Source organism: Pseudomonas sp. RC10, from assembly GCF_038397775.1.
Classification (GTDB): Bacteria; Pseudomonadota; Gammaproteobacteria; order Pseudomonadales; family Pseudomonadaceae; genus Aquipseudomonas; species Aquipseudomonas bambusae.
Genome location: NZ_CP151650.1, coordinates 4,612,551 through 4,727,893 on the forward strand (window position 1 = coordinate 4,612,551; position 115,343 = coordinate 4,727,893).

The following is a 115,343-nucleotide window of genomic DNA, read 5'->3' on the forward strand; positions in this document are numbered from 1 at the left end:
GCAAGTTCAGTCCTGTTTTTAAGGAGTTCGAGCGAAATGTAGGGTTGACAGAAAGTCGGGATCGCTATTAGTTGAAATTCAGATCGCGATATATATGTACCACCTCCGGAGTGAATTCGCTGATCTAGCCCAATTAATAAAAGAGCACCCACTGGCGAAAAACGTGATGAGGGTGCTCGATGGAGAATGTTATGAATGACATGAATGTCAAAGCGCCGATTCCACTTCCACCTGCAGTCGTGCCTGTTGCGTATGAAGATGGGTTGTTGAAAGTGGCGGACTTGAGTGCCCCTATTGCCGTTAAAGTTGAGGTGTGGCCTGCGGCCGAAACCGGATATACGGTGCGGTTACATCTGAATGGCAAACCCGTGACGGACGAACGCGTCATTACCGACGACGACAAGCCTGGCGATATCCTCACACTGCATGTAGCCGAGAACCTTCTACAGGATGACGGGGCCTACAACCTTCTGTATCGAATCTACAGCCCCTTTTCAGATCTGGAAGACTTCTCACCCCCCGTTACGCTGAAGGTCGACCGCACCCCACCAGGCGGCCCACTCCTCGGCCCCGTGTTCTTCGCAGAAGGTGAATTCAACGGCAACACCCTCGCCTTCGTCCCGGGCTACGCTGGCATCGAAGCAGGCGACCTGATTCGCACCCTGTGCAACGGCGTGGCCGGTCCCACTCATACCGTGCAGGCAGACGAACTCACCCTGCGCCCCATCGAAATCGTCTTCGAAAAAGCCTTCCTGCAAAGCCTCGCCGCGCAGTACGTGGACATCGACTACACAGTGACCGACCGGGCGGGCAATGAGTCGATCCGATCCTTGCCCCAGACGCTCACGCTGGTCTCGTAACGCCGTCCGGCGAACCCACCTGCCGGACAAAACAACACAATCACCTGATCAATCAGGCACCCGTTCCGCCAGAGAACGCGGACGACTGTGCCTTATGGAGAATGATATGAACGACATGAATGTCAGAGAACCGATCCCCCTTACGCCTGCGGTTGTGCCCGCAGCCTATGAGGATGGGTTGTTGAAAACCGCGGATTTGAATGCGCCCATTGCAGTGCAGGTTATGGTCTGGATTGGGGCCATGACCGGCTATACCGTGCGACTGGATCTGGATGGCGTGGCTGTAACCGAAGAGCGCGTCATCACCGATGCTGATAAGCAGGGCGATATTCTTACACTCGACCTGCCCGAAACGTACTTGGTAGATGAAGGCCTCCATACCCTTGAGTACCGAATCTGTAACCCCCTTACCGGGGATGAAGTGTTTTCACCCTCGATCCCCCTGATCGTCGACCGAACCCCTCCAGGCGCCGCGCTTCTAGCTGCAATGATGTTTCCTCGTGCCAGCTTTGGCGCGCGTGCGACCGCGCGGGTCCCTGCCTATTTCGGCATGGCAGTAGGGGACATGATCCAAACCTTCTGCAACGGCGTGCCCGGTCCAGTCCACACCGTGGTCGCGGAGGAACTCACGCTGGCTCCCATCCAGATCGCCTTCGAAGAGCACTTCCTGCTGAGTCTCGCGGCACCCGAGGTCGTCGTCGATTACTCAGTCACGGACCGCGCAGGCAATGAGTCGATCCGGGCAGTGCCGGTAACGCTGTCACTGGTGCCGTAACCGCCACCGACACACATCACAGCCCGGCAGGCCAAGCCGCCGGGCAAACCTACGCGCTCATCCGAGCAATCAAGCACCCGTTCCGCAAGCGAATGCGGACGACCGTGCCTTGTGGAGAAATGCCATGAACGACATGAATGTCAAAAAACCCATCCCTCTTCCACCCGCTTTCGTGCCTGCCGCCTATGAAGATGGGTTGCTGAAAACCGCTGACTTGAATGCCCCTGTCGCCGTGCAGGTTGAAGTCTGGCCTGCGGCTGAAACAGGCTACACCGTGCGGCTCAACCTGGACGGCCTGCCCGCCACCGAAGAACGCGTCATCACCGAAACTGACAAACCCGGCGATATCCTCACGCTGTACCTCTCGGAAAACCACCTGTTGAAGGACAAGCGCTACTCCCTTCAATACCGGATCTACAGCCCGATTGGTGAGTCCGAAGACTTGTCTCCGGCAATCCCCCTGATCGTCGACCGAACCCCACCCGGCGCCGCAGCCCTCGCCCCGCTGTTCTTCGCCGAGGGCTCGATCAACGGCGACGCCAACGCCATTCTTCCCGGCTACGCGGGCATGGCCATAGGCGACGTTGTCCGCACCCTGTGCAACGGCATCCCCGGACCGACCCACACCGTGCAAGCGGACGAACTCACCGTGCGCCCCATTGAAATCGTCTTCGAGGCAGACTACCTCTTGGGCCTCGCCGCCCACGAGGTGACCATCGAGTACGTTGTCGTCGACCGCGCAGGCAACCCATCCTTCAATTCCTTACCTGTAACAATTTCCCTCACTATGTAATGTCATGACCGCTGAAATTAATTAGATCATTTGACGTGCCACTCCTCCTTCATTTGAAGGAGGAGTGGCCCAATTACGTCGAAATCCGAACGCCGGGGGATTATTTTTTTCTCGCTTATTTCCCTTTTGCCTACAACGATTGAGGACTATGTGAAGCCGTAAGCACGCTCCAGGACCTTGGATGCGGTACATATGTACTTACACCCCCCTCAAATTCGACTAAATATGCCGTAATGCATAAATCAGGTTCCGCTTCAAGCGTTGTAAATGACGCTGCGGACACATTCAACCTCTGCACGGGGCTTGATTGACAGTGAGAGGTCATGACTTGAACATATGTAGCCGGGGCACGCAGCCCCACAACGATGTTTGTCGTCGTTTTAACCTCTGTTATCACAACCCCATCCAGAACAGGGAACTTTAATGGAAGATGAAAAGGATATTCCGCCATCTGTAACTCCGACTGACATCGCTCGGAATAAGGATGAAACATCTGCGGAAGATCAACTGGCGAATGCTGACGAACGTGTGGACGGGTCGACCTTTAACTTTGATTCGATACCGCATTACGAAGATTTGCGCGCCATTCTCCCGCCTGGCGCCACATCCAAGGACATCGCCACGTTCTACAGCGAACACCTCGAGCACGTTCTGGGTTTCCCTTGGGAAATCGATGAAGAGGCTCGAAAGGCGGCCCCTTCGTTGCCTCCGCCGTCCCTGGACGGCGGAAGAAACGGTGAGGTCTCCACCGCACAGCTCGCCAAGGGGGTGCTGATCACCGTACCGCGTTCTTCAAAGATCTGGGTCACTGATCAGCTCAAGATGCGCTGGGGGAAAAGCACGTTCTACACCACGGTGCCGGCCTCCAAATCACGAAAAGGGCCACGTCTGATTCAATTTCTCAACGCTGAAGGAGTACCAAACGACCGTACCGGGTTGATCGATATTCGCTACGAAGTGGTCCGTCGCAAACGTCTGGTCGGTGTGTCAGAAACCCTGACGATCTACGTGCGCGACGATGGAACAGGGGAGCCAAAAGGCTCCCATGGCCGACCTATCCGTCGACGTAAACTGGACCTGTAAAACCGATCCGGCATGACGGCGTTCGATACCCGTCGCGCGCCCCCATGCCCGTTCAAACAATGGAGAAAAAAAGCCCCGGCGGCATGACTGCCGTCGGGGCTTGCTTACGACTTGAATCGTTTACAGGGTCAACCGGTCAGAACGCCAGACGCAGACCCAGATTGGCCCCCCATGGCTGCTCGACATGCTCGCCTTTCATGTAATCAAAATCGGCATGCACTTGCAGGCGTTGGGACAGCGACACCGACACCCCCGCGCCCAGCTCGGCCCGCGAGCCGAACAGGTCATTGTCGAAACGCTGGTCGTTGACGCTGACGTCATTGCTACGGGAAAACTCATGCGCCCCTGCCACTCGCACGTACGGCTGCACCACCCCGCCATCCTTGAGGGTGAACGAACGGCCCAGCGTGGCACCCACTTTACCCACGATCGACTGCGTCTCACTGGTCTTGGCTTTCAGGCCATTATTCAGCGTGTAGCTGTCGCCTCCGATCCACACGCTCGACAGCTGGGCAAACGGCTCCACGAAATAATCGTCAGGCAACTTGATGTGCTTGCCGAACTCCACCGAGCCACCCACCGCCATATTGGTGTAATCGCCCTTGGCCTTTTCGCCATCGCTCATCGCCACCTTCGACGCATTGTGGAATTTGTTCACCTTCACCACGCCGTCGAGGTAATAACCCTCGTCCGACAGCCAGGTGCCGTAAGCGCCCACGTAGTAGCTGTCGACTTCGCCGGACGTGCCACGGCCCATGTCCAGATCGGACTGGCTGTAGCCACCCATCACGCCCACCAGCAATTGGCCACTGCTGACGGGCACCGGCCCGTCAGCACCCAAAGACAGCCCGTGTTGCCGCTGCTGATAACTCAGTCCCGAATCCAGCGATGCCTTGAAGCGACTGCCGTAGCTGCGAACCCAGCCACCGCCCTGCTCCTGACCGCGCACCTCACCCATTCGGCTACGCAACGTGCTCAACTCACTGTTCCAGATCGTCGGCCCGACGTTGAACAGCGCCAGCACGCTTTCCGTCGAAGGGCTGATGGTCTTGCCGGAGCCAATGATGAACCAGTCATCACCTTGCTGCTCCAGCGCGTACGAGTAGGCACCGATGTCCGCACGTGCTCCCCGCAAACGGAACTGCGCATCGCCCCCTTCGGTGTGCACCACCCGCAACGCGTCGAAGTCCGACGGCACCGCCTCTTCCCCTGTATTACGAACGTTGAGCACATGATTGCCACTGGCCTGGCCTTCGACATTCAACAAGTCACTCTCCCCGTTAGCCGGATCGATGCGCATGTCAAACCGACCTCGGCCCGACAACTGACCGAGGGTGAGCGTGTGAAAGCCTTCCCCCGCAAAGCCGACACTGCCACCGTCGATGGCCAGAGACTTGACCGAGTTGTCCTCGCCGAACTGCCAGTGACCACTGGAATCGATGATCACGGCATTGCCGTTGACGATATTGCCGTCGAGGCGAGCGTGGTTGTGCAGCGCAACGTTCAGGGTGCTGGTGTCGTCGGCGACGAAATTTCCGGTGAGGGCACTGTCGTTGACCTCCACGTTAGCGGTGCTTTCTTGTTTCACATTGATGAGGCGGCCGTTGCCTGCTTCCAGGGTGGAACGATTGGCGATAAGAATGGTGGCCGTTGTTTTGCCTCCAGCGAGCTCAGGACTTTCCATCACTTCGATCGCTGATCCGGCACGGGCCGTGACAGTTGAATGGTTAACGGTGAGGACGTTTTTTTCTGTGAAGAAGCCCTTTGTGCCGTTGAATATCCGGACACCATTCTCATGGCCAACCACATGGCTGGCGTCAGCCAGATGGACGGTGCCGCCAGCCTGCGATATCCCCCCGTGCTGTCCATGTGCATCAGGAATCACACCTTCAATGGTCGATTGCACGACATTGAGCTCTCCATTCGGCGAAACAAGCACGCCGAACCCCGCGCCTTGGACATGACTGTCCCAGACGTTGGCAATTGACGAAGCTGATGGGTTGGATTCATTCGCATGTAGCACCATACCTGCCGTCTTTGGATTCGAGATACGAGCATTCCGGATGTGGCCTGACCCCACGTTCAGGCTAATGCCTTCAGTAACCGTGCCGCCATCAATGTTCAGTTCGGCGTTTATCACGTTGACATAGTCCACCACTGCTCCGTTCTGAAGATCTAAAACGCCGGAGTTCTTCACCGAGTAGCTTGCAGGCGATGCGGTATGGTCTAACGTCAGTCGCACCCCATCCACCACTGTCACCTCACGCTTTTGACCGTTCACCTCAATCGTCTCAGTGCCCCTGTCCGCTGAGGCATCTTCACGTGAGCCGGCCTCCTTTTCGCCTGCCCACATCGACGAGGAAAAAACACTGATTGCCAGCGCAAGCACGCTTTGCTGGAATCGGTTTGACGGCATATTTCCGATAGACACCCTGAGTCCTCCTATAAGTGAGTCCTCAAGTTTGGGAATACATAGCGTCTTCTCGAGAAAATAAAAAAAAATTTTGCGTAGGACGTTTCCGAAATGGGAGGTAATTTTTCGCACCCGAAAATCGGGCTAGCGCCCGTATATTCGGGACCTCATCAAAAATCCCGACACAGGTTCTTCCGTAAGATTTTTCAAACGTCCTACATACCTTCAAAAGTTCCTACATCCGGGAATTTTTACGACATTGACCGACGAATAATCATGCGATTAAGTTATTCGCAGATCAGGGACATCCAGCTTTCCTGGTTTCGTTTACAACAGGCAACGTTGTATCCAATAGAAAATATATCCATGTACAAAGGATTGAATCATGAGCGACACCAAACAAACGCCTACTATTCAGCACACTGGGATTGCCAGAGAACCTATACCCATCGAAGCACCGGACATCGCGATCGCTTTTCATGACGAGGATAATTTTGGGTTGATCCCGGTAACCGCCCTCGACGCGCCTATTCCTGTCGATCTCAAAGTTTGGGAAGGTGCCGACCCTGGATACTTTTATCAACTCCTATGGAACGGCGAGGAAATCGGTCCTGCGAAGGCGGTACAGCCTGATGAAAAACCGGGAGATCCGCTGACGCTCGAAGTGCCTGTGGAGGTGCAGACTGAAGGTAGACATGAGCTTTCTTTCATAGTGCGAAGCCATATCACGGGAGCCGTTGCATATTCCGGCATCATGAACATCGTTATTGACAGAACAGCGCCTGGTAAACCACGGCTTGCGGCTATTCAATTTCCCGTCGAGGTGATTAATGGGTTGACACTTGCTGAACTAGAAGGGCTGAACAACAAGCTCACCGTGGAGGTCGCCGGTTATACGGGAATGGCCAAGCACGATGTCATTCACACCTACTGGGGTGATATCGTCGGCCCAACCGCTGTGGTCGATGAAAACGACATGGGGCTGAACAAAGTTATCTTTGATTTCTCTCGTGAGTTTCTCGAGTCCATTGCCGATGGACCGAAGCCGGTCAAATACAACGTCAGTGACCGTGCGGGCAACGTTTCGGAATACTCCCTTTCTACAGAGGTCATTCTTCTGTTGGAGGAAATTCCTGATAACTATCCAGCACCGATCATCGACCCAGCCGTGGGCGACCAGATTGAATACAGCGAAGCCCGGGCAGGCGTTCAAGTGGATATCCCACACTATCCGGGCGCAGCGGCTTTCGATCAGATCACGCTGTACTGGGGAGCCGACCGTCCCATGTTTCCGGTTGAATTGCCCGCAGGCAATGAAAACGAGGCTGTCGTGGTTTCCCTGAGCGTGCCGTACGAGACCATCGCAGTCCAACCGGTAGGCGATGTGGTGGTCAGCTACAAAGTGTCGCGCCAAAACCAACTCAACGGCTCCTCTCTACCCGTCACCGTGGATGTCTATGTCACGTTGCCGATCCCGGTACCTGCTGTCGCGCCGATAATTCAAGGAACGAGTGCCGACAATCCAAACACGACCGATAACTTTATCGATGAGGATGACTATGAATTGAACAGTAATGCGATTGTTGAATGGAGCGATCAGTTCAGGCTCAACGATTCGTTAACGCTATTTTGGGGTGAGCAAGAGCGTCAGCGCTGGTATCAAATCAGCGAACTGGATTTAGCCGCAAAAAAAGACCTGATCATTCCCATTGCCAACTCCATCATGAAAGCACAAGGAACCGGAGCAGAAATTCCTGTTCGATACACAGTCAGCCGTCAAGGCAATCCTAACTCGACTCCTTCTCCAGCCCAGAAGGTTACCGTTAGATCTAAAGAGGAACTACCGGGCGGGCAGGATGGCATTGAAGGTCCAGAGTTCGTACTTACGCCTACTGGTTATCTTGCGGTGACAGTGGCACCGAACGGCACAAAAGGCCTAATCAAACCCTATACAAATATGGCTGCCCGCCAAAAACTGTTTTTCACATTTAAAGGCTTCGATGCGAGCGGCAATCCAATCGAAGCTGCCACTGTGACGGCGACAAGGGAACTTTATGATGAGGACGTAGTGAACGGGTACAGTTTTGCGGTCCCATACAATAATCTTCGTTCGATTTGCACCGGTTACTGTGAGGCGTACTTTCGTGTAGAGCCCGCACCGGATAGCAACCAAAGTGCTGTTACTTCTAAAATTAAGCGAATTCCAGTAGACATGCGGGAGCCAAACGAGAACTTCTGCAGCCTGCGACCATAACAATGATTTAAATCTTGGGCGGGCGCGATAAGAGCCGCCTGCCCTTTTATAAAAACGATAGGATAAAAAGATGGACTCTGAAAATACTGTTTTGCCGCGCGAGCCTATTCCCCTGGACTTACCTACCATTCCAGCGGCGCTGGAGGGTGGATTGATTCCAGTAGAAAATTTGCAAACGCCTATTGTGGTCAACTTCCCCGTATGGCCAGCCGCCGAGCCCAAATACACTTACCAGCTTGTTTTCGATGGTGAGCGAGTTTCCGACGAAAAAGAGATTCTCGATACAGACACACCGGGCGATGTACTTTTCGTGGAAGTACCTATTGACCTGCTGACAGAAGGTGAGCATGCCGTTTCGTACCGCATCTCCAGCCCAATCACCGGCGCAGAGGTCTTCTCCGACAGCATCCCCATGCGCATCGACAAAACCGCCCCCGGCGCCCCCGACCTTGCCCCCATCCTCTTCCCATCCACCATCCAGGACACGCTCACCTCAGACGAGCTTGAAGCGCTGGACAACATCCTCCCCGGCCGCATCGCCAGTTACAACGGCATGGCGCTCGGTGATGTGGTGCGCACGTATTGGGGTGAGTTGGAAGGTCCGTTGGTCACGGTCGATGGCAATGACATGGGCTTGAACAGTGTGACGGTGAATTTCACCCGTGATCTGCTGGAGCAGGCGGATGGGGTAAGTTCCGAGGTGTATTACACCGTGACGGACCTGGCCGGCAATGTGTCGATGAAGTCGGAAGCGTTGTCGATCAGCCTGCAACTGTCGGTCACCACCCCGCTCCCGGTCCCGACCATCAAGGAGGCCGCCAACAACATTCTTGATCCGGCCAACGCCAGCGACGGCGCAACGGTGGTCATCGACACCTCGGCGAATCTGCGCGAGGGCGAGAAGATTGCGGTGCGCTGGGAGGGCCCGAAAGGCAGTGATTTCAAGGAGCACGTGGTCACGGCCGAAGAAGCCGGGCAAGCCGTTTCGGTGATCATCTCCAGCGCGCTGGTGACGGTGAACGACGGGCAAACGGTGGTGGTGTCGTACAGCGTCATGCGGCGCAGCGGTGGGGTGCAGGAATCAGAGAAGGTGTCGCTGAAGATTCTCAGCACGGCGCTGGATCTGTCGGCGCCCACGCTGGACACGGTCGGGCCGGATGGCGTGCTGCGTCCTTCGCTGATCACGGGCGACGAAGCCATTGCCCGGGCGACGTATCGCGGCATGCTTGCCTCTGACGCCGTGAAGGTGCGCTGGGTTGGCAAGACCCCGTTTGAAGGCGAATCACAGACCGTGGGCGACAGCACGCACTTGAAATTCACGATTCCCAAGTCGTTCATCGAAGCGAGTATCGGGGAATCGGCAACAGTGTCTTATCTGGTGAACCGCGATGGCACGGAAACGGAGTCGCACAAGCTCGAGGTGAGCGTGCGCGAGGGGCTGATTCTGGATGAGTCGCCGGTGGCGTTGCCGGGCAAGATTTACCTGATTCCTGGCCATCCCGATCTGCTGCCGTCCTTCCCGACCGGGACCACGGTACTGCGCCCGGCCAGCGGTGGTCGCCCTCCTTATACCTACACCTCCAGCGATCCGTTGGTGGCGCAGGTCACGGAAGAGGGACAGACCTCTGTGCGTGGCAATGGCAGCGCAACGATCACGGTCTCGGATGCCGCTGGCGAAAGCCGCAGCTACACGGTGTCGGTCACGGGCGTGATTCAGTGTGAAGGCGTGGGTTCGGGCAATCTGACCCAGATGGAAGCGGCCGCCGCTGCCAAGGGTGGGCGCATTCCGAACATCAATGAGCTGATCGAAATCTACAACGCCTATGGCAGCCGCTGGCCGATGGGCACCCAGAATTTCTGGTCCTCGACCTGGGCCGTGAATTTCCTCGGCGCGAAATGGTACTACGTGAAAAACATGCAGACCGGGCAAGACTTCAAGCTGCTGCACACCAACTCCAGCCTCGGCGTCGCGATTCGCTGATGCTCTGAACCACCCCTGTCCGTGGGCATCGCTGCGGTCCGGTGATGCCCTCGATTTTCGCGTTTTAACGCAACACTACAATTCCAAGAGAGATCATGAACGGTTCAATACATCTCCCACCTTCGAACGTCCTCCCTTTTGACAAGGATTCGCGCTTCAGCGCGGTGGTCAACGGCAAGCCGTTTATCACGACACGTCTGCAAGGCATTGCCTGCCTGCGCTCTGAACTGGAAGGCGTCCAGACCCGGCAAATCTGGAAGATTCATGCGACGGGAAAGGTCGCGCACCGGCGAACGGTGTTCGGTTTTTTCATCGATCAATCGTTGCAACCCGGCACCTACGACCTGGTGCGCAACGAGCGGGTGTCGGCGGTCTACCACCTGACGCCCAAACAACAGGCAATGGTGTTTCATTCGCGGGATTTTCAGGATGGCACGCTGACCCTTCTGGAATGCAACGTTGAAACCGGTCGGCTGCGCGGGACGTTTGAGTTCTCGATCCCGGCCATCGATTTCAACGTGACCCGGGGCGAGTTCAACCTGGTGTGCCGTGCGGGTAAAGCCATCTGCTGATCAAGGCGCCAAGTGCCTGGCGATCTGTTCCGCCGCGTCTTGCAGACAGGCTTCATAACTGACGCCCGCCGCCTTCAATGGCTTGAGGTCATGGTTGGCGGTGGGCAACCAATGGACGTGGATTGCGGAGGACAGTGTGTATCCCTCGACGGTTTCGCGATTGCCCAAGGCGTCGCGTTCACCCTGAACGATGAGGGTCGGGGTCTGGAGTACAGCCAGGTGCTCGACTCGCGGCTTTTCCGGTTTGCCTGCGGCGTAGAACGGGTAGCCAAGGCAGATCAACCCGTCGGGTTGCAGCTCATCGGCCAGCAGACTGGCCATGCGACCGCCCATGGATTTGCCGCCAATGGCCAAGGTGCCACTGACGCACGCGCGGACCGCCGCATACACCTCGCGCCAGCACTCCAACAGCTTGGGTTTCGGGTTGGGCGGGCGTTTGCCACCGTAGATCCGGCGCTGGGCCATGTAGGGAAATTCAAATCGAAGCACCCCGACGCCCAACGCGGCGAGCCGCGTGGCGATGTCGTCCATGAACGCACTGTCCATCGGTGCACCGGCGCCGTGTGCCAGGATCAACGTTGCGGACGGCCCCCCTTCAACCGACGCTTGGGCATTCCATAGCCAGCCGCGTTCGTGGGCCATTTGGGCGCAGGGGTCTGCAGTGAGTGGGGCTTTGCTCATGGGGGTCTCGATCTGCATACGATTCGGGTGAAAGGGGTGGGATGTTAGGGGAAGATTTGGACCGATGAAACCTCACATCTACCAAAGCTTCCTGCGGGAGACGCCGGAGGTACGACGGCAGAGAAAGCGGTGGATCAATCAAAAACCGGCCGTCTGTTAAGCCCCCTTCGCTGCCGTCGTGCCTCCGGCGTCTCCCACGAGGTTCGTAGGTGTCGCCCTATCATTGGCAAGACACTCCGTTGTGGCGCGCCCACCTCTTGAAGATACCCACCCGCGACAGCCCCGGTTCAGCTTGCGGTACTTACCCTTTCAGAACACTTCGGCATAAAGCACCGCTGCCTTGAGCGCCCCAAACCATACGCAACCGGGCGGATTCATCGGCGTGTGAGCTTTTTGTTCGGTGCCGGTCGATCAACCGTGACGATCTCCGGCCTTGCCTGCCAGCTCGGGCCAAACATTTTTTGGGCAGCAACAAGTGCAAATGTCAGCGGCTTTTGTATACAACTTCGAAGTAGAAACGCACCTTCCACGCGCAAGGAACGCAGGGAGTGAAGCGTTTCAGCGACCTTCGAATCCGGTGATCGCTGCGCCTCGCAACGGGGCGCAGCATCCTGCCATTTCGACGCGTCGAAGTGTCGCATCCCCCTGTCTTGAGGCTTCCATCGCCGATCAAACCCGTCTAAGCTAGGCGCCACAGTGGTCCGGCGACAGCTGGCCACAGGTTTGGCGTAAGGATTGTGCACGACCGCTCAGCCCTCTTGCAGACAGACAGCGCAGCCCTGTCCGTCACCCGCAGGGTTGTATCCAATTTTCCTCCCATTCACGCGCGCTGCCTCACCCACCTGTTCCCCGCCTTCTTCGGCCCACTTGGGCAGATCGCTTCTGCGCACGTTCGCAGAGACCTCTGTTGGAGCAACCCGACAATCGTCCCGCAGGCCCCGGATTCCGCTTCGTTGCGGCAAAGGGTCTACGCTTAAATCGACGTTGCGGTCGTTACCACACATAACAAAACCCAAACCGTGGAACCTTAGAATGAGCACTGCAATTACTCCGACTGCTTATAACTATAAGGTAGTCCGCCAGTTCGCCATCATGACGGTGGTCTGGGGCATCCTTGGCATGGGGCTCGGTGTCTTCATCGCCTCACAACTCGTGTGGCCTGACCTGAACTTCGGTCTCGAATGGACCACGTTCGGACGCCTGCGCCCGTTGCACACCAACCTCGTGATCTTCGCCTTCGGTGGCTGCGCGCTGTTCGGCACGTCCTACTATGTCGTCCAGCGAACCTGTCAGACGCGGCTGATTTCCGACGGCATGGCGGCCTTTCACTTCTGGGGCTGGCAGGCCGTGATCGTCGGCGCCATCGTCACGCTGCCGATGGGTTACACCACCACCAAGGAATACGCCGAGCTGGAATGGCCTATCGCGATCCTGTTGGCCATTGTCTGGATCACGTATGCGCTGGTGTTCTTCGGCACTATCGTCAAGCGCAAGACCAAGCACATTTACGTCGGCAACTGGTTCTATGGCGCCTTCATCGTGGTGACGGCGATGCTGCACATCGTCAATCACATGTCGCTGCCGGTGAGCCTGTTCAAGTCGTATTCGGCCTACTCGGGCGCCACCGACGCGATGATTCAGTGGTGGTACGGGCACAACGCCGTAGGCTTTTTCCTGACAACGGGCTTCCTCGGGATGATGTATTACTTCGTGCCGAAACAGGCCGAACGCCCGATCTATTCCTATCGCCTGTCTATCGTCCACTTCTGGGCGCTGATCACCCTCTATATATGGGCGGGCCCGCACCATTTGCACTACACCGCCCTACCCGACTGGGCACAATCGCTGGGCATGGTGATGTCGATCATTCTGCTGGCCCCGAGCTGGGGCGGCATGATCAACGGCATGATGACCCTCTCCGGCGCCTGGCATAAATTGCGCACTGACCCGATTTTGCGCTTCCTCGTGGTGTCGCTGGCGTTCTACGGCATGTCGACCTTCGAAGGGCCGATGATGGCGATCAAGACCGTCAACTCCCTCTCGCACTACACAGACTGGACCATCGGCCACGTGCACGCCGGGGCGCTGGGCTGGGTGGCGATGATTTCCATCGGTGCGGTTTATCACATGATCCCGCGCCTTTACGGCCGTCCGCAGATGCACAGCATCGGCTTGATCAACACCCACTTCTGGCTCGCGACGATCGGCACGGTGCTGTACATCGCCTCGATGTGGGTCAACGGCATCACTCAAGGGTTGATGTGGCGGGCGATCAACGATGACGGCACGCTCACCTACTCCTTCGTCGAAGCGCTGCAAGCCAGCCATCCGGGCTACATCGTGCGCGCGCTGGGCGGGGCGTTCTTCGCCAGTGGCATGCTGTTCATGGCCTATAACGTGTTCCGCACCGTGCGAGCCTCGAACGCCGAAGAAGCCGACGCCGCCACCCAGATCGCTGTCGTGGGAGCGCACTGATGATCAAGCACGAAGCACTCGAAAAGAACATCGGTCTGCTGGCGATTTTCATGGTCATCGCAGTGGCGGTGGGCGGTCTGACGCAGATCGTGCCGCTGTTTTTTCAGGATGTCACCAACCAGCCGGTCGAAGGCATGAAGCCGCGCCCGGCGCTGGAAGTCGAAGGCCGGGACGTGTTCATCGCCAACGGCTGTGTCGGCTGTCACTCGCAGATGATCCGGCCGTTCCGCGCTGAAACCGAACGCTACGGCCATTATTCGGTGGCGGGCGAAAGCGTCTGGGATCACCCGTTCCTGTGGGGCTCAAAACGCACCGGGCCGGACCTGGCCCGCGTCGGCGGCCGCTACTCCGATGACTGGCACCGCGCGCATTTGTACAACCCGCGCAACGTGGTGCCGGAGTCGATCATGCCGGCCTACCCCTTCCTCGTGGAAAACAGGCTGGACGGCAAGTTGACCGGTCGCAAGCTGGAGGTCCTGCGCAGCCTTGGCGTGCCGTACACCGACGCGGACATCGCCGGTGCCGCCGACGCAGTGAAAGGCAAAACCGAAATGGACGCGCTGGTGGCCTACCTGCAAGGCCTCGGTACTGTCATCAAGAGCAAACGGTGATCGCCATGGATATCGGAATGATTCGAGGTCTGGGCACCGTCGTGGTGATGGTGGCCTTCATCGGTCTCGCGCTGTGGGTGTTCAGCCCCCGCCGCAAGGCCGAATTCGACGACGCGACCCTGCTGCCCTTTGCCGATGACCCCGAGGCCATCGCGCAACTGAAAAAAGCGAAAGCCTCCAGGAGCCACACAGAATGACTACGTTTTGGAGCCTCTACGTCACGGTCCTGACGCTGGGCACGATTTTTTGCCTGACCTGGCTGCTGCTGGCGACCCGCAGGGGCCAGCGCGCCGACACCACCGACGAGACCGTCGGCCACTCGTTCGACGGCATCGAGGAGTACGACAACCCGCTGCCCAAGTGGTGGTTCATGCTCTTTGTCGGCACCATCATCTTTGCGCTGGGCTATCTGGCGTTGTACCCCGGCCTTGGCAACTGGACCGGCCTGCTGCCGGGCTACAACTACGCCGACAACGACAAGCAGATCGCTTTCTCGGACGGCAAGACCGGCTGGACCGGTGTACACGAATGGGAGAAGGAAATGGCCCGTTCGGACGCGCGTTTCGGGCCGATCTTTGCCAAGTTCGCCGCGATGCCCATCGAAGACGTCGCCAAAGACCCGCAAGCGCTGAAAATGGGCGGTCGCCTGTTTGCTTCCAACTGCTCGGTCTGCCACGGTTCCGACGCGAAAGGCGCCTACGGCTTCCCTAACCTGACCGACGCCGACTGGCGCTGGGGCGGCGATGCGCAGACCATCAAGACCACCATCATGGGCGGTCGCCACGCGGTGATGCCGGCGTGGGGTGAAGTCGTCGGCGACCAGGGCGTGCGGGATGTCTCGGCGTTCGTGCTGACCCGACTGGACGGCCGCAAGCTGCCCGACGACGCCAAGGCCGACCCGGTCGCCGGGCAAAAAATCTTCGCCGCCAACTGCGTCGCCTGCCACGGCCCCGAAGGCAAAGGCACCGCCGCCATGGGCGCCCCCGACCTGACCCACCCTGGCGCGTTCATCTACGGATCGAGCTTCGCGCAGTTGCAACAGACGATTCGGTACGGGCGTCAAGGGCAGATGCCTGCGCAGGAATTGCTGCAAGGGAACGACAAGGTGCATTTGCTGGCGGCGTATGTGTATAGCCTTTCTCATGGGGAGAAGGCAGCGGATTCGCGGGAGTGAGGAATGGGAAAGATAGGCCCGCACTGTGGGCTGGCGGGGTCCTTCCTGGTTACATATTGACGATTGAGTGAGGCACACAAGTGGCTTAGGATGCGAAATCACTTAGCGTAGCAACGTAACTACATCAGATATAAAGCAGGTGCCCCCATGATCACTACGATTTCCAGCCGCGAATTCAATCAAGACACCAGTGGCGCAAAAAAGGCGACTAAAGAAGGGCCGGTTTTCATCACCGATCGCGGTCGGCCAGCGCACGTACTGCTGACGATTGAGGATTATCAAAAGCTTACTGGCGGATCGGTCAGCATCGTCGATTTGCTCGCAATGCCCGGCATCGAAGACATCGATTTCCATCCGAAACGTGCCGTTATCACGCCCCGAGACGTGGACCTTTCCTGATGTATCTGCTCGACACCAACGTGGTGTCCGAACTCAGGAAAAATCACAAGGCGGCGCCGAGCGTGCGCAGGTGGGCGGACCGAACGCCCGCCGCAAGCCTCTATCTCTCTTCAATTACCGTGCTTGAACTGGAGACAGGCATTCTAAGACTGGAACGACATGATTCAACGCAATCGGCACTGCTGAGGACCTGGCTTGATCATCACGTACTGCCTGCATTTTCGGGACGAATCTTGCCCGTTGACGCCGCGGTGGCCCTGAAATGCGCCCGGTTGCACGTTCCAGATCCGCGCAGTGAGTACGATGCCATGATCGCTGCCACGGCATTGGTTCACGGTATGACAGTGGTGACCCGAAACACCGCTGATTTTTCAGGCAGCGGCGTGAGGGTGATCAATCCGTGGGTCAGTCAGCTGAATGAAACACCTGCCCCCTACGGTATAGAGGGCTGACCAGTAACCATCAACCCATGCGCCCACCACCTTCGGGCAAAACAGACCGTGCAGGTGGCCCCGTCGACTAAAATCACCGGGAAAGAGGCACCGCTTGAACACCACCAACGACCCCGACCGGCACGCACTGGCCGGGGCAATTTCCCCGCCGTGGGACGCTTTGATGAGCACATGCCAATGAGCAATCAGATTCCGGTCCACAACGTCACGCCGCCCTCAAAGAGCGAGGACGTTGACCTTTACGCCTCCCGGGAGAAGATCTACACCCGGGCGTTCACCGGCGTGTTTCGCAACCTGCGGATTGGCGGGGGCGTTGTGCTGTTTCTGTTGTATTTCGGCACGGTCTGGCTCAACTGGGGCGGTCATCAGGCGGTGTGGTGGAACCTGCCGGAGCGCAAGTTCTACATCTTCGGCGCGACCTTCTGGCCACAGGATTTCATCCTGCTCTCCGGCATTCTGATCGTCAGCGCCTTTGGGCTCTTCTTTATTACAGTGTTCGCCGGACGCGTCTGGTGCGGCTACACCTGCCCGCAAAGCGTCTGGACGTGGATTTTCATGTGGTGCGAAAAGGTCACCGAGGGCGACCGCAATCAGCGTATGAAGCTGGACAAGGCCCCAATGAGCGCCAGCAAGTTCAGTCGCAAGTTCGCCAAGCACGGTCTGTGGTTATTGATAGGCCTGGTCACCGGCCTGACCTTCGTCGGCTACTTCACCCCTATTCGCGAACTGGCCGTTGAGTTTTTCACCGGGCAGGCCGACGGCTGGTCGTATTTCTGGGTCTGCTTTTTCACCCTCGCCACCTACGGCAACGCGGGTTGGCTGCGGGAACAGGTGTGCATTTACATGTGCCCCTACGCGCGTTTTCAAAGCGTGATGTTCGACAAAGACACCCTGATCGTCTCCTACGACCCACGTCGCGGCGAGAAACGTGGCCCGCGTAAAAAGGACGTGGACTACAAGGCGCAGGGACTGGGCGACTGCATCGACTGCACGATGTGCGTTCAGGTCTGCCCCACCGGCATCGACATCCGCGACGGTTTGCAGATCGAGTGCATCGGCTGCGCGGCGTGCATCGACGCCTGCGACACGATCATGGACAAGATGAGCTACCCTCGCGGCCTCATCAGCTACACCACCGAACACAACCTCTCCGGGCAGGTCACGCATAAACTGCGACCGCGTCTGATCGGCTACGCAGTCGTGCTGCTGGTGATGATCGGCGTGCTGACCGGCGCGTTTTTCATGCGCTCGCTGGTGGGCTTCGACGTCAGCAAGGATCGCGTGCTGTACCGCGAGAACGCCGAAGGCCGGATCGAGAACGTCTACAGCCTCAAAGTGATGAACAAGGATCAGGTCGATCACACCTACGTGCTGGACGCCACGGGTCTGCCGGACCTCAAGCTGCAAGGCCGTCGCGAGATCAAGGTGCCAGCGGGAGACATCTACACCCAGCCGGTGGAGCTGTCGGTGGCGCCCGAACGCCTGCCGTCGAGCACCAACGACATCACGTTCATTCTGAAAGACATTGAAAACAGCGGCACCGAAGTTCAGGCCAAGAGCCGGTTCATCGGCCCACACGTTCGTTGAGAGACGTCAGACATGACCGCAGCAACCGCTTCAAGCCCGTGGTACAAGCACCTTTGGCCATGGATTCTCATCGGCATTCTGGCGTGCTCGGTCACCCTCACACTCTCGATGGTGACGATTGCCGTGACCCATCCGGACAACCTCGTCAGCGACAATTATTACGAAGCGGGCAAAGGCATCAACCGCTCGCTGGACCGCGAGCTGTTCGCGCAAAACCTGAAGCTGCGCGCCACCGTGAGTCTCGATGACGTGACTGGCGAGACGAGCCTGCGCCTGACCGGCAACAGCCAGCCGGAAACGCTGGTGCTCAATCTGATCTCCCCGACCCAACCGGAAAAAGACCGCAAGATCGTGCTGGCACGGGTCGCGGCCGAGCCAGGTCGTTACGTCGGACAGCTCAGCGACCGGGTGGAAGGGCGGCGTTTCGTTGAGCTGCTAGGGGTGGAAAACAGCCAGACCTGGCGCCTGTTCGAAGAAGAAGCCATCACCCGCGACAAGGACCTGATTCTGGGCGACGAGCCGATTCAGGGTGCCGAAGCGCCGAAGAAGTGATGACGTGAACGCGCCCATTCCCTGCTACCACTGCGCCCTTCCCGTCCCCCGTGGCGGCCGTTTCAATGCGGTCGTGCTCGGTGAAACCCGGGCATTCTGTTGCCCTGGTTGCCAGGCCGTGGCGCAGGCCATCGTCGAGGGCGGGCTGGAAAGTTACTACAGCCATCGCAGCGAAGCCTCGACCAACCCTCAGACGTTGCCCACGCAATGGGCGGACGAGCAGGCGCTCTACGACCGTCCCGACGTGCAGGCGCCGTTCGTGCATCACGCCGAAGATGTGGCCGAGACCACGCTGCTGATCGAAGGCATCAGTTGTGCCGCGTGCGGCTGGTTGATCGAGCGTCATTTGCGCGCCCTCCCCGCCATGGTCGAGGCGCGGCTGAACCTGTCCAACCATCGTCTGCACCTGCGCTGGAACGACAGCGACTTGCCATTGAGTCAGGTCATGAACGAAGTGCGCAGCATCGGTTACGCCGCTCACCCCTATCAGGCGGATCAAGCCACCGAGCGGCTTGCACAAGAGAACCGTCGCAGCCTGCGCCAGCTGGGCGTCGCGGGCCTGCTGTGGTTTCAGGCGATGATGGCGACCATGGCCACCTGGCCGGAATTCAACATCGACCTCAGCCCCGAGATGCACACCATCCTGCGTTGGGTGGCGATGTTTCTGACGACGCCCATCGTTTTTTACAGCTGCGTGCCGTTCTTCAAAGGGGCCCTGCGCGACCTGCGTACGCGTCATCTGACCATGGACGTCTCTGTGTCGCTGGCGATTGGCATGGCCTACGTCGCCGGGATCTGGACGGCGATCACCGGGGTCGGCGAGCTGTACTTCGACGCGGTGGGGATGTTCGCGTTGTTCTTGCTCGCAGGGCGCTACCTGGAGCGCCGGGCCCGGGAACGCACGGCCGCCGCGACCGCGCAACTGGTCAATCTGCTGCCCACCTCCTGTCTGCGTCTCGATAAAGATGGCCAGAGCGAGCGTGTTTTGCTCAGCGAATTGCGGCTTAACGACCGTGTTTTGGTGCACCCTGGCGCCGTGCTGCCAGCGGACGGGCGCATCGTGGACGGGCAATCGAGCATCGATGAATCCGTGCTCACCGGGGAATACCTGCCTCAGTCGCGACAGACAGGCGATGCTGTCACCGCAGGGACGCTGAACGTCGAGAGCCCGCTGACCGTTGAAGTCCTCGCGCTGGGCCATGACACGCGGCTGTCGGCCATCGTTCGCCTTCTGGATCGAGCGCAATCGGAAAAGCCCCGAACGGCGCAGATCGCCGACCGCGCCGCGCAATGGTTTCTGTTGATTTCGCTGGTGCTCGCCGCAGGCATCGGCCTGCTCTGGTGGCAGCTGGACCCACAACGGGCGTTCTGGATCGTGCTGGCGATGTTGGTCGCGACCTGCCCTTGCGCGTTGTCGCTGGCAACGCCCACTGCGCTGACCACCGCCACCGGCACACTGCACAGCCTGGGCCTGCTGCTGACCCGAGGCCATGTGCTCGAAGGGCTGAATCGTATCGACACCGTGATCTTCGACAAAACCGGCACCCTCACCGAAGGACGCCTGACCTTGCGGGCGATTCACCCACTGGGGACGCTGAGCAGCGACGATTGCTTGTGCCTGGCGGCAGCGTTGGAAGGCCACTCCGAACACCCTATCGCCCGTGCGTTTGGCATGGCGCCGATGGCCGCCGAACAGGTGATCAATACGCCTGGTCTGGGTTTGGAAGGCAGGGTGGAAGGCCGCCGCTTGCGAATCGGCGAACCGGGCTTCGTCTGCGAGCTGAACGGTAACGCAGTGCCCAGGATGCCCGATGAACCCGGCCAGTGGCTGCTCTTGGGCGATGAGCAGCAGGCGTTGGCGTGGCTGGTGCTCGACGACCGTCTGCGCGATGACGCGGCGTCATTGATCAACGCGTGCAAACAGCGCGGATGGAAAACGCTGCTGCTCTCGGGTGACAGCTCACCAATGGTCGCGAGTGTCGCGGCTCAACTGAACATCGACGAGGCCCATGGCAGCCTGCGCCCGGATGACAAGCTGCGCATGCTTCATCAACTCAGGACCGAGGGCCGAACCGTATTGATGCTGGGTGACGGGGTCAACGACGTGCCAGTGCTGGCGGCCGCGAACATCAGCGTGGCGATGGGTTCGGCCACCGACCTGGCGAAAACCAGCGCCGACGCAGTGTTGCTGTCCAACCGTTTGCAGGCGTTGGTGCAAGCGTTCGATCTCGCACGGCGCACCCGGCGCATCATCCTTGAAAATCTGATCTGGGCCGCTGTGTACAATGGCGTCATGCTGCCCTTCGCGGCGCTCGGCTGGATCACCCCGTTGTGGGCGGCGGCGGGCATGTCAGTCAGTTCGTTGATTGTCGTGCTGAACGCGCTGCGTCTGACGCGGATGAAGGCCAGCGATGCCGCGCCCTCCCTGACGGGCCGTCAACGCCCGTTGCCTGTGTAGCGAATTCCGGAGGTCCGATGCCCGCGCTCTACATCATGATTCCGGTGGCCCTGCTGATCGTCGCGGTGGCGATCTACGTGTTTTTCTGGGCGGTGGACAGCGGCCAGTACGACGACCTGGACGGCCCGGCGCACAGCATTTTGTTTGACGATCAGGACCCGAGCCACAAGGCCGGGGTGGATGAGGCGTCGGGTAAAGCGGTCCCGAGTGAGAAGAAGATCGGGTGAACAGTTCAGAGCCCGAGGTGCATTCAACGTCGCTATCGCGAGCAAGCTCACTCCTACAGGATGTCGCACAACTCTGTAGGAGTGAGCTTGCTCGCGATAGCGTCTGTGCACTCACCCTAAAAACATCAGATGCCGCCCATGCCTGACCTCCTTCCCCAACTCCTCTCGGCCCTGATCCTCGGACTGCTCGGCGGCGGTCACTGCCTGGGCATGTGCGGCGGGCTGATGGGGGCGTTGACGTTGGCCATCCCCAAAGAGCAGCGCAGCCGACGTTTCCGCCTGCTGCTGGCCTACAACCTGGGGCGCATTTTCAGCTACGCCTGCGCCGGTCTGCTGATTGGATTGGCGGGCTGGGCGGTGGCCAACAGTCCGGGGGCCATGGTGCTGCGGGTAATCGCGGCGCTGTTGCTGATCTGCATGGGGTTGTACCTGGCGGGGTGGTGGAGCGGCCTGACGCGCATTGAAGGGCTGGGGCGCTGGCTGTGGCGTTACATTCAGCCACTGGCCAGTCGGATGTTGCCGGTGTCGAGTCTGCCAAGAGCGTTGCTGCTCGGCGCACTGTGGGGCTGGTTGCCCTGCGGGTTGGTCTACAGCACGCTGCTGTGGTCGGCCAGTCAGGGCAATGCCGTTTACAGCGCGTTGTTGATGCTGGCCTTCGGGCTCGGCACCTGGCCGGTGTTGCTGGCAACGGGACTGGCGGCCGAACGCACGACGACACTGCTGCGTAAACGCGGCATCCGGATCGCGGGCGGATTGCTGGTGATGCTGTTCGGACTGTGGACCCTGCCGGGGCCGCATCAGCATTGGTTGATGGGGCACTAGGTATCGCCCTCACATACCGAAGAGGCCCGAATCGGTGGGAGACGCCGGAGGAACGACGGCAGCGATGGCGGCGGCTCAATCACCCCTGTGCCGCCTGATACACCGCTTCGCTGCCGTCGTTCCTCCGGCGGCTCCCACAGAAACAACGCCATCCTTCGCTTTCGCATACGAGCGCCATTGACCCAGATCAATAAACCCCCGTCCTACAGTCCTTAAACTGCCTTTAACGCCAGCCTCCTCGGGACTACCCGCATGCTCGACGACCTTCGTTGGGACTCAGACCTCATCCACCGCCACGATCTGACAGGACCGCGTTACACGTCCTACCCCACGGCCGTGCAGTTTCATAATCAGGTTGGCGCGTTCGATCTGCTGCATGCGTTGCGCGACAGCCGCAAGGCGATGCGCCCGTTGTCGCTGTACGTGCACATCCCGTTCTGCGCCAACATTTGCTACTACTGCGCCTGCAACAAGGTCATCACCAAGGACCGAGGCAGGGCGCACGCGTATTTGCAGCGTCTGGAGCAGGAAATCCAGATGATCGCCTGCCATGTCGACGAGCGTCAGGTGGTGGAGCAACTGCACTTCGGCGGTGGCACCCCGACCTTCCTCAGCCACGTCGAGCTGCGTCAGCTGATGGCGCACCTGCGCAAACACTTCACCCTGCTGGATGAACATTCCGGCGATTACGGCATCGAGATCGACCCCCGCGAAGCCGATTGGTCGACCATGGGCCTGCTCCGTGAGCTGGGTTTCAACCGTGTCAGCCTCGGCGTTCAGGACCTCGACCCGCTCGTGCAACGCGCCATCAACCGCCTGCAAAGCCTCGATGAAACCCGCGCCATCGTCGAAGCGGCCCGCACCCTGCAATTCCGCTCGGTGAACATCGACCTGATCTACGGCCTGCCGTTGCAGACCCCGGACGGCTTCGCCCGCACCGTGGACGAGGTCATTGCCCTGCAACCTGACCGCCTGTCGGTGTTCAATTACGCCCACCTGCCGGAGCGTTTCATGCCGCAGCGGCGCATCGACACGGCCCAATTGCCCAGTGCCGAACACAAATTGCAGATGCTTCAACGCACCATCGAACAGTTGACTCGCGCCGGTTATCGCTACATCGGCATGGATCATTTCGCCCTCCCCGACGACGACCTGGCGATCGCGCAGGAAGAAGGCACGCTGCAACGCAATTTTCAGGGCTACACCACCCACGGACATTGCGACCTGATCGGCCTCGGCGTGTCGGCCATCAGTCAGATTGGCGATCTTTATGCGCAAAACAGCAGTGATCTGGCCGAATACCAAATGGCCCTCGCCAGCGATCAACTCGCGACCAAACGCGGGCTGCTGTGCAACGAGGACGATCACATTCGCCGCGCCGTCATCGCGCAATTGATCTGCCATTTCACGCTGGACTTTGCCGCAATCGAAAAACGCTTCGACATCGATTTTCGCGGCTACTTCAACGAAGTTTGGCCAAAACTGCTGGCCATGGCCAAAGACGGCCTGATTCATCTGGACGCCAACGGCATCCGGATCACACCCGCCGGACGTCTCTTGGTGCGTTCGGTGTGCATGGTGTTCGACGCCTACCTCGACTTACAAAACCGTCAGCGTTTTTCCAGAGTGATCTAGGAAATTTCCGCAAAGCCGGCAGGAATCATTTTCACGCCACGGAGGGCGCGTGCTGGTCGCAAGGTTGAGCCCTGGGCTACCCTTATGACTGATAAGTGTCTTCTCACAAGGAATTTCCCAATGTCTGAGCCAGTCAAAATGCGCGCTCATACCCAGGCTCACTGCAAGGATTGCAGCCTGGCCCCGCTGTGCCTCCCGCTTTCATTGAACATGGAAGACATGGACGCACTCGACGACATCGTCAAACGTGGCCGTCCACTGAAGAAAGGCGAGTTTCTGTTCCGTCAGGGCGACGGGTTCGACTCGGTGTACGCCGTGCGTTCCGGCGCACTGAAAACCTTCAGCCTCAGTGACAGCGGCGAAGAACAGCTCACCGGTTTCCACCTGCCCAGCGAGCTGGTCGGGCTGTCGGGCATGGACGCTGAGGCCTACCCGGTCTCGGCCCAAGCGATGGAAACCACGTCGGTCTGCGAGATCCCGTTCGAGCGTCTGGACGAGCTGTCTGTGCAGTTGCCGCAACTGCGACGTCAGTTGATGCGGGTCATGAGCCGCGAGATTCGTGATGATCAGCAAATGATGCTGTTGCTGTCGAAAAAGACCGCCGATGAGCGCATTGCCACGTTTCTGGTAAACCTCTCCGCCCGTTTCCGCGCCAGAGGATTCTCGGCCAATCAGTTCCGCCTCAGCATGTCGCGTAACGAGATCGGCAATTACCTGGGGCTCGCCGTGGAAACCGTTTCGCGGGTGTTTACGCGCTTTCAGCAGAACCAACTGATCTCCGCCGAGGGCAAGGAAATTCACATTCTGGACCCGATCCAGCTGTGCGCCCTGGCCGGAGGTTCGCTGGAAAGCTGATGGCCGTCAGGTTCGGGCAGGCTTAGACTACGCTCTTTGTGCGCGTCTTCCTGCCCAGGACCTTTCGATGATTTTCGACGAATTCAGCTTCAAATCCCTCATCCGCCCGGTCGTGGACTTCCCCAAGCCCGGCGTCATCTTCCGTGACATCACCCCGTTGTTTCAGTCGCCCAAGGCCTTGCGCCTGGTGATCGACAGCTTCGTCCAGCGTTACATTGAATCGGAATTCACCCACGTCGGCGCGATGGATGCGCGGGGTTTTCTCATCGGCTCGATCATCGCGTACGAACTGAACAAGCCGCTGGTGCTGTTTCGCAAACAAGGCAAGCTGCCTGCGGACGTGCTGGCCGAGGGGTATCAGACCGAGTACGGCGAGGCGTTTCTGGAAGTCCACGCAGACAGCCTGTGCGACGGCGATTCGGTGGTGATGTTCGATGACCTGATCGCCACCGGCGGCACGCTGGTCGCCGCCGCGAACTTGATCCGCCGCATGGGCGCCAAGGTCCACGAAGCCGCCGCCATCATCGACCTCCCGGAACTGGGTGGGTCGCAGCGGTTGGAAGACATGGAAATCCCGACGTTCTGCCTCACGCAATTCTGAGCGGCAAGTTTCGAGCTGCAAGTCTTAAGCTGCAAGTTTCGAGCTGCAAGCTGCAAGCTGACCGAGAAGGACCGGACAACCGGATCAGCTCGCCACTTGCCGCTTGAAGCTCAAAGCTTTATGGGTTTACGCCCTGCAAACGAGTGCGCCAGGGTCCCGCCGTCTACTAACTCAAGCTCGCCGCCCAACGGCACGCCGTGGGCGATGCGGGAGGTGATGAGGCCTTTGTCGGTCAGCAGTTGCGCGATGTAATGGGCCGTCGCCTCGCCTTCCACGGTGGGGTTGGTGGCGAGGATCACTTCCGCGAAGGTGCCCTGCTCTTCGATCCGCGTCATCAGTTGCGGGATGCCAATGGCTTCAGGCCCGAGCCCGTCCAGCGGCGACAGGTGCCCCTTCAGCACGAAGTAGCGACCGCGATAACCGGTCTGCTCCACCGCATACACGTCCATCGGTCCTTCCACTACGCACAGCAGCGTGTCGTCGCGGCGGTTGTCCGAGCATTGCGGGCAAAGTTCGTCTTCAGTAAGCGTCCGGCATTGCTTGCAGTGACCGACACCTTCCATGGCCTGACTCAATGCCTGAGCCAGACGCGAGCCACCGCTGCGATCACGCTCCAGCAGCTGCAACGCCATGCGCTGGGCGGTTTTCTGACCGACGCCGGGCAGGATGCGCAGGGAGTCGATCAACTGGCGAATCAGGGGGCTGAAGCTCATTGAAGAAAAGTCTCACAAAAACACGAGACGCGGTTTATACCCGCGCCTCTGACAAGCGTCAAATGGCGCTTAGGACACCTTCACCACCAGCTTGCCGAAGTTCTTGCCCTCCAGCATGCCGATGAAGGCATCCGGCGCATGTTCCAGGCCTTCGACCACGTCCTCGCGGAACTTGACCTTGCCGTCCTTCACCAACGGCACCATGTCGCGCATGAATTCGTCCAGGCGGTGGTAATACTCTTCGTAGACGATGAAGCCCTGAATCCGCGCGCGTTTGGTCAGCAGGGTTCGCATCAGCAACGGCAAGTAATTCGGGCCCTCCGGCAGACGTTGGGCGTTGTATTGCGCAATGACGCCGCACAGCGGAATGCGGGCATGTTGGTTCAGTAACGGGATCACCGCTTCGAAAATCTTGCCGCCGACCAGCTCGAAATAAATGTCGATGCCGCTGGGGCAAGCCTCGCTGAGCTGTTCGGCGAAGTGTGGGCTCTTGTGATCGATACAGGCGTCGAAGCCCAGCTCATCCATGACATAACGGCACTTGTCGATGCCCCCGGCAATGCCCACGACGCGCAGGCCGTGGAGCTTGGCGACCTGGCCCACCACCGAACCCACCGCGCCGGACGCCGCCGCCACCACCAGGGTTTCACCGGCTTTGGGTTGGCCGATGTGCATCAACCCCATGTAGCCGGTGATCCCCGGCATGCCGAGCACCCCGACCGCCATCGACGGGCTGGGCAGGTCTTTGGGCATGGCCATGAGGTTTTTGCCGTCAGAGATGCTGTGGGTCTGCCAGCCGGTCTGCCCCACGACCAGATCACCCTCGTTGAATGCAGGGTTGCGCGATTGCTCGACCACGCTGACTGCGCCGCCTTCCATCACCCCGTCGATTTCCACCGGTGGCGCGTAGGACGGCGCATCGCTCATGCGACCGCGCATGTAAGGGTCGAGGGACAGGTACAGCGTGCGCAGTTGAACCTGACCGTCTTGCAGGTCGGGCAACGCCTCGCGTTCAAGTCGGAAGTTTTCCGGGGTCGGCGAGCCTTCGGGGCGTGAGGCGAGGACGATACGCTGGTTGAGGATCAGTTCTTGCGACATCGGGAGCGGCTCCTTGAATGGCTATAAAAAGCAGACCGTGGCTGTCGGGCGGCGTTCGGTTGAGGTGATGGGCAATATGGCATTCGTCATAACTTGTGGATACCGATCCTGTAGGAGCGCGCTTGCCCGCGATTGCAGTGTGTCAGGCAATGCATCCGTTACAGAGACACCGTCATCGCGGGCAAGCGCGCTCCTACAGGTCATGTGCCCTACCCCGGACACAAAAATGCCAGGCACGAGGCCTGGCATTTGGGGTGACGCAACGACCGTTCGATCAGAACGGCAGTTTCATGCCCGGCGGCAGTTGCATACCGGCGGTCATGCTGGCGGTTTTTTCCTGGCTCGCGGCTTCGATCTTGCGCACGGCGTCGTTGACGGCGGCGGCGATCAGGTCTTCGAGGACGTCTTTGTCCTCCTGCATCAAGCTGTCGTCCAGGCTCACGCGCTTGACGTCGTGACGACCGGTCATGACCACACTCACCAGGCCTGCGCCCGATTGGCCGGTCACTTCGGCATTGGCCAGTTCTTCCTGCATCTTGGCCATTTTTTCCTGCATTTGCTGGGCCTGCTTCATCAGGCCTGCCATGCCACCTTTCATCATGGTTGTTCTCCTCGAAAGTCGATGGGTCGTTGCGCGGCGCTGTTAAAGCTTAGCGCCTCGCGGTCATTAAGGGGTCGTCGGTGCATCCACGGGGGCAATCGTATCTTCCCGGATGATCGCGCCAAACTGCTGCATCATCTGCTGGATGAACGGATCGCTTTGAATCGACGCCTCCGCCTGGCGCTGACGATCGGCACGCCGACGCGCCGCTGCCTGGGCCGGGGTTTCCTGTTCGGGCTTGATCAGCTCGATGGTCAGATTGAGGGCGCGTTCGTGGTATTGGTTCAGCGCGTCGTTCAAACGACGCTGTTGCGTCGGGTTGAACAGCGCACTGTGTGCCGGGTCCAGGTGCAACAGCCAGTTGTCGCCGTCCACTGAAATGAGCGTGCAGTTGGCGGCGATGCTGCCGGTCATGCCGGAAATCGGCAGTTTCGGGAACAGGTCGAGCCAGTCCGCGGCCAGGCCTGTGGCAGGCTTGGCGGCTGGCAGCAGTTCGGGCTCTTTCTCCACGGCCTCCACTGTTTCGTGAGCCAAGTCATCGAGATAGGCGAACGACGCAGGATCGATGTCCACGTCCGGTTCGTAATAATCGTCGTCCGGTGGCGGCTCGTCGTCGCGCTCCATGGGCGCAGGAACATACGGCACAGCATCGGGCACGTGTTCGAGCATCGCCGGGGTGACGGTCTCGGCAGCGGCTTGCAGCTGCGCTTCGGATTCCACTTCCGGTGCATCCGGGACCGGGCTCGCCGGGGCGGGCGTCGGCATCGGCGTGAGGTCGGGCTGTTCGGCCACGGTATCCAGGACCGGCTCGGGAATGGCTTCGACAACGGGGGCTACCACCGGCTCGGGCTCCGGCGCGGGGGTGTTGATCGACTGCGCAGCCTTGGGCTCGTTCCAGGGCAGATCAACTTCTTCAACCGGTGCGGGCGGCTGGACAGCGTCTGCGAACGGGGCCGGGGTTTCCACGGGAGGCGGGGTCGCGACAGGGGCTTGCGCAAGGGGCGCCGGGATGTAAGCCGGAACCGACGCAACAGGGGCTGCACCGGCCACCGCTGTCTGGGAATCAACCGTGGCCGGGTTGATCCCCACTGACTTTAGCGGCTGTCTCGGCGCGTTGTCGCTGTCGGCCGGGCGGAACGCCAGCATGCGCAGCAGCACCATTTCGAAGCCGCCACGGGGGTCCGGTGCCAAAGGCAGGTCGCGACGACCGATCAGGCCCATCTGGTAGTAAAACTGCACATCTTCGGCAGGCAGCGCCTGAGCCAGTGCCAACACGCGTTCGCGGTCGCCATGGCCGTTGTCCACGCCTTCAGGCAGTGCCTGGGCGATGGCCACGCGGTGCAGCACATTGAGAATTTCCGAGAGCACGCCGTTCCAGTCAGGCCCCTGTTCGGCGAGATGGCGCACGGCTTCGAGCAACGAGCGCGCATCGCCGTCGATCAACGCCGTGAGGACGTCATAGACCTGGCCATGATCCAGCGTGCCGAGCATCGCCCGAACGTCGGTGGCAAGCACCTTGCCTTCACCGAACGCGATGGCCTGATCCGTGAGGCTCATGGCGTCGCGCATCGAGCCGTCGGCGGCGCGGCCCAGCAGCCACAGCGCGTCGTCTTCGAACGGAATGTTTTCAGCGCCGAGCACGTGGGTCAGGTGCTCGACCACGCGCTCGGGCGTCATGTTTTTCAGCGAGAACTGCAGGCAACGCGACAGGATGGTCGCGGGCAGTTTCTGCGGGTCAGTGGTCGCGAGGATGAATTTGACGTAGGGCGGCGGCTCTTCCAGCGTCTTGAGCAAGGCGTTGAACGAGTGGCTGGAGAGCATGTGCACTTCGTCGATCAGGTAGACCTTGAAGCGTCCGCGGCTCGGGGCGTACTGCACGTTGTCGAGCAGTTCGCGGGTGTCTTCGACCTTGGTGCGGCTCGCGGCGTCGATCTCGATCAGGTCGACGAAACGGCCCTCGTCGATCTCCCGGCAGACCGAACATTCGCCACAGGGCGAAGACGTGATGCCGGTTTCGCAGTTCAGGCACTTGGCGATGATCCGCGCGATGGTGGTCTTGCCGACGCCCCGCGTGCCGGTGAACAGATAGGCGTGGTGCAGGCGTTGGCTGTCCAGGGCGTTGATCAAGGCCTTGAGCACATGGGTCTGGCCGACCATTTCGCGGAACGAGCGCGGACGCCATTTACGTGCAAGAACCTGATAACTCATTGAAAACCGTCGCGACTGGGATGCGGAAGACCGCTAATGCTAGCGGAGCGGGGCCAAAATTGCATCCGGCCAATATGAGTACACGCATATAAGGAATCTGCCGCTAGACTGCCATCACTGTCCGATAGCACCGTTTTGCTCTTAAAGGAGACCCTATGCGTCTGCTGGCGTTGAGCGCTGTGTTGCTGACAAGTGGGCCAGTCGTGGCCGAACAGGCGCCGGTGCGGTTCTCCATTGCCGATGCGTGGGCGATGCCGCTGGTGCAGATCGAGGATCATCAACCCACCAGCGGGTTGATCTTCGACATCATGCAGAGCATGGCCGCCCACGCCAACCTGAGCGCGGAATACCGTGTCGTGCCTATCCAACGTGTGCAACGCACGCTGGAGCGCGGCGCCATTGACGTGCGCTGTTATGCGGCGCAGTCGTGGATGCCCAGTCTGTCCGGGGATTACACCTGGAGCTTGCCGCTGTTGATTCAGCGCGACCTGCTGATCAGCACCCCGGACAACGCCACCCCGCGAATGCCCGACACCCTGAAGGATGAAACCATCGGCACGGTGCTGGGCTACGCCTACCCCACCTTGCAGACCGCGTTCGACAACCACACCCTGCGCCGCGACGATGCCCGCAGTGAAGTCCAGGTCCTACAGAAGCTTCAGATTCATCGCTATCGCTACGCGGTCGGCAATCAATGGTCGCTGGACTGGTTCAACCGTAACCTGCCGGACGACCAGAAGCTGCGCGGCGTGGCGGTGATCGACGAGCAACCGGTGGGCTGCATCGTGCGCAACGACACCGACATTCCGGCGCAGCGGTTGATGCGAATTTTGTTGAGGATGCGCATGTCCGGCGAGATCGACCGGATCATGAGCCGATACAGCACCTCCTCCGGGTTACCCGTGGATGGGCCTGCGGCGCCGTAAGCCTTTGCTGATCCCGAAGTCACACGGCGGGGTCGCAGGATGAACGCGATCTCTGTGGGAGCGAATTCATTCGCGATAAATCGTCCCGCCGATGGAGATGTGCCAGCCGCACTGCCCTTTCGCGAATGAATTCGCTCCCACAGGTCATCGCAACCCCACCGGCTTGCGTGCGCCATGACGAGCGGATGCCGAACCAGACGACGTAGTCGCAGGAGGAATGCGATCTCTGTAGGAGCGAATTCATTCGCGAAAAATCGCCCAGCCGATAGCGAGGTGTCAGCCGCACTGCCTTTTCGCGAATGAATTCGCTCCCACAGGTCATCGCAACCCCACAGGTCCGCGCAGGCCTTTCTGTTTGTGTGCGTCATGACAAAAGGGTGAAAGGGCTCAACCCTGCACCTCTTAGCCTGTAGCAATACCGTCACATTCCAGGATTAGGCTCGCTCGACATAATTCGCAACACTTCAGTTCTGTGAGCAGGAGCCGTGATGAGCGACACACCTCAAGACCCAAGCAAACCGTCCACCCCTGAAACTTCGATCGATAGCCCCACCGACACCAGCCGTCGCCGCTTTCTGGGCGGTGTCGCGGTGCTGGGCGCGGGTGCGACGCTGAGCGGTGTCGTCTCGGCCAGCGAATCGAAAAAAGGCGGCGATGCCGCCGCGCTGGAAAACACGCTGAGCGGGCCTCACCTCGACAAGGCGCTGCACGACAACGTCAAAACCATCGTGGTGATCTACGCGGAAAACCGCAGCTTCAACAACCTGTTCGCCGATTTCCCGGGCGTGGAAAAACCCCTGTCCGCCGTCAAAAAGGACGACTTCCGCCAGCGCGACCGCGACGGTAAGGTCCTCGACAACTTGCCACCCGCCTGGGGGGGCGTGTGCCAGATTGGCCCGCAAAGCCTCGACGGCGTGACCTACGCCACCGGCGTGCAATACCAGGAAAACCTGCCCAACGCGCCGTACGCCCTCAAGGGGCCGTCCGGCGAAGACCTGCCGCTGGGGCTGATCACTCGCGACCTGTGGCACGTGTTCTACCAAAACCAGATGCAGATCAACGGCGGTAAGAACGATGCCTTCGTGGCGTGGGCCGATTCCGGTGGCCTGACCATGGGCTATTACAGCCAGACCCAATATTCCTTGCGCCTGTGGGACGTCGCCCGCGAGTTCGTGCTTTGTGACAACTTCTTCCAGGGCGTCTTCGGCGGCTCGTTCCTGAATCACCAGTACCTGATTTCCGCCCGCGCGCCGTTCTACCCGGACGCCGCAAATTCTGCCGCCAAGTCGCAAATCGCCACCCTCGAAAGCAGCGATCCGCTGGACTACCGCCTCAAGCCGCTGGAAAAATCCCCGGCCAGCGCGATGTCTGGCCCGCCGCAATTCGGCCCCAGCGCCCTGACGCCGGACGGCTATGCGGTCAACACCATGGCCCCGCCCTACTGGCCGACGTGGCTGCGCGACAAGGAAAAACCGGACTACTCGCAGCCGAACCTGGCCAACGTGCTGGTGCCCCAGGGCCACGATCACATCGGCGACAAGCTGTCGAAAAAGGACATTGACTGGGCCTGGTACGCCGGGGCCTGGCAGGTGACCCTGGACGAGTACAAGGATTCCACAGGCATCCCGAAGATCCCGAACTTCCAGTACCACCACCAGCCGTTCAACTACTTCAAGCAGCAAGGCCCGGAGAACCCGTCCGAGCGTAAGAAACGTCTGCGCGACGGCGGTCTTGGGGATGAAGCCAGCACCAACAAGTTCCTCGCCGACGCCGAGGCGGGCAAGCTGCCTGCCGTGACGTTCTACAAGCCCCAGGGCAACCTGAACATGCACGCCGGTTACGCCGACGTGGCCGCCGGTGACCGTCACATCGACCGCGCCCTGAAAGTCCTGCGCAACAGCCCGCAATGGAAAAACATGGTGGTTGTCGTGACCGTGGACGAGAACGGCGGCTGGTGGGACCACGTGGCACCGCCGAAAGGTGATCGCTGGGGTCCGGGCACGCGGGTTCCGGCCCTCGTCGTTTCACCGTTCGCCCGCAAGGGGACCGTGGACCACACGGTCTATGACACGGCGTCGATCCTGCGCCTGATCACCCGTGTGCACGGCCTGGAAAAACTCGACGGCCTCACCGAACGCGACAACGCGATGATCGCCCGTGGCCAAACGCCCATGGGCGACCTGACCAACGCGCTGCACTTCCCGGCCTGATCGAAGCTCTGCCCTCTTCGCAACGTTGCAGCCGTCATGGAGACGTTCTGCAACGTTTGCGTAGTTGACCTTCCCCCTGCTTGCGTATTCCTTCAGGGTTCCTATTGACCTTGCAAGGAAGCAAAACTATGAACGCATCACCTCCACTTTATAAACCGACCTTTCGCACGGCCACCGATCTACTGGTGGTCCACTGCTCGGCGACTCGTCCCACGCACGACATCGGCGTGAGGGAGATCACTCAATGGCACGTCCAGCGTGGCTTCGATACGGTGGGCTACCACTATGTCATCCGCCGCAACGGCGCCGTGGAAACCGGTCGCCCGGAGACAGCCGTCGGCGCTCACGTCAAAGGCCATAACTCACGCTCGATCGGCATATGCCTGGCCGGAGGCCTGGACGCAGCCGGGAAACCCGCCAACACCTTCACCACCGCGCAATTCGCCGCCTTGGAACATCTGCTGGACGACCTGCGCAAACGCTATCCCGACGCCCGCATCCTGGGCCATCGAGACCTGTCACCGGACCGCAATGGCGACGGCGTCATCAGCGCCGATGAGTTCATTAAGGCCTGTCCCTCGTTCGATGTGACCGCCTGGTTATCGGGCCGCGAACTGGCCGGATGACGTCTCTGCAGACCACACACATTGGCCGGGAATGAGTGTGGATCTGTGCCTGTACAGCGCGGTCGCTCCTGCCTAGAGTGACCGCGCCCACCGCATAAACAGGAGAGTACCGTGCCCCAACCACTGAGTTTTCAGCAGGTCGATGTCTTTTCCAGCGCCGCCACCGAGGGCAACCCGCTGGCCGTGGTGATCGCCGCCGATGACGTGACTGACGCGCAGATGGCCGCGTTCGCCCGCTGGACTAACCTCAGCGAGACCACGTTCCTGCTGCGCCCCACTCACCCCGACGCCGACTACCGTGTGCGCATTTTCACCACCACCCGCGAGCTGCCATTCGCGGGGCACCCGACGTTGGGCAGCTGTTTCGTCTGGCTCGACAACGGCGGCATTCCCAAGAGCGATGAAGTGGTTCAGGAATGCGGCGTGGGGCTGGTTCGCCTGCGTCGCAACGACGGTCGACTGGCGTTCGCCGCGCCCCCGTTGAAACGCAGCGGTCCGGTAGAAGCAGAGGTGTTGCAGGCCATCGCCACTGGTTTGCAGATCCAGCCCGAGCGCATCGTTGCCAGCCAATGGGCCGACAATGGCCCCGGCTGGGTCGCGATCCTGCTCGAAAGCCGGGACGAATTGCTGGCGATCCAACCGGATTACCCCGCCCTGAAAGGCATGAATATCGGTGCCGTCGCACCCTGGACAGGCGCCGACGCCGAGGCCGATTTCGAAGTGCGCGCCCTGATCGGTGACATCGCTGCGGAAGACCCGGTGACCGGAAGCCTCAACGCCAGTCTGGCGCAATGGCTGATTGGGGCAGGGTTGGCGCCAAGCGCCTACACCGCCCGCCAAGGCACGGTGATTGGGCACAAGGGGCGAATCCACATCGAACAGATCGGCGAGCGGATTTGGGTCGGTGGCGATGTGCAGCCCTGTGTGGTGGGTCGAGTGACGTTGTAGCCCCTCTCAAACGACCGGTCCGCGATCAATTGCGGCCGGTCCTGACATCGCCCGCTCAGACGCCCGCAGCAACCGGTGCGTCTTCCGACGGCAGCTCCTTTCCTTCCCTCGGCAACCGCAACGCCAGCCCAGCCATCACCAGCGCGACCAGTCCGATCGCCACATACAGCCCTGAAAACGATCCGCTGAAACTCGCCAGCACACCGCCGCTGAAGTTGCCGAGCATGCCGCCCACCCCTTGCATGATGTTCGCGACACCAAAAAGGGTGACGGCCAATGTAGCCGTGCCGGCCATTTTCGAGACGTAGGCCGGGATCAGGCCGAAAATGGGGTAGAACGCGAGGGAGAACAGCACGCCCGCCACCAACGGCCAATACCCGGCGGGGTGCACGACGAGGATCAACGACGCCAGCGCGACGCTGACGTACACCAGCATCATGGTGATGCGCAGTCCGATGCGATCCGACAGCCAGCCCACTGCGAGGCCTGCGAACATGCCGACGAAACCGATGCTGGCCCAGATCTGCGCGGTGTAGGTCACGTCGAAATTCAGTTCGGTGCGCAGGTAGGACGACAGGTAGTTCTGGAACGGAAAGGTCGAGAAGCCGAGCAGGAAATTCATCGCCCAGACCATCAGCACCCACGGTTGCAGCATCGCGGCTTTACCGACCTTCGCTGTGGGATTGATCGCAGCAGTGGCGCGGGAGGTGTTGACGAACAGCCGCGCACGTTTGAACACGATCAGCACGCCGACGGCCAACACGGCGGTGATCAGCCCGACGATCCACCACACGGTGCGCCATTCCCCCTGCGGCGCATACAGCGGCACCAACAGGCTGTTGATGAACACGCCGTAACTGGTGCCGCTGGACACCAGTCCCATGGCCATGCCGCGGTATTTGTAAGCGACCGTGCGCGAGATGACATCGACCATGGGCACGAACACCGTGGCCGCCGTGCCCGCCAATACGGTCAGTAGCACGCCGATCAGCAGCACACTCTGGGCCATCGACAGTCCGATCAGCGCCAAGGCGCACACCACGCCAGAGCCAAAAATCACCCAGCCGCCGCCGAGCCGCGCCGTCAACCAGGCAGCCACCAACGCGCACGTCAGATAGCCGAATTGCCCGGCAGCCGTCAGGGTGCCCACGTAGGAAATGTCGAAGCCCAGATTGGCGCGCATGTCCGGCACCAACTGGGCAAACAGGTAAATTCCGAAACCGAAGGTGGCTGCGACCAGGCCGGTCAGCAGCACCACGATCAACGCATGGATGCGCATGGTCAGCGTCCTTTCTTTTCTAGGCAAGTACCAGAAATGCACCTTCAAACCGGCTGAAGATGGGCTTATAGATGTAGGAGAATTCGCCAACAAATCAGACTGGCCCATCAACTCTAGACGTTGATGGCGTTCACGCTCGGGGCGTGACGTTTATTGGCAAGGGAAGGCGTTTTTCAGAGCAGCGGTGACCAGCACGGACTCGTTCAAATGCAGGCTTTGCGGGTGTTCTTCCAGTGACTGGACCACGATGCGCATCGACTGAACCATCGGAATGCCGCCTTCGGGCACGCACACCAGTTTCGGCGTGCCGCCCGCTTCGTGCACAAGATCAAGAGTGTCGATGGTGGCTTGGAGCACGCCGACGCAGTGGCCGATCCCCACGGGATTTTTCGCCGCGCCACCGCTCATGCTGGCGATGCCGTCCTGGCATTCGAGCAACAGCGTATTGCCGTCCGCTAGGGCAGATGCACTGCAACACAGGGCGAACAGCGCCGAAGCGAACAGGACGGGTTTGAGCATCAGCGCAGCCACAATTCCTTGACCGAATGATCCGCCGCCTTGCGCACCACCAGACTCGCGCGCTCGCGGGTTGGCAGGATGTTTTCCAGCAGGTTCGGCCGGTTGATGTCGCGCCAGATCTTGCGCGCCGCGTCGGGGGATTTCTCGGGAGGCAAGTCAGCGAGTTCGCGGAAGTAAGCACCACGCGCACGAAACGCCGTTTGTTGCAGCATCAGGAACCGCTCGACGTACCAGCGCTCGATGTCGCCCTCGGCAGCGTCCAGATAGATCGAGAAGTCGAAAAAGTCCGACACGATGCTGCCCGGTTTCTGACCGTCGTTGCCTTCGGTTTGCAGAACGTTCAGCCCCTCGAAAATCAGGATGTCCGGCTGGCTGATCTCGATGAATTTGTCCGGCACGATGTCGTAGCTGATGTGCGAATACACCGGCGCGCTGATCACCGGAATGCCAGCCTTGAGGTCGGAAAGAAACTTGACCATGCGCTTGCGATCGTAGCTTTCCGGAAAGCCCTTGCGGTGCATGATGTCCCCTGCTGCCAGCTTGGCATTGGGGTGGAGAAAGCCGTCGGTGGTGACCAGATCGACCCGCGGATGATCGGGCCAGCGGGCCATCAGCGCCTGTAACACACGGGCGAAAGTGCTCTTGCCCACGGCGACGCTGCCTGCAACGGCCACCACATACGTCTGCTTTTTCGCCGGACGGCCAAGGAACGTGTCCTTGATGCTGGCCAGACTGCGTGCCGCGTTGACGTGCAAATTGATCAGGCGCGACAGCGGAAGATAGATATTGACGACATCTTCCAGGGAAATATCTTCGTTTACGCCCCGCAATGCCGCCAGATCTTCTTCGGATAAAGTCAGTGGCGTGCTGGCGCGCAGCCCCGCCCATTCCGCGCTGGTCATTACGAGATAGTCATCAGGCGCCATCTATAGCCTTCCAATCCAGGTGTCCGTATCGACAATGGTGCGAAGACTATCGTATTGACCCAAAAACAGGGCAGATTTCTTTGATTTCCCACGCATTATTGGCGCGAAAAACACTGTTTCAATCCCGCGCATTGCGCCAAATCAAGCCACTCTCAATTAATCCGTTTCACGACATCCTGTATTCGGTGGTCAGGTGAGAAACCTCGTGCACCACGCCCCGCCGCTCCCGAATCGTTTCAGCAGAATCTCAGACGTTTACCCGTGCGCGCACACCAAGCGAACAGATTCCCACATCTGAACAGGACAGTTAACGGACCCGGACTACAACTCACGCCATCCATGACTGACAGCGCCCCCAACCTTCGTCCAAGGATGATGAAGGCGGTCGTTACTTGTTGTTTCGGCCGCTCTGCAGGCGGGGCCGCTGCATAACGCCGACAACGCCTGTCATTCAACTCATCATGAACAACGGATTGACCCCAGCTATGCCAATCAAGCTCGAAATGCTCACGAGTGACCCCGAAGAAAAGGCCTTGGCCGTTCGCTATTGGGCCATGACCGAAGACGGAGAATTCAAGGAAAAGGTGATCGATCTGGTGCCCTTTCGGGAAATCGCCCACAGCGGCTCGCTGGCAGCGCACGTCAGGGAATGGTGCCGTGCGTTCGATGAAAACCTGACCTGCCGGTATTGTGGCGCGATCATGGAGGTCAAAAGCCGCTCACTGGCCAAGAAGTTTCCCCAAAGGTCCATCCGCCCGTGCCCTGCTTGCCAAGTCCTGCAGGATCAAAAGAACCGCGAAGCACAGGCCGCCGCCACCGCAGCGCTTGACGTCCAGCTAAACGCTTACATCGCCGAGCTTCCGAACCACGAGATCGATTACGCGCAGTTGAAAGACGATCAGGCTTTACTCTTGGTGGCGCTCGACGCGGCCTTGTCACCCCGACTGACCGACGGGGCGTTCACCGTCGACGACTGCACATCGCTGGTGCCTGCCGACGCCGACCGATTTATCGAACGGCTCGTGACCGCGGACGTACTGCGCGAGATGCCGCACCTGGCGGCACCCGGCACGTATTTCTTGCTCGATGGCCATTTGGTGATTCGAACCCGACAGGTCGTCTACACCCTGGCGCCCGACCGGCAACCGGAGGCGAGCACGGCAATCCTGCGCAGCCAACTGGACCGGGAATACAGCGACGGGTTGGCGTTGTTCAACCTCTGGCTGGATTTCGCCAGTGCCGACGCCATGAGTTACCTGGCGGACAAGTGCAGCGCATTCGATCACGATCTGGACGCATCCCAGTTCGACGACATCAGGAGCACGTTGCGCGAAGGCTTGAAAACCCACAGCGTTTCGCAGATCTGGTACGTCATCTGGAAAAACGTCAAGGACGCCGCCAGTCTCGCCCGAATGGTCTACTACTCCGAAGCCCGCGCGACGGCCACGATTCCTGGCAAGATCCGCCGGAACCTCGAAAAGATCGAAAAGCAAAGCACGGACGTCCCAAAGTGGGACCGGCCCAATTACCAACCTGCCGGCACGTTAGGCATGCTCTTCAGCGACCTGTTCGGCATCGACGAAGACACCCCGGGCGCAGATGTTTACGCGCGTCTGACCGCGCTCATGCCCGACCCACCCTTTGCTGACGAAACACCTCCAGAGAACGGGCCGGTCAAACGGCTGCTGTGCGATGCGCTGCTCCATGACACCGGCCCACAGATGCTGCACCGGTTCGCGACGCTGATTCGGGAGGGGCATGGTGTCAGCGCAACCATTGCGAAATTGCTGCATGAGGACGCAATTTCCGGCGCCTGATACGGGAAACGGCTTCTAAGCGCGGGTTCAGAAGCCTTTCATGCGAGGCCGAAAATAAATGGAACTCTGGTTTGAGCCGTGGTGACAAATAGCCACTAACTCACTCGCAACCAGAGGCAACCCCCGATGCGGCTTGAATCCCTGGCTATCGCACTGCTCGCCACCCTGACCGATGAAGTCGCCTCCCGCGTCAATCCACTGGACTTCACCGCGCTACTGTATTTGCGGGATCAGGGTTATGCCGCGGTGTCGGTCAAGGATGGCTGCGTGGTGGCCGAGCGCACGGCCGCCGGTAAGCAGTTCGCCAGTGACCGTGCCGGTGGCCCCTCGCGACCGAGGTATCGACGCTGAGCGGGGAGCGCCAACCTCAGTAACCATGAGACTCGCGGTATTTCTGGTACTGGTGGTACTCGATCCACTCCACCACGTCGTAAGGCACATAAAGCTGCCGTTTGGCCCGTGAGATGGCGATGTACACCGCGCAGATCCGCTGATCGAACGCGTAGGCGTCCTTGAATTTCACGTTGGTCAGTAATTCCGGCGTCAGCAGCACCTCATCGAACTCCATCCCACCGGCCTCATCGGCCTGCATCAACAGGCAGCGCTTGTCCGGGTCGCCGACCAGTCGGCTCAGGCGGGTCACGTCGGCCATGCGGAAATCCTTGTTCTTGAGCAAGGCTTCGACCTGCAGAAACGACTCGTCGAACCGGTTGGCCTCCTGCACCTGCGCCCAGTCGGACAGGTCGCTGAAATAGGGATGCAGCCCCTCGGCACTGCGTTCCGGCGCGTAAAAGTCCGGGTCTGACAAACCGACGGCCGTGGTCATGAAGTGTTCAAAACTGCGCCGCGTCGTGTCGTCCGGATACCCGAACGGACTGTTTGAGCCGTGTAATTCGATGGCCCAGCGCATCGTGTCCCAAGGCGAAGCGGTCAGGACCACGCAACGCTCCGGCGGCACGAACCCTTGCGGGTATTCGACAATCGTGACATCCGCATCACGGGTGCCTTCGAAGGGCACCTTGCCCTTCTCGGAGTGCTGGTAGATCAGCGGATTGACCAGGCGTTCGACGTTACGGCCCGAGCGCACCGAGTAGCTGATGTCCGTCTGTCGAACCCTGCGCTCGCGCTTGACCATCACCCTGCCCGGCTGCTGGTACTCGTCGCCAAGGGTGATCAGCACCTGCCGACCGCGCTCGATGATTTGCAACAACGACGGCGGAATGTCCTGGCTCTCGTCGATCAGCACGTGGGTGTAACGGTCGGGCATCACGCAGCCTTCCAGATTCGCCCGTTTGATCATCCACAGGGCTTCGAACCCGGTCTGACTCACCCAGGCCGGGTGCGCTTCCAGCCAGACCCACAGCCGACTGGCGTATTCCAGCACTACTTGAAGTTCCAGGCCGCCAAGCGGCTGATTGAAATGCGGCAGATGTTTGCTCGACAAGCTGCGATCCCACGACTGGCAGTACAGCTCCAGCACCTTCAGGCAGATGTCGAGGGTGGCCTGCGCGCCATGGTCGCGAAAGCCCAGGATGTTCAAATCCTGGGCCAGGGCCTGCCGGGTGGGGCCTTTGGCCTGCACACGCTCGGGCTGGAATCGCGGACCGCGCAGCAGGGCTTGGGCGAAGGCTTTGAAGGTCGAGCCGGGTGCCTTGCCCTTGCCGTGGTTCATCCGCTCGCGAAGGGTGTTCAGCTTGGCGGGGGTGCGCGCCAACAACAGCGTTTTCTCGGGTCGCAGACACTCGATCAACACGCCGAGCAAATGGCTTTTGCCGATCCCGGCATAGCCTTGCACGTGCAGGTCTTCATCGAGATTGGCGCGGAAGGTCCGGACCAGCTTGTCCTGCGCCGCACTCAACCAGCGCTCGCGAAAGCGCGGCGTGACTATCTGCTGGCTGAACGGGTCGTGGTTGCGGTGATGGCGAACCTTGTACTCGACGTCCCATTGCCCATCGGTCAACAGGTACTCCCGCGCTGCCACTTCCTCGGCCAGCAACAAACGCAGGTTCAGGCCCTTGATCGCCTCCAGCCCGAAATACAGCTGGCCCGGATCGAACAAGCGACGCGCTTCCGACAGCAAGCCAGTGCCTGTTGAATGTTGACCCGTGACAGACCACGCGATCAGCCGCGCCAGAATTTTCTCCGCCGCCGCGCCACTCAGGTCCTTTTCGCTCATCTGCGCCAGATTCTGGATGACCAGCACGGCGGCCAGTTCCGGATCGGTCAGCGTGTCGAGGGCAGTGGCACCGTCGGTTTTCAGCGCTTCACAGGTCACCGATGTGACAGGCAGAAAGACCGGCGTGGATAAATCGGAATGTTCCGGTTGCATGGCGTCTCAGGGCTTGGAAAGGCGGTGGATGTCGAGCGTGTATTCATAGTCGCCCAACGTGCCGGACATGCCGCCGGGGCAGGACCGGGCTTCGTCACCGGCAACGTTATCGACCTGCTCGCGCAGTTCGTACACCGCCATCTCCAGCAGCTTTCGCAAGCCCTCGCGGGAGTGAGCGGTGACGCGCAGGTTCAGGTCGAACGCGGGGGCGGCAAATGGAGGTGTGCTGTCGGTTGGTTCGGGTTGAACAGCGGTGGATGCCTGCGCCAACTCAGACTCGGGTTCAGGCTGCGACGGCACGCGCGTGGCACCTGCCAGAATCGCTGCGTGTTCCTCGTCCATCAGGTCCAGCACCTTCGACAACTCAAGCGTCTGCTCGGGGTGCGACTGCATCCGGTCCTTGAGTTCAAGGCGACGCATCTGCCATTCCCGGAGTTGTCGCCGAGTCAGGTCGTCAATCTTGTCCACTGCGCCACCTCTCGCTGTCGGGTGGCGGATTATGCCATTGATTGAGGTGCCGGACTGAACCGCAGGCGCAAGCTTGGCAATAATCCCTATCGCGAAACGGTCTGGGGGAGGCACACGTGGCTGCTAGTTTTCAGCGTAAAGCCCAAGGAGTTTCTGCCATGACACGGACCGCCAATCAAGACCTTACCTCAGCCGACCACGAATTCGCGGCACCAAGCATTGTGGAAACGGATGAACACACAATCTCGCTCGCGTTGTTACGTAGCGGATTTACGGTGAAGATTCCACCGATACCCAACGCCGTTCGCGGCAACTCGGGCACGGTCGCCGTCGTCAGCAAGTACGGAATGTCAGGCAAACCGTTCACCCTCGACGACCCTACAACGCCGATCAGCATTCGCTTCGAGCCGGATCAGTTGCAGTCCATTGCCGGGAACGGGCACGTTCAATACGTCATCTTGCAAGGCCCGGTCGGGACGTCAGAAGAACGAGTCGCCTATTTCCAGGAGCCCATCCCGACGCCACAGGTAAAAGGTTTCGTAGAGAACAACAGGGACGATTTCATCATCCCCGGTGATGCCGTCGAAAACGGCCTGACCATCCTCATTCCGCCTTATGAAAACATGGCACCTGGCGACAGCGTCACACTCTTCGCGACGGCGTCCCGTCACGGGTCGGGGGTATGGCAGGAGCATTCGGTCACGCAAGACGATGTGGCCAAAACCCTCGAGTTTCCCTATGAGGCAGACAAGCTGACAAAGCTGGTGCCCGGAACGATCAACCTCGGCTATACCGTTTCGCAACGCTCTCACCGGTTGGTGTCGCATCTCATCGACATCGCTGTAACCGCCCTGCTCGCGGCACCCGAGCCGGTCCATCAAGAGACCGATCCATTCGGCAACAAACTCTTTCTAGCAGTGGTTGAGTTCGAAAACGGCGAATTTTACGCGCCTGTCACCCTGGCGTTTGGCACTGCACCCCCACAGGCCGGCGAGCGCTTGATGCTGGTGATCGACCGAGAAGGCCCGGGGTTTTCATACGTGCTGGAGGTCAAGGACACGACGTCAGAAGTGACGTTCAGGATTCCGGAATCTGATCTTCAAGGAATGGGCGGACAAGACATCGTCATGAGTGCGCTGTGGCAGCAATCGAGTGGCAAGCTGTTGAGTTCACTCAGTCAAAAATGGCGCGTGTTGGGGGGAAAAAAAGGAAGGGTAGTGCGAAACGGCTGAACCGTTAGGAGGCAACCCCACCAGCCACACCCCGGCACACAATGTTCCCGCTGTGGCTGCTCCCTTCCGGGCCTGACCAGGTTAACGGGTAATCGTTGCGGGGGGACCGATGGGGTCACCATAACGACACTCGCCAGTCGGCGAGCCGCGCCATTGTACCGGTCTGACGCGAAGTTACAACCTCTCGTGTCAGATAAAAAAATATGAGAGGGCTCAAGCACTTGTGTGCAAGGCGTGAGTGCCCGTCCAGCCGGTCTCAGTGGGACAGCGCCCGCAGTTGTCGGACTTTGTTGTTGCGCTCGCCGTTCATCCAGTGTTCCAGCGCGCTGACGGTCATGGGCCGTGCGACGAGGTAGCCCTGCACTTCGTGGCAGCCGAGCTGGCAGAGGATTTCATAGACGTCTTCGGTCTCGGCGCCTTCCGCGACGACGCGATACCCCAGGCGCCGGGCGAGGTCGACGATGGCTTCGACCAGGCGCCGATCCTTTTCATTGGCGTCGAGGTTTTCCACCAGCGATTTGTCGAGTTTGACGGTGGTGGCTGGCAGTTGGCGCAGGTAGGTCCAGTTGCTGTAGCCCGTGCCGAAGTCGTCGATGGCAATGTCGATGTCCAGCGCGCGCAGGCGTTCGAGTTGCTGGCGGGTGATGTCAGGGTTGTCGCAGAGTGCGCTTTCGGTGAATTCAAGTTCGAAACGGCCGGGGTCCAGCTCGCTGAGGGCCAGCTGCTCGAACAGCGCATCGCTGAATTGCGAATTCGCCAGGTCGATGGCCGAGACGTTCATCGCGACCTTGAACGCGTAACCCTGCCGCTGCCAGGTCCGCGCCTGCTCCACAGCATGGCGAAGCACCCAGAGGCTGAGCGAGCGAATCAGCGCGGTCTTCTCTGCCAGCGGAATGAACTCCGCAGGGCTGATCGGCCCCAACACCGGATGCTGCCAGCGCAGCAGTGCCTCGACGGTGACAATGCGCCCCGTGCTGACTTCCATTCTTGGCTGATACACCAGCGACAGCTGGTCGGGGCTGCGCACAGCGTCGGCCAGTGAAGCCAGCAACAAGAAGGCACGCTGCTGCGCGAAATCCAGGTGCGGTTCGTACCAGCGCCACCCGGTGGACTTGCCTCGCGCTTCATCGGCGGCGCTGACCACCAGACGAATCCAGTCCTTCTCGTCACAACGCCCCAGGCCCAGCGGCAAAACGCCGATGCCAAGGTCCATCTGAATCGGGATGTTGCGGCAGATCAACGGGCGCTGAAAATGCTTGATCAGTCTGCGGAACAGCAGTTCGGCCTGCTCCGAGCCGCCGTGGCGCATGAGCAACGCGATGCGCGTAGGGCTGACTTTGTACAGCGCGGTCTCGGGCGGCAATTGCTCACGGCAGCTGTCGATCATGCAGCGCACCAACTCCTGGGCGAAGCTGTAGCCCAGTGCCTTGATAATGCTGTCGAGAAACACCGGGTTGACCATGTCCAGCGCCACCAGCGCGTGGTCGTCCCGGTCAGCCAGGGCGATGATGTCTTCCTCCAGACGCAGGCGGTTGAACAGCCCTGTGGGTTGATCAACATAACTGGCCTTACGCAGGTTATTCAGGCGCTTCATCACCAACTGGCCGTACATCTCGAACATGGTGATGTCGCGGGCATCGAGGGGCGGGCGGGTCTTGTGGTCGATGATGCAGAGGGTGCCGAGGGCGAGGCCATCGGCGGTGACCAGCGGCACACCGGCATAGAAGCGGATGTGCGGATCGCCGGTGACCATCGGGTTGTCGCAGAAGCGCTCGTCAAGCAGGGCGTCCGGCACCTGGAACACGTCGTGGGAAAGGATCGAATACGCGCAGAACGAGATTTCCCGAGGCGTCTCCCGCTCATCCAGGCCAGCGCCTGCGCGGAACCATTGCCGGTGTTCACTGACGATGGAGACCAGCGCGATGGGCACGTCGAAATAATGAGTGACCATCGCGACGATGTGATCGAGCACTTCGTCCGAGCCTGAATCGAGAAGCCCCATGTGTTGAATTCGGGACAGACGCGAGGCCTCGTTTGACGGAGTTGGAGCGCTATTGGCCATATGCGAATCCCTTTGCAACTGCTCTGTGCCACTAGTATCAAAACGATATTGTTGAGGGAAAGTAGCATTAGATTCAGCGACGTGCAGGCATTCGCAGACCGGCGGTGGTGACACAACCGCCGTCGCAAAGTTGCAGTTAAACGGCCATCCCCTCATTTGGAGGGGTTACTGCACCTGAAGCACCTCATCTGCCTTGCCGCCCGCGCCCTGGATCACCAAATGAATGAAATGGAGCTTGGTGATCACCGCAGGCGGCAACACGAACGGGTAGAAATCCTGTTGCCCCATGGCGCGAGAAAGTTCGTTGAGCATGCCCGCCAGTTCGATCCAGGCATTGACGAAGGCAAGGAAGGTCGGCCCGCCCGGATGTTGCGGGTCGTAAAGGGTGTTCAGCTCAAAAGGCTGGTAGTCGAGGTCCATGTCCCGGGCACTCATGCCCAGGCTGAGTGCGGTATCAACGGCGTCCATCATGTGCAGGTAGTGCGCCCAGGTTTCGGCCCAGTCTTCCCACGGATGCATGGTGGCGTAGGCGCTGACGTAGTGCTGCTGCCAGTCGGACGGGGCGCCGTTCTGGTAGTGATGATCGAGGGCTTCGGCGTAGCTGGCGCGGTCGTCGCCGAACAGATTGCGGAAACCGTCCTGCCAGTAGGTGTTGGCGATCAGACGGTCCCAGTAGTAATGCCCCACTTCGTGACGGAAATGCCCGAGCAGCGTGCGGTAGGGTTCGTGCATCTGCACGCGAACCTTTTCACGAATGGCGTCGTCGGCTTCTTCGACGTTGAGGGTGATCAGGCCATTGGCGTGGCCAGTGGTTGGCAGGTTGCCGTCCAGATCGACACCGAGGAATTCGAACGCCAATCCGCGTTCTTCATCGACCGTTTTCGGGATGACGGGCAGCCCGAGGGTGATCAGTTGCGCGACGAGACGCCGCTTGGCGGTTTCGATCTTCAGCCAGCGCTCAGGGTTTTCCGGGACGGACAGGTCGGGAATGGTGCGATTCAGGCTACAGGCCACGCAGAACTCGCCAGCATTGTGCGCAGGAAATATCCAGTTGCAGGCCGCCGGGGTGTCGAGGTTGGCGCATCGGCGGTACAGCCCGGCGTCTGGCTCGTCGCTCAGGCGCCAGGTGTTGAGATCGACGCCGGGTTCTAGGGCCGCGATTTTACTTTGTTCCGGCAGATAACCCAGGGCAGCCGAACAGGCCAGGCACTGGCTGTTGCGGAAAAACACCGACTGTCCGCAGCGGCACTGCCAGACCTTGCTGTTGCGCTTGCTTTCACCGGCGAAAGGCGCCGCGATCCGTGTGCTGAGTTGTTCGAAGAACTGGAACATAGCGATCTCCTGAGTGGGCTGCAAGCACTAGATCACGGGCGGTTGCGGGGGTTCCGGATATTTTCTGAAGGGTGGAATCTGTGATGAAAATCCGGTTTTAACTGCACCACCGCTGTCGGATCAATCCACCGAAATGCCGTGCTTCTTGAGAAATGCCACAAACGCCTCTTCGTCCAAGACCTTCAACCCCAGTTCGTTGGCCTTGGTCAGTTTCGAACCCGCTCCCGGCCCGGCCACGACGGTATGGGTTTTGGCGGAAACCGACCCGGACACTTTGGCGCCCAGGCTTTCGAGTTTTTCCTTGGCGACGTCGCGGCTCATCAGTTCCAGTGAGCCGGTCAGCACCCAGGTCTGGCCGGTCAGCGGCAGGCCTTCGACGACCTTCTTCTCGCTTTGCCAGTGCATGCCGAAGTCTTTGAGCTGTTGCTCGATCTGGAGGGCGCGGTCCGCGTTCTCGGCCACATCGAAGAAGGCTCTGACAGATTGCGCCTGCTTTTCCGGCAAGGTCTGGCGCATGTCCAGCCAGTCGGCCTTGACCACGCCTTCCAGCGTGCCGAACTTGTCGGCCAGCTTCTGCGCACCGCCCGGTCCAATCGACGGGATGTTCAGCTTGTCGAGCATGCCGCCCAACGTCGCGCTGGCCGCAAACTCCGCGCCCAGCTCGCCGACGTCCTGCAATTGCATCTTGCACTCGCCCAGCAACGCGCCAATGACGTTCTGGTTGTGGTCGTCTTCGAAGAAACTGTGAATTTCGTGGGCCACTTCCAGGCCGATGTCCGGCAGGTACGTCAGCACTTCCGGCAGCGCGACCTTGACCTTCTCCAGGGACCCCAGCGAGCGCGCCAGCACCTTGGCCGTTTCCTCGCCCACGTCGGGAATGCCCAGCGCATAGATGAAGCGCGCCAGCGTCGGCTTTTTGCTGTCGTCGATGGCTTTGAGCAACTTCTTGCCGGAGATGTCAGCGAAGCCCTCCAGGTCGATGATCTGATCGTATTCGAGCTTGTAGAGGTCAGCGGGCGAGCCGATGAGTTTCTCGTCCACCAGTTGCTCGATGGTCTTGTCGCCCAGGCCTTCGATGTCCATCGCCCGGCGGGACACGTAATGGATGATCGCCTGCTTGAGCTGCGCGCCACAGGCCAGACGGCCGACGCAGCGGTACACCGCGCCTTCGCTGACGGTTTCCTTGCCCTTGCTGCGCTTGATCAGTTGCGTGCGCTCGACCTGCGAACCGCACACCGGGCAGGTCTGCGGAATCTCGACCTGACGCGCATCGTCAGGGCGGCGTTCCAGCACCACCTGCACCACTTGCGGGATCACATCACCGGCACGGCGGATGATCACGGTGTCGCCGATCATCAGGCCCAAACGCGCCACTTCGTCCATGTTGTGCAGGGTGGCGTTGGCGACGGTCACGCCTGCAACCTTCACGGGCTTCAAACGCGCAACGGGCGTCACAGCGCCGGTGCGGCCCACCTGAAATTCCACGTCGAGCAATTCGGTGAGCTCTTCCATGGCCGGGAATTTGTGCGCGATGGCCCAGCGCGGTTCGCGGGCGCGGAAGCCCAGTTCACGCTGGGAGGCGATGCTGTTGACCTTGAACACCACGCCGTCGATTTCATACGGCAGCGACAGGCGACGCTCGCCGATATCGTGGTAATAGGTCAGGCAGTCTTCAATGCCGTCCGCCACTTTCAGCTCGCGGCTGATGGGCATGCCCCACTCTTTCAGCTGTTTCAAGTTGCCAATGTGGCTGTCGGCGATGTCGTGGGACACCTGGCCGATGCCGTAGCAGCAGAACTCCAGCGGGCGGTTGGCGGTGATCTTCGAGTCCAGTTGACGCAGGCTGCCCGCCGCCGCGTTGCGCGGGTTGGCGAAGGTCTTGCCGCCGACTTCCAGCTGGCTGGCGTTGAGGCGTTCGAAGCCTGCCTTGGACATGAACACTTCGCCGCGCACTTCCAGCGTTTCCGGCCAGCCTTTGCCGTGCAGCTTGAGCGGGATGTTGCGCACGGTGCGCACGTTGACGCTGATGTCTTCGCCAGTGGTGCCATCGCCACGGGTGGCGCCGCGCACCAGCGCGCCGTTCTGGTAGAGCAGGCTCACGGCGAGGCCGTCGAGCTTCGGCTCGCAGCTGTATTCAACCTTGGCCCCTGCGCCGAACAGGTCGCCCACCGGCAGGTCGAGGCCTTCGTTCACACGACGGTCGAACTCGCGCAGGTCGGTTTCTTCGAAGGCGTTGCCGAGGCTGAGCATCGGGATTTCGTGACGCACCTGGGTGAACGCCGACAACGCCGCACTGCCGACGCGCTGAGTCGGCGAATCCGGGGTCACCAGGTGCGGGTTTTCCGCCTCCAGCGCCTTGAGTTCGTGGAACAGGCGATCGTATTCGACGTCCGGAATGCTCGGCTCGTCGAGGACGTGGTAGCGGTAGTTGTGAAGATCCAGCTCTGCGCGCAGTTCAAGGATGCGTTGTTCGGCGGCGTTCATAAGTGTGTTCTCGAAAAAGCAAAAGAGCAGCCAGGGCTGCTCAATCTATATTGCGATATAAACCTGTAGGAGTGAGCTTGCTCGCGATTGGATCAGGCTACGCGGCGTGTCAGACATGCCTCATCGCGAGCAAGCTCACTCCTACAGGTATTGCGTTTATCAACGACGCTGAGTCAGCGCGCGGCGCTCGAATTCGACGATGCGCTGGCGGTAGTGTTCGATGGTCTGCGCGGTCATGACGCTGCGCTGATCGTCTTTCAACTCGCCGTTCAGCTCGTGGGCCAGCTTGCGGGCTGCCGCCACCATCACGTCGAACGCCTGCTTCGGGTGACGCGGGCCTGGCAAACCGAGGAAGAAGCTCACGGCGCGGGTGCTGAAATGGTCGATATCGTCCAGGTCGAACACGCCCGGCTTGACCGCATTGGCCATGGAGAAGAGGACTTCGCCATTGCCCGCCATGCTTTCGTGACGGTGGAAAATGTCCATCTCGCCGAAGCGCAGGCCGCTTTCCAGAATGTTCTGCAGCAACGCCGGGCCTTTGAAGCCGCTTTCGTCGCGGGAAATCACGCTGATCACCAGCACTTCTTCGACCGGGGCCAGGTCCTTGTCTTCGGTGATGCGCTGTGGCGCCTTGTCGTCCGGGAAATCGTCATCACGGGCGCTGAACAGGCTCGGGCCGTCGGTGTCGAGGTTAAGGTCACCCTGCTGCGGCTCGTCTTTGCGCTTGCCGCGTTTGCTTTCGCGCTCCGGGCGCTCGCGGGCCGCGCTCATGGTGGGCAGGTCGTGCTCGTCGAGCTGGGGTTCTTTCTGGGATTCGAGGACACGCGCAGGGCCCAGCACCTCGGCGGACGAGCCTTCTTCGTCGTCCGGCAGGTTGGAAAAGCTGCGGTCCAGCCTGAATTTCAACTTGCCTTTGCCGCCGCGCATCCGGCGCCAGCCGTCAAAAAGAATACCGGCAATGACAATAATGCCGATGACGATCAGCCACTCTCGCAGACCGATTTCCATGTAATCCCGTGCCTCTAATGAAAATTCTGAAAATTAAGGGCGTAAACCCCTTTAAAACGTGGAGCCAACTCTCTGTTCTGAATGGCCTTTTACCCACGTAACAAGAAAAAGTGGACATTAAGCTAGCACGACCAAAGGTAACTTTACACCGTCTGTTACATCTGGCATGTCGCGAGCATCTGTACTGCTGCGACGGTAAAACCTGTGCTGAAGCCTCTGCGCCTGACTTTTCCCTTCAAATCTGTTTAATCCTGTGTCACCCGCTACGCATCCACCAGCGCCATCGCCTCCTCAACGTCCACTGCCACGAGGCGCGAACACCCCGGCTCATGCATGGTGACGCCCATCAGTTGATCGGCCATTTCCATGGCGATCTTGTTGTGGGTGATGTAGATGAACTGCACGGTTTGCGACATCTCCTTGACCAGTCGGGCATAGCGGCCCACGTTGGCGTCGTCCAGTGGTGCGTCGACTTCGTCGAGCATGCAGAACGGCGCCGGGTTGAGTTTGAAAATGGCGAAAACCAGCGCCAGTGCGGTCAGGGCTTTTTCGCCGCCGGACAGCAAATGGATCGTGCTGTTTTTCTTGCCCGGAGGACGCGCCATGATCGTCACCCCTGTATCGAGTAAATCTTCGCCCGTCAGTTCCAAGTAAGCGCTGCCGCCACCGAAAACTTTTGGAAAAAGTGCCTGAATTCCGCTGTTTATCTGATCAAAGGTCTCTTTGAAGCGATTGCGCGTTTCTTTGTCGATCTTGCGGATCACGTTTTCCAGGGTGTCCAGCGCTTCGACGAGGTCGGCGTCCTGCGCGTCCAGATAACGCTTGCGCTCGGACTGCTGCTGGTATTCGTCGATGGCCGCGAGGTTGATCGCGCCGAGACGCTGAATCCGGGCCGCAATGCGCTCCAGCTCATCTTCGGCTTCCTTCTCGTTGGCCTCGGGCGTCAGGGTCGCCAGTACACCATTTAAATCGTAGCCGTCTTCCTGCAATTGCTCCTGCAAGGTTTTGCGGCGCACGGTCAGGGACTGCCATTCAAGCCGCTGCTGCTCCAGTTGCCCGCGCAGGAGTTGGGATTGTTGTTCAGCCTGGGTCCGGCGTTTCTCCGCTTCGCGCAGTTCGCGGTCGGTGTCTTCCAGGGCGTTTTTGGCGATGCGCATTTCGTCGTCGACGACCATGCGTTTTTCCAGCAATTCGTCGAGTTTGAGGCGCAATTCTTCCAGCGGTGCTTCGCCCTCCTCCAGCCCGAGGTTCAGCTGTTCGCGCTTTTCGGTCAGGCGTTCAGACTGCATCTCCAGCCGCTCCAGCGCCTGACGGGTCGAGTCGTGCTGTGCCCGCAACGAACTCAAGCGCACGGCCAACTGGTTGCCGTGGTCCTTGTGCTGACGGGCTTCCTGACGCACCCGGTCCAACCGCTCGCGCAGGCTGTCGCGCTGGGCCAGCAGCAGCTCACGCTGTTCGGTGTCCAGCGCCATGCTGTCGAGGGCGTCCTGCAATTGCAGCCGGGATTCACCGAGGCTTTCCTGCTCGATGGCGCGCTGCTCGCCCAGTTCGGTCAGTTCTTCGTCGAGACGGGTGCGGCGCAGGGTCAACTGCTCGACCTTGGCCTTGGCCGCCGACAGTTGAGCCTTGAGTTCGCTTTGCTGACGGGTTTCGTCTTGCAGGCGACGGCGCAGTTGCTCGCGGCTGTCTTCCTGCACCCGTTGTTGCTCGCGCTGAGTCAGCAGTTGGTCTTCCAGCGCGGCGAGGGTCGCTTCCCGCTCGTCGCGCTCGGCTTCAAGGCGCTGCAGTTCTTGCCCACGCGCCAGCACGCCGCTCTCGGCTTCGCTGGCGCGACGGACCCGCAGAAAATCGCGCCCGACCCAATAGCCATCGCGACTGATCAGGCTCTGACCTGCGCTCAGTTGCCCGCGCATCGACAGCGCGTCATCGAGGGTCTCCACCGGTTTCACCTGACCCAGCCACGGGGTCAGATCGACGCGGGATTCGACCTTGTCCAGCAGGCTGCCGGGAATGCGCGTGATGTCTTTCGAAGGGCTGACCAGGCGCAGGTCGCCCTGGCTGAAACCGGCCAAATCGAGGCCCGCGAAGTCATCGACCAACACCGCGTGCAGGTCAGCGCCGAGCACGGTTTCCACCGCCAGCTCCCAACCCGCGTCCACGCGCAGGCCTTCAGCCAGGCGCGGACGCTCGCTCAACTGATGATCGCGCAGCCATTCGGCGGTGCCCGTTCCGGGATCAAGCGCCGCCTGTTGCAACGCTTCCAGCGACGCGATTCGGCCGTTGAGGCGTTGCAGTTCACCCTGCGCCTGTTGCTGGGACTGGGTGGCCCGTTGCAGTTCGACGCGCAGGTGCTCAAGGCGCTCGATGAGCTGCTCTTCTTCGGCCAGCAGTTCTTCGGAGGCCATCTCGCGGGCGGCGAGGTCTTCGCTCAGGTCGAGGATCGCCGCGTCTTCCGGATCGGCCGCCAGCAATTGGCGTTCTTCACCGAGGCGACGCTGACGCTCGGCCAGCCGCTCCATGCTGGTTTCCAGCTGCTGGATGCGCGATTGCTGAACCTCGGCCTGACGGCGCGGTTCGGCGGAGCTCAGGTTGAAGGCGTCCCACTTCTCCTGCCAGCTGTGCATCGCGGCTTCGGCTTCTTCCAGCGCGGCGGCGGATTCTTCGGCGGCGGCGAGGGTCATCTCCTGCTCGGGTTCGAGCATTTCCAGCTCTTCGCCAAGGGTCGCGAGCAAGGTGCGGTCGTGGCCCAGGTGGGATTCGGTTTCCTGCCGCGCGCGCTCGGCTTCGCGCAGGTCGTCCTGCAACTGCCGCAAACGCTGCTGGCCGTGCTGGATGCTCTGTTCGTTGCGAGCAATGTCGCCGCCCACCGAATAGAAGCGGCCCTGCACCAGATTGAAGCGCTCGGACAGGTCGTGATGCCCGTCCCGCAGGCGCTCGATGGCGGCATCGGCGCTGCGTTGATCGGCCACCAATGCCTCGAAACCGACTTCCTGGCTGCCGATGACGGACTCGCGCTGCGCCACTTGTTCGTTCAGGGCCTGCCAGCGCAAGGCTGACAGTTGCGCCTTCAACTGGCGTTCTTCGGCCTTGTATTCCTGATACTTCTCGGCGGCCTGAGCCTGGCGGTGCAGACGCTCAAGCTGGCGTTCAAGCTCGTCGCGCAAGTCGGTCAGGCGCGCGAGGTTTTCGTGGGTGCGGCGGATGCGGTTCTCGGTCTCGCGACGGCGCTCCTTGTACTTGGAGATGCCCGCCGCTTCCTCGATGAAATTGCGCAGGTCCTCAGGCTTGGCTTCGATCAGCTTGGAGATCATGCCCTGCTCGATGATCGAGTAGCTGCGCGGCCCCAGGCCGGTGCCGAGGAAGATGTCGGTGATGTCGCGACGACGGCATTTGGTGCCGTTCAGGTAATAGGTGTTTTGGCTGTCGCGGGTGACCTTGCGGCGAATGGAGATTTCCGCGTAGGCGGCGTATTCGCCCACCAGGGTGCTGTCGGAGTTGTCGAAGACCAGCTCGATGCTCGCCTGGCTCACCGGTTTGCGGCTGGTGGAGCCGTTGAAGATGACGTCGGTCATCGACTCGCCGCGCAGGTTCTTGGCCGAGCTTTCGCCCATGACCCAGCGCACCGCGTCGATGATGTTGGATTTGCCGCATCCATTGGGGCCGACCACGGCCGCCATGTTGCTGGGGAAGTTCACCGTCGTCGGGTCGACGAACGATTTGAACCCGGCCAGCCTGATGCATTTGAGGCGCATGGATTAGCTGGCCGCCAAGGCAGAAAGAATGGATTGGCAACTGCGCTCGGCGTAGGCAGTCAGCACCTCGCGGATGCACGTCAGATCACGGGCGACCACTGCTTCGAGCAACTGGCCAAATAGCGTCAGGTATTCGCTCATCTCGGCCTGACGCTGATCAAGCGCCAGGTAATAAAAGCGGCTCATGGACGGCTGAAAGTTCTCGACGGTCTCTTGCAGGTACGGGTTGTTGGCGAACGGGTACGCGGCGCGCATCACATTGAAGCTGTCCTCGACGAAGTTCTTCACGTCGCCCCGCTCGCAGCTGGCGATCAGCCGTTGCTGGATTTGCAGGAAAGGCGCCAGATCGAGTTGTTCGGTCCAGCTTTTGGCCACCGCGAGGCCGAGCAAGATGTACAGCTCGCTCATCAACGCGCAGAGGCTCTGAATGTTGTGCGCAGTGAGCACCGTCACCTGCGCACCCCGGCGCGGCAGGATGGCGATCAGGTGGCGGCGTTCGAGGATCAACAGTGCTTCGCGGACCGAACCGCGGCTGACGTTGAGGGCCTGCGTGACCTTCTGCTCCTGAATCCGCTCCCCAGGCTTGAGCTCGCCACGAATGATCCGCTCGGCAAGGTGATGAGCAATCTGCTCAGCGAGGCTGTCCGGTGCCTTGAACGTCATGTCTTTCCTTTAAACCGATAGCTGCATACAAGCGCGGAAGTGTATCGCACTGGATACCTGTGGCGCAGGGCCATGTCACGCAATGTGGCACGAAATAAGCAAAACTTTGAGCGTGTGCGCAGCGATTCATTGCAACCGCAGGCTGCCGTTAATCGGCAAGTCCCGGCAAAACCCGATTTCTTGACTTAAAGGTCAGATTTTCGTTGACCCCATAGTCAGAACTGATAGATTCATCGACAGGTTCGATGACCACTTCTATTAAAAGAAAAACGAGGCACAACCGGTGATCCAGTTTCTACTGAACCAGACGTTGAAAACCGAACATGCGTTGGACCCCAACATGACGGTGCTCAACTACCTGCGCGAGCATTTGCACAAGTCCGGCACCAAGGAAGGCTGCGCCAGCGGCGACTGTGGCGCCTGCACCGTGGTGGTGGGCGAATTGACCACCGACGATGATGGCCAGGAGCACCTGAGCTATCGCAGCCTGAATTCCTGCCTGACCTTCGTGGCGTCGCTGCACGGCAAACAGCTGATCAGCGTCGAAGACCTCAAACACCAGGGCGAGCTGCACAGCGTGCAAAAGGCCATGGTCGAGTGCCATGGCTCGCAATGCGGGTTCTGCACGCCGGGCTTCGTGATGTCGCTGTTCGCCTTGCAGAAAAACAGCACTACTGCCAGCTCACCCCCTCAACGGCATGCTCAGGCCCACGAAGCCCTCGCTGGCAACCTCTGCCGCTGCACCGGTTACCGCCCGATTCTCGCCGCCGCCGAACAGGCCTGCGGCCAACAACGCCAACCCGATCAGTTCGATGCCTTGAAGGCGCAGACCATCGCGCGCCTGAAAGCCATCAAGCCGGCGGAAACCGCCGAGCTGAACAGCGGCGACAAACGCTGCCTCGTTCCGCTGACCGTCGCCGATCTGGCCGATCTCTACGATTCTTATCCCCAGGCGCGCCTGCTGGCGGGGGGCACCGATCTGGCACTGGAAGTCACCCAGTTCCATCGCGCCCTGCCGGTAATGATTTACGTCGGCAACGTCGCCGACATGAAGAAGATCGAACACTTCGACGACCGCCTCGAAATCGGCGCTGCCACGGCGCTCACCGATTGTTACGAAGCGTTGAGCAGCGAATACCCAGACTTCGGCGAATTGCTGCACCGTTTTGCGTCGCTGCAGATCCGCAATCAGGGCACGCTGGGCGGCAACATCGGCAATGCCTCACCGATTGGCGACTCACCGCCCCTGCTGATCGCGCTCGGCGCCAGCATCGTCCTGCGCAAAGGCGAGAAGACTCGCACGCTGGCGCTGGAGGATTACTTCATCGACTACCGTGTCACTGCACGTCAGGAAAGCGAGTTCATCGAAAAGATCATCGTGCCGAAAGCCAACGCCAAACAGGCCTTCCGCGCCTACAAGGTTTCGAAGCGTCTGGACGACGACATTTCGGCGGTCTGCGCAGCGTTCCGCGTGCAGGTGGAAAACGGCGCGATCGTCGATGCCCGTGCGGCGTTTGGCGGCATGGCGGCGATCCCGAAACGTGCTGCGAACTGTGAAAAGGCCCTGATCGGCCAGCCCTGGACCTCGGCCACGGTCGAGCGCGCCTGTGCCGCGCTGGCGCAGGATTTCACCCCGCTGTCGGACTTCCGCGCCACCAAGGAATACCGCCTGCTGAGCGCGCAGAACCTGCTGCGTAAATACTTCATCGAGCTGCAAACGCCGCACATCGAGACACGGGTGACCGACTATGTCTAATCACGCACCGCAAAAGACTCAAGAAGAACTGGTTGCCCTGTTTCAGCAGGACCTCACCTCGGGCGTCGGCCGCAGCGTCAAGCACGACAGCGCCGATAAACACGTCTCAGGCGAAGCGATTTACATCGATGACCGGCTCGAATTCCCTAATCAGTTGCACGTCTATGCGCGGATGTCCGACCGGGCCCACGCGCGCATCGTCAGCGTCGATGTGTCGCCCTGCTACGACTTCGAAGGCGTGCGCATCGCCATCACTCACGAAGACATTCCCGGCCTGAAAGACATCGGCCCTTTGCTGCCGGGCGATCCGCTGCTGGCCATCGACAAAGTCGAGTTCGTCGGTCAGCCGGTGATCGCCGTGGCCGCACGTGATCTGGAAACGGCACGCAAGGCAGCAATGGCCGCCATCATCGAATACGAAGACCTGGAGCCGGTGCTCGACGTGGTCGCGGCCTACCGCAACAAACATTTCGTGCTGGACAGCCACACCCACAAGCGCGGCGACTCGGTCGCGGCGCTGGATACGGCCCCGAACCGCATTCAGGGCACGCTGCACATCGGCGGGCAGGAGCACTTTTATCTGGAGACGCAAATCTCCTCGGTGATGCCCACCGAAGACGGCGGCATGATCGTCTACTGCTCCACGCAAAACCCCACCGAAGTGCAGAAGCTGGTCGCCGAAGTGCTCGACGTGTCGATGAACAAGGTGGTGGTCGACATGCGCCGCATGGGTGGCGGATTCGGTGGCAAGGAAACGCAAGCCGCCAGCCCGGCGTGCCTGTGCGCGGTGATCGCGCGCCTGACCGGTCAACCGACCAAGATGCGCCTGCCGCGCATGGAAGACATGATCATGACCGGCAAGCGCCACCCCTTCTACGTCGAGTACGACGTGGGCTTCGACAACGACGGGCGCCTGCACGGCATTCAGCTGGAGCTGGCCGGGAACTGCGGCTGCTCGCCGGACTTGTCGGCCTCTATCGTCGACCGCGCGATGTTCCACTCGGACAACTCGTATTACCTGGGTGACGCTACCATCAACGGCCACCGCTGCAAGACCAACACCGCGTCGAACACGGCCTACCGTGGCTTCGGCGGTCCGCAAGGGATGGTTGCCATCGAAGAAGTGATGGACGCCATCGCCCGCCATCTGGGCAAGGACCCGCTGGCCGTGCGCAAGGCCAATTACTACGGCAAGACCGAGCGCAACGTCACCCACTATTACCAGGAAGTCGAGCACAACATGCTCGAAGAAATGACCGCCGAACTGGAAGAAAGCAGTCAATACGCGGAGCGCCGTAAAGCAATCACGGCTTACAACGCCAACAGCCCGATTCTGAAGAAGGGCCTGGCGTTGACCCCGGTTAAATTCGGCATTTCCTTCACCGCCAGTTTCCTCAATCAGGCGGGTGCGCTGATCCACATTTATACCGACGGCAGCATCCACCTGAACCACGGCGGCACCGAGATGGGCCAGGGCTTGAACACCAAGGTTGCGCAGGTGGTGGCCGAGGTGTTTCAGGTGGACATCAGCCGCGTGCAGATCACCGCGACCAACACCGACAAAGTGCCGAACACCTCGCCGACCGCAGCGTCCAGCGGTGCGGATTTGAACGGTAAGGCCGCGCAAAACGCAGCGGAAACCATCAAGCAACGGCTCATCGAATTCGCCGCGAAACATTACAAATGCGAAGCCGCTCAGGTCGAATTCCGCAACGGTCACGTGCGGGTCGGCGAGCAGGTCATCAGCTTCGACACATTGGCGCAACAGGCGTGGATGGGGCAGGTTTCGCTGTCGAGCACCGGCTATTACAAGACGCCGAAGATTTACTACGACCGCAGTCAGGCTAGAGGTCGGCCGTTCTATTACTTCGCCTTTGGCGCGGCCTGCACTGAAGTGGTCGTCGACACCCTGACCGGTGAATACAAGATGCTGCGCACCGACATCCTCCACGACGTCGGCGCCTCGCTGAACCCGGCCATCGACATCGGCCAGGTCGAGGGCGGCTACATTCAAGGCATGGGCTGGCTGACCACCGAAGAACTGGTGTGGAACGCCAAGGGCAAGCTGATGACCAACGGCCCGGCCGGTTACAAGATCCCGGCGGTGGCGGACATGCCCGCCGACTTGCGGGTCAAGCTGGTGGAAAACCGCAAAAACCCGGAAGACACGGTGTTCCATTCCAAGGCCGTGGGTGAGCCGCCGTTCATGTTGGGGATTGCGGCCTGGTGTGCGATCAAGGATGCCGTGGCGAGTCTCGGCGATTACAAGCATCAGCCGAAGATCGACGCGCCTGCCACGCCGGAGCGGGTGTTGTGGGGGTGTGAGCAGATGCGCCAGTTGAAGGTGGCCAGTTCCGAGGCAGTCGGTGTGGCCCATGAGCTGACGGTTTCACCGGTTTAGCGGCGTCTGGATGGACCTCATCGCGAGCAAGCTCACTCCTACAGGCAGTGCGCAATCCCTGCAGGAGTGAGCTTGCTCGCGATGACGCCGGTACAGCCAAACAAGATTTTTGATCTGCCACAGGCGATCAGGAGAAACACATGAACAACTGGATCAGCGCCCTCGCCGAGTTGCAAACCCAGGGTGAAGCCTGCGTGCTGGTGACGATCATCGAGGAGCGTGGCTCAACGCCGCGCAACGCGGGGTCGAAGATGGTGGTCAGCGCCGAGCGGATCTACGACACCATTGGCGGCGGCCATCTGGAATACAAGGCCATTGAAATCGCCCGCGAGATGCTCGCCAGCGGCAGCCAGCAAACCCGCCTCGAACGCTTCAGTCTCGGCGCGAGTCTGGGGCAGTGCTGCGGCGGCGTGAACGTGCTGCTGTTCGAACCCATGGGCCAGCCCCAGGCGCAGATTGCCGTGTTTGGTGCTGGCCACGTCGGCCGTGCGTTGGTCCCGCTGTTGGCCAGCCTGCCCTGCCGCGTGCGCTGGATCGATTCGCGGGAGGCGGAATTCCCGGCGCACCTGCCTGAAGGCGTGAGCAAAATCGTCAACGAAGAAGTCGTCGACGAAGTGGATCATCTGCCCGCTAGCAGTTATTGCGTCGTCATGACCCACAATCATCAGCTCGATCTGGAACTGACCGCCGCCATTCTTAAGCGCGGCGACTTCACCTGGTTCGGGCTGATCGGCTCGAAGACCAAACGCGCCAAATTCGAACACCGCCTGCGTGATCGCGGCTTCGATCCCGCGCTGGTGCAACGCATGCGCTGCCCGATGGGGCTGTCCGAAGTGAAAGGCAAGCTGCCGATGGAGATTGCCGTCTCGGTCGCCGCCGAGGTGATCGCGACCTACAACCTGCATTTCGGCACAGAGAGCGGCGAGCATGGCTCGACCTCAGAACCCATCGCCAAACTGATGCCGGTCTCTCGCCGCGCCCAGGCTCAATGAATTTTTAGAAGAACGAATCGTAAACATGACTATTGAAAAGAAAGCCTACCGTGCCGCCATCGTCCACAGCATCGCCGACCCTGCCGAGGTGGTGGCCGAAGCGTCCTACGAGTATTTCGAAGACGGCCTGATGGTGGTGGAGAACGGCAAGATTTCCGCCGTCGGCCATGCCCGGGATTTGCTGGGCAGCCTTGGCAGCGACGTTGAAGTGGTGACCTACACCGACGCGCTGATCACCGCCGGTTTCATCGACACTCACATCCATTTACCGCAGACCGGCATGGTCGGTTCCTACGGCGAGCAGTTGCTGGACTGGCTCAATACCTACGTGTTTCCCTGCGAGAAGCAGTTCGCTGACCCTGTCCACGCGGCGGAAGTGTCCGACATCTTCATCAAGGAATTGCTGAGTAACGGCACCACGACGGCGCTGGTGTTCGGCAGCCGTCACAAAGAGTCGGTGGAAGCGTTCTTCACGGCAGCCGAAAAGCTCAACCTGCGGATGATCGCGGGCAAGGTGATGATGGACCGCAACGCCCCGGATTATCTGGTGGACACCGCCGAATCCAGCTACGTCGACAGCAAGGCGTTGATCGAGCGCTGGCATGGCAAGGGCCGTCTGCATTACGCGGTCACGCCCCGCTTCGCACCGACCAGCACGCCCGAGCAGCTTGCCCTCGCTGGCCAGTTGTTGACCGAGTATCCCGACCTCTACATGCAGACCCACATCAGCGAAAACCTGAAGGAAGTCGAATGGGTCAAGGCGCTGTTCCCGGAGCGCAAGAATTACCTGGACGTGTACGACCACTTCAAGCTGCTGGGTGAGCGCTCGGTGTTTGCCCACGGGGTGCACCTTTGCGACGAGGAATGTCAGCGGCTGTCGGAGACCGGGTCAGCCATTGCCTTCTGCCCGACGTCTAACTTCTTCCTGGGCAGTGGGCTGTTTAACCTGCCGATGGCGGAAAAGCACAAGGTCAATGTGGGACTGGGGACGGACGTGGGCGGCGGCACCAGCTTCTCGCTGCTGCAAACGCTGAACGAGGCCTACAAGGTCATGCAGTTGCAGGGCGCCAAGCTGAGCCCGTTCAAATCGCTGTACCTGGCGACCCTGGGGGGTGCGCGGGCGCTGCGTCTGGAAGACAAGATCGGCAACCTGCACGCCGGAACTGAGGCGGACTTCGTGGTGCTGGACTTCAACGCCACCCCGCTGCTGTCCTACCGCATGAAACAGGCGAAGAGCATCGAAGAACAGCTGTTCGTGCTGATGACGCTGGGGGACGACCGGACGGTGAGCGAGACGTATTCGGCGGGGGTGTTGGTGCATAAGCGCTGAGGTCAGCACCCAATTTTGAAATTGGACAAGAGCCCCTGTGGGAGCGAATTCATTCGCGATGCGGCGGCCGTACACCCAACAGAGATGCATCGCCCAAGACACCGATTCGCGAATGAATTCGCTCCCACAGATTAAATCTGCGTCCGCCGCAAATCCGCTTGGCTAAAAAACATGCGGCGGGTTTGCGCAATCAAACCGCCGTGCTGCGCCCCGGCTTTTTCTTCGGCAGCATCAGGTGCGAGAACACTGCGTGCAGGTCGTCGGAGGCGCTTTCTTCGTCGAGGTTGAGCTTGCTGTCGATGTGGTCCATGTGGTGCATCATCAGGCTCACCGCCAGCGTCGCGTCGCGGGCTTCGATGGCGTCGATCAACTGGGTGTGCTCATCGTAGGAACAGTGCGAGCGGTTGCCGCTTTCGTACTGAGCAATGATGAGTGAGGTCTGCGACACCAGGCTGCGCTGGAAGCTGATCAGCGGCGCATTCTTGGCTGCTTCGGCCAACTTCAAATGGAACTCGCCCGACAGGCGAATCCCCGCTCCACGATCCCCTCTGGAAAAACTGTCGCGCTCGTCGCTGACCATCTTGCGCAGTTCGTTCAACTGCTCCGGCGTCGCGTGTTCGACCGCCAATTCAGTGATCGCCTTCTCGACCATGCGCCGTGCGAAAAACACTTGTCGCGCTTCGTCCACGCTCGGGCTGGCAACCACCGCGCCGCGATTCGGGCGCAACAACACCACGCCTTCGTGGGCCAGACGCGACAAAGCGCGACGAATGATGGTGCGGCTGACCCCGAAAATCTCACCCAAGGCTTCTTCGGAAAGCTTGGTGCCGGGCGCCAACCGTTGTTCGAGGATGGCCTCGAAAATGTGCGCGTAGACGATGTCGTCCTGGGTGCCGCTGCGGCCCGCCTTGGCGGTGCGCGGCTGTTTCTTGAGGGGTTGCAACTGATCGTTCATGGGCACTCGTGAGAACTGAATCCGGCATGTAAGCCGTGACCGTAACGGCGATGACAAAAGCAATAGCAGATATCAGGGCAAAGTCACAGTAAAAGTAATGGCGCATTGTACACAGTGCACAGCGGCTGAACAGATTTCTGCCGTTCGCTTCGTTATGCACACAATCCCAAAAATCCCCACGACAAAATCGAAAACATTATTTGCATTTTTTGTATACAAAAGCATAATTCGCTCGTGCACGTTTCTGACCTTCCAGTCAACAAATCAGGCTGGCGGTCGATTCGCCCCACGGAGCAGTTACCGGCTCTGAAAAAAACAACAAAAACGTTTCGAGGGATTCACTGTGGAAAGTCGCAAAACCGAAGCCACGCCGCTGGAAGCCACTCAAGGAGACCTCAGGCCGACACGCTCGGGCCTGCTTGAACGCCTCTTCAAGCTCAGCCTGCACGGCACCACCGTTCGGACCGAGCTGCTGGCGGGCCTGACGACCTTCATCACCATGGCGTACATCATCTTCGTCAACCCCAACATCATGGCCGACGCGGGCATCGATCACGGCGCGGCGTTCGTGGCCACCTGCATCGCCGCCGCGCTGGGTTGCCTGCTCATGGGCCTGTACGCCAACTGGCCGGTGGGCCTGGCGCCGGGCATGGGGCTGAACGCGTTCTTCACCTACACCGTCGTCGGCACGATGGGCTACAGCTGGCAGACCGCGCTGGGTGCGGTGTTCATCTCGGGCGTGATCTTCATGATCCTCACCCTCTCCCGCGTCCGCGAATGGCTGCTCAACAGCATTCCGGTGAGCCTGCGGTTCGCGATGGGCGCGGGGGTCGGGCTGTTCCTCGGGCTGATCGGCCTGAAAACAGCGGGCATCGTGGTCGACAGCCCCGCGACGTTGATCAAGCTGGGTTCGCTGCGTGAACCCGGTCCGTTGCTGGCGGCGATCTGCTTTCTGATGATTGCGGTGCTCAGCTATCACCGCGTGTTTGGCGCGATCCTGATCAGCATCATCACCGTAACCGCCGCCGGTTGGGGCCTGGGGCTGGTGCATTACAACGGTATCTTCTCCACCCCGCCGAGCCTGGCGCCGACATGGATGGCGATGGACGTCGCAGGCGTGTTCAACGTCAGCATGATCAGCGTGGTGTTGGCTTTTCTGTTTGTGCACATGTTCGACACCGCGGGCACCTTGATGGGCGTCGCGCAACGGGCCGGGTTGGTGAATGACGATGGCCGCATCGAGAACCTGTCCCGCGCCCTCAAGGCTGACAGTGCATCGAGCGTGTTCGGCGCGATGGTCGGCGTGCCGCCTGTCACCAGTTATGTGGAAAGTGCTTCGGGCGTGGCGGCGGGTGGCCGCACCGGGCTGACGGCCGTGACCGTGGGCGTGCTGTTCGTCGCCGCGATGTTCTTCGCCCCATTGGCGGGGATGATCCCGGCGTACGCCACCGCAGGCGCGTTGATCTACGTGGCGATGCTGATGATGGGCGGCATGGCCCACATTGAATGGGACGAGGCCACCGACGCGATTCCGGCCATTGTCACGGCGATCATGATGCCGCTGACCTTCTCGGTGGCCGACGGCATCGCACTGGGCTTCATCACCTACGTCGTGCTGAAGGCGTTTACCGGGCGCCATAAGGAGATTTCGGTGAGCCTGTGGGCGCTGTGCGCGATCTTCATTGCCAAGTTTGTGTTCCTGTAAAGAGGCCCGTATCTGCCTGATGCAACATCCCCTGTGGGAGCGAATTCATTCGCGAATGAGGCGGTACTGTCGACGTAGATTCGTCGCCTGCATCACCGCATCGCGAATGAATTCGCTCCCACAGGGAACGCTGTAGATCCGCACATGACGTCGCCCATTGGGTGGCGTTTTTGCTTTTCCGATTTCAACAAGGAGAAACCCCATGACCCTGGAAACCTGGCTGCTGTTCAGCGGCGCCGCGCTGGTGGTGATTTTGATCCCGGGGCCGCTGTCCCTGCTGATGATCGGCAACAGCCTGAACTATGGCGTGCTGCGTTCATACCCGGCGTTTTTCGGCGGGGTCTGCGCGTCGATCTGCCTGCTCAGCGCCTCAGCCCTTGGCCTGGGGGCGTTGTTGATGGCGTCGGAGCAATTGTTCAGCGCACTGAAGATCGTTGGCGGGCTGTACCTGTTCTACCTCGCCTGGCAAAGCTGGAAACAGTCCCGCCAACCCGCGACCGGCGCAGAGGTGCCAGCGGCCGTCAGCCATCCGGGCTTTGGGTCGCTGTTCTGGCGCGCCTTCGTGCTCGGCGGCAGCAACCCGAAAGACATCCTGTTCTTCGCCGCGTTTCTGCCGCAGTTCCTCAAGGCCGACCAGCCTTTCCTCGGTCAGTTGATCACCATGATCATCACGTGGACGCTGCTGGACCTGACCTGCAAGCTGTTCTACGGCTTCAGCGCCCAGGGTGCTGCGCGTTACCTGCGCACAGGTAAAGGGCAAACCTGGTTCAACCGCATCAGCGCCGGGCTATTCAGTGGCGCGGGCAGCGCTGCACTGCTCAGCCATTGACGCCCTGCACGCTGTTGTCCTCTCAAGGCAGCGGCGTGTTCCTCACGGTTCGGCGACGCGCTGTATGAACACCTGCGGCGCCGGCTCCAGCGAGCTGCCGCTTCTGACACCCCCGATCAATTTCACCAGACGCCCCTGATCCCGGGCTTCGAGCAAGGTATTCAACGCACCTTCTCCCGGTCGCGCCGCCGCCCACTCATCGATCCAGCGATTGGACAGGGGAACGGCGGCGTTTGGCGTCAGGGTCTGAAACTCCACTTGCGAAGCAGAGACGAAATGCGTGTTCAGCATGTAGAGGTGCTCCTGTCCGGTGCGTCGGAACAACAGGATCGAACGCACCTGCAACACCGCTTCACCGTCGGAAACCATGCGGTAGCCTGCGTCGGTCATCAACGCCGACATGAACTCACGCATTGCCGTTTTTGCCGGTGCGCCGATGCGAGGGCCACTGGTGACCCTTTCCAGCAGGGTCACCAGCGGAGGTTTCGAGACCGCGAAATCCAGACGTTTGAAATCCTGAATCGACGGGCCGTAACTGATCCACAGGCGGGGCATGGTGGTGCCGATTCCGGTGAGAGGTGCACCTTCAAGCATCAGCAGCGGATCATTCAACTGCGGTAACGGCGCCAGCTGTCCCTTTTTCCAGGCGTTGAGGGTGGCCTTGGTGTTGATCAGGCGGGTGGCCGTCAGACCCGTGTGCGCCTGATCAGCGGCGTCGTAGATTTTTTCTGCGAGAATCCGGCACGTGGCCGGGCTCAGTCCAGGCCTTGCCTCCTCCACCAGATGCTGAATCTTCAACCTGAACAACGGACCGTGCACGGTCCAGCGCCCATCCTTGAAAGACGCCATCGCCGGTTGATTCAGGCGGTCCCGGCGTATGGTTTCGTTGAGGCCGGAAAAACTGTCCTCAAGGGTCGTCGGACTTTTCAGGAACACGATCGAAGGATTCTGGCTCGCCCCGCTCGGCAGGATGTCGAATCGCTGATCGTCGATCTGCACGAAGTTGCTGCCCGGTTGATCTTTGAGCCGGAAGATCGGTGGAAACACCTCGATCTGTTGCAGCCTGCCGGCGTCATCCAGAGGGCGACCCCAACGCTTCCAGCGGTCGACGCCGTCCAGTGCATCGAGTAACGCCGAAGACCCTGGTTGAGGTGGACGCGTCTGCTGGCCTTCTGCTGTGGGCGGCTCCTTGCGTTTACTGCCGCTGGTGCCAGGTTGTGGCTCGGCGTGCGGCGGCCGACGATAGGCCTCGGCCCATTCAGGAACCGCCTTGTGTTTCTGGTAGTGCACGGCGATGTCCAGCTCCAGCCTGCGCTGACGATCAGCCGGAAACTCGAACTCATCAAGCAACTGCCGTGCGTGTCGGTTCTTGAACGCAGGGTCGCCGTGGGCCTGGGCGATCAGGGTTTCGGCAATGGTCGAGCGCATGCCGCCCCTGAGCCCGACATCCGAGTGGTACACCCAGGCGCCATTGTGAAACCGCACCGGGGGTTCGAAGCCATGAACGGCGGTCTTCTTCAAGCGCAGCGTTTGCTCCCCGCGCGTCGGTAGACCTCGTACGCCTGCCCTTCGCGCTCGATCCACAGTTGACCGTCCTTGAGCCGCGTGCCGAGATCGCGACCGGATTGCGGCACCGCATCATTCAGTGACTTGGGCACTGCATAGCCCTCGAACGGCGTCAGCACGTGCTCGCGCAGCCCGGACGTCGCAGTCTTCAGCCTCGCGCTGCGCCGCGCCATCCGTCCCAGCACAAACACGCTGGCGGCACCGGGAATCACCGACATCGCCACGTCGAGCACACTCATCGCCGTGCTACCCAACGCCAGCAGGCCGTCGTCCAGGCGCCCCTCCCTGAAGGCTTTCATGGCGTCGTGGCCATCCAGCCAGCCATCCTGCACGCTGACCAGGGTGCCGATGCCGGGAAGCAGACCCAACAGGGCTTTCAGGTACCCCACATACCTCTCGCCTTGCTGCCGGTTCTGCTCGGTCTGGATGTCGAAGCGGGTGCGCGCGCGGCTCTGGATCGCCTGCTGAAGCATCCAGGCGCGGGTGTCGAGCTGCTGGGCGGCGAGTTGCAGGTCGAGCGCGGGAACGAAACGCAGAAAACCTTCGAACCCGCGAGCCAGTGACTGGTTGATGTAGCTGACGTGACAGGCCGCCCCCTGAGCGTCCAGCGTGCGCTGTGCGAGGTAACCCGTCAGCGCGGGCTTGCTGATCAGGTGCTGGATCAAGCGGGATCGGGCGGTTTCAGGATCGGACGCCTCGACAGTCAGGACGTCGTCGGGCGCGTCGGGCAGGTAGATCACGGTGTGGTTGGAGACTTTGCTGCGAATTGCACACAGTCCGCTCAACGTGTGGCTGTCCTGCTCGCCACTCACCGAGGTGCCCGGCTTGAACTGCAGCCAGTTCATCTCGATGCCAGCGGCGTCGCTTTCGGCCTGAGAGCGAGACTGGGCTGCCAGTTGCAGCAACAGACCACCCTCTTCGCTCAGGCGTCGACGATTGAGTTCGCAGAACGCCTCCAGCTCGATCTTGCGCTGATAGGGTTCCAGCAGGCGCTCGGCGTCGAGCTGTTGTTGCACCGTGGACGCAGGTGCCAGCTGGAACACTTTTTTAAGCAAATTACGGTAGTGCAGCGCAACGTCCAGCTGCGGAATGACCGCGTGCAGCCAAGTGCCCGACAGGTTCGACGTGCCATGGATCGCGGCGAAATCGAAACGCCGCGCCATCTGCGCGTCACCCGCTGCAAAATTGCGCTCGGCCAGGGCCGCCAACGTCAGGCGCTCACGCTCCCGACTGGCGACCCACGGTGCAAAATAATTCGTCACCCGCCCGTATTGAGGGTCGATTCGGTAGTCGCGCCAGACCCGTTTCGGCAGCTCGACAGTGATGAGATCAGGATCGAGATCGATGCCCAGATCATCCTTGATCCTGGCCTTGATGCGCGCTCGAACGAAATCTTCGAACGAAGGCAGCACGTGATCCAGATGGTTTTCAAGTGCCTGGGCGCTGGCGTGGTACTCGGTGAGCCGCTGGGCATATTCATCGCGAACAGGCTGCTCGACGGTGCTCAGCCAGCCGGGCATCGCAATGCTGAGTGACTGCAAGGGTTGATCGTGGGGTTCGTCTGCGGTCAGCAGGTCGACGGGCTGTAAAACGGTACCGGTCATGGCGGGCTCCAGGTGTATGAGATGCACTGGAGTGTTCACAGGTTGCAACCGGCCCTGCGGTACATATTCATCGGGCGAAAAAAAGCCCGCAGTGTGGGGCGGGCAAGAGGTACAGGGGCATAGCGATGTCACAGGTTGTTCGGTTACGTGATGCCTAGCTGCCGCGATACGTGGAATAGCTGTACGGCGAAATCAGCAGCGGAACGTGGTAGTGATCCTGCCCGGCGTCGATGCCGAACCGCAGCACTACGACGTCGAGAAAGGCCTGATCACCCAGTTTCACGCCCTTGGCCCGGTAGTAATCGCCAGCGCTGAATTGCAGCTGGTAGACACCCGAACGGTAATCCTCGTCCTGTAACAAGGGGGCGTCGCAGCGGCCGTCACTGTTGGTCACGGCTTCGGCAATCTTTTCCAGCTGCTCGCCATCGACCCGGTACAGGGCAATGCGGATGTTGCTGCCGGGGCAGCCGTGTGCGGCGTCCAGCACGTGTGTGGTCAGTCGTCCCATGGCGCGTCGGTGCCTCGCTTGGAGATTGAGTGGAATCGCACCGTTCCAGTGCCGCTTTTGAGAGCGGAGCACGGTTGAACAGCGCGAGCGATGTCGAATTAAGACATTTTCAAAAGAAATTGTACACAATAAAAATCACTTTTTATGCGGCTCATTGCCAGTCACGCCTGTAAGCCCCGAAACGCCGAATGGCGAGGCCCCTGTTGAAGTTTTTCGGCGGATTCTGACCACTCAGGCAAGTTTCTTGCAACGTCATCTGTCATGAGAAAAGCGAGAAAACAGGCTTACAAATCACAATTAAACTTGTATACAATCGTCCCATCGCCGCGACGGTCGACGGATCACGATCACACCTCAGTGCAGATCGATCCCCCTCCACCGTCACAGACAACACGTAGATAAGGAAGATTGCAGTGAGCGCCGACTATCCACGCGACCTGATCGGTTACGGCCGTAACCCGCCCCACCCCCACTGGCCGGGCAATGCCCGTATCGCGTTGTCGTTCGTACTCAATTACGAAGAAGGCGGCGAGCGCAATATTCTGCACGGCGACAAGGAATCCGAGGCGTTCCTGTCCGAGATGGTCGCCGCCCAGCCGCTGCAAGGCCAGCGCAACATGAGCATGGAATCGCTGTACGAATACGGCAGCCGTGCCGGGGTATGGCGCATCCTCAAGCTGTTCAAGCAATTCGACATTCCGCTGACCATCTTCGCCGTGGCCATGGCCGCCCAGCGTCACCCGGACGTGATCCGCGCGATGGTCGAGGCCGGTCACGAAATCTGCAGCCACGGCTACCGCTGGATCGATTATCAGAACATGGACGAGGCTCAGGAACGCGAGCACATGCTCGAAGCGATCCGCATCCTCACCGAACTCACCGGCGAACGCCCGCTGGGCTGGTATACCGGTCGTACTGGCCCGAACACTCGACGCCTGGTGATGGAAGAAGGCGGCTTTCTCTACGACTGCGACACCTATGACGACGACCTGCCCTACTGGGAGCCGAACAACAGCACCGGCAAGCCGCATCTGGTGATTCCGTACACCCTGGACACCAACGACATGCGCTTCACCCAAGTGCAGGGTTTCAACAAGGGCGACGACTTTTTCGACTACCTGAAAGACGCGTTCGACGTGCTCTACGCCGAAGGGGTCGAGGCGCCGAAAATGCTTTCCATCGGCCTGCACTGCCGCCTGATCGGCCGCCCTGCCCGTCTGGCCTCGCTGCAACGTTTCCTCGAATACGTCAAAGGCCACGAACAGGTGTGGTTCGCCCGCCGCGTGGAAATCGCCCGCCACTGGCACGACGTTCATCCCTTCACAAGCACCCCGTTGAAAGGAGCCGCCCAGTGAGCCGTTTCCAGACCCTGACGCCCTCTTCCCTGAGCCGCGAAGCCTTCGTCGAAGCCTTCGCCGACATCTACGAGCATTCGCCCTGGGTCGCTGAAAAAGCCTATGACCTTGGCGATTTGCAAAGCCTCGACGACATCGAGACCCTGCACGCCCGTATGAGCGACATCCTGTTGAGCGCCGACCACGCCACGCAACTGGCGCTGATCAACGCTCACCCGGACCTTGCCGGCAAAGCCGCCGTGCAAGGCCAACTGACCGAAGCCAGCACGAATGAACAGGCTGGCGCCGGTATCCACCAATGCACGGCTGAAGAGTTCGCACGCTTCACCGAGCTGAACGACGCCTACAAAGCGACGTTCGCGTTCCCCTTCATCATGGCGGTGAAAGGCAGCAACCGGCATCAGATCCTCGCGGCCTTCGAGACGCGCATTCACAACCCGGCCCAAACCGAGTTCGCCTGCGCCCTGGCCGAGATCAACAAGATCGCGATGTTCCGCTTGCAGACGCTTTAACCCTGACCATCCCCACGCCCCTTATCAAAGGCAGACAAAAAGAATGAAAGCTTACGCCGTACCCTTCGAAAAATTCGTCAACCTGGCCGATGCCCGTCTGGGCACCAAGATCGTTTCCGTGACCGACGACTGGTTCGCCGACGCCAACCGCCTGTTCCAGCCCACCCCTGCGGTGTGGAAGGAAGGCGTGTTCGACGACAACGGCAAATGGATGGACGGCTGGGAATCGCGTCGCAAGCGTTTCGAAGGTTATGACAGCGCCGTGATCCGCCTGGGCGTGGCGGGTTCGATCAAGGGCGTGGACATCGACACCTCGTTCTTCACCGGCAACTACCCGCCGTCGGCCTCGCTGGAAGCCTGCTTCCTGGCCTCGGGCGAGCCGGATGAGAACACCGTGTGGACCGAAGTGCTGCCCGCCGTCGAGCTGAAAGGCGACAGCCACCACTACCACGAAATCGGCGACACCCAGGCCTACAGCCACCTGCGTTTCAACATCTACCCGGACGGCGGCGTGGCGCGTCTGCGCGTGTACGGCGTGCCGCACCGCGACTGGTCGGCGGTGGGCGACAACGAGCAAGTCGACCTGGTCGCCGTGTTGAACGGCGGTCGCGCCCTGGCCTGTTCCGACGAACACTTCGGCCGCATGAGCAACATCCTCAACCCGGGCCGTGGCGTGAACATGGGCGACGGCTGGGAAACCGCACGTCGCCGCACGCCGGGCAACGACTGGGTGATCGTCGCGCTGGGCCATGCCGGTGAAGTCGAGCAGATCGTCGTCGACACCCTGCACTTCAAGGGCAACTACCCGGACAGCTGCTCGATCCAGGGCGCATTCGTCAAAGGCGGCACCGACAGCCAGATCGAAACCCAGAGCCTGTTCTGGCGCGAACTGCTGCCGAGCCAGAAACTGGAGATGCACGCTGAACACACCTTCGTCGAGCAGATCAAGGCGCTCGGCCCGATCACCCACATCCGCCTGAACGTGTTCCCGGATGGTGGCGTGAGCCGCTTGCGGGTGTTGGGTAAGGTTGCCAAATAACAGAGTGCCGTTCCCGCACTGATGCCGGAACGGACACCCCATGAATCTGTAGGAGTGAGCTTGCTCGCGATAGCGTCGGATCAGACAACACAGGCGTGACCGACATAACGCAATCGCGAGCAAGCTCACTCCTACAAATGACCCGTCAATCAAGAGAACAGAAGAACCCGCATGCGCACACTGATTATCGAGCCGTTGACCAAAGAAGCCTTCGCCCCTTTCGGTGATGTCATCGAAACCGATGGCAGCGATCATTTCATGATCAACAACGGCTCGACCATGCGCTTTCACAAGCTGGCGACCGTGGAAACGGCGACGCCGGAGGATCACGCGATCATCAGCATCTTCCGCGCCGACGCGCTGGAGATGCCGCTGACCGTGCGCATGCTGGAGCGGCATCCGCTGGGCAGTCAGGCGTTCATACCGCTGCTCGGCAACCCTTTTCTGGTCGTGGTCGCGCCACTTGGCGATGCACCTGAACCGGAGCTGACCCGCGCCTTCCTCACCAACGGCAGGCAGGGTGTCAATTACCATCGCGGCGTCTGGCACCACCCGGTGCTGACGATCGAAAAGCGGGATGACTTCCTGGTGGTTGATCGCAGTGGCAGTGGCAATAACTGCGATGAGCATTTCTTCGAAGAGAGTCAGATGATGATTCTCGATCCCCACTAATAAGAAGGGCCTAAGCGTCCGCCAGTGACGACAGGCAAACGGTAAAGACTGTGGCTGCACATCTGATGGAATGGCTGAATCTGGGCGTGCGCTGGATTCACATGATCGTCGGGATCGCCTGGATTGGCGCATCCTTTTACTTCGTCTGGCTGGAGAACAACCTCAACCGCGCCAACCCGCGCGACGGGCTGTCCGGTGACCTGTGGGCGATCCACGGCGGCGGGATCTACCACCTGGAAAAATACAAGCTGGCCCCACCGACCATGCCGGACAACCTGCACTGGTTCAAATGGGAAGCCTACTGGACCTGGATGTCGGGCATCGTGCTGTTGTGCATCGTGTTCTATTCCAACCCCACCCTTTACCTGCTGGCCCCCGGCAGCACCTTGAGCGGCGGCGAAGGCATCGCCATCGGCGTCGGCGCGCTGATCGCCAGTTGGTTCATCTACGACCTGCTCTGCGACTCCCCGCTGGGCAAGCGTCCTGGCCTGTTGGGGCTGGTGCTGTTCGTGCTGGTCATCGGCGCCTGCTACGGCTTCAGCCAAGTGTTCAGCGGTCGCGGGGCGTACCTGCACACCGGTGCAATCATTGGCACCATCATGGTCGGCAACGTGTTCCGCATCATCATGCCCGCCCAGCGCGCACTGGTAGCGGCCATCGCCGAGAACCGCACACCGGACCCGACCCTGCCCGCCAAAGGCCTGCTGCGTTCGCGTCACAACAACTACTTCACCCTGCCCGTGCTGTTCATCATGATCAGCAACCACTTCCCGAGCACCTACGGCAGTCAGTACAACTGGCTGATCCTGGCGGCCATCGCGGTATGTGCGGTACTGGTGCGTCACTACTTCAACACCCGTCACGACAGCCACAAATTTGCATGGGCCTTGCCGGTCGGCGCACTGGGCATGATCTGCCTGGCCTACGTGACAGGGCCTGCGCAAGTGCCGCGCGGTCCAGACGTCGCGGCGAACATCCAGTATCAGCCGCTGCCCGGTACGGCAATTGGCGGACACCGTGCCGACGAGCCGAAACCTGAAGTCGCTCCCGCTCCGGCCCCCGCTGCGCCTGCGGCTCCCGCCCAAGCGAGCAACAGCGGTGGCGTGGATTTCGACAAGGTGCACAGCGTGATTCAGGAACGCTGCGCGGTCTGCCACTCGGCCAAACCGACCAGCCCGCTGTTCAGCAGCGCGCCGGCCGGGATCATGTTCGACACCCCGCAACAGATCCAGCAACTCGCCCCGCGCATCCAGGCCCAGGCCGTGACCGCGCAAATCATGCCGCTGGGCAACATCACCCAGATGACCCAGCAAGAGCGTGATTTGCTGGGGCAATGGATCGACAAGGGGGCGCAGACGAATTGATGTAAGGGGGCGTCGCTTAATGCCCCGGATCTGCCTGATGTCGCCGATCCCTGTAGGAGTGAGCTTGCTCGCGATCGCGGTCTGACAGTTTCATCATTGTCGACTGACTCACCGCCATCGCGAGCAAGCTCACTCCTACAGGGGCGTGTTTGCCGAAGTCGAGGTTCCACCGCCCAGCCGCAACGGGCGTACTCAAAAATAAGAACAATGAGGTGTTGCATGTCCGAGTCAACTCACGCGCGCATCCCTGCTGCGCCACCACGACAGCCCCTGCCACTGATGCAACTGATTCTGGTCGGCCTGCAACACGTCCTGTTGATGTACGGGGGTGCCGTTGCGGTGCCGCTGATCATCGGCCAGGCCGCCGGCCTCTCCCGTGAAGAAATCGCCTTTTTGATCAACGCCGATCTGCTGGTCGCGGGCATCGCGACGGTCGTGCAATCGTTCGGCATCGGTCCCTTGGGCATTCGCATGCCGATCATGATGGGCGCCAGCTTCGCGGCGGTCGGCAGCATGGTCGCCATGGCGGGCATGCAGGGCGTGGGCTTGCCGGGGATCTTCGGCGCGACCATCGTTGCCGGTTTCTTCGGCATGCTGATCGCGCCGTTCATGTCGAAAATCGTGCGCTTTTTTCCGCCCTTGGTGACCGGCACGGTGATCACCTCCATCGGCTTGTCGTTGTTCCCCGTCGCCGTGAATTGGGCGGGCGGCGGTAGCAAGGCGGTGAGTTTCGGTGACCCGCTTTACCTGGGCGTTGCGGCGCTGGTGCTGCTGACCATCCTGCTGATCAACCGCTTCATGCGCGGCTTCTGGGTCAACATTTCGGTGCTGATCGGCATGGGCCTGGGCTACATCCTTTCAGGCTTCATCGGCATGGTGGATTTGAGCGGTCTGGCTCAGGCGGACTGGGTGAAAGTGGTCACGCCGATGCACTTCGGTATGCCGACCTTCAGCCTCGCGCCGATCCTCTCGATGTGTCTCGTGGTGGTGATCATCTTCGTCGAGTCCACCGGGATGTTCCTGGCGCTGGGCAAGATCACCGACCGCGAAGTCACGCCGGGCATGCTGCGTCGCGGTTTGCTGTGCGACGCGGCCGCGTCCTTTCTCGCCGGTTTCCTCAACACGTTCACCCACTCCTCGTTCGCGCAGAACATCGGCCTGGTGCAAATGACCGGCGTGCGCTGCCGTTCGGTGACCATGGTCGCGGGCGGCTTTCTGGTGTTGCTGAGCCTGCTGCCGAAAGCGGCCTATCTGGTGGCCTCGATTCCGCCAGCGGTGCTGGGCGGCGCGGCGATTGCCATGTTCGGGATGGTTGCGGCGACCGGCATCAAGATTCTTCAGGAGGCCGACATCTCGGATCGTCGCAATCAACTGCTGGTGGCGGTGAGCATCGGCATGGGCCTGATCCCGGTCGTCCGGCCGGAGTTCTTCAGCCAGTTGCCGCACTGGATGGGGCCCATCACCCACAGCGGCATTGCCATGGCGACCTTGAGCGCCGTGCTGCTGAACCTGCTGTTCAACGTGCTGGGCGGTGCGGAGCGTGCCGCGATGGCCGGGCCGGTGCACTCGCACTAATCGTGGGTGCCCTGTTTTAGACGCACCGCTCTTTTGCAGCGCACTTGAGCGATGCGGCGCGAGTCAGTATCCTCCGCCGCCGCTCGACCGCGCCTCGAAAAACAGGGCTTGACCACCCGCACACAATAATCTGACCGAACGGCCAAGTTGCCGTCCAGCCGCGCCTCGCTCGAAAAATCATGGAATCGACTGTTTTCAATGACAGACGACGAGACTTTTTTGTCTTTTTTCAGAGGGTTGGCGTAGAGATTGCTATCTGTAAAAAGTTGATCAGTTGGACAACTAAAGCAGCAAAGAAAGGCGCCAAGACAGAGCGCCAAATCACCGCAACACCGACTTTGAACCCAAGGGAGTACCGCATGAACCGTTCGCTTTCCAGCCTGTTCGCCGCCAGTAGCCTGCTGGCCGCCACCCCCGCGATGTCTGGCGATTTGTTGCAATGGCAGAGCAACAGCCTGACGTATCTGTACGGCCAGAATTTCGAGGTCAACCCGGATACCCAGCAGACCTTTACCTTCGAACACGCAGACGGCTGGAAATACGGCGACAACTTCCTGTTCGTCGACAACATCTTCTACAACGGCAAGAAAGATCCGGGCGTGGGCAACAACACGCTGTACGGCGAGTTCTCCCCTCGCCTGTCGCTGGGCAAGATCTTCGACCAGAAATTCGAGCTCGGCCCGATCAAGGACGTGCTGTTGGCCGGGACTTACGAGTTTGGTGAAGGCGACGTCGAGTCGTACCTGATCGGCCCCGGCTTTGACCTGAACATCCCCGGTTTCGACTACTTCCAGCTCAATTTCTACAAGCGCTACAACGATGGCCACCGTGCCGGTTATGGCGCCTGGCAGATCACCCCGGTCTGGTCGTACACCATTCCCGTGGGCAAGTCGGACATTTTGATCGACGGTTTCATGGACTGGGTCGTGGACAACAAACAGTCCAATACCAAAGGCGACTACCACTCCAACCTGCACTTCAACCCCCAGATCAAATACGACCTGGGCAAGGCGATGAACTTGCCGGAGCGGCAGTTGTACGTGGGGATCGAGTATGACTACTGGACCAACAAGTACGGGATCAACGACACCCGGTATTTCGATACGGACCAGAACACGGCGAGTTTGTTGGTGAAGGTGTTTTTTTAAAGCGTCGGTGGGCGTGCGAGTGATTGACTCGCACCCCTTCAAGGATTATCGCAACGAGCCGTTGCTGCGTTCAGCCAGTAATCGCCTTCCTCGGGCGTGGTAAAAATCATATGCCGCTTCGGTAACGCTGTCGGCATTCCGAGAGGCCATTACAGATGCAATATGAGGAGATTCATTGAAATCATGAATGATCGCCGGCAAGTCATGTTGCCGTCCAACATTATGATGCAGCGCTTGCACCTGATCAGTAAAAAATGCCACTGGGGATAACGTTCTCTCAAGGTAGGTTGATGTCAATTGCCCATTCACCACAGCGCTCGAAACCTCACCTATATCTGGCCTGGTTCCGATTGAAGGCAAATATCTCGCAAATTGATCATTCAAATAAAAGCTATCCACCGTCCTTGATCCCTCATGATTGTGTAAACCGCTGACCTTCCCCAGATGCGACATTTCGTGAGCTATTGTTTTCTGAAGTTCAGAGTTCTGTAACTTATCCACATTCAGAAAAACCCGTCCGTGGGGGTCGTTTCGCACAACACTGGCTGTTTCCTCGGACTCTTTGGGTTCTATCCCTACGAATTTATCGTACCCCTCAAGACTGCGATAATCAGAGACCAACGCCTGCGTTCGCTGCCAATCACGCAAGACGTATGGCATCGCTTCATTGTGATAATAACCAAAATATTTCATGCTGACGGAAGACCTGTCCCAGTTCGAATCTTGAGCAGCAGCGATGGCACCCTTTAAAACTTGATCAACGCCCGCTAATGCGAGCCTGACCGCTTGCGCCCCAGAAGCATCAATGGTTTGTAGCTCACCCAGGCCTCTCCAAATAATGCGGTCCCCTCCCCTCTCCAGCATATTTTCAACTCGATCATTGAGCCCTTCATAAACTGCACCGTTTACTTCGAGATTTCTTACCGGTGACTGCCCGACAAACCCATACCGATTCAGCCCCTGCACATCCCCCGCAGGATCCGGATTAACCCAACGCTGCAACCACGGCGCGTAATACCGGAATCCGTAGTAATAAAGCCCCGTCGCATCACACTCTTTGCCGGAATAACGCACGGTCTTGTATTTAGCCTCAACAGCACTTCGCCCCGCCCACCACGCCGTGCCGCCAAAGGGGTAATAACCCTCGTGGCTGATCAACTTCGCATCTTTATCAAGTTCGAGTGTGCTGGAGCCCAGGTGATCACTGAGGCTGTAGCGCAACTGGTCATTCTCGATGCCGTCGGGTTTGCCGGACTCCCAATGCAATAGCCTCACGCTGCTACGCCCCGCCTCGACCGTGAGCACATGCTGCACTTCGCCGGTTGCCTCGTTGCGATGTATTTCCAGCCCCGGCAGGTAACGCACTTCGGCGGTCAGCGCGCGACCGCGCGCCTGACTCACTCGCACTTTTCGCGCCCGCTGACCCTCACCGTCGTAGCGATAAAGTTCGCTGTCATCAGGTCCATCGTCGCGCTTCACCAAAGTCACTTGGCTCAACTGATTGCGCGCATCCCACGTCATTGCCTGACCCGGTTGCAGCTCTTTGAGGTTGCCATTGCCATCGAAGGCTTCAGTGATCTGCCCGTCGTCCGGCAGTGTCCCGTCAGCCCGCTGGGGCAGGCTGCGGTTGCTCGTTGACGACACCGCCATACCCCAGGTTTCAGCCCCCGAATGGTGCCGAGCCACCAGGTTGCCACCTGCGTCGTATTCAAAGCGCTGGGTGTAGTTGATCAGCCGGTCAGGGCCTAATGGCAGGGTTTGAAAGTCGGGCAGTCCGGGCAAATGGGAATCCGGGGCGACTTCTCGTCCAGTGGCTTCGATCAGTTGGTAAAGGCTGTCGTAGGCGTAACGGTTGACCGGATCAACGCGCTGGTTTCTGAAAAACGAGACCGGCTGCGCAGCATCCTCGACGCTCACGACATTCCCAACGGGGTCGTAGCCGTAATTGAGATCCTGCAGCGCTAATCCTTCAGGAGACAACGCCAGCATCCGGGTCAACCGCCCGTCAGCTTCATCATAGGTGTACCGACTGATGACCCCATTGCCGCAGGTTTCGCGTTCAACCGCCCCCGACGCGGTGTATCGAATCTCGCTGGCCAAGGTGTGCAACGCCTGACTGCCGGTGGGCTGGAGCCTGACAACACATCTCTGTCCGGCGCAGGTATAGCCGGTGTACTGATGATTTTGTCGAGCATCGCAACGCACCCGCTCATCCCCCAACGCCCCCAACGTGAAGGTCGAGACATGCGTCTCAGCCTCCAGCAATGGGTCGCGCAATGAGAGCGCTTCAGGCCAGTCGGGACTGTCCAGACCGGCCAGAAAACGGCGTTGCTGCTGCACAATCGCGCCGGTCAAAGCGTATTCCTGAAAAGCTGTGGAGCCTGCCGCATCGTCTCGTCTGACTAACTGCCCACAGCAGTTATGCTGGGCGCCCGCCTCGTCGCCATCGCCATAGGCCAACCGCTCGACGACCCGAGGCGGCTCGGCACTGAGCTGCTCGACAATCGACACCGGGCGTAATGAGGCGTCGTACTCGGTCCAGGATTGAGTGCCGCGACTGTCTCGACTTTCTCGTACCGGGCCTGCTTCGCTTGGGAAGTTCAGACGCCATCCCGCATCGGCGCTCTGCACATACAGTGGCTGGCCGGACAAGCTGTAGATCGTCTGAGTCGCTGGCCTGTCAAGCCGGGCATCCTTCATCGCGTATAGCCGTCCTGAGGCGTCGAAAATCTGCCTGCTTGCGCGAACCTGAAGGTCTTGCTCCAGGGAAGCTCGATAACATAAGACACGGCGAACCTCGAGACTGCGAGGATCGACAACAACCAATGCGGGAGTTCGGGTGTTGAGGTTCATTGTGCCGACGTCCATGTGTCTGCGTTTGCCATCAGGACAGGCCGCAATTGAGTCTTCAGGCCGGGCAGGCCCTATCATTTCAACCGAGACCAAAAGGCTGGCTTGCGCTTATGGAATGACAAGAAATTGCCTATCTTTCGTTCGCCATCTGGCAGAGCAGCAGAAAAAATCCTGCCTTCCTCCCGACCTATAACCGCAAGCGTCGAGGATGCACCGCCGTCAAGATTGATCGAGGAACCCGCTTTAGCAGTGCCATCCAACCGATCAAGCCTGGACATGACGGCGGCCCATTCCGGCAATGTGTAACCGGGTGATATGGTCAGGTCTCGGCTTTCTGTCAATCCAACTGCAAGCCTTGTCCGGCCTTTTGAATTGGCCTGCGCAGGGAGACTGACTGCAGAGCGAGAATTAGGCTGATCCGCATGATTGAGATAGCCAGGTGTAGGAGTCTTTTGCTCAAAGCGAAATCTGGAAAACCGTTTCATCTTGTCAGCGGTAAATGAAGCGGTCCCTGCCGTAGACAACTGCGGTGCGGAATGAATGTAGGAACTGTCATCCATTTTAACTTTGACGTAATCACCTCTGTGATGCTCCGGAACTGACGCGGCGGGTTTGGCTTTTCCGTCAATTTTGTTTTTGCCGACAGAGGCATGAGCGGGGTATCCCAAGTCCAGCTTACGACTACCGTTAAAAAATCCTCCATTTATGACTGCCGTGTATGTGCTCGTTTTTCGAGTCACGCTCTCAATATCTGCCGATGAAAGGGTTCTGAGATTTACAAAATCGTCACCGCCCGAGATCTTGCCTCGGTAGGTTTGATCGATCGATAGATAAGCAAGTTGCCTCTCGCTTGCTGCAGCTCTGTTCAGGTCAATTCCGATCCGTTCGAACAAGGCATTATCTCCGCGCACTCGCACTGCAATAATACCTGGAACAATCGTTCTTACAGTCACCGCCGACCTTGCTCTTCTCGCGGCATCCTTCCAGCGCGCCGCCACTTCTGTTTCAAGCCCATCGTTATCAACGCATGTAATAGGATTATTACCGACCATCCGATACCGATTCAGCCCATCGACATCTCCCGCCGGATCCGGATTAACCCAGCGCTGCAACCACGGCGCGTAATACCGGAATCCGTAGTAATACAGCCCCGTCGAATCGCGCTCTTTGCCGGAATAACGCACGGTCTTGTATTTCGCCTCAACCGCACTTCGCGCCGCCCACCATGCCGTGCCGCCAAAGGGGTAATAACCTTCGTGGCTGATCAACTTCGCATCTTTATCAAGTTCGAGTGTCCTGGAGCCCAGGTGATCACTGAGGCTGTAGCGCAACTGGTCATTCTCGATGCCGTCGGGTTTGCCGGACTCCCAATGTAATAGCCTCACGCTGCTACGCCCCGCCTCGACCGTGAGCACATGCTGCATTTCCCCGGTTGCCTCGTTGCGATGTATTTCCAGCCCCGGCAGATAACGCACTTCGGCGGTCAGCGCGCGATCGCGGGCCTGACTCACACGTACTTTTCGCACCCGCCGACCTTCACCGTCGTAGCGATAAAGTTCGCTGTCATCCGGCCCATCCTCGCGTCCGACGGATGTGACTTCACGGAGTTGATTGCGCCCATCCCAAATCATCGCCTGACCCAGTTGCAGTGCTTTGAGATTGCCATTGCCATCGAAAGCTTCGGCGATCTGCCCCTCATCAGGCAGTGTCCCGTCAGCCCGCTGTAGCAGACTCCGATTGCTCGTCGACGACACCGACATGCGCCAGGTTTGAGCCCCCGAATGGTGCCGAGCGAGCAAATTGCCCCCGGCGTCATATTCAAAGCGCTGGGTGTAACGGATGAGATTGCCGGGATCGAGCGGCAGGGTTTGAAAGTCGGGCAGTCCGGGCAGATGGGAAACCGGGGCCACTTCCCGCCCAGTGGCTTCGATCAGTCGGTAGAGGCTGTCGTAAAGGTAACGGTTGACCGGCTCGACGCGCTGATTGCGGAAAAACGAAACCGGCTGCGCGGCGTCCCCAACACTCACCAGATTGCCGATGGGGTCGTAGCCGTAATTCAGATCCTGTAGCACCTGTCCCTCGCCAGTGAGTGCCAACAGCCGGGTCAGCCGCCCATCTGCCGCATCGTACGTCGCAGTGCTGACGACACCATTGCCTGCGATCTCCCGTTCGACTGCGCCCATTGCGTCGTGGTGAATATCGCTCACTAAAACGTGCACTTTATTGCTGCCCGACGTTTGAAGACCGGTGCTCTTTAGTTCTCCTGAGCAGGCGTACGTCAGAAACCGGCAATTGCCTCGGGCATCGGTCTGCACAATGACATCCCCGTCAGCACCGACAGCGCTCGTCGAGATAAAGCGTTCCGCTTCAAGCAACCGGTCACGTTGCGAAGGTTCTTGCGGCCAGTCAACGTGCCCTGTCGGTGCGAGAAATCGCCGTTCTTGATGCAACAAGGCCCCTGTCAGGCCGTACGCCGAAAACCACACAGACCCTGCTGAATCGTCACGTCGCAGCAACGTGCCGCACTGGTTGTGCGCCATCCATTGCGCGCTGGCGTCGCCATAGATGAACCGTTCAGAGACCCGAGCGGGTTCTCCATCGAGCGTTTCGGCAATCGCCACAGACCGCATCAACTCGTCGTATTCAGACGCAAACAGCGTGCCCCGGCTGTCGCGGTTTTCCAGCGGCTGCCCGGCTTCGCCGAACAACGTCAGGCGCCATCCCGCATCGACGTTATCGGTCAACAACGGCTGGTCAGAGAGACTGTAAACAGTGGAAGTCGAGGGTCGATCAAGGCGGGGGTCGGTAATTGCCAAGAGGCGCCCTGACACGTCGAACGCTTGGCGGGTCATCCGGAGTTCCGGGCGATCTTGCACATCGGCACGGTAGAAATCGACTTGACGCACGGGCAAGCCGCGCGAGTCAACCACGCTGAGACTGGGAGTATGGGAGCAGAGACTCATGTGCCGACGTCCGTGTCCAGGCCTTGATCAAAGGCTAGACGCAAACGCGACAACACAGGATCGCAGGTGACGTATGGTCAGGCTGTGTGGCGTTGAACCAGTCGGGCGCTGGCCACCGGGATGCCCACACCGACGACCATCAGACTCCACAGCAGGCCTGTTGTCGATGACGCTGGACATGGGCTATTTGGTGAGTTCGCTGATTCTGATCAGCGTGCGCCACTGTCGTAACCTCCAGCAGCTCCCACAGGTCGTGTGGCATGCCGGGAGATAGCGATCACCGTAATGAACTCGCTTCCACACAGGTATCGCGTACGGCGTACCTCCAGCAGCGACATCCGGATCGGCGCATCAATGCGACTCCCACGGCAAGGGCTTTCCCGCCCGGACCTTGGCATTGAGCGCACGCAGCAGATCCAGAGGATCACGGTCTTTCATCGCATGACTCTGCTCATCGACCCAGGTCATGACCTGCTGCCGGTCGAGGGTCGGTCGGCGATGCAGGATTTCCACCAATTGCCGCTCACAATGTTGGGCATAGGCGACCACGCTGGAAAACAAAGGGCTGTTCATAAGCCGACACCTCGTCACCGAATACCCGTTCAGGCCCCGTAAAGGCGCCCCCTTTTTCCACTCCCATCTTCACCCGCACACAATACCACCGGCACTCCCCGGTGCCACAGGGGACAAACAGTGAGGATTCAGGGATTTGCAGCAATCTTGAGCCTGTCGCGAAGCCGGTGCTAACATTCGCCACCGCCGAGCAGGCAAGGACATTCCGCTTTATGAGCAGCATCCGCGAGCGCAACAAAGAACTGATCCTGCGCGCAGCCAGTGAAGAATTCGCCGACAAAGGGTTCGCCGCCAGCAAGACCAGCGACATCGCCGCCAAGGCCGGTGTGCCCAAGCCCAACGTTTATTACTACTTCAAATCCAAGGACAACCTCTACCGCGAGGTGCTCGAAAGCATCATCGAGCCGATCATGCAGGCGTCGACGCCCTTCAATCGCGAAGGCATCCCGTCCGAAGTCTTGAGCGGCTACATCCACTCCAAAATCCGCATCTCGCGGGACCTGCCCTTCGCCTCCAAGGTGTTCGCCAGCGAAATCATGCACGGCGCGCCGCATCTGACGCCCGAGCAGGTCGAACAGCTCAACGGTCAGGCACGGCATAACATCGAGTGTATTCAGGGCTGGATCGACGACGGACTGATTGCGCCCGTTGATCCTCATCATCTGATGTTCAGCATCTGGGCCGCGACCCAGACCTATGCGGATTTCGACTGGCAGATTTCCACGGTCACCGGGAAGAGCAAACTGGACGACGCCGATTACGAGGCCGCCGCCCAGACCATCATCCGTCTGGTGCTGAAAGGGTGTGAACCGGATCGCTAGCCCGCGTCACGCCGGGTTGCGGGTCTGCAACGCCTTGTCGACACCGTCGAGCAACTGACCGAAACTCCACGGTTTGCGGATGAACGTCACCGCATGCTGTACCCCGGAGCTTTCCGGCGTTTCATGGCCGGACATGATCAGGATCGGAATCTCGGGCCATTTGTTGCCGGACAGGTTGGCGAGGTCGGCGCCGTTCAACGTGCCGGGCATGAGAATATCTGTCAGCAACAATGACACCCTGCCTGCGTGGTCATCCAGAAACTTCGCGGCGTCATCGGCGTTTTCCAGCGCATGGGTCGTAAACCCCTCATCGCCCAGAATCTCGCACACGAAATCACGAATGATGGACTCATCCTCAACCACCAGGATCAGTCCTTTTTGTTGCCCGTTTGCTGCCATTTGCGCTGCATCCACCATAATTTTTCCCATTGCCTGCCCGGCCGGCCCTGTCCTGGACTCGGGTGTTGTCGGTACTGTGAACGGCGCCAGCGCTGGAAATTCCATCGGCTGATGAGATTTGATCCAAATGAGTGTTTCACGCGCGCGTACGGGCAAATGCCTGACGGGGAAATGTAGCGGAGACCGGGATGCATACGCATGCCAAACGGCGTTTTTCGCGGGCATAAAAAAACCCGCCGAAGCGGGTTTGTGCAACACCGTCCAACTTCCTGTTGGCCGCCAGTACCTTGGCAACGGTCGATCATCCTTGATCCTGCAGTCATCCGTTGCTGCAGTTGATGGATCCAATGTACTGCTTCGATGGGATCCAACATAGAGCGAAACGCTCCATTTCGTGTAAGCCTTTGGCTATACGTGTAAACATTCTGACGTCATTTTTTGGGCATTTGGCAAATCCCCGAAACACATTCGCTTGATTACCGTAAATAACTTCACTGGGCTCTCAGGTTTGGCTTCGCAGCGCCGAGATGCTTTATGACGGGAATGAATCGCGTGGCCTTGGCTGTGGATGATTCTCTGTCTCGGGGGCTGGTCTCAAACACGCAGCCCGCGTCATAACAAGAACAATGAACGGAGTGACGGTCATGAATATGCGCAACTTCTCCATCAGCCGCCGGCTGTGGCTGATCCTCATCGTCGCTGTGTTGATGTTGTTCACGCTGGCGGTGGCCATGCTCAAGCAGATCCACGACGACCTGTACGACGCCAAGGCGCAGAAGACCATGCACGTGGTGCAGACTGCCGCGGGCCTGCTCGACTATTACCAGGGGCTGGAAACCACCGGCAAGCTGACCCGCGAACAGGCGCAGCAGCAGGCGATGGATGCCATTCGAGGTCTGCGCTACAACCAGACTGACTATTTCTGGATCAACGACCTGCGCCCGGTAATGATCATGCACCCCGCCAACCCCAAGCTGGTGGGACAGGACCTGTCGGGCATCAAGGACCCGGACGGTTTTCAGGTCTTCAATGAAATCGTGGCCGTGGCCAAGGCCAAAGGCGCGGGTACAGTCAACTATCGCTGGCCGAAACCGGGCGCCAGCGAGCCGGTGCAGAAAACCTCCTACGTGTCGCTGTTCTCGCCCTGGGGCTGGGTGATTGGCTCCGGCGTGTACGTCGATGACGTGCAGGCCGAGTTCCAGCAACAGGTAATCAAAGCCGTGTCCATCAGCCTGGGGATCATTCTGTTGATGGCGATCCTGCTGATCGTCATTGGCCGCAGCATCGCCGGGCCACTGAAAACCACGGTCGACGCCATGGCCAACATCGCCAGTGGCGAGAGCGACCTGACCCGCACCCTGGAAACCCACGGGCGCGATGAAATCACACAACTGGCGACCCATTTCAACGCCTTCACCGCCAAGCTGCGCCGGGTCGTCGGGGAGTTGCAGGTGTCAGCGCTTGGGCTGGGCCAGGCGTCCAATGACTTGGGCAACAACGCCGTGCAGGCGCAAGAGCGCAGCCAGCAGCAATCCCTGCAAATGGAGCAAGTGGCGACCGCGGTCAACGAGGTCACTTACGGCGTGCAGGACGTGGCGAAGAACGCCGAACACGCTGCCAGTGAAATGCGCAACGCCGAATCCCAGGCCCAGCAGGGCCAAGCCAATATCGACAGCAGCCTGAAACAGATCGGGCACCTGTCGGGCACTATCGATCAAGCGGTCGAAGTGATCCGCACCCTGTCCAGCGAAAGCACGCAGATCGGCGGAGTGCTGGAGGTGATCAGTTCCATCGCCGAACAGACCAACCTGCTGGCGCTGAACGCGGCAATCGAGGCGGCCCGCGCCGGGGATCAAGGCCGCGGCTTTGCCGTGGTGGCGGACGAAGTGCGCTTGCTGGCCCAGCGCACGCAGAAGTCCACGGCAGAAATTCAGGCGATGATCGAACGTCTGCAAAGCCATTCCGATGCGGCCGTGAAAGTGATCGGCGACAGCAGCCGGTCCTCGCAGTTGACCATCGAACAGGCCAACCTCGCGGGCCAGAGCCTCACGTCCATCAGCCAGGCCCTGCGTAACCTCAATGGCCTGAACGCCTCCATTGCCAGCGCTACCTTGCAACAATCCCATGTGGTGGAAGATATCAACCAGAACGTGACCCAGGCTGCACAGTTGTCGCAAAGCACGGCGGTGGCGGCCGAACAATCCAGCGCGGCGAGCGCGCAGCTCAAAGGGCTGAGCGAACAGTTGAATGGGCTGTTGCGGCAGTTCAGGGTTTAATAAGGTTCAAACAAAACTCCGGAATGCTCCGATCCCCTGTGGGAGACGCCGGAGGTACGACGGCAGCGACGGCGGTGTGTCATGAAACAACTCTGCGGCTGACCCACCGCCGTCGCTGCCGTCGTACCTCCGGCGTCTCCTACAGGTTCGTGATATCCGACCCTAGGGCTTGATTACGCCGGTCGCCCGACCCAATATGTATACAATAAATAGAACTATTGAATACATATATGAACACACTCAACCCTGCCCCCTCCTCCCATTGCCCCGACTGGGCCGAAGCGCTGCTCAACGGTTTCAGTCAGGTCCTGCTGCAACGCAGCCCCGTGTGCGGCCTTTTCTGCCTGATGGCGATCCTGATCAGCGCGCCGTCTCCCTTGGGCGGCGCGTTATTGGGTGCGGTCGCCGGATTGCTCACCGCGCAACGTCGCGGCTATTCCAAGGCCGAGCGGCAGTCCGGGGTCTACAGCTACAACGGCGTACTGCTGGGCTTGCTGATCAGCTACCGTTTCGATGATTCGCCCCTGTCACCTTTGCTGATCATCGCCTGCGGCGGACTCAGCGCCATGCTGATGCACGTGTGGATGCAATGGGCGCCTCGTGCGTCTTGCCTCAAGGCCTACACCGCGCCGTTCGTGCTGTTCAGTTGGGTGCTGCTGGTATTCGCCGAACCTGTGCCGAATGTCGGCATGGCCCATTCGGACCTGATCCGGGCGCTGCCACTGGGTCTCGGCCAAGTGTTCCTGCTGGATCATCCGTTGGCCGGTGTGCTGATCGGGGTCGGCCTGCTCATCGCCAATCGCACCGCCGCGGTGTGGGCGGCATTGGGTTGCGCATGCGGCATCGCTTTCGCGTTGTGGCAACAGGAAACCGACCTGGCGTTGCTAGGCCTTTCAGGCTACAACCCGGCGCTGGCAGCCTTGGCCTTCAGCCATGTGCGCCAGAAACCCTGGTTGCCTGGCGTGGCGATCCTACTGGCGATCCTGCTGCAACCGGGCTTTTCCGGGCTGGGGCTGGCGACGCTGACCGCCCCGTTCATTCTTGCTTGCTGGCTGGTGCAGGCTGGCAGTCGGCTGATGCGCCAGACGATCAGCGATCAGCGGTTGCGCTCCTGAGCGGTTTGTCACAGGCTCTGCCGACCTTGCATTCGGAAAACCCTCATGGACAGCAACACCGGTTGGCGCGAACAACTGCGCATCATCGTTTTTCAGACAGACACCAAGGCCGGTCGGCGCTTCGATAAGGCCCTGCTGCTGATCATCCTCGCCAGCCTCGCCATTGTGATGCTCGACAGCATCCAGGCCATTCATCGCGACTACGCGGACCTGCTGGCCTACATCGAATGGGGCTTCACGTTCGTGTTCCTCGTCGAGTACATCCTGCGCCTGTACTGCTCGCCGCAACCGCTGAAATACGCGTTCAGTTTCTACGGCCTGATCGACCTGCTGGCCATCGTGCCGGGGATCCTGGCGCTGTATAACGCCGACGCGCAGTACCTATTGATCATCCGCGTGGTGCGGATGCTGCGGATATTCCGCGTCCTCAAACTCAGCCCTTATCTGAAACAGGCGAACTACCTGCTGGCAGCCCTGCGCGGCAGCAAGCAAAAGATCATCGTGTTTCTGGTGACCGTCTCGACGCTGGTCACGGTGTTCGGCACGCTGATGTACGTCGTCGAAGGCCCTGAACATGGCTTCACCAGCATCCCCAAGGGGATTTACTGGGCCATCGTCACGCTGACCACCGTGGGCTTCGGCGACATCGTGCCGAAAACGCCCGTCGGCCAGATCCTGTCGTCGCTGGTGATGATCACGGGTTACTCGATCATCGCGGTGCCCACCGGCATCTTCACCGCTGAACTGGCCACCGCCATGCGCGGCGATCAGCTCCAGCACGATTGCCCGGTGTGCGCCAAGGACAGCCATGAGCCCCACTCGGCGTTCTGTTCGCGGTGTGGCAACGCGCTGTTTCCGAAAGTCGATGCGATCGCCGTGTCCCAGGGCGCCGAGAATTCATAAGCACAGACGTTTTTAATCTATTAAGCGACTGAGGCTTTTCGTTATAGTCGCGGCCATTAGCCAGCCCTTTATTCATAAGAACAATTTCCACACACGACAAAGGAATTCGCAGTGAACAAACTCTTCGCCGCTTCTCTTCTGGCCGCCGGAATGGCCTTTGGTAGCGCCGCCCAGGCCGCGCCTGAATTGCTCAACGTTTCGTACGACGTGATGCGCGATTTCTACAAGGACTACAACGCCGCCTTCCAGAAACACTGGCAGGCCGAGCACAAGGAAGACGTGACCCTGAAGATGTCCTTCGGCGGGTCGAGCAAGCAGGCCCGTTCGGTCATCGACGGCCTGCCCGCTGACGTGATCACCATGAACATGGCCACCGACATCAATGCCCTGGCGGACAACGGAGGGCTGGTGCCGAAGGATTGGGTCGCGCGCCTGCCGAACAACAGCGCGCCATTCACCTCGGCCACAGTGTTCATCGTGCGCAAGGGCAACCCGAAAGCGCTGAAAGACTGGAACGACCTGGTAAAGGACGGCGTTGAGGTGATCGTGCCGAACCCCAAGACCTCGGGCAACGGGCGCTACACCTACCTGTCGGCGTGGGGCTACACCCTGAAGAACGGCGGCGATGAAGCCGCTGCGAAAAAATTCGTCGGCCAAGTGTTCAGCCATGTGCCGGTCCTCGACACGGGCGGCCGTGGCGCCACCACCACGTTCATGACCAACCACATCGGCGACGTGCTGGTGACGTTTGAGAACGAAGCCGAGATGATCGCCCGCGAGTTTGGCCGCGATCAGTTCGAAGTGGTCTACCCGAGCGTATCTGCTGAAGCCGAGCCACCGGTGAGCGTGGTGGACAAAGTCGTCGACAAGAAAGGCACCCGCGTCCTCGCCGAAGATTACCTGAAATACCTGTGGTCCCCGGAAGGCCAGGAAATCGCCGCCGCCAACTATCTGCGTCCGCGCGACCCAAAAGTGCTGGCGAAGTACACCGACCGCTTCCCGAAAGTCGATTTCCTCAACATCGAAAAAACCTTTGGCACCTGGCCCGACATCCAGAAGACCCACTTCAACGACGGTGGCGTGTTCGACCAGATTTACCCGGCCAAGTAAACGCACCGTTTAACGCAAAACGGCGACCTCGACAGGTCGCCGTTTTTGTTTATGCCGGATGAATCGCGTCGCTGGCAAACAGCGTCGGAACGGTAGGAGCGGGCTTGCCCGCGATGGCGGTGTGCCAGACCACCCTCTGCCGCTGACACACTCTATCGCGGGCTAGCGCGCTCCTACTGCGATACGGTGGGTCAGCTACTGCGTAAGTAGGCTGGACGAGCGATCGCGAGCAAGCTCACTCCTACAAAGGATCTGCGATCAGCCGTCACGCTCAATTCCCGAACTGTCGGCTCAACCCCGGTGGCACGCCACTGGAATCGGTTTCCTGCCAAGGGCCGCTCGGCGAGGTAGACCAGGTCCAGCCGTTGTTCCAGCGGTAGTAGGTGCGTTGGCGGTAGAAGGTGTTGGGCACGTTATCCAGCACGTGCACGCCCAGCCTGGCATCCCAATGGCTGTTGCCACCGGGCGGCGGAGCGAAGTTGGCGGAGGTTTTCGGGCCGGACGGGATCGGCGTCGAGGGCGGGGTCTGAGGTGTGGTGCGTGGGGTTCCTGGCTGGGGCGTTGGCGACGGACTCGATGAGCCGCGAGGAATCGTCGGGATCGGTTCAGAACTCTGCGGCCCGGGGCGCTGGACCGCACAGGCGGCGCTCAACGCCACCACCACACTCAATAAGGCAAATCGTGCGACGCGATACATAGGATTCTCTACTGTGTCTGGGCCGCGCGATCAGGATCAGCAAAAACGCTACTGATCGGGGCTGTCGATGGTCAGGGCCTGTCGCGCCGTGACGTTGCTGGGCAACGGTTGGCTGCGACCGATCCACTCTCCGGAAGTGGGCTGGCCTGCGCGGGATACCCGAGCAACCAGTTGGACTTCCGGAAAGTTCGACAGTTTCAGTTGCGGCATCATCGCGTCAGCGTCGGTCAATTCCACGACCACCGGCAGATCGGCCACGGTCACGCGCTTCACCGCCAACGGCGCGGGCGGGCCTGACACCGCGCGGGCAAACACGAACACCGTGTCACCGGGCTGGACCTTGGCCTTGAGGTCGTCGGACAGGGTCACGCGGACCTTCAAATGCGCACCCGGCGCGGCGATCAGCGTGGCGTCCTGCACTTGGCCGCCACTCTGTACGACCTTTTCGGCGGCGCGGGCGATACCCCCTTCCAGCGCCGGACGCGACGGGTCGTTCGGCGGCAATACCGCGAGCAACCGTTTCCAGTAATCCACGGCGTCCTGGAAGTGCTGGCTTTCGAAGGCGTTGATGCCCTTGAGGCCGAGGCTGGTGACTTCCTTGGGATCGGTCTTCAAGGCTTCATCCGCCAACCCCTGAATCTGCGGGGTCCAGGCTTTGTTGCCGGCGAAATACAACGCCTGTGCCCACTGCCCCAGCAATTCCGGCTGACGCCCCGCCAACGCCACGGCGCGCTCGAACATGTTCGCCGCATCGGCGGGCCGGTCCTGGGACATGTAGGTGCGGGCGAGGAAGTACAGGCTTTCTGCCGAGTCGGGCTGAGCCTTCACTGCACGCTCCAGCCGGTCGGTCATCTGCGCCAGCGAGGTCGGCGGTTGGGCGAATTCGCGGGTCAGTTCGACCTTGTCGCTGGCGCCGAAGTGCAGATAGAGCCCCAGCGCCAACAACGGCACCAGCACCGCCGCGAGCAAGGGCAGCGGCGTACCTAAGCGCGAAACACGCTCCGCAGAGGCGCCTTCAGTGTCGGCCAGCAACTCGCGCGCCGCCTCGGCACGGCCAGTGTCCATTTGCGCGGCGGACAACACGCCCTCGGCTTGTTGCGCGTGCAGTTCAGCCACGCGTTCCTGATACAGCGCGACGTTGAGGGCGGTGCGGTCTTCTTCCCGCTGTGCGCGACGGCCGCGCAGCAACGGGATCAACAGGAAACCCAAGGCCACCAGCAACAGCAGGCCAGCGGCGAGCCAGAAATCGATCATTCGTGGTTTTTATCCAGCAGGTGGGCGAGGCGCTGACGCTCCTCGTCGGAAAACACGTCGGCGTCTTCGGCACGCTGGCCGCGACGACGCACAACGATCACGCCAATCAGCACCGCACCGCCCAGCAGCAGACCGGCAGGACCAAACCAGAGCAGCCAGGTGTGGGCGTTGAGTTCGGGCTTGTAACGCACGAATTCGCCGTAGCGATCGACCATGAAATCAATGATCTGTTGATTGCTCTGGCCTTCGCCGAGCATGCGGTAAATCTCTTTGCGCAAGTCGGCGGCGATGGGCGCGTTGGAGTCGGCGATGTCCTGGTTCTGGCATTTCGGGCACCGCAACTCGCGGGTCAGCTCGGTGTAACGGGCCCGCTCGGCGTCGTCCTTGAAGGTGTAAGCGTCGATGGCGGCGTGGGCGGTGCCCGCAAAACCCAGTGCCAACATCGCAGCGGCGAGCAGCCGTCGCCCCCTGGCACTGCATGGCCGATCACAGTTCAAACCTGTGGGAGCGAATTTATTCGCGAGGCGGCCGTACATCCGACCGAGAGGTGTTGCCCGAACCACCGATTCGCGAATGAATTCGCTCCCACAGAAGAGTCCTCGGCAAGCCTGGGCCATCGCGGAGTGCCCACAGGTCGAGAGGCGGTGGAGAAAGCTCATTGTTTACCCTCATCCACCAGCCCCTGATACAGCCCGGCCAGTTTCTCGCGCCAGACGGTCTCGTCGATCACGCCGACGTGCTTGTAGCGAATGATGCCCTTGCGGTCGATCAGGAAGGTTTCCGGCGCGCCGTAGACGCCCAGGTTCAGCCCCAGACTGCCCGCCTCGTCATTGATGTTCAGCTGGTACGGGTCGTGAAACTCGCTGAGCCATTTCAAGGCATCGGCGTTGACGTCCTTGTAGTTGACGCCGTAAATCACCACGCCCTGCTGCGCCAGTTTGGTCAGAACCGGGTGTTCGACCCGGCAGGCGATGCACCAGGTGCCCCAGACGTTGACCAGCGCCGGTTTGCCCAAGAGGTTGGCGCGGGTCAGCGGTTTGCCGTCCTGCACGGCGGGCAACGCGAATTCCGGGAACGGTTTATCGATCAACGCGGACGGCAGCTCGGACGGGTCCAGGTACAGCCCGCGATACAGAACCACCGCCATGCCGAGAAACAGCACCAGCGGAATCAACAACACCCAACGCTTCATACCGCAGCTCCCGACAGACCCAACGCGTCCCGCACTTTCGCCCGGACCTTGACCCGATAACGCTTGTCCAGCGCCGCCAGCAAACCGCCCAGTGCGGTGATCAGCCCACCGAACCAGATCCAGCGCACGAAAGGTTTGACGTGCACCCGCACGGCCCACGCACCGTTGTCCAGCGGCTCACCCAGCGCCACGTACAGGTCGCGGCTGAAACCGCCGTCGATACCAGCCTCAGTCATCATCGAACGTTGCACGGTGTACAGGCGTTTTTCCGGGTACAACGCGGTGACTTCCTTGCCGTCTTGCAGCACTCGAATCGTGCCTTCGTCCGAGGTGAAGTTCGGGCCTTGAACGTGTCTGGCGCCTTCGAAGATAAAGGTGTAGCCGCCCAGCTCGACCGAATCGCCGGGGGCCATGCGCAGGTCCCGCTCGGCGCTGTTCTGGCTGGACAGCACCACGCCCAGCGCCACCACGGCGATGCCGATATGCGCGAGTTGCATGCCCCAATAACTTCGGGTCAGCGAGCCAGCACCCTTGATCAGGCCTTTGTGGCGAGTCTTGTCGAGCAGGTCGCGCACGCCTGCCAGCAGTACCCACGCGGCCAGCATTACAGTGGCGAGCACCGCCCAGTGGAAATCGGCCATCGCGAAACCGGCGATGACCGCCAGCACTGCACTGCCCACCAACACCGGTGCCAGCATGCTCATCAGCCATTTCACCGGGGTGTCTTTCCAGCGCACCAGCACGCCCACGGCCATGACCACCATCAACAACCCCATCAACGGCACGAACAGCGCATTGAAGTACGGCGGGCCGACTGACATTTTCGCCCCGCTCATGGCGTCAAGCACCAGCGGGTACAGCGTGCCGAGCAGAATCATCGACGCGGCCACCACCAGCACCAGGTTGTTACCCAGCAGCAGGGTTTCCCGCGACCACAGGCCAAAGCCGACGTGGCTTTTCACCACCGGCGCGCGGATCGCGAACAGGGTCAGCGAACCGCCCACCACCAGCAGCAGGAAGATCAGAATGAACACGCCACGGGCCGGGTCGGACGCAAACGCGTGAACCGAAGTCAGCACACCGGAGCGCACGAGGAAGGTGCCCAGCAGGCTCAGGGAGAACGCGGCGATGGCCAGCAACACGGTCCAGCTTTTGAACACGCCGCGCTTTTCAGTGACCGCCAGCGAGTGAATCAGCGCAGTGCCCACCAGCCACGGCATGAACGAGGCGTTTTCCACCGGGTCCCAGAACCACCAGCCGCCCCAGCCCAACTCGTAGTAGGCCCACCAGGAGCCGAGGGTGATGCCGATGCCGAGGAAGGCCCAGGCGACGATGGTCCACGGGCGCGACCAGCGTGCCCAGGCCGCGTCGAGACGACCGCCGAGCAACGCGGCGATGGCGAAGGCGAAGGCCACCGAGAACCCGACGTAGCCCATGTATAGCATCGGCGGGTGAATGATCAGGCCGGGGTCTTGCAGCAGCGGGTTGAGGTCGCGACCGTCCTGGGGAATCTGCGGCAGGATGCGGCTGAACGGGTTGGAGGTGAGGATCAGAAACAGCAAAAAGCCGATGCTGATCATGCCCATCACCGCCAGTACCCGCGCCAGCATCACCTGCGGCAACTGCCGGGAAAACACCGACACCGCAAAGGTCCAGCCCCCGAGAATCAAGGCCCACAGCAGCAACGAGCCTTCGTGGGCGCCCCACACCGCGCTGAATTTGTAGTACCACGGCAAGGCGCTGTTGGAGTTTTCGGCGACGTAGCCCACCGAAAAATCGTCGACCATGAACGAATAGCTCAGGCAACCGAAAGCGAACAACAGAAACGCAAATTGCCCCCACGCCGCCGGTTGCGCCAGGCCCATCCACACGCGGTCGCCCCGCCAAGCGCCGAACAGCGGCACGATGGCCTGCACGACGGCGAAGCACAGGGCCAGGATCATGGCCAGATGGCCGAGTTCGGGAATCATGGTTTACCCCTGTTTGGCGGGTGTGTAGGACGCGCCCGCCGGTGCGTTCGGTGCAGATTGACCGCTGTCTTTCAACGCCTTGGTGACTTCCGGCGGCATGTATTTCTCGTCGTGTTTGGCCAGCACTTCATCGGCCACCACCACACCGTCGGCATTCAGTTTGCCCAGCGCGACGATGCCCTGCCCTTCGCGGAACAGGTCCGGAAGAATGCCACGGTAGGTAATGGTCACCGACTTGTTGAAATCGGTGACCACAAAGGTCACGTCCAGCGAATCGGCGGAACGTTGCAACGACCCTTTCTCCACCATGCCGCCTGCGCGAATGCGCGTGCCGTGAGGCGCCTCGCCACTGGCGATCTGGGTCGGGGTGTAGAACAGGTTGATGTTCTCTTGCAGGGCGCTGAGCGCCAGGCTAACCGCGATGCCAACCCCAGCGAGAATCGCCACGATGATCAACAGTCGCTTTTTTCGCAGCGGATTCACGTGTTGCTCTCCCGGCGTAAACGGCGCGCCTCTTGTTGCAGGTAACGCCGACGCGCCAACAGCGGTGACGCGACGTTGATCGCCAACACGGCCAGACAAATGCCATAGGCGGTCCAGACATACAGACCGTGTGTGCCCATGGCCAGAAAATCGCTGAAGGAATCGAAGCTCATTGACCGCCCCCCTTGCGCAGATTCTGGCCGAGGGCTTTCACCACTTCTTCCTTCACCCATGCGGCACGGGACTCACGCTTGAGCACCTCCAGACGCATGCGCACCAGCAACACGGCGCCGAAGAAGCAATAGAAACCCAGCGCGGTGAACAGCAGCGGCAGCCACATCTCGGCGGGCATCGCCGGTTTTTCGGTGAGACTGAAGGTCGCGCCCTGGTGCAGCGTGCTCCACCACTCCACCGAATATTTGATGATCGGGATGTTCACCACGCCGACGATGGCCAGCACCGCGCAGGCCTTCGCCGCGCTTTCGCGGTTGGTGATGGCGTTGCCCAGCGCGATCAGGCCGAAATACAGGAACAGCAGGATCAGCATCGAGGTCAGCCGCGCATCCCAGACCCACCACGCGCCCCAGGTCGGCTTGCCCCAGATGGCCCCGGTCAACAGCGCCACGGCGGTCATCCAGGCGCCAATGGGCGCGGCGCATTGCAGCGCGACGTCGGCCATTTTCATCTTCCACACCAGCCCCACCACGCCGCAGACCGCCAACATCACGTAGCAGGACTGCGCCAGCATCGCCGACGGCACATGGATATAGAGAATGCGGAAGCTGTTGCCCTGCTGATAGTCGGGCGGCGCGAAGGCCAGGCCCCAGACCACGCCAATGCCGATCAGCAACGCGGCGGCGATGCTCAGCCACGGCAGCAGACGGCCGCTGATGCCATAGAACCACTTCGGCGAACCGAGCTTGTGGAACCACGCCCAACTGATGCCGCTTTTAGCCTTGGCGCTTGTGTTCATCACGCTGCCTTTTCATCACGCTGCTTCTCATCAAAATGCGTTTCATCACGGTGGCTTGCCTGTTCAGGCGCTCCTTTTAACTGAAGCGTCCTGCCTCGGATATTAACTATTTCAAGTGCGGGCGACTAAAAAGCTGTCCGGTCGATCAGGTTCTGATTATTCGCCAACACTGATTTTCAAGCCAGCGGCAATTGCAAAAGGTGTCAGGGTTATCGCGAGCGCCGTCAGGCTGCCAAGCCAAAGCAGATAGCCGGTCGCAGCCATGCCCTGAAGTGCTGCCTGCAAGGCGCCGCTGCCCAGAATCAGCACCGGGATGTACAGCGGCAGGATCAGCAGCGCCAGCAGCAGGCCGCCGCGTTTGAGACCGACGGTCAGTGCCGCACCCACCGCACCCAGCAGGCTCAGCACCGGCGTGCCCAGTAACAATGACAATAGCAACACCGGCAGGCACTCACCCGGCAGGCCGAGCATCAACGCCAGCACTGGGGCCAGTAACACGAGTGCCAGCCCGGAAAACGCCCAGTGTGCCATCACCTTTGCCAACACCAGAAGCGGCAAAGGGTGCGGCGAAAGGACCCACTGCTCAAGCGAGCCGTCCTCGAAATCGCTGCGGAACAGCCCGTCCAGCGACAGCAGCACCGAGAGCAGCGCCGCGACCCAGACCAAGCCAGGGGAAATCGTCCTCAAGAGCTGCGATTCCGGCCCCACCGCCAGCGGGAATAGCGCAATGACAATGGCGAAAAACACCAGCGGGTTGAGCAGTTCGGCGGGACGGCGAAACAACAGGCGGGCTTCGCGGGCGATCAGCAGGGTGAACACGTGGCTCATGGCGCCCACTCTCCCAGATTCAGGTCGCGATAACCGGTCGGCGTGTGGTTCAAGGTGTGGTGGGTGGTCAGCACCACGACGCCGCCCTGTTCACAATGATCAGCGAGATGGGCCTCCAGTTGCGCCACGCCCTGCTTATCCAGCGCGGTGAAAGGCTCGTCGAGCATCCACAGGCCAGGGCCTGGCAGGTACAAACGGGCCAGTGCCACCCGGCGCTTTTGTCCGGCAGACAGCGTGTGGCACGGCACATCTTCGAAACCCCGCAGTCCAACCGCTTCAAGGGCGTGCCAAAGGGCGTCGGTGTCGGCGCTCTGATGCAGGGCGCACAGCCAGGCGAGGTTTTCAACGGGAGTCAGCAGATCCTTGATGCCCGCAGCGTGACCGATCCACAACAGGTGCTGCGCGAGTTCGTGGCGTTGCCGGGCGAAGGGTTGACCGCCGAGCAACACCTCGCCTGCCGTGGGCTGCATGAGGCCGCTGAGCAGGCGCAACAGGCTGGTCTTGCCGCTGCCGTTGGGGCCGCTGATCTGCACCATGTCGCCCGCCGTCAGCCGCAGGTCGAAATGCTCGAACAGCAGCCGCCAATCGCGCTCGCAGGCCAGGGCCACGGCTTCAAGAACAGGGATCGACATGAGGTCCTTCTTTTCGGATGACAGGGGCGCGCGGCGGTTCAAGTCGGGGTCGGCGCGGCCGTTATACTGGTGGCAGCCTGACGGGCCACCGAAGACATCGGGGCAGGATTATGCCAGTTCATGCGCACATTTACCGAGTTGGAATTCAATGACAGGCGATATACCCAATCTATCCCCCGTCGCCGCCGCGACCGCTCTACTGCGCGCTGGCGTGCCACCGGGCGAAGTGCTCAAGCTCATGGAGCCGCGAGAAGGCCTGCTCAATTCCGGTCAGGTGGCCAATGCCGAGGTGGTCAGCCTCAAACAGCTGGGCCAGGATTTCCAGTTGCTGCTCAAACTGACCATGGACAACGGCCGCCAGACCACCCTCCCCGTCAGCAGCAGCCTGCCACTGACGCCGGGCACCACCGTGAACGTCGCGCAAGGCTCGGCGGACACGCTGACCATCAGCGTGCAAGACCTGCAGAAAGCCATCACCAACAGCCTGACCAGCCTCGACACGCGCCAACTGCCCCCCGGCACCCTGCTACAAGGCAAGGTACTGACCACGCAGGTGATGGCCGATAACGTGGCGCAACTGACGGGGCAGTCCACGGGCAGCGCGGCGACCCAACCCGCCACGTACCGCTCCATCGTGATGCTGCTCAACACCGCACTGGCGGGCAGCAGCCTGACCCTCGACAGCCCGCAACCCTTGCGTGTGGGCAGCCTGCTCAGCGCTCAGGTGCAAAACAGTCAGGCGCTGAATTTCATCGCCATGCCCAACCGGCTCGACGAACTGGCGCTGGCACAGCAACTGTCGACCCAACAAAGCCGTCAAGGCTCGCTGCAAAGCCTGCTCACCGCGTTGCAGAATCTGCCGCCCCCGACGTCAGACGCCAGCACGGCCGACGACCTGTCGCCACAGCTACGCGCCAGCATCAGTCAGTTGCTCGACGATCTGCCCGACCTGCCGCAGATGACCACCGCCAAAGGGGTCGCTCAGGCGCTGAGCGCCAGCGGGCTGTTCATGGAATCGCGCTTGCTGGCCGGGCAGGACCCGACGCTGGTCCCGGACATGAAGGCCAACCTGCTGAGGGTCATCGCGCAAATCCTGCCGGGGCTGCCGGGCAATGTCAGCTACAACGACGCAGCCGCCGCCAACACCCTCGCCCGCCTCATGCCCAACGTGATCCGCAATGCCTTGGGTACGCTGGGGCTGGTCGCTGCGCCGAAGGTGCCGACCAACTTCCCATTACCGTCGCGCACGTTGGCCAACGCGGAGAACAACGACGACCTGGAAACCCTGCTCAAGCTCGCTGCCGGTGCGATCTCCCGCCTGCAAAGCCATCAACTGGGCGGCCTCGAACAGACACGGATGAACGCCGACGGCACGCAAGTGACCACCTGGCAGCTGGAAATCCCCATGCGCAACGCCCACGACATCGTGCCGTTGCAGGTCAAGGTTCAACGTGAGGACACGCCTGATCGGGAGGATACTCCCGAGACCGCCACGCAAGAGGTCAAGGCCAAAGAGAAACTGTGGCGGGTGGACCTGGCCTTCGATCTGGAACCGCTCGGGCCATTGCAGGTTCAGGCGCAACTGGTCGCGGGCAGCCTGTCCAGCCAGATGTGGGCCGAGCGCGAAGGCGCGGCGGAACTGATCTCCGGCGAACTCGACAGCCTGCGCGCAAGGCTAGTGGCCTGTGGCCTGAACGTGAAAGAACTGGCGTGCAACCGGGGCGTTCCCGCCCAAGGCAGCCGTACCGTGCTCGAACAACGCTGGATCGACGAGAACGCCTGATGACCACGCCCGACCAAGCCCCCCGTCAGGCCATCGCCCTGAGCTACGACGGCCACCAGGCCCCGACCCTCACCGCCAAAGGCGACGACGCCCTCGCCGAAGCCATCCTCGCCATCGCCCGGGAATACAAAGTCCCGATCTACGAAAACGCCGAACTGGTGAAAATGCTCGCCCGAATGGAACTGGGCGACAGCATTCCTCAGGAGCTTTACCTGACGATTGCCGAAATCATCGCGTTTGCCTGGCGGCTGAAAGGGAAATTTCCCGACGGGTTCGATCCCGATCCGCAGCCGGTGGAGCGGGATATTACGCCGCGTTGATCGAGGCTGTGTGTACGCCCGGGATCTACTGTAGGAGCGAATTTATTCGCGAAAAACGGAACTGGCGATGGTGATGTGTTGGCTGTACCGGCCTCTCGCGAATGAATTCGCTCCTACAGGGGGATTGAGGCATGACAAGGAGTGTGTGCACGCCCGGGATCTACTGTAGGAGCGAATTTATTCGCGAAAAACGGATCTGGCGATGGAGCTGTGTTGGCTGTACCGGCCTCTCGCGAATGAATTCGCTCCTACAGGGGGATTGGGGCATGACAAGGCGTGTGTGCACGCCCGGGATCTACTGTAGGAGCGAATTTATTCGCGAAAAACGGATCTGGCGATAGAGATGTGTTGGCTGTACCGGCCTCTCGCGAATGAATTCGCTCCCACAGGGGGATTGGGGCATGACAAGGAGTGTGTGCACGCCCGGGATCTACTGTGGGAGCGAATTTATTCGCGAAAGAAGTACAGGCGATGGAGATATGTCGGCTGTACCGGCCTCTCGCGAATGAATTCGCTCCTACAGGGGGACTGGGGCATGACAAGGAGTGTGTGCACGCCCGGGATCTACTGTGGGAGCGAATTTATTCGCGAAAAATGGATCTGGCGATGGAGATGTGTTGGCTGTACCGGCCATTCGCGAATGAATTCGCTCCCACAGGGGGATTGGGGATTGACGGGAATTGCGTGCCCGCCTGACCCGCGAAGAGCGTTAGCTCCAGCCAGAAAAGCTTTTGATCTTTTTACGCGATGGATCAGGCACCGCAGAACGCGACTTGGGTGCAGGCCGAACGCAGGCGACGCGGAGTGGGCCGAGCGGCATGGATGCCGCGAGAGCGCCGCAAGGACATGGATGTCCGTTCGGCGCGAGCCCACGGAGCGTCGCCGGAGCGAGGGAACCCTGACGAAGTCAGGGCCAAACCAGGAGCAGGCGTTTTTGGTTACTTTTGTCGCCCTTACAAAAGTGACCCGCTGTAAGAGCGGAACCGTAATCAGCTGCTACCGAAGAAACGGATATTTACCCGACTAGCAGCAACACCCTAAACCGGCAAAAATCACCCATTCCCATGCAACTTACTCATCAACTGCGCCTCAGCCTGAGTCAACCCACAGGACTGAGTCAGCTCATCCACACTCGCCCCCATGCTCACCAGACGCGCCGCCTGAGCGAACGACAGCGTCGAAGGATCGCGCTGCTCCAGCGCCGTCACCTTATCCGGCAACGGCGAGACCATAGAGCGCAAATCCTGCAAATCCTCGCCCATCTTCACCGTACCACTCTGGTAATTCTCCAGACGCCGGGCCAATTCACGGATGCGCTGGTCCCGCAGCGAGTCAGCCTCGACCTGCTGCGTGGCCAGCGTGCGCAGGCGTTTGGTGTGGGCCATGAACATCGCAACGGACGCGACCCACAACACCGCCAGAAAAATGACCGCAACCTCAAGAATCAATCAGATGTTCTCCAGCTCGGACCACTCTTCCTCGGACATCATCTTGTCCAACTCTACGAGGATCAGCAGCTCGCCGTTCTTGTTGCAAACACCCTGGATGAACTTGGCAGATTCGTCGTTGCCCACGTTCGGCGCCGTTTCGACTTCCGACTGACGCAGGTACACCACTTCCGCCACGCTATCGACCAGAATCCCGACCACTTGCTTGTCGGCCTCGATGATCACGATACGCGTGTTATCGCTGACTTCAACCGGCGGCAGACCAAAGCGCTGACGGGTGTCGATCACGGTGACGACATTACCGCGCAGGTTGATGATGCCCAGCACGTAGCTCGGCGCACCCGGCACTGGCGCAATCTCGGTGTAGCGCAGCACTTCCTGAACCTGCATCACGTTGATGCCATACGTTTCGTTGTCCAGGCGGAAGGTGACCCATTGCAGGATCGGATCTTCGGAACCCTGTGCTGACGACTTCTTCATACCCCTAACCCCTTGCGTGTTGTGCTCTTCAGGCGACGCACTCGCGCCGCCCTGTGTTTATTGGAAGATGCTTTTCAATACAGCTATTTGCGTGCCTGCATCTGCTTGACCGCGCCACTGGCGATCAACTCGGCGAGCTCGGACACGTCCAGCAGCGCGCACATGTGCTCGATGACTGTCCCGGCCAGCCACGGACGTTGACCCCGATGGGTGCGCCATTTGATTTCGTCAGGCTCCAGGCGCAGCGAACGGCTGACCTGATGCACCGCCAATCCCCATTCGTACCCTTGAACCGAAATCACGTACTGCAAACCCTGGCGGAAATCGTCGCGGTAGCGGTCCGGCATGATCCAGCGCGCCGTATCCAGCACTTTCAGGTTGCCCGCCTGGCTGGGCAGGATGCCGAGAAACCAGTCCGGCTGCCCGAACAACGGCGTCAGGTCGTGCCCGGCCAACGGATAGATCGACCCCAGGCACACCAGCGGCACCGCCAGCGTCAGGCCCGCGACGTCGAACAGCAGGCATTCGAACGGCTCGGCAGCCCAGTCCGGACGATCATCGGCGGTCGGCGGAGGCGTCGGCGTGCGCTGCGATGGCAGGTGCACTTCGGCGACCGGCTCAACCACCGCCACCGTCGGTTCGACAGTGGGCTCGGAAATAACAGGCACGACCACCGGCACGACCAAGGGCGGTGCGATGACCGGCGGCAATATCACCGGACGCTCCATCACCCGGGCGGCGATCGGCTCGGCAACCGGGCGCGGCACCGGTTGGGCGTGCGGCGCAGGCTGGGCATGCGACGCAGGCTGGCTGATCGGCGCCGCAGGACGCACAGGCACCGCCGCCGCGACCGCGACCGCTTCAGCGACCGCCGAACGCATGCGCGCGTCGTGGGCCTGCTCTTCGAGCACGGCCGCTTGAAATTCATCGATGCCGTCGCCGACGTCCAGCTCTTCGGTGGCGTCCTGCAACAACGCGTCGAGGTAGTTTTGCAGCGCCAGCTGTGGCCGGGATGCGATGTCCAGAGGGCGGTTCATACAGGAGCCCGAAAATGAGTGATGCGATTACCGCCTGTCTTTTTTATCGGCTGCACTGCAGGCCGACTTGAGCGCGCAGGCGCAAGGCGTGTGAATAAACGATCAGCGGACACTTCAGGCCACCTGCCCGACAAGCTGTTCGGTGAGCATGTGTTTGAGCAACGTGCGGTACGCCAGCACGCCCCGGCTCTTGTTGTCGAACTGCGACGGCGTCACCCCGGCCCGGCTGGCATCGCGCAACCGGGTATCGACCGGAATGTAGGCTTTCCAGACGTGTTCCGGATAACTGTCGCGCAGCAGTTTGAGGGTGCCCATCGACGCCTGGGTGCGACGGTCGAACAGGGTCGGGACGATCGTGTACGGCAGCGGCACTTTGCGCGAGCGGTTGATCATCGCCAGCGTGTTGACCATGCGCTCCAGGCCCTTGACCGCCAGAAACTCGGTCTGCACCGGGATCGCCAGTTGCTGACTCGCGGCCAGCGCATTGACCATCAACACGCCCAGCAACGGCGGGCTGTCGATGATCGCGTAATCGAAATCCTGCCACAGCTGCGCGAGGCTCTTGGCGATCACCAGGCCCAGGCCGCTCTGCCCCGGCGATTGGCGCTCAAGGGTGGCGAGCGCAGTGCTCGACGGCAGCAGGGAAATGCGATTGTCGCTGGTGGGCAGCAGCAGTTGACCGGGAAGGCCTTCCGGCACCGCGCCCTTGTGCAAAAACAGGTCGAAGCAGCTGTGTTCCAGCGCATCGGGGTCGTGACCGAAATAGCTGGTCATCGAGCCATGAGGGTCCAGGTCGACGACGACCACGCGCTTGCCCGCCTCAGCCAGCAAACCGGCTAAAGCGATGGAGGTGGTGGTCTTCCCGACCCCGCCTTTCTGATTGGCTACTGCCCAGACTCTCATATGTTCGCGTTCCCCCCAGCCATCACAACCATGACCGAGACCGATTCAAGGGGCAGGTGACGAAGATTTGACGCCTTGCGGCGGCTTGGCGGGTGTCGGTGCAGTTTGTGTGCCAGCACGACGCAGCGCCGCATCGGGTTTCGCATTGGCGGCGGTGCCGGAGCCGGTCAGGCTGCGACGCACGTCCAGATTGCGCGAGATCACCAGCACCACACGGCGGTTGCGGGCACGTCCATCGGCGGTGGCGTTGGAGGTCAGCGGCTGGAATTCGCCGTAACCCACCGAGGCCATACGCACCGGGTTGATCCCGTCCATGGCCAGCATGCGCACGATGCTCGACGCCCGCGCCGACGACAGCTCCCAATTGCTCGGGTACTGCGACGAGTTGATGGGCTGATTGTCGGTGAAGCCCTCGACGTGGATCGGGTTGTCGAACGGCTTGATGATTTTGGCCACTTTGTCGATCAGGTCGAAGGCCTGATTGCTGGGCAAGGCGTCACCGCTGCCGAACAGCAGGCTGGAATTGAGTTCGATCTCGATCCACAGCTCGTTGCCGCGCACGGTCATCTGATTGGAGGCGATCAAATCACCGAACGCCGCGTTAACGTCGTCGGCAATCGACTTCAGCGGGTCCTGGGCGCCCTGCCCCAGCGCCGCGTCGGTCTGCTCGCTGTCTTGAACCAGCGGGTCGGCCGGGCGCACGGTCTGGGGTTTCTGCTCGCCAATGGGGATCGGCTTGACGCTGCGCTCGGCTTCGTTGAACACCCCGACCAGCGCTTCGGACAGCACTTTGTACTTGCCCTCGTTCAGCGACGAGATCGAGTACATGACCACGAAAAACGCGAACAGCAAGGTGATGAAGTCCGCGTAGGACACCAGCCAGCGTTCGTGGTTTTCGTGCTCTTCGTGGTGGCGACGTCGACGGGCCATCAGTCCATCACTCCATGAAGCCTTGCAGCTTCAATTCAATCGAGCGCGGGTTCTCGCCTTCGGCAATCGACAGCAGGCCTTCGAGCAGCATTTCGCGGTAACGAGACTGACGAATCGCCACGGCCTTGAGCTTGTTCGCCACCGGCAAAAGAATCAGGTTGGCCGACGCCACGCCATAAATGGTCGCGACGAAGGCCACGGCAATGCCGCTGCCCAACTGGTTCGGATCGGCCAGGTTGCCCATCACATGGATCAGGCCCATGACCGCACCAATGATGCCCACGGTCGGCGCGTAGCCGCCCATGCTTTCAAAGACTTTGGCGGCCTGAATGTCGCGGCTTTCCTGGGTCAGAAAGTCCACTTCCAGAATGCTGCGGATGGCTTCGGGTTCGACCCCGTCCACCAGCAATTGCAGGCCCTTGCGTGAATAGGCATCCGGCTCGGTGTCGGCCACGGTTTCCAGCCCCAGCAGGCCTTCCTTGCGTGCGGTCAGGCTCCAGGACACGACGCGGTCGATGCCCCCGGCAAGGTCGATGCGCGGCGGAAACAGAATCCAGATGAAGATCTGAATCGCCCGTTTGAAGGCGCTCATCGGCGTCTGCAACAGGCACGCCGCCAATGTGCCGCCGAGGACGATCAGCGCCGCCGGGCCATTGAGCAAGGCGCCGAGATGACCGCCTTCGAGGAAGTTACCGCCAATGATCGCGACGAACGCCAGAATGATCCCTATGAGCGTCAAGACATCCATCAGAGACAGGCCTCGACCAGGTGACGCCCGATGTCATCCAGGCTGTAGACCGCGTCGGCGAGATCGGCTTTGACGATGGCCATCGGCATGCCGTAGATCACGCAGCTGGCTTCGTCCTGGGCCCAGATGTGGCTGCCGCCCTGCTTGAGCAGACGCGCACCTTCACGGCCATCGGCGCCCATGCCGGTCAGCACCACCGCCAGCACTTTGTCGCCGTAGGATTTGGCCGCCGAGCCGAAGGTGATGTCGACGCACGGCTTGTAATTCAGACGCTCGTCGCCCGGCAGGATTTTCACCGCGCCACGGCCATCGACCATCATCTGCTTGCCGCCAGGGGCCAGCAGCGCCAGACCCGGACGCAGGATGTCGCCGTCCTCGGCTTCCTTGACGCTGATGCGGCACAGCTTGTCCAGCCGCTCGGCGAAGGCTTTGGTGAAGGCCGCAGGCATGTGCTGGATCAGCACGATGGGGGCCGGAAAATTCGCGGGCAATTGCGTCAGCACACGTTGCAGTGCCACAGGTCCGCCGGTGGACGTGCCGATGGCGACCAGTTTGTAGGCCTTGCGCTTGGGCGCGGGCGACGTCGGCGCATGGGCCGCCGGAGCACGGGTCGGTGCGGGGGCTGGCGCAGGTCGGGTCGTCGCACCGGGCGTCGGGGCCGGACTGCGCAGCGAACCGGTGGACGGCGCTGGCGCAGTCGGGGCAGGCGACGGCGCAACGGGCGCACTGCTGTAACCGCTAAAACGACGGTTGCTGCGGGAAATGGTATGCACCTTTTCGCACAGCATTTGTTTGACCTTCTCGGGATTGCGCGAGATGTCTTCAAAATTCTTGGGCAGGTAATCGACCGCACCGGCATCCAGCGCATCCAGGGTCACCCGGGCGCCTTCGTGGGTCAGCGAGGAGAACATCAACACCGGAGTCGGGCAACGCTGCATGATGTGACGAACTGCGGTAATGCCATCCATCATCGGCATTTCGTAGTCCATGGTGATCACATCGGGCTTCAGGGCCAGGGCCTGCTCGATCGCTTCCTTGCCGTTGGTGGCGGTGCCGACCACTTGAATCGTTGTGTCAGAGGAAAGAATTTCCGAGACGCGCCGGCGGAAAAAGCCGGAATCGTCTACCACCAGAACCTTGACTGCCATAAACACTCCGTAGGGCCTGTCCCCTCAGGGGCCATCCCGTTTCATCAACCTCTGATCCACCCGTATTACAGGGATGGATAAGGAACCAGTGGGAGCGAACGTATTCGCGAAGCGGCGGGACAGACGCTACAGAGGTGTCGCCTGACCGATTTTCGCGAATGAATTCGCCCACACGAGGTTCACTGCATACCGGGCATCAAATACGCCGCGCGGCGTACCGCTTGAGCATGCTCGGCACATCGAGAATCAGCGCGATGCGGCCGTCACCGGTGATGGTGGCGCCCGACATGCCTGGCGTGCCTTGCAACATCTTGCCCAGCGGTTTGATCACGACTTCTTCCTGACCCACCAGTTGATCGACCACGAAGCCGATGCGTTGGGTGCCGACGGAAAGGATCACCACGTGACCTTCGCGTTGCTCCTCATGCGCGGCCGAGCTGACCAGCCAGCGCTTGAGGTAGAACAGCGGCAGCGCCTTGTCACGCACGATCACCACTTCCTGACCGTCGACCACGTTGGTGGTCGAGAGGTCCAGGTGGAAGATTTCGTTGACGTTGACCAGCGGGAACGCGAACGCCTGGTTGCCCAGCATCACCATCAGGGTCGGCATGATCGCCAAGGTCAACGGGACCTTGATGACGATCTTCGAGCCCTGGCCCTTGGTCGAGTAGATATTGATGGTGCCGTTGAGCTGGGCGATCTTGGTTTTCACCACGTCCATGCCCACGCCACGGCCCGACACGTCGGAAATCTCGGTCTTGGTCGAGAAGCCCGGCGCGAAGATCAGGTTGTAGCAGTCGGTGTCGCTCAGGCGATCCGCGGCATCCTTGTCCATCACCCCACGCTTGACCGCGATGGCGCGTAGCACCGCCGGGTCCATGCCCTTGCCGTCATCGGAAATCGACAACAGGATGTGGTCACCTTCCTGTTCCGCCGAGAGCACCACGCGACCGCCACGGGCCTTGCCCGATGCTTCGCGCTCTTCCGGCGATTCGATACCGTGGTCAACCGCGTTGCGCACCAAGTGGACCAGCGGGTCGGCCAAGGCCTCGACCAGGTTCTTGTCCAGGTCGGTTTCTTCACCCACCAGTTCAAGGTTGATTTCTTTCTTGAGCTGACGGGCCAGATCGCGAACCAGTCGCGGGAAGCGACCGAAGACTTTCTTGATCGGCTGCATCCGCGTCTTCATGACGGCGGTTTGCAGGTCAGCGGTGACCACGTCCAGGTTGGACACGGCCTTGGACATGGCTTCATCGCCGCTGTTGAGGCCCAGGCGCACCAGACGGTTACGCACCAGCACCAACTCGCCGACCATGTTCATGATTTCGTCCAGCCGCGCGGTGTCGACGCGCACGGTGGTTTCGGCTTCGGTCGGGGCCTTGTCGGCGGCTGCCGGTGCAGGTGCCCGGGCCGGTGCCGGTGCTGTCGGGGCCGGTGATGCCGCTGCAGGGGCTGGCGCAGCGGCCGCTTTTGCAGGCGCAGGTGCCGCAGCCGGAGCAGGCGCGGCCGCCGGTTTGGCTGGCTCGGCTTTGGGGGCCTCGGCCTTGGCCGGTTCGGCTTTTTTCACGGGTGCCGTGGCAACGGGCGCGCTCGCGGCAACATCCGCCGAGAAGGTGCCCTTGCCATGCAATTGGTCGAGCAGCGCTTCGAATTCGTGATCGGTGATTTCATCCGACGCCGGGGCGCCGGACTCGGCAGCGGCAGGCGCGGCCGCCACTGGAGCAGGGGCAACGGCTGTCGCTGTGTCGGCGGAAAACGAGCCTTTGCCGTGCAGTTGATCAAGCAACGCTTCGAATTCGTCGTCGGTGATTTCATCGCCGGCAGGCGCGGCAGCCGGCGCAGCAGACGCAGCCGATGCGGCAGCAGGTGCCACGGCATCGACCGCGAACTGGCCTTTGCCATGCAGTTGATCCAGCAGGGATTCAAACTCGGCGTCGGTGATTTCGTCGCTGGCGGCTTCCGTTGCAGGCGCAGCGGGTGCAGGTGCCGGTGGCGCAGACACGGCTGCGCTCGCCGCTTCCGCCTTCACGGCATTCAGCGAGTCCAGCAGTTGTTCGAATTCGTGATCGGTGATGTCTTCGGAAGGCGCTTCGGCCACCTCTTCAACCACCGGCGCAGGGGCAGCGGCGATTTCGTCGGCAGACGCAGGCTCGGCCAGACGCGACAGCGCGGCGAGCAGCTCTGGCGTGGCCGGGGTCACGTCCGAACGCTCACGGACCTGGCCGAACATGCTGTTGACGGTGTCCAGTGCTTCGAGCACGACATCCATGAGTTCCGCGTCGACCCGGCGCTCACCTTTGCGCAGGATGTCGAACACGTTTTCGGCGATGTGGCAGCATTCGACCAGCTCATTGAGCTGGAGGAAGCCTGCGCCCCCTTTTACAGTGTGAAAACCGCGAAAAATTGCATTGAGCAGGTCCGCATCGTCCGGTCGGCTTTCCAGCTCGACCAACTGTTCGGACAACTGCTCCAGAATCTCGCCGGCCTCTACCAGAAAATCCTGAAGGATCTCTTCATCGGCGCCGAAGCTCATTGGGGGTGCTCCTAAAATTAACCGTCAACCGATCCAGGAGCTGCGTCGATGGCCTGCGCGCATTGCCTTCGTCGAGACATTGGCGCGCAAGCCCACAGCCACTTTCACATAGAACCCTGGCTCTGGATTTCAGAAGCCGAGGCTGGATAGCAGATCGTCTACATCATCCTGACCGGATACGACGTCTTCACGTTTATCGGCATGAATCTGCGGACCTTCACCCTTGGAATGAAGTTTTTCCTGTTCTTTTTGCTTACGGAACTCTTCCTGGTCGTGTTCGATCCCGGCGAAGCGATCGACCTGACTGGCCATCAGCACCAACTTGAGCAAATTACTCTCGACTTCGGTCACCAGTGTGGTCACACGCTTGATCACCTGACCGGTCAGGTCCTGATAGTCCTGAGCCAGCAGAATGTCGTTCAGGTGGCTGGCGACCTCGTGGGTCTCCTTCTCGCTGCGGGTCAGAAAACCTTCGACGCGGCGGGCCAGATCACGAAACTCTTCAGCACCGATTTCGCGGCGCATGAAGCGGCCCCAATCGACGCTCAACGCCTTGGCGTCGGCGCTCAGGCCGTTCATCAGCGGTGTGCTCTGCTCCACCAGGTCCATCGTGCGGTTGGCCGCGCCTTCAGTGAGGCGGACAACGTACGACAGACGTTCGGTGGCATCCGTGATCTGCGACACTTCCTCGGCTTGCGGCATGTGCGGGTCAATCTGGAAATTGACGATTGCACTGTGCAGCTCGCGCGTCAGCTTGCCCACTTCCTGATACAGGCCGCGGTCCCGGGTCTGATTAAGCTCATGGATAAGTTGCACGGCGTCGCCGAACTTGCCTTTTTCGAGGCTGGCGACCAGTTCTTGTGCGTGTTTCTTCAGGGTCGACTCGAAGTCACCCATTGTCGAATCTTTGGAATCCATAGCGCCCTCACAGCGGACATCAGGAATTGACGCGCTCGAATATCTTCTCGATTTTTTCTTTGAGCACCTGAGCCGTGAAAGGCTTGACCACGTAACCGTTCACGCCCGCCTGAGCGGCTTCGATGATCTGCTCGCGCTTGGCTTCGGCGGTCACCATCAACACAGGCAGGTGACGCAGACGTTCGTCGGCACGCACCTGACGCAGCAGGTCGATGCCGGACATGCCAGGCATGTTCCAGTCGGTCACCAGAAAGTCAAAAGCACCGCTCTGCAGCATCGGCAATGCGGTGGTACCGTCATCTGCTTCGGCCGTGTTGGTGAACCCAAGGTCACGCAACAGGTTTTTTATGATCCGCCGCATCGTTGAAAAGTCATCAACGATGAGGATTTTCATGTTCTTGTCCAATTCGACCTCCAAGCAGTCTTTAACGCGCCCAGTGCCTGGACGCGCGTTCAATCAATACCGGCAACATCGCTCCACCGGTCACACGAAAACGAGGGGGCCTTTCGAAGAAACACGTGATGAGCGCCACGGAAAAAGTCCGAAGACCTGATCCCAGCGGCTCCTGCCTTGTCCCTTTTGCTTCCCACACAACGCCTTGCACAGCCGGCCTTACCACCCAAAACGCAGGCATCTTTGTGAAAAGACGGGCCCGCGTCAATGCGTCAACGCGCGCGCCATTCTCCCAACCGGCCCCGCAGACGTGCGGCGCACTGGCTATGCAGCTGGCTGACACGGGATTCGCTGACCCCCAAGACCTCCCCGATCTCTTTGAGGTTCAGCTCTTCGTCGTAGTACAACGCCAGCACCAGGCGCTCACGCTCGGGCAGGTTGGCGATGGCGTCCGCCAGCGCGCTCTGGAAACGTTCATCTTCCAGATCCCGCGACGGTTCGAGCGACTGGCTCGCGCCGTCCTCGTGCAACCCTTCATGCTCGCCGTCCTGCAACAGGTCGTCGAAGCTGAACAAGCGGCTGCCCAAGGTATCGTTCAGAATCCCGTAGTAATCGTCGAGACTCAATTGAAGTTCGGCCGCAACCTCGTGATCTTTAGCGTCGCGACCGGTTTTCGCTTCAATTGCACGAATCGCGTCACTGACCATGCGCGTATTGCGGTGGACCGAGCGTGGCGCCCAGTCCCCCTTGCGCACTTCATCGAGCATCGCGCCGCGAATACGAATGCCGGCGTACGTCTCGAAACTCGCACCCTTGGTGGAATCGTATTTGGTCGACACTTCGAGCAGGCCGATCATGCCGGCCTGGATCAGATCCTCGACCTGCACGCTGGCCGGCAGACGCGCCAGCAAGTGGTAGGCGATGCGCTTGACCAAAGGGGCATAGCGCTCGATCAGCTCATACTGAGAATCTTTGGACGATTTGCTGTACATGCGATAGCCACTTGCAGTCATGACACAGGCCCTGCACTGGTCTGATGAACCAGGCGCTCAACGAAAAATTCAAGGTGGCCTCGCGGGTTCGCCGGCAATGGCCAGGTATCGACCTTCTGCGCGATGGCCTTGAACGCCAGCGCGCATTTGGAACGTGGAAACGCTTCGTACACCGCACGCTGCTTCTGCACGGCCTTGCGCACGCATTCGTCGTACGGCACGGCGCCGACGTATTGCAGGGCCACGTCGAGGAAGCGGTCGGTGACCTTGGTCAGCTTGGCGAACAGGTTGCGGCCTTCCTGAGGGCTCTGCGCCATGTTAGCCAGCACGCGGAAACGGTTCATGCCGTAGTCGCGGTTCAGCAGTTTGATCAGCGCGTAGGCGTCGGTGATCGAGGTCGGTTCATCGCAGACCACCAACAGCACTTCCTGCGCGGCGCGCACGAAGCTGACCACCGATTCGCCGATCCCGGCAGCGGTGTCGATCACCAGCACGTCCAGGTTGTCGCCGATGTCGCTGAACGCCTGAATCAGACCCGCGTGTTGCGCAGGGCTCAGGTGAACCATGGTCTGGGTGCCCGACGCCGCAGGCACGATGCGCACACCGCCCGGGCCCTGCAACAGAACATCGCGCAGCTCGCAGCGTCCTTCAATGACGTCCGCCAAGGTGCGTTTAGGGGTCAGTCCCAACAATACGTCAACGTTGGCGAGACCCAGATCGGCGTCCAGCAACATGACGCGACGTCCCAGCTCAGCCAGGGCCAGCGAGAGGTTCACTGACACGTTGGTCTTGCCGACGCCACCTTTGCCACCGGTCACCGCGATAACCTGTACGGGATGCATGCTGCCCATGTTAATTTTTTACCTTGTCTTGCTTAGACCAAAGCCACATTTCGGGCTGCACGTTCACTGCGTGAACAATGCTTGGCAGACCATCGATGCAGGTATATTCCACTGTCATTTTCCTTACCTAGCCCGCGCGCTTGCCGGGGCTGTGATAAAGATCCGCAAACATATCCGCCATCGCTTCCTCGCTAGGCTCCTCCTGCATCTGAACGCTGACAGCCCTGCTGACCAACTGATGCCGACGTGGCAGATGCAGATCATCCGGAATGCGCGGGCCATCGGTGAGATAGGCCACGGGCAATTCATGTGTCACCGCCAGGCTCAGCACTTCGCCGAGGCTGGCGGTTTCGTCGAGCTTGGTCAGGATGCACCCGGCCAAACCGCAACGCTTATAACTGTGGTACGCCGCCGTCAGCACCTGCTTCTGGCTGGTGGTGGCGAGCACCAGGTAATTGCGCGCCTTGATCCCGCGACCGGCCAGACTCTCCAGTTGCAGGCGCAGGGCCGGATCACTGGCTTGCAGGCCGGCGGTGTCAATCAACACCACACGCTTGCGCAGCAACGGCTCCAGCGCCTGAGCCAGCGATTGACCGGGGTCAACGTGGGTCACCGGCACATTCAGGATGCGGCCCAGCGTCTTGAGCTGTTCCTGCGCCCCGATGCGGAAGCTGTCCATGCTCACCAGCGCGATGTTTTGTGCGCCGTACTTCAACACGTAACGCGCCGCCAGCTTGGCCAGCGTTGTGGTCTTGCCCATGCCTGCCGGGCCGACCATCGCAATCACACCGCCCTCTTCCAGCGGCTCGACATCCGGGGTGACGATCATGCGCGCCAGGTGCGCCAGCAACATGCGCCAGGCGTGGGGCTGATCGTCGGTGTCCGGCACCATCGCCAGCAGGTCACGGGACAGAGGCCCCGACAGACCGACGCGTTGCAGACGGCGCCACAGGTTCGCCTGTTGCGGGCGGCTGCCTTGCAGTTGGTTCCAGGCCAGCGAACCCAGCTGGACTTCCAGCAGTTCACGCAGGCCATTCAATTCAGAGCGCATCGAGTCGTACGCACGCTGGCTGATGCCCGGCTCGACCGATTGACGCTCGGCGCGTTCAGCACGATCAGCCGCAATGGCCGCGTGGATCGACGGGCGAAAGGGTTCGTCCAGCGTCGGTTCGATCTGTTTGCTGTCGTCCATGGCCACGCCGGTGAACAGCTGGCGATTGGCGACGGTGTCCAGTTCGCTGCGATGGGTCAGCTCGGCCTGAGCGGTTACGATGCGCGATTGGGTCTTGCGCAGTTCGTCTTCCAGCTCGATGTTCGGCACGCGCGGGGCCAGCGCAGACAATTTGTAGTCCAGTGCGGCAGTCAGTTCCACACCGCCCGCGATCCGCCGATTCCCGATGATGGCGGCTTCAGCGCCCAGCTCATCGCGAACCAGTTTCATGGCTTGTCGCATATCGGCGGCGAAAAAACGCTTAACTTGCATGACTCACTACCTCAGCCGTTCGGCCCGACAGTCGCTACGATGGTGACTTGCTTATTGTCAGGAATTTCCTGATACGCCAAAACATGCATGTTCGGGACGGCCAGGCGTCCAAAGCGGGACAACATGGCGCGAACCGGACCTGCGACCAACAAAATAACCGGCTGACCCTGCATCTCCTGACGCTGCGCCGCTTCGATCAACGAGCGCTGAAGTTTCTCAGCCATGCTCGGTTCGAGGAGAACGCCTTCTTCCTGACCCTGTCCTGCCTTCTGCAGACTATTGAGCAATATCTGTTCCAACCTTGGCTCAAGCGTGATAACAGGCAGCTCCGGCTCAATGCCGACAATGCTTTGCACGATGGCGCGGGACAATCCGACCCGTACGGCCGCCACCAATGCGGCGGTATCTTGACTCCGCGCAGCGTTGTTGGCGATGGCCTCGGCAATGCTGCGAATATCGCGTACCGGGACCTGTTCCGCCAGCAGCGCTTGCAACACCTTGAGCAGCGCCGACAACGACAGCACGCCAGGTACCAACTCTTCAGCCAGTTTGGGCGAGCTTTTAGCCAGCAACGTCATCAGTTGCTGAACTTCCTCGTGCCCGATCAGCTCATGAGAGTGTTTGTAGAGAATCTGGTTCAAGTGGGTTGCCACTACGGTGCTGGCGTCGACCACGGTGTAGCCGAGAGACTGCGCCTGGGCGCGCTGGGAAATCTCGATCCAGACCGCTTCGAGCCCGAACGCCGGGTCTTTGGCAGTGATGCCGTTGAGGCTGCCAAACACCTGACCGGGGTTGATCGCCAACTCGCGGTCCGGGTAAATCTCGGCCTCGGCGAGGGTCACGCCCATCAGCGTCAGGCGGTAGGCACTCGGCGCCAGGTCGAGGTTGTCGCGAATGTGAACGGTCGGCATCAGGAAGCCCAGCTCCTGCGACAGCTTCTTGCGCACGCCCTTGATCCGCGCCAGCAGTTGACCACCCTGATTGCGGTCCACCAGTGGAATCAGGCGATAGCCCACTTCCAGGCCGATCATGTCGATCGGCGTCACGTCGTCCCAGCCCAGCTCTTTTGACTCTTGGGCGCGATTCGGCGCAGGCAGCAAGTCCTGCTGGCGCTTGACTTCTTGAATCGCAGCCAGCTTGACCATGTTCTGTTTCTTCCACAGCAGGTAAGCGCCACCCGCCGCCGCCAGCCCGAGGCTGATGAACGAGAAGTGCGGCATGCCGGGCACCAGACCCATGACGATCATGATGCCAGCGGATACGGCCAGTGCCTGGTGCGAAGCGAACATCTGGCGCTTGACCAGCTTGCCCATTTCTTCCGAACCGGAAGCACGGGTCACCATGATCGCAGCGGCGGTGGACAGCAGCAGGGACGGCAATTGCGCCACCAAACCGTCACCGATGGTCAACAGCGCGTAGACCTTGCCCGCGTCAGCAAAGCTCATGCTGTGCTGGATGATGCCCACCAGCATGCCGCCGATGAGGTTGATGAACAGAATCAACAGACCGGCGATGGCGTCACCGCGAACGAATTTACTGGCACCGTCCATGGAACCGTAGAACTCAGCCTCTTGGGCGACTTCCAGACGACGGCGTTTGGCTTCGGGCTGATCGATCAGACCGGCGTTGAGGTCGGCGTCGATGGCCATCTGTTTGCCGGGCATCGCGTCGAGGGTGAAGCGCGCGCTCACCTCGGAGATACGACCGGCACCTTTGGTCACGACCACGAAGTTGATGATCATGAGGATCGCGAACACCACGATACCGACGACGTAGTTACCGCCGATCACCACTTCACCGAACGCCTGGATCACCTTACCGGCGGCGGCATGACCGTCCTGCCCGTGAAGCATGACCACTCGGGTGGACGCGACGTTGAGCGCCAGCCGGAGCAAGGTGGCGACGAGCAGAATGGTGGGGAATACCGAGAAGTCGAGCGGACGCAGTGCGTAGACGCAGACCAGCAGTACAACGATGGACAGCGCAATGTTGAACGTGAAAAACACGTCCAGCAGGAACGGCGGCATGGGCAACATCATCATTGCCAACATGACCAGCAGCAAGAACGGCACGCCCAACTGACCACGACCCAGACCGGCCAGGCCAACGCGAGCGTTAGAGATTAACTGTGAGCGATCCACCGATTCCGTACCTGCGCGTTGATCAAAACTTTGACGCCAGAGGCGTTGTAACAGGGTTATTGCAAAAACCTGTCCAACTTGTGGGATGGGTGAAAAATGCCAGAGTGCCATCACGTAGAAATGTGGAGACGTTGGCATTTTTTTGGGAGTGGCCAGGGGTCGGTGGAGAGCGGGTTTGTGCGGTTTGAGACGCTAACGACTCGGTCCATCTGGCACGGGCACGTTTAAGCCAATGTAGGAGTGAGCTTGCTCGCGATAAGGCCCGAAGGGCATCCGTGTAGCAATCGAGAGCCTTACGAATCCCTTCTCAAATCCGGCGGAATCGGCAAGTTGTCATTCAGCGGATCAGGCCGCTTGCCGCGTCCCGCCTGGAACTGGCGGATCTGGTACACGTACGCCAGCACCTGCGCCACGGCCAGGTACAGCCCT

98 protein-coding genes and 1 other RNA gene (1 of these 99 only partly in view) are annotated in these 115,343 nt (G+C 60.5%); 48 read left to right on the forward strand and 51 right to left on the reverse strand.

Annotated elements, in window-relative coordinates:
- Window positions 1–191 precede the first annotated feature (191 nt).
- The 4 genes from AAEO81_RS21070 to AAEO81_RS21085 all read left to right on the forward strand — a co-directional run bounded on the left by AAEO81_RS21070 (window position 192) and on the right by AAEO81_RS21085 (window position 3,511).
- On the forward strand, window positions 192–860 hold the full coding sequence (locus tag AAEO81_RS21070) for a hypothetical protein (RefSeq protein WP_341958875.1): 669 nt from the start codon (window positions 192–194) through the stop codon (window positions 858–860).
- A gap of 106 nt (window positions 861–966) precedes the next feature.
- Window positions 967–1,635 carry a hypothetical protein gene (locus AAEO81_RS21075; protein ID WP_341958876.1) on the forward strand — a complete coding sequence of 223 codons (669 nt, stop codon included), beginning with the start codon at window positions 967–969 and terminating at the stop codon, window positions 1,633–1,635.
- Between the two features lie 124 nt (window positions 1,636–1,759).
- The gene (locus tag AAEO81_RS21080) at window positions 1,760–2,428 is read left to right on the forward strand and encodes a hypothetical protein (protein WP_341958877.1); all 669 of its coding nucleotides are present in this window, start codon (window positions 1,760–1,762) and stop codon (window positions 2,426–2,428) included.
- A gap of 423 nt (window positions 2,429–2,851) precedes the next feature.
- Window positions 2,852–3,511, forward strand: coding sequence for a hypothetical protein (locus tag AAEO81_RS21085; protein ID WP_341958878.1), 660 nt, complete (start codon window positions 2,852–2,854; stop codon window positions 3,509–3,511).
- 136 nt (window positions 3,512–3,647) lie between these two features.
- Here AAEO81_RS21085 and AAEO81_RS21090 read toward each other — a convergent pair whose 3' ends face one another.
- Entirely contained in the window at window positions 3,648–5,537 is a 1,890-nt protein-coding gene (locus tag AAEO81_RS21090; protein ID WP_341964590.1) for an autotransporter outer membrane beta-barrel domain-containing protein, read from the reverse strand.
- 772 nt (window positions 5,538–6,309) lie between these two features.
- Between AAEO81_RS21090 and AAEO81_RS21095 the strand changes: the two genes are divergently transcribed.
- From AAEO81_RS21095 to AAEO81_RS21105, 3 genes are all read left to right on the forward strand, one after another.
- Entirely contained in the window at window positions 6,310–8,178 is a 1,869-nt protein-coding gene (locus AAEO81_RS21095) for a hypothetical protein (RefSeq protein WP_341958879.1), read from the forward strand.
- Between the two features lie 310 nt (window positions 8,179–8,488).
- Window positions 8,489–10,159, forward strand: a complete 1,671-nt coding sequence (locus tag AAEO81_RS21100; RefSeq protein ID WP_341958880.1) for a hypothetical protein — start codon at window positions 8,489–8,491, stop codon at window positions 10,157–10,159.
- Between the two features lie 95 nt (window positions 10,160–10,254).
- Window positions 10,255–10,731, forward strand: coding sequence for a hypothetical protein (locus AAEO81_RS21105; RefSeq protein WP_341958881.1), 477 nt, complete (start codon window positions 10,255–10,257; stop codon window positions 10,729–10,731).
- On the opposite strand, the gene AAEO81_RS21110 is transcribed toward AAEO81_RS21105, so the two are convergent.
- Window positions 10,732–11,412, reverse strand: coding sequence for an alpha/beta family hydrolase (locus tag AAEO81_RS21110; RefSeq protein WP_341958882.1), 681 nt, complete (start codon window positions 11,410–11,412; stop codon window positions 10,732–10,734).
- Between the two features lie 1,032 nt (window positions 11,413–12,444).
- On the opposite strand from AAEO81_RS21110, the gene ccoN reads away from it, so the two are divergent.
- From ccoN to AAEO81_RS21180, 14 genes are all read left to right on the forward strand, one after another.
- Window positions 12,445–13,887 carry a cytochrome-c oxidase, cbb3-type subunit I gene (ccoN, locus tag AAEO81_RS21115; RefSeq protein WP_341958883.1) on the forward strand — a complete coding sequence of 481 codons (1,443 nt, stop codon included), beginning with the start codon at window positions 12,445–12,447 and terminating at the stop codon, window positions 13,885–13,887.
- On the forward strand, window positions 13,887–14,498 hold the full coding sequence (gene ccoO, locus AAEO81_RS21120) for a cytochrome-c oxidase, cbb3-type subunit II (RefSeq protein ID WP_166597844.1): 612 nt from the start codon (window positions 13,887–13,889) through the stop codon (window positions 14,496–14,498). Before ccoN ends, ccoO begins: the two co-directional genes overlap by 1 nt.
- A 5-nt stretch (window positions 14,499–14,503) precedes the next feature.
- Window positions 14,504–14,695, forward strand: coding sequence for a cbb3-type cytochrome c oxidase subunit 3 (locus AAEO81_RS21125; protein ID WP_341958884.1), 192 nt, complete (start codon window positions 14,504–14,506; stop codon window positions 14,693–14,695).
- On the forward strand, window positions 14,692–15,672 hold the full coding sequence (ccoP, locus tag AAEO81_RS21130; RefSeq protein ID WP_341958885.1) for a cytochrome-c oxidase, cbb3-type subunit III: 981 nt from the start codon (window positions 14,692–14,694) through the stop codon (window positions 15,670–15,672). Before AAEO81_RS21125 ends, ccoP begins: the two co-directional genes overlap by 4 nt.
- A gap of 147 nt (window positions 15,673–15,819) precedes the next feature.
- Entirely contained in the window at window positions 15,820–16,071 is a 252-nt protein-coding gene (locus AAEO81_RS21135; RefSeq protein WP_341958886.1) for a type II toxin-antitoxin system Phd/YefM family antitoxin, read from the forward strand.
- Window positions 16,071–16,523: a type II toxin-antitoxin system VapC family toxin gene (locus tag AAEO81_RS21140; protein WP_341958887.1), complete on the forward strand. Its 453-nt coding sequence runs from the start codon at window positions 16,071–16,073 to the stop codon at window positions 16,521–16,523. Before AAEO81_RS21135 ends, AAEO81_RS21140 begins: the two co-directional genes overlap by 1 nt.
- 177 nt (window positions 16,524–16,700) lie before the next feature.
- Entirely contained in the window at window positions 16,701–18,110 is a 1,410-nt protein-coding gene (gene ccoG / locus AAEO81_RS21145; protein ID WP_341958888.1) for a cytochrome c oxidase accessory protein CcoG, read from the forward strand.
- Window positions 18,111–18,122: 12 nt separating this feature from the next.
- Window positions 18,123–18,662, forward strand: coding sequence for a FixH family protein (locus AAEO81_RS21150; protein WP_341958889.1), 540 nt, complete (start codon window positions 18,123–18,125; stop codon window positions 18,660–18,662).
- A gap of 4 nt (window positions 18,663–18,666) precedes the next feature.
- The gene (locus tag AAEO81_RS21155) at window positions 18,667–21,120 is read left to right on the forward strand and encodes a heavy metal translocating P-type ATPase (protein ID WP_341958890.1); all 2,454 of its coding nucleotides are present in this window, start codon (window positions 18,667–18,669) and stop codon (window positions 21,118–21,120) included.
- A 17-nt stretch (window positions 21,121–21,137) separates the two neighbouring features.
- A complete protein-coding gene (gene ccoS, locus AAEO81_RS21160) occupies window positions 21,138–21,347 on the forward strand; it encodes a cbb3-type cytochrome oxidase assembly protein CcoS (RefSeq protein ID WP_166597852.1) in 210 nt (69 codons plus the stop codon).
- A 138-nt stretch (window positions 21,348–21,485) separates the two neighbouring features.
- Window positions 21,486–22,169: a sulfite exporter TauE/SafE family protein gene (locus AAEO81_RS21165; protein ID WP_166597853.1), complete on the forward strand. Its 684-nt coding sequence runs from the start codon at window positions 21,486–21,488 to the stop codon at window positions 22,167–22,169.
- Between the two features lie 252 nt (window positions 22,170–22,421).
- On the forward strand, window positions 22,422–23,804 hold the full coding sequence (gene hemN / locus AAEO81_RS21170; protein WP_341958891.1) for an oxygen-independent coproporphyrinogen III oxidase: 1,383 nt from the start codon (window positions 22,422–22,424) through the stop codon (window positions 23,802–23,804).
- A 120-nt stretch (window positions 23,805–23,924) separates the two neighbouring features.
- Window positions 23,925–24,659, forward strand: a complete 735-nt coding sequence (gene fnr, locus AAEO81_RS21175; RefSeq protein WP_341958892.1) for a fumarate/nitrate reduction transcriptional regulator Fnr — start codon at window positions 23,925–23,927, stop codon at window positions 24,657–24,659.
- A gap of 67 nt (window positions 24,660–24,726) precedes the next feature.
- Window positions 24,727–25,260, forward strand: a complete 534-nt coding sequence (locus AAEO81_RS21180) for an adenine phosphoribosyltransferase (RefSeq protein WP_341958894.1) — start codon at window positions 24,727–24,729, stop codon at window positions 25,258–25,260.
- Between the two features lie 110 nt (window positions 25,261–25,370).
- On the opposite strand, the gene recR is transcribed toward AAEO81_RS21180, so the two are convergent.
- The 4 genes from recR to dnaX all read right to left on the reverse strand — a co-directional run bounded on the left by recR (window position 25,371) and on the right by dnaX (window position 29,880).
- A complete protein-coding gene (gene recR, locus AAEO81_RS21185) occupies window positions 25,371–25,973 on the reverse strand; it encodes a recombination mediator RecR (RefSeq protein WP_166597857.1) in 603 nt (200 codons plus the stop codon).
- Window positions 25,974–26,042: 69 nt separating this feature from the next.
- Entirely contained in the window at window positions 26,043–27,071 is a 1,029-nt protein-coding gene (locus AAEO81_RS21190) for an NADP-dependent oxidoreductase (protein ID WP_341958895.1), read from the reverse strand.
- 274 nt (window positions 27,072–27,345) lie between these two features.
- Window positions 27,346–27,672 (reverse strand): YbaB/EbfC family nucleoid-associated protein, encoded by a 327-nt coding sequence (locus tag AAEO81_RS21195; protein ID WP_341958896.1) that lies wholly within the window; start codon window positions 27,670–27,672, stop codon window positions 27,346–27,348.
- A 66-nt stretch (window positions 27,673–27,738) separates the two neighbouring features.
- Window positions 27,739–29,880, reverse strand: coding sequence for a DNA polymerase III subunit gamma/tau (dnaX, locus tag AAEO81_RS21200; protein ID WP_341958897.1), 2,142 nt, complete (start codon window positions 29,878–29,880; stop codon window positions 27,739–27,741).
- Window positions 29,881–30,035: 155 nt separating this feature from the next.
- Between dnaX and AAEO81_RS21205 the strand changes: the two genes are divergently transcribed.
- From AAEO81_RS21205 to AAEO81_RS21220, 4 genes are all read left to right on the forward strand, one after another.
- Entirely contained in the window at window positions 30,036–30,806 is a 771-nt protein-coding gene (locus tag AAEO81_RS21205; protein ID WP_341958898.1) for a transporter substrate-binding domain-containing protein, read from the forward strand.
- A gap of 488 nt (window positions 30,807–31,294) precedes the next feature.
- Window positions 31,295–33,016, forward strand: a complete 1,722-nt coding sequence (gene acpA, locus AAEO81_RS21210; protein WP_341958899.1) for an acid phosphatase — start codon at window positions 31,295–31,297, stop codon at window positions 33,014–33,016.
- A gap of 128 nt (window positions 33,017–33,144) precedes the next feature.
- Window positions 33,145–33,642 (forward strand): N-acetylmuramoyl-L-alanine amidase, encoded by a 498-nt coding sequence (locus tag AAEO81_RS21215; protein ID WP_341958900.1) that lies wholly within the window; start codon window positions 33,145–33,147, stop codon window positions 33,640–33,642.
- Window positions 33,643–33,753: 111 nt separating this feature from the next.
- Complete coding sequence (locus AAEO81_RS21220) at window positions 33,754–34,590, forward strand: PhzF family phenazine biosynthesis protein (protein ID WP_341958901.1); 837 nt, start codon at window positions 33,754–33,756, stop codon at window positions 34,588–34,590.
- A gap of 55 nt (window positions 34,591–34,645) precedes the next feature.
- Here AAEO81_RS21220 and AAEO81_RS21225 read toward each other — a convergent pair whose 3' ends face one another.
- The 3 genes from AAEO81_RS21225 to coaA form a co-directional block, all read right to left on the reverse strand.
- The gene (locus AAEO81_RS21225) at window positions 34,646–35,869 is read right to left on the reverse strand and encodes an MFS transporter (RefSeq protein ID WP_341958902.1); all 1,224 of its coding nucleotides are present in this window, start codon (window positions 35,867–35,869) and stop codon (window positions 34,646–34,648) included.
- Window positions 35,870–36,019: 150 nt separating this feature from the next.
- Window positions 36,020–36,388 (reverse strand): Rap1a/Tai family immunity protein, encoded by a 369-nt coding sequence (locus tag AAEO81_RS21230; protein WP_341958903.1) that lies wholly within the window; start codon window positions 36,386–36,388, stop codon window positions 36,020–36,022.
- Window positions 36,388–37,314, reverse strand: a complete 927-nt coding sequence (gene coaA / locus AAEO81_RS21235; RefSeq protein ID WP_166597867.1) for a type I pantothenate kinase — start codon at window positions 37,312–37,314, stop codon at window positions 36,388–36,390. Before coaA ends, AAEO81_RS21230 begins: the two co-directional genes overlap by 1 nt.
- 485 nt (window positions 37,315–37,799) lie before the next feature.
- Between coaA and AAEO81_RS21240 the strand changes: the two genes are divergently transcribed.
- A complete protein-coding gene (locus AAEO81_RS21240) occupies window positions 37,800–39,131 on the forward strand; it encodes a hypothetical protein (protein ID WP_341958904.1) in 1,332 nt (443 codons plus the stop codon).
- Between the two features lie 126 nt (window positions 39,132–39,257).
- Complete coding sequence (locus AAEO81_RS21245; protein ID WP_166597869.1) at window positions 39,258–39,482, forward strand: hypothetical protein; 225 nt, start codon at window positions 39,258–39,260, stop codon at window positions 39,480–39,482.
- 16 nt (window positions 39,483–39,498) lie between these two features.
- On the opposite strand, the gene AAEO81_RS21250 is transcribed toward AAEO81_RS21245, so the two are convergent.
- Both AAEO81_RS21250 and AAEO81_RS21255 read right to left on the reverse strand, forming a co-directional pair.
- Window positions 39,499–41,460 carry a hypothetical protein gene (locus AAEO81_RS21250; protein ID WP_341958905.1) on the reverse strand — a complete coding sequence of 654 codons (1,962 nt, stop codon included), beginning with the start codon at window positions 41,458–41,460 and terminating at the stop codon, window positions 39,499–39,501.
- Window positions 41,461–41,466: 6 nt separating this feature from the next.
- The gene (locus tag AAEO81_RS21255) at window positions 41,467–41,928 is read right to left on the reverse strand and encodes a hypothetical protein (RefSeq protein WP_341958906.1); all 462 of its coding nucleotides are present in this window, start codon (window positions 41,926–41,928) and stop codon (window positions 41,467–41,469) included.
- Window positions 41,929–42,086: 158 nt separating this feature from the next.
- Here AAEO81_RS21255 and AAEO81_RS21260 point away from each other — a divergent pair, with 158 nt between their 5' ends.
- A complete protein-coding gene (locus tag AAEO81_RS21260; RefSeq protein WP_341958907.1) occupies window positions 42,087–43,160 on the forward strand; it encodes a hypothetical protein in 1,074 nt (357 codons plus the stop codon).
- Window positions 43,161–43,175: 15 nt separating this feature from the next.
- Here AAEO81_RS21260 and ffs read toward each other — a convergent pair.
- The 7 genes from ffs to AAEO81_RS21295 form a co-directional block, all read right to left on the reverse strand.
- Window positions 43,176–43,272: signal recognition particle sRNA small type (gene ffs, locus AAEO81_RS21265), an RNA gene on the reverse strand.
- A gap of 144 nt (window positions 43,273–43,416) precedes the next feature.
- Window positions 43,417–45,222, reverse strand: a complete 1,806-nt coding sequence (locus AAEO81_RS21270; RefSeq protein WP_341958908.1) for a GGDEF and EAL domain-containing protein — start codon at window positions 45,220–45,222, stop codon at window positions 43,417–43,419.
- 165 nt (window positions 45,223–45,387) lie between these two features.
- Entirely contained in the window at window positions 45,388–46,554 is a 1,167-nt protein-coding gene (locus AAEO81_RS21275) for a putative zinc-binding peptidase (RefSeq protein ID WP_341958909.1), read from the reverse strand.
- A gap of 120 nt (window positions 46,555–46,674) precedes the next feature.
- Complete coding sequence (gene ligA / locus AAEO81_RS21280; RefSeq protein WP_341958910.1) at window positions 46,675–49,038, reverse strand: NAD-dependent DNA ligase LigA; 2,364 nt, start codon at window positions 49,036–49,038, stop codon at window positions 46,675–46,677.
- Window positions 49,039–49,197: 159 nt separating this feature from the next.
- Window positions 49,198–50,046: a cell division protein ZipA gene (zipA, locus tag AAEO81_RS21285; protein ID WP_341958911.1), complete on the reverse strand. Its 849-nt coding sequence runs from the start codon at window positions 50,044–50,046 to the stop codon at window positions 49,198–49,200.
- Between the two features lie 263 nt (window positions 50,047–50,309).
- Window positions 50,310–53,798 (reverse strand): chromosome segregation protein SMC, encoded by a 3,489-nt coding sequence (gene smc, locus AAEO81_RS21290; RefSeq protein WP_341958912.1) that lies wholly within the window; start codon window positions 53,796–53,798, stop codon window positions 50,310–50,312.
- A gap of 3 nt (window positions 53,799–53,801) precedes the next feature.
- Window positions 53,802–54,461, reverse strand: coding sequence for a GntR family transcriptional regulator (locus AAEO81_RS21295; RefSeq protein WP_341958913.1), 660 nt, complete (start codon window positions 54,459–54,461; stop codon window positions 53,802–53,804).
- Window positions 54,462–54,744: 283 nt separating this feature from the next.
- On the opposite strand from AAEO81_RS21295, the gene xdhA reads away from it, so the two are divergent.
- From xdhA to guaD, 4 genes are all read left to right on the forward strand, one after another.
- Entirely contained in the window at window positions 54,745–56,217 is a 1,473-nt protein-coding gene (gene xdhA / locus AAEO81_RS21300) for a xanthine dehydrogenase small subunit (RefSeq protein WP_341958914.1), read from the forward strand.
- On the forward strand, window positions 56,210–58,618 hold the full coding sequence (gene xdhB / locus AAEO81_RS21305) for a xanthine dehydrogenase molybdopterin binding subunit (protein ID WP_341958915.1): 2,409 nt from the start codon (window positions 56,210–56,212) through the stop codon (window positions 58,616–58,618). Before xdhA ends, xdhB begins: the two co-directional genes overlap by 8 nt.
- 140 nt (window positions 58,619–58,758) lie before the next feature.
- Window positions 58,759–59,610: a xanthine dehydrogenase accessory protein XdhC gene (gene xdhC, locus AAEO81_RS21310; RefSeq protein WP_341958916.1), complete on the forward strand. Its 852-nt coding sequence runs from the start codon at window positions 58,759–58,761 to the stop codon at window positions 59,608–59,610.
- Window positions 59,611–59,635: 25 nt separating this feature from the next.
- A complete protein-coding gene (guaD, locus tag AAEO81_RS21315) occupies window positions 59,636–60,940 on the forward strand; it encodes a guanine deaminase (RefSeq protein WP_341958917.1) in 1,305 nt (434 codons plus the stop codon).
- Between the two features lie 190 nt (window positions 60,941–61,130).
- On the opposite strand, the gene AAEO81_RS21320 is transcribed toward guaD, so the two are convergent.
- Window positions 61,131–61,895: a GntR family transcriptional regulator gene (locus tag AAEO81_RS21320; RefSeq protein ID WP_166597883.1), complete on the reverse strand. Its 765-nt coding sequence runs from the start codon at window positions 61,893–61,895 to the stop codon at window positions 61,131–61,133.
- Between the two features lie 373 nt (window positions 61,896–62,268).
- Between AAEO81_RS21320 and AAEO81_RS21325 the strand changes: the two genes are divergently transcribed.
- Window positions 62,269–63,600, forward strand: coding sequence for an NCS2 family permease (locus AAEO81_RS21325; protein WP_341964591.1), 1,332 nt, complete (start codon window positions 62,269–62,271; stop codon window positions 63,598–63,600).
- Window positions 63,601–63,802: 202 nt separating this feature from the next.
- A complete protein-coding gene (locus AAEO81_RS21330) occupies window positions 63,803–64,429 on the forward strand; it encodes a LysE family translocator (RefSeq protein ID WP_341958918.1) in 627 nt (208 codons plus the stop codon).
- Window positions 64,430–64,471: 42 nt separating this feature from the next.
- Here AAEO81_RS21330 and AAEO81_RS21335 read toward each other — a convergent pair whose 3' ends face one another.
- The 3 genes from AAEO81_RS21335 to uraH all read right to left on the reverse strand — a co-directional run bounded on the left by AAEO81_RS21335 (window position 64,472) and on the right by uraH (window position 68,107).
- Window positions 64,472–65,950 (reverse strand): hypothetical protein, encoded by a 1,479-nt coding sequence (locus AAEO81_RS21335; RefSeq protein WP_341958920.1) that lies wholly within the window; start codon window positions 65,948–65,950, stop codon window positions 64,472–64,474.
- A complete protein-coding gene (locus AAEO81_RS21340) occupies window positions 65,947–67,599 on the reverse strand; it encodes a DUF6543 domain-containing protein (protein WP_341958922.1) in 1,653 nt (550 codons plus the stop codon). The genes AAEO81_RS21335 and AAEO81_RS21340 overlap by 4 nt, the downstream gene beginning before the upstream one ends.
- Before the next feature lie 154 nt (window positions 67,600–67,753).
- Entirely contained in the window at window positions 67,754–68,107 is a 354-nt protein-coding gene (gene uraH, locus AAEO81_RS21345) for a hydroxyisourate hydrolase (protein WP_341958923.1), read from the reverse strand.
- Window positions 68,108–68,520: 413 nt separating this feature from the next.
- Between uraH and puuE the strand changes: the two genes are divergently transcribed.
- The 7 genes from puuE to AAEO81_RS21380 all read left to right on the forward strand — a co-directional run bounded on the left by puuE (window position 68,521) and on the right by AAEO81_RS21380 (window position 75,772).
- Window positions 68,521–69,462 carry an allantoinase PuuE gene (gene puuE, locus AAEO81_RS21350; RefSeq protein WP_341958924.1) on the forward strand — a complete coding sequence of 314 codons (942 nt, stop codon included), beginning with the start codon at window positions 68,521–68,523 and terminating at the stop codon, window positions 69,460–69,462.
- The gene (gene uraD, locus AAEO81_RS21355) at window positions 69,459–69,974 is read left to right on the forward strand and encodes a 2-oxo-4-hydroxy-4-carboxy-5-ureidoimidazoline decarboxylase (RefSeq protein ID WP_166597888.1); all 516 of its coding nucleotides are present in this window, start codon (window positions 69,459–69,461) and stop codon (window positions 69,972–69,974) included. The genes puuE and uraD overlap by 4 nt, the downstream gene beginning before the upstream one ends.
- A 43-nt stretch (window positions 69,975–70,017) precedes the next feature.
- Window positions 70,018–71,013 carry an allantoicase gene (gene alc / locus AAEO81_RS21360; RefSeq protein ID WP_341958926.1) on the forward strand — a complete coding sequence of 332 codons (996 nt, stop codon included), beginning with the start codon at window positions 70,018–70,020 and terminating at the stop codon, window positions 71,011–71,013.
- A gap of 171 nt (window positions 71,014–71,184) precedes the next feature.
- On the forward strand, window positions 71,185–71,685 hold the full coding sequence (locus tag AAEO81_RS21365; protein WP_341958927.1) for an ureidoglycolate lyase: 501 nt from the start codon (window positions 71,185–71,187) through the stop codon (window positions 71,683–71,685).
- A gap of 50 nt (window positions 71,686–71,735) precedes the next feature.
- Entirely contained in the window at window positions 71,736–73,049 is a 1,314-nt protein-coding gene (locus AAEO81_RS21370) for a urate hydroxylase PuuD (protein ID WP_341958928.1), read from the forward strand.
- 219 nt (window positions 73,050–73,268) lie between these two features.
- A complete protein-coding gene (locus tag AAEO81_RS21375) occupies window positions 73,269–74,624 on the forward strand; it encodes a nucleobase:cation symporter-2 family protein (RefSeq protein ID WP_341958929.1) in 1,356 nt (451 codons plus the stop codon).
- 359 nt (window positions 74,625–74,983) lie between these two features.
- Window positions 74,984–75,772 carry an outer membrane protein OmpK gene (locus AAEO81_RS21380; RefSeq protein ID WP_341958930.1) on the forward strand — a complete coding sequence of 263 codons (789 nt, stop codon included), beginning with the start codon at window positions 74,984–74,986 and terminating at the stop codon, window positions 75,770–75,772.
- 45 nt (window positions 75,773–75,817) lie between these two features.
- On the opposite strand, the gene AAEO81_RS21385 is transcribed toward AAEO81_RS21380, so the two are convergent.
- From AAEO81_RS21385 to AAEO81_RS21395, 3 genes are all read right to left on the reverse strand, one after another.
- Window positions 75,818–78,625 carry an RHS repeat-associated core domain-containing protein gene (locus AAEO81_RS21385; RefSeq protein WP_341958931.1) on the reverse strand — a complete coding sequence of 936 codons (2,808 nt, stop codon included), beginning with the start codon at window positions 78,623–78,625 and terminating at the stop codon, window positions 75,818–75,820.
- A gap of 74 nt (window positions 78,626–78,699) precedes the next feature.
- A complete protein-coding gene (locus AAEO81_RS21390) occupies window positions 78,700–81,588 on the reverse strand; it encodes an RHS repeat-associated core domain-containing protein (protein WP_341958932.1) in 2,889 nt (962 codons plus the stop codon).
- A gap of 351 nt (window positions 81,589–81,939) precedes the next feature.
- A complete protein-coding gene (locus tag AAEO81_RS21395) occupies window positions 81,940–82,161 on the reverse strand; it encodes a hypothetical protein (protein WP_166597898.1) in 222 nt (73 codons plus the stop codon).
- A gap of 212 nt (window positions 82,162–82,373) precedes the next feature.
- On the opposite strand from AAEO81_RS21395, the gene AAEO81_RS21400 reads away from it, so the two are divergent.
- Entirely contained in the window at window positions 82,374–82,982 is a 609-nt protein-coding gene (locus AAEO81_RS21400) for a TetR/AcrR family transcriptional regulator (protein WP_341958933.1), read from the forward strand.
- Window positions 82,983–82,988: 6 nt separating this feature from the next.
- On the opposite strand, the gene AAEO81_RS21405 is transcribed toward AAEO81_RS21400, so the two are convergent.
- Window positions 82,989–83,381, reverse strand: coding sequence for a response regulator (locus AAEO81_RS21405; RefSeq protein WP_341964592.1), 393 nt, complete (start codon window positions 83,379–83,381; stop codon window positions 82,989–82,991).
- Window positions 83,382–84,025: 644 nt separating this feature from the next.
- Between AAEO81_RS21405 and AAEO81_RS21410 the strand changes: the two genes are divergently transcribed.
- The 4 genes from AAEO81_RS21410 to AAEO81_RS21425 all read left to right on the forward strand — a co-directional run bounded on the left by AAEO81_RS21410 (window position 84,026) and on the right by AAEO81_RS21425 (window position 88,785).
- The gene (locus AAEO81_RS21410) at window positions 84,026–85,657 is read left to right on the forward strand and encodes a methyl-accepting chemotaxis protein (protein ID WP_341958934.1); all 1,632 of its coding nucleotides are present in this window, start codon (window positions 84,026–84,028) and stop codon (window positions 85,655–85,657) included.
- Window positions 85,658–85,887: 230 nt separating this feature from the next.
- Window positions 85,888–86,772, forward strand: a complete 885-nt coding sequence (locus AAEO81_RS21415) for an urea transporter (RefSeq protein ID WP_341958935.1) — start codon at window positions 85,888–85,890, stop codon at window positions 86,770–86,772.
- A 45-nt stretch (window positions 86,773–86,817) separates the two neighbouring features.
- Entirely contained in the window at window positions 86,818–87,675 is an 858-nt protein-coding gene (locus tag AAEO81_RS21420) for an ion transporter (RefSeq protein WP_341958936.1), read from the forward strand.
- A 111-nt stretch (window positions 87,676–87,786) separates the two neighbouring features.
- Window positions 87,787–88,785 carry a sulfate ABC transporter substrate-binding protein gene (locus AAEO81_RS21425; protein WP_341958937.1) on the forward strand — a complete coding sequence of 333 codons (999 nt, stop codon included), beginning with the start codon at window positions 87,787–87,789 and terminating at the stop codon, window positions 88,783–88,785.
- 271 nt (window positions 88,786–89,056) lie between these two features.
- On the opposite strand, the gene AAEO81_RS21430 is transcribed toward AAEO81_RS21425, so the two are convergent.
- The 10 genes from AAEO81_RS21430 to ccmA all read right to left on the reverse strand — a co-directional run bounded on the left by AAEO81_RS21430 (window position 89,057) and on the right by ccmA (window position 96,814).
- Complete coding sequence (locus tag AAEO81_RS21430) at window positions 89,057–89,482, reverse strand: hypothetical protein (protein ID WP_166597904.1); 426 nt, start codon at window positions 89,480–89,482, stop codon at window positions 89,057–89,059.
- A gap of 48 nt (window positions 89,483–89,530) precedes the next feature.
- Window positions 89,531–90,736, reverse strand: a complete 1,206-nt coding sequence (ccmI, locus tag AAEO81_RS21435; RefSeq protein WP_341958938.1) for a c-type cytochrome biogenesis protein CcmI — start codon at window positions 90,734–90,736, stop codon at window positions 89,531–89,533.
- Entirely contained in the window at window positions 90,733–91,179 is a 447-nt protein-coding gene (locus tag AAEO81_RS21440; protein WP_341958939.1) for a cytochrome c-type biogenesis protein, read from the reverse strand. The genes ccmI and AAEO81_RS21440 overlap by 4 nt, the downstream gene beginning before the upstream one ends.
- Window positions 91,180–91,391: 212 nt before the next feature.
- Window positions 91,392–91,928 (reverse strand): DsbE family thiol:disulfide interchange protein, encoded by a 537-nt coding sequence (locus tag AAEO81_RS21445; RefSeq protein ID WP_341958940.1) that lies wholly within the window; start codon window positions 91,926–91,928, stop codon window positions 91,392–91,394.
- Window positions 91,925–93,898 (reverse strand): heme lyase CcmF/NrfE family subunit, encoded by a 1,974-nt coding sequence (locus AAEO81_RS21450; RefSeq protein WP_341958941.1) that lies wholly within the window; start codon window positions 93,896–93,898, stop codon window positions 91,925–91,927. Before AAEO81_RS21450 ends, AAEO81_RS21445 begins: the two co-directional genes overlap by 4 nt.
- Window positions 93,899–93,901: 3 nt before the next feature.
- Entirely contained in the window at window positions 93,902–94,381 is a 480-nt protein-coding gene (gene ccmE / locus AAEO81_RS21455) for a cytochrome c maturation protein CcmE (RefSeq protein ID WP_341958942.1), read from the reverse strand.
- Window positions 94,378–94,554, reverse strand: a complete 177-nt coding sequence (ccmD, locus tag AAEO81_RS21460) for a heme exporter protein CcmD (RefSeq protein ID WP_341958943.1) — start codon at window positions 94,552–94,554, stop codon at window positions 94,378–94,380. The genes ccmE and ccmD overlap by 4 nt, the downstream gene beginning before the upstream one ends.
- Complete coding sequence (locus AAEO81_RS21465) at window positions 94,551–95,354, reverse strand: heme ABC transporter permease (protein ID WP_166597911.1); 804 nt, start codon at window positions 95,352–95,354, stop codon at window positions 94,551–94,553. The genes ccmD and AAEO81_RS21465 overlap by 4 nt, the downstream gene beginning before the upstream one ends.
- 156 nt (window positions 95,355–95,510) lie before the next feature.
- Window positions 95,511–96,182 (reverse strand): heme exporter protein CcmB, encoded by a 672-nt coding sequence (gene ccmB, locus AAEO81_RS21470; RefSeq protein ID WP_341958944.1) that lies wholly within the window; start codon window positions 96,180–96,182, stop codon window positions 95,511–95,513.
- Complete coding sequence (gene ccmA / locus AAEO81_RS21475; protein WP_341958945.1) at window positions 96,179–96,814, reverse strand: cytochrome c biogenesis heme-transporting ATPase CcmA; 636 nt, start codon at window positions 96,812–96,814, stop codon at window positions 96,179–96,181. The genes ccmB and ccmA overlap by 4 nt, the downstream gene beginning before the upstream one ends.
- Before the next feature lie 148 nt (window positions 96,815–96,962).
- On the opposite strand from ccmA, the gene AAEO81_RS21480 reads away from it, so the two are divergent.
- Both AAEO81_RS21480 and AAEO81_RS21485 read left to right on the forward strand, forming a co-directional pair.
- Window positions 96,963–98,597 (forward strand): flagellar hook-length control protein FliK, encoded by a 1,635-nt coding sequence (locus tag AAEO81_RS21480; RefSeq protein ID WP_341958946.1) that lies wholly within the window; start codon window positions 96,963–96,965, stop codon window positions 98,595–98,597.
- Window positions 98,597–98,917, forward strand: coding sequence for an EscU/YscU/HrcU family type III secretion system export apparatus switch protein (locus AAEO81_RS21485; RefSeq protein WP_341958947.1), 321 nt, complete (start codon window positions 98,597–98,599; stop codon window positions 98,915–98,917). Before AAEO81_RS21480 ends, AAEO81_RS21485 begins: the two co-directional genes overlap by 1 nt.
- Before the next feature lie 1,052 nt (window positions 98,918–99,969).
- Here AAEO81_RS21485 and AAEO81_RS21490 read toward each other — a convergent pair.
- From AAEO81_RS21490 to flhB, 15 genes are all read right to left on the reverse strand, one after another.
- The gene (locus AAEO81_RS21490; RefSeq protein ID WP_341958948.1) at window positions 99,970–100,365 is read right to left on the reverse strand and encodes a DUF2802 domain-containing protein; all 396 of its coding nucleotides are present in this window, start codon (window positions 100,363–100,365) and stop codon (window positions 99,970–99,972) included.
- On the reverse strand, window positions 100,366–100,845 hold the full coding sequence (locus tag AAEO81_RS21495) for a chemotaxis protein CheW (protein WP_062385949.1): 480 nt from the start codon (window positions 100,843–100,845) through the stop codon (window positions 100,366–100,368).
- Window positions 100,846–100,928: 83 nt separating this feature from the next.
- Window positions 100,929–101,882 (reverse strand): CheW domain-containing protein, encoded by a 954-nt coding sequence (locus tag AAEO81_RS21500; protein ID WP_341958949.1) that lies wholly within the window; start codon window positions 101,880–101,882, stop codon window positions 100,929–100,931.
- A gap of 114 nt (window positions 101,883–101,996) precedes the next feature.
- Entirely contained in the window at window positions 101,997–102,785 is a 789-nt protein-coding gene (locus AAEO81_RS21505; RefSeq protein ID WP_341958950.1) for a ParA family protein, read from the reverse strand.
- Between the two features lie 45 nt (window positions 102,786–102,830).
- Window positions 102,831–103,715: a flagellar motor protein MotD gene (motD, locus tag AAEO81_RS21510; RefSeq protein WP_341958951.1), complete on the reverse strand. Its 885-nt coding sequence runs from the start codon at window positions 103,713–103,715 to the stop codon at window positions 102,831–102,833.
- 7 nt (window positions 103,716–103,722) lie between these two features.
- On the reverse strand, window positions 103,723–104,463 hold the full coding sequence (locus AAEO81_RS21515) for a flagellar motor protein (RefSeq protein ID WP_341958952.1): 741 nt from the start codon (window positions 104,461–104,463) through the stop codon (window positions 103,723–103,725).
- Entirely contained in the window at window positions 104,463–105,611 is a 1,149-nt protein-coding gene (locus AAEO81_RS21520) for a chemotaxis response regulator protein-glutamate methylesterase (protein ID WP_341958953.1), read from the reverse strand. The genes AAEO81_RS21515 and AAEO81_RS21520 overlap by 1 nt, the downstream gene beginning before the upstream one ends.
- Before the next feature lie 196 nt (window positions 105,612–105,807).
- Complete coding sequence (locus AAEO81_RS21525; RefSeq protein ID WP_341958954.1) at window positions 105,808–108,144, reverse strand: chemotaxis protein CheA; 2,337 nt, start codon at window positions 108,142–108,144, stop codon at window positions 105,808–105,810.
- A gap of 129 nt (window positions 108,145–108,273) precedes the next feature.
- The gene (locus AAEO81_RS21530; RefSeq protein ID WP_166598674.1) at window positions 108,274–109,062 is read right to left on the reverse strand and encodes a protein phosphatase CheZ; all 789 of its coding nucleotides are present in this window, start codon (window positions 109,060–109,062) and stop codon (window positions 108,274–108,276) included.
- Between the two features lie 19 nt (window positions 109,063–109,081).
- Window positions 109,082–109,456 carry a chemotaxis response regulator CheY gene (locus AAEO81_RS21535; protein WP_175500148.1) on the reverse strand — a complete coding sequence of 125 codons (375 nt, stop codon included), beginning with the start codon at window positions 109,454–109,456 and terminating at the stop codon, window positions 109,082–109,084.
- A 272-nt stretch (window positions 109,457–109,728) separates the two neighbouring features.
- Complete coding sequence (fliA, locus tag AAEO81_RS21540) at window positions 109,729–110,469, reverse strand: RNA polymerase sigma factor FliA (RefSeq protein ID WP_081568863.1); 741 nt, start codon at window positions 110,467–110,469, stop codon at window positions 109,729–109,731.
- On the reverse strand, window positions 110,466–111,299 hold the full coding sequence (gene fleN, locus AAEO81_RS21545; RefSeq protein WP_166598675.1) for a flagellar synthesis regulator FleN: 834 nt from the start codon (window positions 111,297–111,299) through the stop codon (window positions 110,466–110,468). The genes fliA and fleN overlap by 4 nt, the downstream gene beginning before the upstream one ends.
- A 118-nt stretch (window positions 111,300–111,417) precedes the next feature.
- A complete protein-coding gene (gene flhF / locus AAEO81_RS21550; RefSeq protein WP_341958956.1) occupies window positions 111,418–112,773 on the reverse strand; it encodes a flagellar biosynthesis protein FlhF in 1,356 nt (451 codons plus the stop codon).
- Between the two features lie 11 nt (window positions 112,774–112,784).
- On the reverse strand, window positions 112,785–114,914 hold the full coding sequence (flhA, locus tag AAEO81_RS21555; protein WP_166598677.1) for a flagellar biosynthesis protein FlhA: 2,130 nt from the start codon (window positions 114,912–114,914) through the stop codon (window positions 112,785–112,787).
- A gap of 293 nt (window positions 114,915–115,207) precedes the next feature.
- Window positions 115,208–115,343, reverse strand: partial view of a flagellar biosynthesis protein FlhB gene (flhB, locus tag AAEO81_RS21560; protein WP_341958957.1) — the end only. 1,004 nt of this gene lie beyond the right edge of the window; the window shows 136 of its 1,140 coding nt (coding positions 1,005–1,140); the start codon falls outside the window, past its right edge — the gene reads right to left on this strand; the stop codon is at window positions 115,208–115,210.

Excerpts from the sequence above, each read along its gene's own strand:
- AAEO81_RS21070 (WP_341958875.1), top strand. The coding sequence starts at position 192 with ATGAATGACATGAATGTCAAAGCGCCGATTCCACTTCCACCTGCAGTC.
- AAEO81_RS21075 (WP_341958876.1), top strand. The coding sequence starts at position 967 with ATGAACGACATGAATGTCAGAGAACCGATCCCCCTTACGCCTGCGGTT.
- AAEO81_RS21080 (WP_341958877.1), top strand. The coding sequence starts at position 1,760 with ATGAACGACATGAATGTCAAAAAACCCATCCCTCTTCCACCCGCTTTC.
- AAEO81_RS21085 (WP_341958878.1), top strand. The coding sequence starts at position 2,852 with ATGGAAGATGAAAAGGATATTCCGCCATCTGTAACTCCGACTGACATC.
- AAEO81_RS21090 (WP_341964590.1), bottom strand. The coding sequence starts at position 5,537 with ATGGTGCTACATGCGAATGAATCCAACCCATCAGCTTCGTCAATTGCC.
- AAEO81_RS21095 (WP_341958879.1), top strand. The coding sequence starts at position 6,310 with ATGAGCGACACCAAACAAACGCCTACTATTCAGCACACTGGGATTGCC.
- AAEO81_RS21105 (WP_341958881.1), top strand. The coding sequence starts at position 10,255 with ATGAACGGTTCAATACATCTCCCACCTTCGAACGTCCTCCCTTTTGAC.
- AAEO81_RS21110 (WP_341958882.1), bottom strand. The coding sequence starts at position 11,412 with ATGAGCAAAGCCCCACTCACTGCAGACCCCTGCGCCCAAATGGCCCAC.
- ccoN (WP_341958883.1), top strand. The coding sequence starts at position 12,445 with ATGAGCACTGCAATTACTCCGACTGCTTATAACTATAAGGTAGTCCGC.
- ccoO (WP_166597844.1), top strand. The coding sequence starts at position 13,887 with ATGATCAAGCACGAAGCACTCGAAAAGAACATCGGTCTGCTGGCGATT.
- AAEO81_RS21125 (WP_341958884.1), top strand. The coding sequence starts at position 14,504 with ATGGATATCGGAATGATTCGAGGTCTGGGCACCGTCGTGGTGATGGTG.
- ccoP (WP_341958885.1), top strand. The coding sequence starts at position 14,692 with ATGACTACGTTTTGGAGCCTCTACGTCACGGTCCTGACGCTGGGCACG.
- AAEO81_RS21135 (WP_341958886.1), top strand. The coding sequence starts at position 15,820 with ATGATCACTACGATTTCCAGCCGCGAATTCAATCAAGACACCAGTGGC.
- AAEO81_RS21140 (WP_341958887.1), top strand. The coding sequence starts at position 16,071 with ATGTATCTGCTCGACACCAACGTGGTGTCCGAACTCAGGAAAAATCAC.
- ccoG (WP_341958888.1), top strand. The coding sequence starts at position 16,701 with ATGAGCAATCAGATTCCGGTCCACAACGTCACGCCGCCCTCAAAGAGC.
- AAEO81_RS21150 (WP_341958889.1), top strand. The coding sequence starts at position 18,123 with ATGACCGCAGCAACCGCTTCAAGCCCGTGGTACAAGCACCTTTGGCCA.
- ccoS (WP_166597852.1), top strand. The coding sequence starts at position 21,138 with ATGCCCGCGCTCTACATCATGATTCCGGTGGCCCTGCTGATCGTCGCG.
- AAEO81_RS21165 (WP_166597853.1), top strand. The coding sequence starts at position 21,486 with ATGCCTGACCTCCTTCCCCAACTCCTCTCGGCCCTGATCCTCGGACTG.
- hemN (WP_341958891.1), top strand. The coding sequence starts at position 22,422 with ATGCTCGACGACCTTCGTTGGGACTCAGACCTCATCCACCGCCACGAT.
- fnr (WP_341958892.1), top strand. The coding sequence starts at position 23,925 with ATGTCTGAGCCAGTCAAAATGCGCGCTCATACCCAGGCTCACTGCAAG.
- AAEO81_RS21180 (WP_341958894.1), top strand. The coding sequence starts at position 24,727 with ATGATTTTCGACGAATTCAGCTTCAAATCCCTCATCCGCCCGGTCGTG.
- recR (WP_166597857.1), bottom strand. The coding sequence starts at position 25,973 with ATGAGCTTCAGCCCCCTGATTCGCCAGTTGATCGACTCCCTGCGCATC.
- AAEO81_RS21190 (WP_341958895.1), bottom strand. The coding sequence starts at position 27,071 with ATGTCGCAAGAACTGATCCTCAACCAGCGTATCGTCCTCGCCTCACGC.
- AAEO81_RS21195 (WP_341958896.1), bottom strand. The coding sequence starts at position 27,672 with ATGATGAAAGGTGGCATGGCAGGCCTGATGAAGCAGGCCCAGCAAATG.
- dnaX (WP_341958897.1), bottom strand. The coding sequence starts at position 29,880 with ATGAGTTATCAGGTTCTTGCACGTAAATGGCGTCCGCGCTCGTTCCGC.
- AAEO81_RS21205 (WP_341958898.1), top strand. The coding sequence starts at position 30,036 with ATGCGTCTGCTGGCGTTGAGCGCTGTGTTGCTGACAAGTGGGCCAGTC.
- acpA (WP_341958899.1), top strand. The coding sequence starts at position 31,295 with ATGAGCGACACACCTCAAGACCCAAGCAAACCGTCCACCCCTGAAACT.
- AAEO81_RS21215 (WP_341958900.1), top strand. The coding sequence starts at position 33,145 with ATGAACGCATCACCTCCACTTTATAAACCGACCTTTCGCACGGCCACC.
- AAEO81_RS21225 (WP_341958902.1), bottom strand. The coding sequence starts at position 35,869 with ATGCGCATCCATGCGTTGATCGTGGTGCTGCTGACCGGCCTGGTCGCA.
- AAEO81_RS21230 (WP_341958903.1), bottom strand. The coding sequence starts at position 36,388 with ATGCTCAAACCCGTCCTGTTCGCTTCGGCGCTGTTCGCCCTGTGTTGC.
- coaA (WP_166597867.1), bottom strand. The coding sequence starts at position 37,314 with ATGGCGCCTGATGACTATCTCGTAATGACCAGCGCGGAATGGGCGGGG.
- AAEO81_RS21240 (WP_341958904.1), top strand. The coding sequence starts at position 37,800 with ATGCCAATCAAGCTCGAAATGCTCACGAGTGACCCCGAAGAAAAGGCC.
- AAEO81_RS21245 (WP_166597869.1), top strand. The coding sequence starts at position 39,258 with ATGCGGCTTGAATCCCTGGCTATCGCACTGCTCGCCACCCTGACCGAT.
- AAEO81_RS21250 (WP_341958905.1), bottom strand. The coding sequence starts at position 41,460 with ATGCAACCGGAACATTCCGATTTATCCACGCCGGTCTTTCTGCCTGTC.
- AAEO81_RS21260 (WP_341958907.1), top strand. The coding sequence starts at position 42,087 with ATGACACGGACCGCCAATCAAGACCTTACCTCAGCCGACCACGAATTC.
- AAEO81_RS21270 (WP_341958908.1), bottom strand. The coding sequence starts at position 45,222 with ATGGCCAATAGCGCTCCAACTCCGTCAAACGAGGCCTCGCGTCTGTCC.
- AAEO81_RS21275 (WP_341958909.1), bottom strand. The coding sequence starts at position 46,554 with ATGTTCCAGTTCTTCGAACAACTCAGCACACGGATCGCGGCGCCTTTC.
- ligA (WP_341958910.1), bottom strand. The coding sequence starts at position 49,038 with ATGAACGCCGCCGAACAACGCATCCTTGAACTGCGCGCAGAGCTGGAT.
- zipA (WP_341958911.1), bottom strand. The coding sequence starts at position 50,046 with ATGGAAATCGGTCTGCGAGAGTGGCTGATCGTCATCGGCATTATTGTC.
- smc (WP_341958912.1), bottom strand. The coding sequence starts at position 53,798 with ATGCGCCTCAAATGCATCAGGCTGGCCGGGTTCAAATCGTTCGTCGAC.
- AAEO81_RS21295 (WP_341958913.1), bottom strand. The coding sequence starts at position 54,461 with ATGACGTTCAAGGCACCGGACAGCCTCGCTGAGCAGATTGCTCATCAC.
- xdhB (WP_341958915.1), top strand. The coding sequence starts at position 56,210 with ATGTCTAATCACGCACCGCAAAAGACTCAAGAAGAACTGGTTGCCCTG.
- xdhC (WP_341958916.1), top strand. The coding sequence starts at position 58,759 with ATGAACAACTGGATCAGCGCCCTCGCCGAGTTGCAAACCCAGGGTGAA.
- guaD (WP_341958917.1), top strand. The coding sequence starts at position 59,636 with ATGACTATTGAAAAGAAAGCCTACCGTGCCGCCATCGTCCACAGCATC.
- AAEO81_RS21320 (WP_166597883.1), bottom strand. The coding sequence starts at position 61,895 with ATGAACGATCAGTTGCAACCCCTCAAGAAACAGCCGCGCACCGCCAAG.
- AAEO81_RS21330 (WP_341958918.1), top strand. The coding sequence starts at position 63,803 with ATGACCCTGGAAACCTGGCTGCTGTTCAGCGGCGCCGCGCTGGTGGTG.
- AAEO81_RS21340 (WP_341958922.1), bottom strand. The coding sequence starts at position 67,599 with ATGACCGGTACCGTTTTACAGCCCGTCGACCTGCTGACCGCAGACGAA.
- uraH (WP_341958923.1), bottom strand. The coding sequence starts at position 68,107 with ATGGGACGACTGACCACACACGTGCTGGACGCCGCACACGGCTGCCCC.
- alc (WP_341958926.1), top strand. The coding sequence starts at position 70,018 with ATGAAAGCTTACGCCGTACCCTTCGAAAAATTCGTCAACCTGGCCGAT.
- AAEO81_RS21365 (WP_341958927.1), top strand. The coding sequence starts at position 71,185 with ATGCGCACACTGATTATCGAGCCGTTGACCAAAGAAGCCTTCGCCCCT.
- AAEO81_RS21375 (WP_341958929.1), top strand. The coding sequence starts at position 73,269 with ATGTCCGAGTCAACTCACGCGCGCATCCCTGCTGCGCCACCACGACAG.
- AAEO81_RS21380 (WP_341958930.1), top strand. The coding sequence starts at position 74,984 with ATGAACCGTTCGCTTTCCAGCCTGTTCGCCGCCAGTAGCCTGCTGGCC.
- AAEO81_RS21385 (WP_341958931.1), bottom strand. The coding sequence starts at position 78,625 with ATGAACCTCAACACCCGAACTCCCGCATTGGTTGTTGTCGATCCTCGC.
- AAEO81_RS21390 (WP_341958932.1), bottom strand. The coding sequence starts at position 81,588 with ATGAGTCTCTGCTCCCATACTCCCAGTCTCAGCGTGGTTGACTCGCGC.
- AAEO81_RS21395 (WP_166597898.1), bottom strand. The coding sequence starts at position 82,161 with ATGAACAGCCCTTTGTTTTCCAGCGTGGTCGCCTATGCCCAACATTGT.
- AAEO81_RS21400 (WP_341958933.1), top strand. The coding sequence starts at position 82,374 with ATGAGCAGCATCCGCGAGCGCAACAAAGAACTGATCCTGCGCGCAGCC.
- AAEO81_RS21405 (WP_341964592.1), bottom strand. The coding sequence starts at position 83,381 with ATGGCAGCAAACGGGCAACAAAAAGGACTGATCCTGGTGGTTGAGGAT.
- AAEO81_RS21410 (WP_341958934.1), top strand. The coding sequence starts at position 84,026 with ATGAATATGCGCAACTTCTCCATCAGCCGCCGGCTGTGGCTGATCCTC.
- AAEO81_RS21415 (WP_341958935.1), top strand. The coding sequence starts at position 85,888 with ATGAACACACTCAACCCTGCCCCCTCCTCCCATTGCCCCGACTGGGCC.
- AAEO81_RS21420 (WP_341958936.1), top strand. The coding sequence starts at position 86,818 with ATGGACAGCAACACCGGTTGGCGCGAACAACTGCGCATCATCGTTTTT.
- AAEO81_RS21430 (WP_166597904.1), bottom strand. The coding sequence starts at position 89,482 with ATGTATCGCGTCGCACGATTTGCCTTATTGAGTGTGGTGGTGGCGTTG.
- ccmI (WP_341958938.1), bottom strand. The coding sequence starts at position 90,736 with ATGATCGATTTCTGGCTCGCCGCTGGCCTGCTGTTGCTGGTGGCCTTG.
- AAEO81_RS21440 (WP_341958939.1), bottom strand. The coding sequence starts at position 91,179 with ATGTTGGCACTGGGTTTTGCGGGCACCGCCCACGCCGCCATCGACGCT.
- AAEO81_RS21445 (WP_341958940.1), bottom strand. The coding sequence starts at position 91,928 with ATGAAGCGTTGGGTGTTGTTGATTCCGCTGGTGCTGTTTCTCGGCATG.
- AAEO81_RS21450 (WP_341958941.1), bottom strand. The coding sequence starts at position 93,898 with ATGATTCCCGAACTCGGCCATCTGGCCATGATCCTGGCCCTGTGCTTC.
- ccmD (WP_341958943.1), bottom strand. The coding sequence starts at position 94,554 with ATGAGCTTCGATTCCTTCAGCGATTTTCTGGCCATGGGCACACACGGT.
- AAEO81_RS21465 (WP_166597911.1), bottom strand. The coding sequence starts at position 95,354 with ATGAACACAAGCGCCAAGGCTAAAAGCGGCATCAGTTGGGCGTGGTTC.
- ccmB (WP_341958944.1), bottom strand. The coding sequence starts at position 96,182 with ATGAGCCACGTGTTCACCCTGCTGATCGCCCGCGAAGCCCGCCTGTTG.
- ccmA (WP_341958945.1), bottom strand. The coding sequence starts at position 96,814 with ATGTCGATCCCTGTTCTTGAAGCCGTGGCCCTGGCCTGCGAGCGCGAT.
- AAEO81_RS21480 (WP_341958946.1), top strand. The coding sequence starts at position 96,963 with ATGACAGGCGATATACCCAATCTATCCCCCGTCGCCGCCGCGACCGCT.
- AAEO81_RS21485 (WP_341958947.1), top strand. The coding sequence starts at position 98,597 with ATGACCACGCCCGACCAAGCCCCCCGTCAGGCCATCGCCCTGAGCTAC.
- AAEO81_RS21495 (WP_062385949.1), bottom strand. The coding sequence starts at position 100,845 with ATGAAGAAGTCGTCAGCACAGGGTTCCGAAGATCCGATCCTGCAATGG.
- AAEO81_RS21500 (WP_341958949.1), bottom strand. The coding sequence starts at position 101,882 with ATGAACCGCCCTCTGGACATCGCATCCCGGCCACAGCTGGCGCTGCAA.
- AAEO81_RS21505 (WP_341958950.1), bottom strand. The coding sequence starts at position 102,785 with ATGAGAGTCTGGGCAGTAGCCAATCAGAAAGGCGGGGTCGGGAAGACC.
- motD (WP_341958951.1), bottom strand. The coding sequence starts at position 103,715 with ATGGCCCGTCGACGTCGCCACCACGAAGAGCACGAAAACCACGAACGC.
- AAEO81_RS21515 (WP_341958952.1), bottom strand. The coding sequence starts at position 104,463 with ATGGATGTCTTGACGCTCATAGGGATCATTCTGGCGTTCGTCGCGATC.
- AAEO81_RS21520 (WP_341958953.1), bottom strand. The coding sequence starts at position 105,611 with ATGGCAGTCAAGGTTCTGGTGGTAGACGATTCCGGCTTTTTCCGCCGG.
- AAEO81_RS21525 (WP_341958954.1), bottom strand. The coding sequence starts at position 108,144 with ATGAGCTTCGGCGCCGATGAAGAGATCCTTCAGGATTTTCTGGTAGAG.
- AAEO81_RS21530 (WP_166598674.1), bottom strand. The coding sequence starts at position 109,062 with ATGGATTCCAAAGATTCGACAATGGGTGACTTCGAGTCGACCCTGAAG.
- AAEO81_RS21535 (WP_175500148.1), bottom strand. The coding sequence starts at position 109,456 with ATGAAAATCCTCATCGTTGATGACTTTTCAACGATGCGGCGGATCATA.
- fliA (WP_081568863.1), bottom strand. The coding sequence starts at position 110,469 with ATGACTGCAAGTGGCTATCGCATGTACAGCAAATCGTCCAAAGATTCT.
- fleN (WP_166598675.1), bottom strand. The coding sequence starts at position 111,299 with ATGGGCAGCATGCATCCCGTACAGGTTATCGCGGTGACCGGTGGCAAA.
- flhF (WP_341958956.1), bottom strand. The coding sequence starts at position 112,773 with ATGCAAGTTAAGCGTTTTTTCGCCGCCGATATGCGACAAGCCATGAAA.